General features: G+C 35.2%; 130 protein-coding genes, 4 pseudogenes and 2 riboswitches. Of the genes and pseudogenes, 49 read left to right on the plus strand and 85 right to left on the minus strand.

Annotation, left to right across the window (positions count from 1 at the left end; all coding sequences use genetic code 11):
* Positions 1-62: 62 nt before the first annotated feature.
* On the minus strand, positions 63-311 hold the full coding sequence (locus MKX57_RS12945) for a helix-turn-helix domain-containing protein (protein WP_258954752.1): 249 nt from the start codon (positions 309-311) through the stop codon (positions 63-65).
* Between the two features lie 709 nt (positions 312-1020).
* On the opposite strand from MKX57_RS12945, the gene MKX57_RS12950 reads away from it, so the two are divergent.
* From MKX57_RS12950 to MKX57_RS12960, 3 genes are all read left to right on the plus strand, one after another.
* Positions 1021-1665 carry an SHOCT domain-containing protein gene (locus tag MKX57_RS12950; protein WP_089987011.1) on the plus strand — a complete coding sequence of 215 codons (645 nt, stop codon included), beginning with the start codon at positions 1021-1023 and terminating at the stop codon, positions 1663-1665.
* A gap of 192 nt (positions 1666-1857) precedes the next feature.
* Positions 1858-3075: a type I restriction endonuclease gene (locus tag MKX57_RS12955; RefSeq protein WP_090002753.1), complete on the plus strand. Its 1218-nt coding sequence runs from the start codon at positions 1858-1860 to the stop codon at positions 3073-3075.
* 919 nt (positions 3076-3994) lie between these two features.
* Entirely contained in the window at positions 3995-4996 is a 1002-nt protein-coding gene (locus MKX57_RS12960) for an alpha/beta hydrolase (RefSeq protein WP_043990514.1), read from the plus strand.
* A 232-nt stretch (positions 4997-5228) separates the two neighbouring features.
* On the opposite strand, the gene MKX57_RS12965 is transcribed toward MKX57_RS12960, so the two are convergent.
* Entirely contained in the window at positions 5229-5459 is a 231-nt protein-coding gene (locus MKX57_RS12965) for a LuxR C-terminal-related transcriptional regulator (RefSeq protein ID WP_258954751.1), read from the minus strand.
* A 1070-nt stretch (positions 5460-6529) separates the two neighbouring features.
* Here MKX57_RS12965 and MKX57_RS12970 point away from each other — a divergent pair.
* Positions 6530-6919: a spore coat protein gene (locus MKX57_RS12970; protein WP_089987010.1), complete on the plus strand. Its 390-nt coding sequence runs from the start codon at positions 6530-6532 to the stop codon at positions 6917-6919.
* A 253-nt stretch (positions 6920-7172) separates the two neighbouring features.
* Here MKX57_RS12970 and MKX57_RS12975 read toward each other — a convergent pair whose 3' ends face one another.
* Both MKX57_RS12975 and MKX57_RS12980 read right to left on the minus strand, forming a co-directional pair.
* Complete coding sequence (locus MKX57_RS12975) at positions 7173-7859, minus strand: DUF421 domain-containing protein (RefSeq protein ID WP_342529483.1); 687 nt, start codon at positions 7857-7859, stop codon at positions 7173-7175.
* Positions 7860-8082: 223 nt separating this feature from the next.
* Positions 8083-8631, minus strand: coding sequence for a hypothetical protein (locus tag MKX57_RS12980; protein WP_008178625.1), 549 nt, complete (start codon positions 8629-8631; stop codon positions 8083-8085).
* 311 nt (positions 8632-8942) lie between these two features.
* On the opposite strand from MKX57_RS12980, the pseudogene MKX57_RS12985 reads away from it, so the two are divergent.
* Together MKX57_RS12985 and MKX57_RS12990 are read left to right on the plus strand one after the other, a co-directional pair.
* Positions 8943-9331 (plus strand): annotated as a pseudogene (locus MKX57_RS12985) (spore coat protein).
* Positions 9332-9577: 246 nt separating this feature from the next.
* Positions 9578-9757: a hypothetical protein gene (locus MKX57_RS12990; protein ID WP_139207557.1), complete on the plus strand. Its 180-nt coding sequence runs from the start codon at positions 9578-9580 to the stop codon at positions 9755-9757.
* Between the two features lie 188 nt (positions 9758-9945).
* Here the strand turns inward: MKX57_RS12990 and MKX57_RS12995 are convergent, their stop codons facing one another.
* From MKX57_RS12995 to MKX57_RS13005, 3 genes are all read right to left on the minus strand, one after another.
* Positions 9946-10605: a hypothetical protein gene (locus MKX57_RS12995; RefSeq protein WP_089987007.1), complete on the minus strand. Its 660-nt coding sequence runs from the start codon at positions 10603-10605 to the stop codon at positions 9946-9948.
* Positions 10606-10651: 46 nt separating this feature from the next.
* The gene (locus MKX57_RS13000) at positions 10652-11125 is read right to left on the minus strand and encodes a GNAT family N-acetyltransferase (RefSeq protein WP_089987006.1); all 474 of its coding nucleotides are present in this window, start codon (positions 11123-11125) and stop codon (positions 10652-10654) included.
* A 188-nt stretch (positions 11126-11313) separates the two neighbouring features.
* The gene (locus tag MKX57_RS13005) at positions 11314-12789 is read right to left on the minus strand and encodes a methyl-accepting chemotaxis protein (RefSeq protein ID WP_089987005.1); all 1476 of its coding nucleotides are present in this window, start codon (positions 12787-12789) and stop codon (positions 11314-11316) included.
* Between the two features lie 136 nt (positions 12790-12925).
* Here MKX57_RS13005 and MKX57_RS13010 point away from each other — a divergent pair, with 136 nt between their 5' ends.
* Positions 12926-13888 (plus strand): MBL fold metallo-hydrolase, encoded by a 963-nt coding sequence (locus MKX57_RS13010; RefSeq protein WP_342550341.1) that lies wholly within the window; start codon positions 12926-12928, stop codon positions 13886-13888.
* A gap of 69 nt (positions 13889-13957) precedes the next feature.
* On the opposite strand, the gene MKX57_RS13015 is transcribed toward MKX57_RS13010, so the two are convergent.
* Positions 13958-15775 carry a DNA ligase D gene (locus MKX57_RS13015; RefSeq protein WP_089987003.1) on the minus strand — a complete coding sequence of 606 codons (1818 nt, stop codon included), beginning with the start codon at positions 15773-15775 and terminating at the stop codon, positions 13958-13960.
* Positions 15776-15883: 108 nt separating this feature from the next.
* Between MKX57_RS13015 and MKX57_RS13020 the strand changes: the two genes are divergently transcribed.
* Positions 15884-16705 (plus strand): Ku protein, encoded by an 822-nt coding sequence (locus MKX57_RS13020; protein ID WP_089987002.1) that lies wholly within the window; start codon positions 15884-15886, stop codon positions 16703-16705.
* A gap of 17 nt (positions 16706-16722) precedes the next feature.
* Here the strand turns inward: MKX57_RS13020 and MKX57_RS13025 are convergent, their stop codons facing one another.
* A complete protein-coding gene (locus tag MKX57_RS13025) occupies positions 16723-17268 on the minus strand; it encodes an AAA family ATPase (protein WP_089987001.1) in 546 nt (181 codons plus the stop codon).
* 83 nt (positions 17269-17351) lie between these two features.
* Between MKX57_RS13025 and MKX57_RS13030 the strand changes: the two genes are divergently transcribed.
* Both MKX57_RS13030 and MKX57_RS13035 read left to right on the plus strand, forming a co-directional pair.
* Entirely contained in the window at positions 17352-18104 is a 753-nt protein-coding gene (locus MKX57_RS13030; protein WP_342550342.1) for a class I SAM-dependent methyltransferase, read from the plus strand.
* 60 nt (positions 18105-18164) lie between these two features.
* Entirely contained in the window at positions 18165-19187 is a 1023-nt protein-coding gene (locus MKX57_RS13035; protein WP_170844178.1) for a serine hydrolase domain-containing protein, read from the plus strand.
* A gap of 105 nt (positions 19188-19292) precedes the next feature.
* Here MKX57_RS13035 and MKX57_RS13040 read toward each other — a convergent pair whose 3' ends face one another.
* A complete protein-coding gene (locus tag MKX57_RS13040; protein WP_008177464.1) occupies positions 19293-19823 on the minus strand; it encodes a dihydrofolate reductase family protein in 531 nt (176 codons plus the stop codon).
* Positions 19824-19924: 101 nt separating this feature from the next.
* On the opposite strand from MKX57_RS13040, the gene MKX57_RS13045 reads away from it, so the two are divergent.
* From MKX57_RS13045 to MKX57_RS13060, 4 genes are all read left to right on the plus strand, one after another.
* Positions 19925-20869 (plus strand): YafY family protein, encoded by a 945-nt coding sequence (locus tag MKX57_RS13045; protein ID WP_342550343.1) that lies wholly within the window; start codon positions 19925-19927, stop codon positions 20867-20869.
* A 94-nt stretch (positions 20870-20963) separates the two neighbouring features.
* Positions 20964-22001 carry a DUF418 domain-containing protein gene (locus MKX57_RS13050; protein ID WP_089986998.1) on the plus strand — a complete coding sequence of 346 codons (1038 nt, stop codon included), beginning with the start codon at positions 20964-20966 and terminating at the stop codon, positions 21999-22001.
* 232 nt (positions 22002-22233) lie between these two features.
* Positions 22234-22479 (plus strand): hypothetical protein, encoded by a 246-nt coding sequence (locus tag MKX57_RS13055; RefSeq protein ID WP_089986997.1) that lies wholly within the window; start codon positions 22234-22236, stop codon positions 22477-22479.
* 8 nt (positions 22480-22487) lie between these two features.
* A complete protein-coding gene (locus tag MKX57_RS13060) occupies positions 22488-22640 on the plus strand; it encodes a hypothetical protein (protein ID WP_170844177.1) in 153 nt (50 codons plus the stop codon).
* A 30-nt stretch (positions 22641-22670) separates the two neighbouring features.
* On the opposite strand, the gene MKX57_RS13065 is transcribed toward MKX57_RS13060, so the two are convergent.
* The 7 genes from MKX57_RS13065 to queF all read right to left on the minus strand — a co-directional run bounded on the left by MKX57_RS13065 (position 22671) and on the right by queF (position 27273).
* Entirely contained in the window at positions 22671-23063 is a 393-nt protein-coding gene (locus MKX57_RS13065) for a RidA family protein (protein WP_342550344.1), read from the minus strand.
* 818 nt (positions 23064-23881) lie between these two features.
* Positions 23882-24052, minus strand: coding sequence for a hypothetical protein (locus MKX57_RS13070; RefSeq protein WP_164908718.1), 171 nt, complete (start codon positions 24050-24052; stop codon positions 23882-23884).
* Positions 24053-24211: 159 nt separating this feature from the next.
* Complete coding sequence (locus MKX57_RS13075; RefSeq protein WP_342550345.1) at positions 24212-24751, minus strand: VUT family protein; 540 nt, start codon at positions 24749-24751, stop codon at positions 24212-24214.
* A gap of 45 nt (positions 24752-24796) precedes the next feature.
* On the minus strand, positions 24797-25525 hold the full coding sequence (queE, locus tag MKX57_RS13080; protein ID WP_342550346.1) for a 7-carboxy-7-deazaguanine synthase QueE: 729 nt from the start codon (positions 25523-25525) through the stop codon (positions 24797-24799).
* Entirely contained in the window at positions 25518-25991 is a 474-nt protein-coding gene (gene queD / locus MKX57_RS13085; protein ID WP_089986994.1) for a 6-carboxytetrahydropterin synthase QueD, read from the minus strand. The genes queE and queD overlap by 8 nt, the downstream gene beginning before the upstream one ends.
* Positions 25992-25993: 2 nt before the next feature.
* Positions 25994-26653: a 7-cyano-7-deazaguanine synthase QueC gene (queC, locus tag MKX57_RS13090; protein ID WP_107922640.1), complete on the minus strand. Its 660-nt coding sequence runs from the start codon at positions 26651-26653 to the stop codon at positions 25994-25996.
* Between the two features lie 119 nt (positions 26654-26772).
* Positions 26773-27273: a preQ(1) synthase gene (gene queF / locus MKX57_RS13095; protein ID WP_008177444.1), complete on the minus strand. Its 501-nt coding sequence runs from the start codon at positions 27271-27273 to the stop codon at positions 26773-26775.
* 123 nt (positions 27274-27396) lie between these two features.
* Positions 27397-27443, minus strand: a riboswitch (PreQ1 riboswitch).
* Between the two features lie 372 nt (positions 27444-27815).
* On the opposite strand from queF, the gene MKX57_RS13100 reads away from it, so the two are divergent.
* Both MKX57_RS13100 and MKX57_RS13105 read left to right on the plus strand, forming a co-directional pair.
* Entirely contained in the window at positions 27816-30170 is a 2355-nt protein-coding gene (locus MKX57_RS13100) for a M13-type metalloendopeptidase (protein WP_342550347.1), read from the plus strand.
* 324 nt (positions 30171-30494) lie between these two features.
* Positions 30495-30644, plus strand: a complete 150-nt coding sequence (locus MKX57_RS13105) for a hypothetical protein (RefSeq protein WP_342550348.1) — start codon at positions 30495-30497, stop codon at positions 30642-30644.
* 110 nt (positions 30645-30754) lie between these two features.
* Here the strand turns inward: MKX57_RS13105 and MKX57_RS13110 are convergent, their stop codons facing one another.
* From MKX57_RS13110 to MKX57_RS13120, 3 genes are all read right to left on the minus strand, one after another.
* Positions 30755-31510 carry a class I SAM-dependent methyltransferase gene (locus MKX57_RS13110; protein ID WP_008177433.1) on the minus strand — a complete coding sequence of 252 codons (756 nt, stop codon included), beginning with the start codon at positions 31508-31510 and terminating at the stop codon, positions 30755-30757.
* 72 nt (positions 31511-31582) lie between these two features.
* Positions 31583-31984, minus strand: a complete 402-nt coding sequence (locus MKX57_RS13115; protein ID WP_342550349.1) for a VOC family protein — start codon at positions 31982-31984, stop codon at positions 31583-31585.
* 179 nt (positions 31985-32163) lie between these two features.
* Positions 32164-32925: a glycosyltransferase gene (locus MKX57_RS13120; protein WP_090002736.1), complete on the minus strand. Its 762-nt coding sequence runs from the start codon at positions 32923-32925 to the stop codon at positions 32164-32166.
* A 659-nt stretch (positions 32926-33584) separates the two neighbouring features.
* Here MKX57_RS13120 and MKX57_RS13125 point away from each other — a divergent pair.
* The 3 genes from MKX57_RS13125 to MKX57_RS13135 all read left to right on the plus strand — a co-directional run bounded on the left by MKX57_RS13125 (position 33585) and on the right by MKX57_RS13135 (position 35258).
* On the plus strand, positions 33585-33863 hold the full coding sequence (locus MKX57_RS13125; RefSeq protein WP_089986989.1) for a hypothetical protein: 279 nt from the start codon (positions 33585-33587) through the stop codon (positions 33861-33863).
* 478 nt (positions 33864-34341) lie between these two features.
* Positions 34342-34662 (plus strand): DUF4183 domain-containing protein, encoded by a 321-nt coding sequence (locus MKX57_RS13130; RefSeq protein WP_043990304.1) that lies wholly within the window; start codon positions 34342-34344, stop codon positions 34660-34662.
* Positions 34663-34859: 197 nt separating this feature from the next.
* Entirely contained in the window at positions 34860-35258 is a 399-nt protein-coding gene (locus MKX57_RS13135; protein ID WP_043990302.1) for a hypothetical protein, read from the plus strand.
* Between the two features lie 84 nt (positions 35259-35342).
* On the opposite strand, the gene MKX57_RS13140 is transcribed toward MKX57_RS13135, so the two are convergent.
* A complete protein-coding gene (locus tag MKX57_RS13140) occupies positions 35343-35561 on the minus strand; it encodes a hypothetical protein (RefSeq protein WP_008177421.1) in 219 nt (72 codons plus the stop codon).
* Positions 35562-36121: 560 nt separating this feature from the next.
* Positions 36122-36592: a hypothetical protein gene (locus MKX57_RS13145; RefSeq protein ID WP_342550350.1), complete on the minus strand. Its 471-nt coding sequence runs from the start codon at positions 36590-36592 to the stop codon at positions 36122-36124.
* A 144-nt stretch (positions 36593-36736) separates the two neighbouring features.
* Here MKX57_RS13145 and MKX57_RS13150 point away from each other — a divergent pair, with 144 nt between their 5' ends.
* From MKX57_RS13150 to MKX57_RS13160, 3 genes are all read left to right on the plus strand, one after another.
* Positions 36737-37369 (plus strand): hypothetical protein, encoded by a 633-nt coding sequence (locus tag MKX57_RS13150; protein WP_008177415.1) that lies wholly within the window; start codon positions 36737-36739, stop codon positions 37367-37369.
* An 803-nt stretch (positions 37370-38172) separates the two neighbouring features.
* The gene (locus tag MKX57_RS13155; RefSeq protein WP_008177407.1) at positions 38173-38409 is read left to right on the plus strand and encodes a hypothetical protein; all 237 of its coding nucleotides are present in this window, start codon (positions 38173-38175) and stop codon (positions 38407-38409) included.
* Between the two features lie 701 nt (positions 38410-39110).
* Positions 39111-39428 (plus strand): tyrosine-type recombinase/integrase, encoded by a 318-nt coding sequence (locus MKX57_RS13160; protein ID WP_239354728.1) that lies wholly within the window; start codon positions 39111-39113, stop codon positions 39426-39428.
* An 88-nt stretch (positions 39429-39516) separates the two neighbouring features.
* Here MKX57_RS13160 and MKX57_RS13165 read toward each other — a convergent pair whose 3' ends face one another.
* The 8 genes from MKX57_RS13165 to MKX57_RS13200 form a co-directional block, all read right to left on the minus strand.
* Positions 39517-40722, minus strand: coding sequence for an EAL-associated domain-containing protein (locus tag MKX57_RS13165; protein WP_043990300.1), 1206 nt, complete (start codon positions 40720-40722; stop codon positions 39517-39519).
* Positions 40723-41179: 457 nt separating this feature from the next.
* Positions 41180-42283, minus strand: coding sequence for a hypothetical protein (locus MKX57_RS13170; RefSeq protein WP_171365001.1), 1104 nt, complete (start codon positions 42281-42283; stop codon positions 41180-41182).
* Positions 42284-42297: 14 nt separating this feature from the next.
* Positions 42298-43629 carry an SPFH domain-containing protein gene (locus MKX57_RS13175; RefSeq protein ID WP_089986986.1) on the minus strand — a complete coding sequence of 444 codons (1332 nt, stop codon included), beginning with the start codon at positions 43627-43629 and terminating at the stop codon, positions 42298-42300.
* 146 nt (positions 43630-43775) lie between these two features.
* On the minus strand, positions 43776-44150 hold the full coding sequence (locus MKX57_RS13180) for a DUF423 domain-containing protein (protein WP_008177401.1): 375 nt from the start codon (positions 44148-44150) through the stop codon (positions 43776-43778).
* An 11-nt stretch (positions 44151-44161) separates the two neighbouring features.
* Positions 44162-44587 carry a thioesterase family protein gene (locus MKX57_RS13185; RefSeq protein WP_036126381.1) on the minus strand — a complete coding sequence of 142 codons (426 nt, stop codon included), beginning with the start codon at positions 44585-44587 and terminating at the stop codon, positions 44162-44164.
* 537 nt (positions 44588-45124) lie between these two features.
* On the minus strand, positions 45125-45757 hold the full coding sequence (locus tag MKX57_RS13190; RefSeq protein WP_008177398.1) for a DsbA family protein: 633 nt from the start codon (positions 45755-45757) through the stop codon (positions 45125-45127).
* Positions 45758-45796: 39 nt separating this feature from the next.
* Positions 45797-46435, minus strand: coding sequence for an NAD(P)-dependent oxidoreductase (locus MKX57_RS13195; protein WP_089986984.1), 639 nt, complete (start codon positions 46433-46435; stop codon positions 45797-45799).
* Positions 46436-46474: 39 nt separating this feature from the next.
* Positions 46475-47113, minus strand: coding sequence for an FMN-dependent NADH-azoreductase (locus MKX57_RS13200; protein ID WP_089986983.1), 639 nt, complete (start codon positions 47111-47113; stop codon positions 46475-46477).
* Between the two features lie 228 nt (positions 47114-47341).
* On the opposite strand from MKX57_RS13200, the gene MKX57_RS13205 reads away from it, so the two are divergent.
* Entirely contained in the window at positions 47342-47746 is a 405-nt protein-coding gene (locus tag MKX57_RS13205; RefSeq protein WP_089986982.1) for an Rrf2 family transcriptional regulator, read from the plus strand.
* 1676 nt (positions 47747-49422) lie between these two features.
* The gene (locus MKX57_RS13210) at positions 49423-49683 is read left to right on the plus strand and encodes a hypothetical protein (protein WP_008177390.1); all 261 of its coding nucleotides are present in this window, start codon (positions 49423-49425) and stop codon (positions 49681-49683) included.
* Positions 49684-49850: 167 nt separating this feature from the next.
* On the opposite strand, the gene MKX57_RS13215 is transcribed toward MKX57_RS13210, so the two are convergent.
* From MKX57_RS13215 to MKX57_RS13230, 4 genes are all read right to left on the minus strand, one after another.
* The gene (locus MKX57_RS13215) at positions 49851-50234 is read right to left on the minus strand and encodes a VOC family protein (RefSeq protein ID WP_237068886.1); all 384 of its coding nucleotides are present in this window, start codon (positions 50232-50234) and stop codon (positions 49851-49853) included.
* A 698-nt stretch (positions 50235-50932) separates the two neighbouring features.
* A complete protein-coding gene (locus MKX57_RS13220) occupies positions 50933-51343 on the minus strand; it encodes a hypothetical protein (protein ID WP_239354729.1) in 411 nt (136 codons plus the stop codon).
* A 172-nt stretch (positions 51344-51515) separates the two neighbouring features.
* Complete coding sequence (locus MKX57_RS13225; RefSeq protein WP_107922692.1) at positions 51516-51950, minus strand: hypothetical protein; 435 nt, start codon at positions 51948-51950, stop codon at positions 51516-51518.
* 585 nt (positions 51951-52535) lie between these two features.
* Positions 52536-52982: a recombinase RecT gene (locus MKX57_RS13230; protein WP_342529545.1), complete on the minus strand. Its 447-nt coding sequence runs from the start codon at positions 52980-52982 to the stop codon at positions 52536-52538.
* Between the two features lie 176 nt (positions 52983-53158).
* On the opposite strand from MKX57_RS13230, the gene MKX57_RS13235 reads away from it, so the two are divergent.
* Together MKX57_RS13235 and MKX57_RS13240 are read left to right on the plus strand one after the other, a co-directional pair.
* Complete coding sequence (locus tag MKX57_RS13235) at positions 53159-53794, plus strand: site-specific integrase (protein ID WP_342550351.1); 636 nt, start codon at positions 53159-53161, stop codon at positions 53792-53794.
* Between the two features lie 43 nt (positions 53795-53837).
* A complete protein-coding gene (locus MKX57_RS13240) occupies positions 53838-54083 on the plus strand; it encodes a tyrosine-type recombinase/integrase (protein WP_338138369.1) in 246 nt (81 codons plus the stop codon).
* 599 nt (positions 54084-54682) lie between these two features.
* Here the strand turns inward: MKX57_RS13240 and lpdA are convergent.
* The 10 genes and pseudogenes from lpdA to MKX57_RS13290 form a co-directional block, all read right to left on the minus strand.
* Positions 54683-56077 (minus strand): dihydrolipoyl dehydrogenase, encoded by a 1395-nt coding sequence (gene lpdA, locus MKX57_RS13245; protein ID WP_089987259.1) that lies wholly within the window; start codon positions 56075-56077, stop codon positions 54683-54685.
* Positions 56064-56936, minus strand: coding sequence for an alpha/beta fold hydrolase (locus tag MKX57_RS13250; protein WP_043990298.1), 873 nt, complete (start codon positions 56934-56936; stop codon positions 56064-56066). The genes lpdA and MKX57_RS13250 overlap by 14 nt, the downstream gene beginning before the upstream one ends.
* Before the next feature lie 67 nt (positions 56937-57003).
* Complete coding sequence (locus tag MKX57_RS13255) at positions 57004-57597, minus strand: TetR/AcrR family transcriptional regulator (RefSeq protein WP_008177378.1); 594 nt, start codon at positions 57595-57597, stop codon at positions 57004-57006.
* A gap of 71 nt (positions 57598-57668) precedes the next feature.
* Positions 57669-57830, minus strand: coding sequence for a hypothetical protein (locus tag MKX57_RS13260; RefSeq protein WP_237068888.1), 162 nt, complete (start codon positions 57828-57830; stop codon positions 57669-57671).
* Between the two features lie 209 nt (positions 57831-58039).
* On the minus strand, positions 58040-58327 hold the full coding sequence (locus MKX57_RS13265; RefSeq protein WP_342550352.1) for a hypothetical protein: 288 nt from the start codon (positions 58325-58327) through the stop codon (positions 58040-58042).
* Between the two features lie 259 nt (positions 58328-58586).
* A pseudogene (locus MKX57_RS13270) lies at positions 58587-58793 on the minus strand (phage terminase large subunit); the annotation flags it as partial.
* Positions 58790-59401 (minus strand): annotated as a pseudogene (gene terS, locus MKX57_RS13275) (phage terminase small subunit); the annotation flags it as partial. The pseudogenes terS and MKX57_RS13270, both read right to left, overlap by 4 nt.
* A gap of 12 nt (positions 59402-59413) precedes the next feature.
* Positions 59414-59548 carry a phage terminase small subunit-related protein gene (locus tag MKX57_RS13280; RefSeq protein ID WP_107922697.1) on the minus strand — a complete coding sequence of 45 codons (135 nt, stop codon included), beginning with the start codon at positions 59546-59548 and terminating at the stop codon, positions 59414-59416.
* 172 nt (positions 59549-59720) lie between these two features.
* Positions 59721-60593 carry a GNAT family N-acetyltransferase gene (locus MKX57_RS13285; protein WP_342550353.1) on the minus strand — a complete coding sequence of 291 codons (873 nt, stop codon included), beginning with the start codon at positions 60591-60593 and terminating at the stop codon, positions 59721-59723.
* A 125-nt stretch (positions 60594-60718) separates the two neighbouring features.
* Positions 60719-61039, minus strand: coding sequence for a hypothetical protein (locus MKX57_RS13290; protein WP_342550354.1), 321 nt, complete (start codon positions 61037-61039; stop codon positions 60719-60721).
* 225 nt (positions 61040-61264) lie between these two features.
* Between MKX57_RS13290 and MKX57_RS13295 the strand changes: the two genes are divergently transcribed.
* A complete protein-coding gene (locus MKX57_RS13295; protein WP_090002741.1) occupies positions 61265-61804 on the plus strand; it encodes a hypothetical protein in 540 nt (179 codons plus the stop codon).
* Positions 61805-61984: 180 nt separating this feature from the next.
* On the opposite strand, the gene MKX57_RS13300 is transcribed toward MKX57_RS13295, so the two are convergent.
* Entirely contained in the window at positions 61985-62704 is a 720-nt protein-coding gene (locus tag MKX57_RS13300) for a hypothetical protein (protein WP_089987255.1), read from the minus strand.
* 1366 nt (positions 62705-64070) lie between these two features.
* Here MKX57_RS13300 and MKX57_RS13305 point away from each other — a divergent pair.
* A complete protein-coding gene (locus MKX57_RS13305; RefSeq protein WP_342551128.1) occupies positions 64071-65426 on the plus strand; it encodes a lytic polysaccharide monooxygenase in 1356 nt (451 codons plus the stop codon).
* A 240-nt stretch (positions 65427-65666) separates the two neighbouring features.
* Here MKX57_RS13305 and MKX57_RS13310 read toward each other — a convergent pair whose 3' ends face one another.
* The 3 genes from MKX57_RS13310 to MKX57_RS13320 form a co-directional block, all read right to left on the minus strand.
* A complete protein-coding gene (locus tag MKX57_RS13310; protein WP_090002742.1) occupies positions 65667-65972 on the minus strand; it encodes a hypothetical protein in 306 nt (101 codons plus the stop codon).
* 446 nt (positions 65973-66418) lie between these two features.
* On the minus strand, positions 66419-66625 hold the full coding sequence (locus tag MKX57_RS13315) for a hypothetical protein (RefSeq protein WP_089987253.1): 207 nt from the start codon (positions 66623-66625) through the stop codon (positions 66419-66421).
* A gap of 328 nt (positions 66626-66953) precedes the next feature.
* Entirely contained in the window at positions 66954-67115 is a 162-nt protein-coding gene (locus tag MKX57_RS13320; RefSeq protein ID WP_155269804.1) for a hypothetical protein, read from the minus strand.
* Between the two features lie 320 nt (positions 67116-67435).
* Here MKX57_RS13320 and MKX57_RS13325 point away from each other — a divergent pair, with 320 nt between their 5' ends.
* Entirely contained in the window at positions 67436-67999 is a 564-nt protein-coding gene (locus MKX57_RS13325; protein WP_089987252.1) for a hypothetical protein, read from the plus strand.
* A gap of 248 nt (positions 68000-68247) precedes the next feature.
* Here MKX57_RS13325 and MKX57_RS13330 read toward each other — a convergent pair whose 3' ends face one another.
* Positions 68248-68880, minus strand: coding sequence for a DUF998 domain-containing protein (locus MKX57_RS13330; RefSeq protein WP_174804754.1), 633 nt, complete (start codon positions 68878-68880; stop codon positions 68248-68250).
* A 183-nt stretch (positions 68881-69063) separates the two neighbouring features.
* Positions 69064-69978 carry a DMT family transporter gene (locus tag MKX57_RS13335; protein WP_342550355.1) on the minus strand — a complete coding sequence of 305 codons (915 nt, stop codon included), beginning with the start codon at positions 69976-69978 and terminating at the stop codon, positions 69064-69066.
* A 449-nt stretch (positions 69979-70427) separates the two neighbouring features.
* Between MKX57_RS13335 and MKX57_RS13340 the strand changes: the two genes are divergently transcribed.
* Positions 70428-71363, plus strand: coding sequence for a DMT family transporter (locus MKX57_RS13340; protein WP_008177346.1), 936 nt, complete (start codon positions 70428-70430; stop codon positions 71361-71363).
* Positions 71364-71448: 85 nt separating this feature from the next.
* On the opposite strand, the gene MKX57_RS13345 is transcribed toward MKX57_RS13340, so the two are convergent.
* Entirely contained in the window at positions 71449-71823 is a 375-nt protein-coding gene (locus tag MKX57_RS13345) for a hypothetical protein (RefSeq protein ID WP_043990291.1), read from the minus strand.
* Between the two features lie 176 nt (positions 71824-71999).
* On the opposite strand from MKX57_RS13345, the gene MKX57_RS13350 reads away from it, so the two are divergent.
* Complete coding sequence (locus tag MKX57_RS13350) at positions 72000-72407, plus strand: DUF3888 domain-containing protein (RefSeq protein WP_090002744.1); 408 nt, start codon at positions 72000-72002, stop codon at positions 72405-72407.
* Positions 72408-72478: 71 nt separating this feature from the next.
* Here MKX57_RS13350 and MKX57_RS13355 read toward each other — a convergent pair whose 3' ends face one another.
* The 6 genes from MKX57_RS13355 to MKX57_RS13380 all read right to left on the minus strand — a co-directional run bounded on the left by MKX57_RS13355 (position 72479) and on the right by MKX57_RS13380 (position 75868).
* Positions 72479-73063: a GNAT family protein gene (locus MKX57_RS13355; RefSeq protein WP_089987249.1), complete on the minus strand. Its 585-nt coding sequence runs from the start codon at positions 73061-73063 to the stop codon at positions 72479-72481.
* 164 nt (positions 73064-73227) lie between these two features.
* Entirely contained in the window at positions 73228-73509 is a 282-nt protein-coding gene (locus MKX57_RS13360) for a hypothetical protein (protein WP_089987248.1), read from the minus strand.
* Between the two features lie 132 nt (positions 73510-73641).
* Entirely contained in the window at positions 73642-74358 is a 717-nt protein-coding gene (locus MKX57_RS13365; RefSeq protein ID WP_089987247.1) for a UDP-N-acetylmuramyl pentapeptide phosphotransferase, read from the minus strand.
* 57 nt (positions 74359-74415) lie between these two features.
* Complete coding sequence (locus tag MKX57_RS13370) at positions 74416-74835, minus strand: DUF6157 family protein (RefSeq protein ID WP_089987246.1); 420 nt, start codon at positions 74833-74835, stop codon at positions 74416-74418.
* A gap of 67 nt (positions 74836-74902) precedes the next feature.
* Positions 74903-75211 (minus strand): hypothetical protein, encoded by a 309-nt coding sequence (locus tag MKX57_RS13375; protein ID WP_237068889.1) that lies wholly within the window; start codon positions 75209-75211, stop codon positions 74903-74905.
* 177 nt (positions 75212-75388) lie between these two features.
* The gene (locus MKX57_RS13380) at positions 75389-75868 is read right to left on the minus strand and encodes a GNAT family N-acetyltransferase (protein ID WP_089987245.1); all 480 of its coding nucleotides are present in this window, start codon (positions 75866-75868) and stop codon (positions 75389-75391) included.
* Positions 75869-76301: 433 nt separating this feature from the next.
* Here MKX57_RS13380 and MKX57_RS13385 point away from each other — a divergent pair, with 433 nt between their 5' ends.
* A complete protein-coding gene (locus MKX57_RS13385) occupies positions 76302-76946 on the plus strand; it encodes a pentapeptide repeat-containing protein (RefSeq protein WP_089987244.1) in 645 nt (214 codons plus the stop codon).
* Between the two features lie 170 nt (positions 76947-77116).
* Positions 77117-77287 (plus strand): hypothetical protein, encoded by a 171-nt coding sequence (locus tag MKX57_RS13390; protein WP_164908721.1) that lies wholly within the window; start codon positions 77117-77119, stop codon positions 77285-77287.
* Positions 77288-77372: 85 nt separating this feature from the next.
* Here the strand turns inward: MKX57_RS13390 and MKX57_RS13395 are convergent, their stop codons facing one another.
* Together MKX57_RS13395 and MKX57_RS13400 are read right to left on the minus strand one after the other, a co-directional pair.
* Positions 77373-78197 carry a DNA alkylation repair protein gene (locus tag MKX57_RS13395; protein ID WP_089987243.1) on the minus strand — a complete coding sequence of 275 codons (825 nt, stop codon included), beginning with the start codon at positions 78195-78197 and terminating at the stop codon, positions 77373-77375.
* Positions 78198-78381: 184 nt separating this feature from the next.
* A complete protein-coding gene (locus tag MKX57_RS13400) occupies positions 78382-79263 on the minus strand; it encodes a cation diffusion facilitator family transporter (RefSeq protein ID WP_043990286.1) in 882 nt (293 codons plus the stop codon).
* A gap of 281 nt (positions 79264-79544) precedes the next feature.
* Between MKX57_RS13400 and MKX57_RS13405 the strand changes: the two genes are divergently transcribed.
* Positions 79545-79748 carry a hypothetical protein gene (locus MKX57_RS13405; RefSeq protein ID WP_008177326.1) on the plus strand — a complete coding sequence of 68 codons (204 nt, stop codon included), beginning with the start codon at positions 79545-79547 and terminating at the stop codon, positions 79746-79748.
* 578 nt (positions 79749-80326) lie between these two features.
* Entirely contained in the window at positions 80327-80434 is a 108-nt protein-coding gene (locus tag MKX57_RS13410; protein ID WP_080695207.1) for a YjcZ family sporulation protein, read from the plus strand.
* Between the two features lie 404 nt (positions 80435-80838).
* On the opposite strand, the gene MKX57_RS13415 is transcribed toward MKX57_RS13410, so the two are convergent.
* The 5 genes from MKX57_RS13415 to MKX57_RS13435 form a co-directional block, all read right to left on the minus strand.
* Entirely contained in the window at positions 80839-81561 is a 723-nt protein-coding gene (locus MKX57_RS13415; RefSeq protein ID WP_043990285.1) for an SDR family oxidoreductase, read from the minus strand.
* Positions 81562-81800: 239 nt separating this feature from the next.
* Positions 81801-81959 carry a hypothetical protein gene (locus MKX57_RS13420; protein ID WP_008177317.1) on the minus strand — a complete coding sequence of 53 codons (159 nt, stop codon included), beginning with the start codon at positions 81957-81959 and terminating at the stop codon, positions 81801-81803.
* Between the two features lie 205 nt (positions 81960-82164).
* A complete protein-coding gene (locus tag MKX57_RS13425) occupies positions 82165-82452 on the minus strand; it encodes a hypothetical protein (RefSeq protein WP_089987242.1) in 288 nt (95 codons plus the stop codon).
* A complete protein-coding gene (locus tag MKX57_RS13430; RefSeq protein ID WP_089987241.1) occupies positions 82434-83414 on the minus strand; it encodes an anti-sigma factor in 981 nt (326 codons plus the stop codon). The genes MKX57_RS13425 and MKX57_RS13430 overlap by 19 nt, the downstream gene beginning before the upstream one ends.
* Positions 83415-83416: 2 nt before the next feature.
* Positions 83417-83893, minus strand: a complete 477-nt coding sequence (locus MKX57_RS13435) for a sigma-70 family RNA polymerase sigma factor (protein ID WP_008177314.1) — start codon at positions 83891-83893, stop codon at positions 83417-83419.
* Positions 83894-84856: 963 nt separating this feature from the next.
* Between MKX57_RS13435 and MKX57_RS13440 the strand changes: the two genes are divergently transcribed.
* Positions 84857-85198, plus strand: coding sequence for a hypothetical protein (locus MKX57_RS13440; RefSeq protein ID WP_036148714.1), 342 nt, complete (start codon positions 84857-84859; stop codon positions 85196-85198).
* 84 nt (positions 85199-85282) lie between these two features.
* Here MKX57_RS13440 and MKX57_RS13445 read toward each other — a convergent pair whose 3' ends face one another.
* Positions 85283-85651 carry a DUF6713 family protein gene (locus MKX57_RS13445; RefSeq protein ID WP_089987239.1) on the minus strand — a complete coding sequence of 123 codons (369 nt, stop codon included), beginning with the start codon at positions 85649-85651 and terminating at the stop codon, positions 85283-85285.
* Positions 85652-85830: 179 nt separating this feature from the next.
* Here MKX57_RS13445 and MKX57_RS13450 point away from each other — a divergent pair, with 179 nt between their 5' ends.
* Complete coding sequence (locus tag MKX57_RS13450; RefSeq protein ID WP_008177300.1) at positions 85831-86031, plus strand: hypothetical protein; 201 nt, start codon at positions 85831-85833, stop codon at positions 86029-86031.
* A gap of 113 nt (positions 86032-86144) precedes the next feature.
* On the opposite strand, the gene MKX57_RS13455 is transcribed toward MKX57_RS13450, so the two are convergent.
* The gene (locus tag MKX57_RS13455) at positions 86145-87227 is read right to left on the minus strand and encodes a DNA alkylation repair protein (protein ID WP_090002746.1); all 1083 of its coding nucleotides are present in this window, start codon (positions 87225-87227) and stop codon (positions 86145-86147) included.
* Positions 87228-87430: 203 nt separating this feature from the next.
* Between MKX57_RS13455 and MKX57_RS13460 the strand changes: the two genes are divergently transcribed.
* Positions 87431-88378, plus strand: a complete 948-nt coding sequence (locus MKX57_RS13460) for a YafY family protein (protein WP_342529592.1) — start codon at positions 87431-87433, stop codon at positions 88376-88378.
* A 50-nt stretch (positions 88379-88428) separates the two neighbouring features.
* On the opposite strand, the gene MKX57_RS13465 is transcribed toward MKX57_RS13460, so the two are convergent.
* The 7 genes from MKX57_RS13465 to MKX57_RS13495 form a co-directional block, all read right to left on the minus strand.
* Positions 88429-88731 (minus strand): GNAT family N-acetyltransferase, encoded by a 303-nt coding sequence (locus MKX57_RS13465; protein WP_338138371.1) that lies wholly within the window; start codon positions 88729-88731, stop codon positions 88429-88431.
* On the minus strand, positions 88704-88901 hold the full coding sequence (locus MKX57_RS13470; protein WP_239354757.1) for a hypothetical protein: 198 nt from the start codon (positions 88899-88901) through the stop codon (positions 88704-88706). The genes MKX57_RS13465 and MKX57_RS13470 overlap by 28 nt, the downstream gene beginning before the upstream one ends.
* 62 nt (positions 88902-88963) lie before the next feature.
* Entirely contained in the window at positions 88964-89305 is a 342-nt protein-coding gene (locus tag MKX57_RS13475) for a hypothetical protein (protein WP_008177296.1), read from the minus strand.
* Positions 89298-89636 carry a YolD-like family protein gene (locus MKX57_RS13480; RefSeq protein ID WP_171365026.1) on the minus strand — a complete coding sequence of 113 codons (339 nt, stop codon included), beginning with the start codon at positions 89634-89636 and terminating at the stop codon, positions 89298-89300. Before MKX57_RS13480 ends, MKX57_RS13475 begins: the two co-directional genes overlap by 8 nt.
* A gap of 10 nt (positions 89637-89646) precedes the next feature.
* Entirely contained in the window at positions 89647-90906 is a 1260-nt protein-coding gene (locus MKX57_RS13485; RefSeq protein WP_008177293.1) for a UV-damage repair protein uvrX, read from the minus strand.
* Positions 90903-91124, minus strand: a complete 222-nt coding sequence (locus MKX57_RS13490) for a transcriptional regulator (protein WP_025117591.1) — start codon at positions 91122-91124, stop codon at positions 90903-90905. Before MKX57_RS13490 ends, MKX57_RS13485 begins: the two co-directional genes overlap by 4 nt.
* Before the next feature lie 504 nt (positions 91125-91628).
* The gene (locus tag MKX57_RS13495) at positions 91629-92066 is read right to left on the minus strand and encodes a carboxymuconolactone decarboxylase family protein (RefSeq protein ID WP_342550356.1); all 438 of its coding nucleotides are present in this window, start codon (positions 92064-92066) and stop codon (positions 91629-91631) included.
* 320 nt (positions 92067-92386) lie between these two features.
* Here MKX57_RS13495 and MKX57_RS13500 point away from each other — a divergent pair, with 320 nt between their 5' ends.
* Positions 92387-92887 (plus strand): Rrf2 family transcriptional regulator, encoded by a 501-nt coding sequence (locus MKX57_RS13500; RefSeq protein ID WP_008177282.1) that lies wholly within the window; start codon positions 92387-92389, stop codon positions 92885-92887.
* A 100-nt stretch (positions 92888-92987) separates the two neighbouring features.
* Here MKX57_RS13500 and MKX57_RS13505 read toward each other — a convergent pair whose 3' ends face one another.
* Positions 92988-93614, minus strand: coding sequence for a nitroreductase family protein (locus tag MKX57_RS13505; protein ID WP_008177281.1), 627 nt, complete (start codon positions 93612-93614; stop codon positions 92988-92990).
* Between the two features lie 25 nt (positions 93615-93639).
* Positions 93640-94044 (minus strand): Ohr family peroxiredoxin, encoded by a 405-nt coding sequence (locus MKX57_RS13510; protein WP_043990281.1) that lies wholly within the window; start codon positions 94042-94044, stop codon positions 93640-93642.
* Positions 94045-94161: 117 nt separating this feature from the next.
* Between MKX57_RS13510 and MKX57_RS13515 the strand changes: the two genes are divergently transcribed.
* From MKX57_RS13515 to MKX57_RS13525, 3 genes are all read left to right on the plus strand, one after another.
* Positions 94162-94632, plus strand: coding sequence for a MarR family transcriptional regulator (locus MKX57_RS13515; protein WP_008177278.1), 471 nt, complete (start codon positions 94162-94164; stop codon positions 94630-94632).
* 308 nt (positions 94633-94940) lie between these two features.
* Complete coding sequence (locus tag MKX57_RS13520) at positions 94941-95759, plus strand: MerR family transcriptional regulator (RefSeq protein ID WP_089987236.1); 819 nt, start codon at positions 94941-94943, stop codon at positions 95757-95759.
* Between the two features lie 62 nt (positions 95760-95821).
* A complete protein-coding gene (locus tag MKX57_RS13525; protein WP_008177274.1) occupies positions 95822-96493 on the plus strand; it encodes a DUF554 domain-containing protein in 672 nt (223 codons plus the stop codon).
* Positions 96494-97170: 677 nt separating this feature from the next.
* Here MKX57_RS13525 and MKX57_RS13530 read toward each other — a convergent pair.
* The 5 genes from MKX57_RS13530 to MKX57_RS13550 form a co-directional block, all read right to left on the minus strand.
* On the minus strand, positions 97171-97728 hold the full coding sequence (locus MKX57_RS13530) for a YdeI/OmpD-associated family protein (protein WP_090002755.1): 558 nt from the start codon (positions 97726-97728) through the stop codon (positions 97171-97173).
* Positions 97725-98657: an alpha/beta hydrolase gene (locus MKX57_RS13535; protein ID WP_089987235.1), complete on the minus strand. Its 933-nt coding sequence runs from the start codon at positions 98655-98657 to the stop codon at positions 97725-97727. Before MKX57_RS13535 ends, MKX57_RS13530 begins: the two co-directional genes overlap by 4 nt.
* Before the next feature lie 91 nt (positions 98658-98748).
* Entirely contained in the window at positions 98749-99678 is a 930-nt protein-coding gene (locus tag MKX57_RS13540) for a YafY family protein (RefSeq protein WP_010861406.1), read from the minus strand.
* Between the two features lie 617 nt (positions 99679-100295).
* Positions 100296-101204, minus strand: coding sequence for a hypothetical protein (locus MKX57_RS13545; RefSeq protein WP_216604827.1), 909 nt, complete (start codon positions 101202-101204; stop codon positions 100296-100298).
* A 379-nt stretch (positions 101205-101583) separates the two neighbouring features.
* Positions 101584-102030 carry a DUF4362 domain-containing protein gene (locus MKX57_RS13550; protein WP_237068894.1) on the minus strand — a complete coding sequence of 149 codons (447 nt, stop codon included), beginning with the start codon at positions 102028-102030 and terminating at the stop codon, positions 101584-101586.
* A gap of 514 nt (positions 102031-102544) precedes the next feature.
* Between MKX57_RS13550 and MKX57_RS13555 the strand changes: the two genes are divergently transcribed.
* On the plus strand, positions 102545-103945 hold the full coding sequence (locus tag MKX57_RS13555) for a VanZ family protein (RefSeq protein ID WP_253734821.1): 1401 nt from the start codon (positions 102545-102547) through the stop codon (positions 103943-103945).
* A 475-nt stretch (positions 103946-104420) separates the two neighbouring features.
* On the opposite strand, the gene MKX57_RS13560 is transcribed toward MKX57_RS13555, so the two are convergent.
* Positions 104421-105701 carry a Na+/H+ antiporter NhaC family protein gene (locus MKX57_RS13560; protein ID WP_089986977.1) on the minus strand — a complete coding sequence of 427 codons (1281 nt, stop codon included), beginning with the start codon at positions 105699-105701 and terminating at the stop codon, positions 104421-104423.
* Positions 105702-105805: 104 nt separating this feature from the next.
* Positions 105806-105909: riboswitch (SAM riboswitch) on the minus strand.
* 119 nt (positions 105910-106028) lie between these two features.
* Positions 106029-106262: a DUF3953 domain-containing protein gene (locus tag MKX57_RS13565; RefSeq protein ID WP_089986976.1), complete on the minus strand. Its 234-nt coding sequence runs from the start codon at positions 106260-106262 to the stop codon at positions 106029-106031.
* Positions 106263-107076: 814 nt separating this feature from the next.
* Here MKX57_RS13565 and MKX57_RS13570 point away from each other — a divergent pair.
* Positions 107077-107811 (plus strand): class I SAM-dependent methyltransferase, encoded by a 735-nt coding sequence (locus tag MKX57_RS13570; protein ID WP_342550357.1) that lies wholly within the window; start codon positions 107077-107079, stop codon positions 107809-107811.
* Between the two features lie 688 nt (positions 107812-108499).
* Here MKX57_RS13570 and MKX57_RS13575 read toward each other — a convergent pair.
* Positions 108500-108991: a hypothetical protein gene (locus tag MKX57_RS13575; RefSeq protein WP_342529630.1), complete on the minus strand. Its 492-nt coding sequence runs from the start codon at positions 108989-108991 to the stop codon at positions 108500-108502.
* A gap of 200 nt (positions 108992-109191) precedes the next feature.
* On the opposite strand from MKX57_RS13575, the gene MKX57_RS13580 reads away from it, so the two are divergent.
* The gene (locus MKX57_RS13580) at positions 109192-110106 is read left to right on the plus strand and encodes a class I SAM-dependent methyltransferase (protein WP_008177234.1); all 915 of its coding nucleotides are present in this window, start codon (positions 109192-109194) and stop codon (positions 110104-110106) included.
* 163 nt (positions 110107-110269) lie between these two features.
* On the opposite strand, the pseudogene MKX57_RS13585 reads toward MKX57_RS13580, so the two are convergent.
* Positions 110270-110646, minus strand: a pseudogene (locus tag MKX57_RS13585) (VOC family protein).
* A gap of 161 nt (positions 110647-110807) precedes the next feature.
* Here MKX57_RS13585 and MKX57_RS13590 point away from each other — a divergent pair.
* Positions 110808-112001 (plus strand): Ger(x)C family spore germination protein, encoded by a 1194-nt coding sequence (locus MKX57_RS13590; RefSeq protein WP_342550358.1) that lies wholly within the window; start codon positions 110808-110810, stop codon positions 111999-112001.
* 48 nt (positions 112002-112049) lie between these two features.
* Here MKX57_RS13590 and MKX57_RS13595 read toward each other — a convergent pair whose 3' ends face one another.
* Entirely contained in the window at positions 112050-112805 is a 756-nt protein-coding gene (locus tag MKX57_RS13595) for a class I SAM-dependent methyltransferase (protein WP_089986972.1), read from the minus strand.
* Between the two features lie 263 nt (positions 112806-113068).
* On the opposite strand from MKX57_RS13595, the gene MKX57_RS13600 reads away from it, so the two are divergent.
* From MKX57_RS13600 to MKX57_RS13610, 3 genes are all read left to right on the plus strand, one after another.
* On the plus strand, positions 113069-113935 hold the full coding sequence (locus tag MKX57_RS13600; RefSeq protein WP_239355505.1) for an effector binding domain-containing protein: 867 nt from the start codon (positions 113069-113071) through the stop codon (positions 113933-113935).
* A gap of 16 nt (positions 113936-113951) precedes the next feature.
* Positions 113952-114533: a GNAT family protein gene (locus MKX57_RS13605; protein WP_089986971.1), complete on the plus strand. Its 582-nt coding sequence runs from the start codon at positions 113952-113954 to the stop codon at positions 114531-114533.
* A gap of 142 nt (positions 114534-114675) precedes the next feature.
* Entirely contained in the window at positions 114676-115113 is a 438-nt protein-coding gene (locus tag MKX57_RS13610) for a hypothetical protein (protein WP_043990272.1), read from the plus strand.
* Positions 115114-115343: the final 230 nt, after the last annotated feature.

Raw genomic sequence — 115343 nt, forward strand, 5'->3', positions numbered from 1 at the left:
CACCTGTATAGATGACTTCTTTTTACGGCACTCTCCTCATATTGTTTGTGGATTTTGAATTGTTAGAAGGTAATTTTAAATAACGCCCCAACGTAAACCATGCATAACAAAATCACCAACAAAAAAATATCTTTTGCAACCTTATTTAAAGTTTGAGCAATCTGTAAAGCTAATTTAATACCAGGTTTTTGTCCATGAAGTTCACTATTTGTAATCGTTTGACGTGTTGTACCAGATCTTCGAGCCAGTTCTGAAACTGACATCCCTGTTTTCATCCTTATATCCCTTAGTTTGTTAACCAAGAATAACACCTACTGTGCACTTGGTGTAATACAAGGTTTACTTAATTGTCAACAATGATTAACATTTATTTTAGTTAAATTAAATACATAAATTATTTAAAGTATTGTAAAGTATGTATTACAGGTGGTGATTACATGAAAACACACTAGGTGAATTACTGAATGAATTAAGAGGTAGTGAGTCTTTACGAAACGCCAGTAAACGTATTGGTATTAGTCATACATACTTAGACACTATCGAAAAAGGATTTAATAGACGTTCAGGAAAACATGTAAACCCTACCCCTGAAACACTGAAACTTTTATCAAAAGCATACAATTAGGACTATAAAGAGTTAATAGTTAAGGCTGGTTACCTAGAACCAAATTCTACAGACGAAACCCAAACCGAAAATGACGAAGCAGAGTTCCAGGCTTTCGCAAACAATCCTACTCTTGAAAAATGGTACAAGGAGCTACCGAAATCAAAGAAGAGGACTTAGAAAAACTACGTAAGCTGTGGGAATTTTGAAGGATAAAGGGGAATTGTAATCGTTATTTGGAGAGAAACAAATAATCGATTTTTAATTAAAACTAAAAGTAACATAATAATAACTATGAAAAGGACATGTTATAAACATGTCTTTTAATAGCACCACTATTGGGAAATTTACTTATTTATGTTTATATACTATTCTTTTACCTAATCATTTCAGGAAAATAAATACGAGGTGACAAAATGAGCTTTTTCAAAAAAATAATGGGGACATTTGAAAATACTCCAGAAAGACAAGCTGTTATAGATGCAAAAGAACGTACAAAACAAGAGGATATCCAACAGCGAGAGAAATATGTGGGGACTAGTTTATATAGAGGGATGAAGTACACCTTTTATAAGCCAGCAATCGATTATTTCGAAAACACTGTGCAATTGGCCAATGAAATTGTACTCTCCTCTTTACCAGCTGAATACGATTTTGGAAATTTAGAAAAAAAAGGTCTTTTGATAGCAACAAATATGCGAGTGGTTTTTGTTACAAAAATTGGTAATCTCCAATTATATACACCATTTAACTATAAATATATGGAAGGAGTTTTACTTGCCTCTGATGGTATTGCTCAAAAAGAATTGACAATCCTCACTCCTGCTTTACGTGCAACATTTGATGATATTTTAAATGATGATCGTTTAAACAAGTTTATAGATGTTGTGCAAAAACAAATGCAAGATAGCAAAGATAACCCTCGTATGACTAATGATAAAAAGAAATTATCAACCTCAGCAGATCCATATAGTGACTTAGAAAAAATTGCGAATTTACGAGATAAAGGGATTTTAACTGAAGAAGAATTTTTAGAAGAAAAGAAAAAAATTTTAGGCTAATTCAATATGGCATGTGGAAGATAATAATCAATACTCCATTTCATTTACAAATATTTAGTAAAATTATTAAAAATATTTGAGAGCTAGGTATTATTGACTACTGATATAAAAAATGGATTTAATCCAATGAGAAATTTTTATTCCGAAGTTTGCGACTTGTATTATTTCAACACAAAGGGAGAGAGTGTTCAAATGAATCTAAAAGAAACTATAGAATTATTAAACAACGTGATATCAGAAAATAGTGAACTAATTAAAAACGAAGAATCTACAAAACAATTTCTTGTTTTACCATTGCTTAAAGGGTTAGGTTACGATACCTATAGCCCCCAAGAAGTCACTCCAGAATTCACAGCTGATTTTCATAAAAAAAATGAAAAAGTGGACTATGCTATTTCAATCAATGGGCAACCTCGAATTTTTATTGAGGCAAAATCGATCAATATGAAAATTAATAAAAGCGCCCCACAATTAAGTAGATATTTCAGCACATTCCCTAGTGTGAAATTAGGTATCCTAACAAATGGAATTGAGTATCACTTTTTTACTGATTTAAATAACTCAAATATAATGGATTCTAAGCCCTTTTTTATCTTCAATATTATAAATCATAATGAAGAAGATTTTGAAAATCTGATTAAGTTTTCTAAAAATTTATATGATGAAGAAACAGTAAAAATCCTCGCTGAATCGTTAATATATTTTCAATCATTTAAATCTGTAATAAAAGAAATTTTTGAATCCCCAAATGATGATTTTATCAAATTTGTTATTAAAGAACGGTTTAAATTTAAGGTAACTCAACAGTTTATTAACACCTCTCGCCCTTTAATAGTGAAGAGTATTCAAGAGGCAATATCTGAAGTAATTAGTGAAAAATTTAATATAGATACATCACGATCTTCTCAAGAGATTGCTGTTACTAGCATAGAAGATGTTACAAAAGAAGAGAAAAAAGTTTACTTCACTCAGGATGAAATTGACTCACTAGGGAAATTTGAAGAATTTGAGGGAGTCACGATTGTATTACCCAATCCAGACTCTTACATAAAATTACTAAAGTTAACATCTGAAGAATACTCAGTTGAAAAAGGTAATCCATTAAGTGATTTCTTTATTTCTTCGGTTGTAACACAGGGTTCTACAATTGTGGGGTATTTAGTTGGTCAGTATGTTAATCAAAAGGAAGATATAAAACTATATACAGTTAAATCAAACGAAATAGCAAAATTTTTGGATGAAAACCCTATTCTTAAAGAGACTGGTTTCATTAACGCCCGATTAGGTTCCCGATTTAATAAAAATAATAATGAGACTACGTACTTCTTAAAAAGTTGTCTAAATAATCTTTCATTTAGAGATATACCTAACCTTATTTCTAAAATTGAAGACACAGAGAAGTTTTTTTAGAAACATCAAGTAGTCGAATTCCTATATGACAACCTGAAAAAAAGTCGATGCTGAGTTCAAGGCTTTCGCCAACAACCAAGAGACTTTAATTGCAACAATTGCCAAATACCATTTATTCAATCATTAATCTCCAAGTAACCCCACTTCCCAAAAGTGGGGTTTTATTGTACTCTCAAACAAAACTTACGTTCTTAATTTCTTATTAGAGGTTGATTCACTTCCACTATACTCACCTTGAAGATTATGTCCAACAGTTTTACACTCGTTTGGACATTATGGACCCTGTCCTACTGAATTTTGAAGAAATAGCCTTTAGAATGGGCTTGAAATTTTTTATTGGTCAGATAAGAGTCAAGCCTTATTTATTGATGGTCGATATTATATTTTCCTTAATAAAAACCAATCGCCACAGCAACAATGGCAAAATTTTTGACATGAGCTTTCACATGCCCTATTTCATTCAGGCGATCAATTTCATATGTATCCCCTATTTCGTGAGTACTAGGAATTCAAGGCAAATAATTTTATGTACTACCTATCTAACTAAGTGTAATTAATTGGGACACTTTTTGATGTACATGTAGATTTTTCTAAAAAAAGTGCCCCAGTTTTGGACAGCTACCATTTTATATAGAAGGAAAAATTAATATTTTTTTATGTCACCTTCTGTGCTTTTATTCATTCCCTTTTTCACGACTTACAATAATTTCTATTTAGATAAAATTAAATCTTCCTCACCGTTTTGATTTCGGTAACTTTTACCAAAAAAGTTACTACACAATATCTTTCACTTGTTCATACTCAGTTCATTTTGTCGTCACTGTGAGTTCATCTTCGTCGGTTAGGCTTTCCTTAGGGCACTTAAAGGTAGCCCAAAACGATAGGAGACGAAATGCGTGAAAATACGAGAGGTGAAAAAATGGAATTGGACACAACAACAGAAAAAAAACCAGCTAATAAGATGAAAAAATTACTTATCATTTTACTTAAAATTTTAGCAGCAATAGTTATAATAATTGTCGTTTTTATAGCCATTGTTTTTGTGATTGATAAGATCAGTAGCAAATTAGAAGCAGCAAAAATAAAACCTTATGGTCAGTCTGTAACAGTAGATGGGAAAAATATGAATGTTTTGATTGAAGGACAAGGCGCAGAAACAGTCGTGCTACTGCCAGGTTTGGGAACAGGAACACCAGCACTTGATTTTAAGCCGCTAGTAGAAGAGTTATCGCCATTTTACAAAGTTGTAGTGATTGAGCCTTTCGGTTATGGATTAAGTGATATAACCGAAAAAGAACGGAGCACAGAAAATATTGTAAGTGAAATCCACGAAGCCTTACAGATTCTTAAAATTGACCGCTATATTCTAATGGGTCACTCCATTTCGGGCATTTACGCACTAGATTATGTGAATAAATATGAAAACGAAGTGAGTGCATTTGCCGGGATCGATAGCAGTGTTCCAAGGCAATATGGTGATAAGGTTGTTGAATCTCCGATACCTAATTCTGTAATTACACTACTCAAAGAATCAGGTCTAGGCAGATTGATAATGAAACTAAGTGCTGACCCATATGCTGCACTACCAGTTGATGATGAAACAAAAGAACAAATGAGAATTCTTTCTTACAAAAACTTTAGAAATCCAACTATTGTGAATGAAATAGAAAATAGATCTCCTAATTTTAAAGCAGCTGAAAATTTAACATTCCCAAAAAACCTGCCTGTTATTTTCTTTTTACAACCGAATAGTGCAGCGATTGAAGGATGGTCAACACTACATGAAGAGCAAGTAAAAGATTCTATACATGGAAAAGTGATGACATTTGAAGGAACACATTATTTACACCATACTCAATCAAAAGAAATCGCTGAAAACCTCAGGGTATTTATTGAAGAAGTAAAGCAAGACAGTAGATAATTTTTCCATGCTACGGCACCATGTACAAGCTTTCTTGCATGTGTGCTGTAGCATTTCTTTCATATATGCCTATTTATTATTCACACACTCTTAATTGGATTATTTTTCCTCCAATAATTATATTAATGACAATTTCATTTGCTTAGTAGTTCATCGTAAATGACCAAGTTTCAATGGTTTCCGTTACTTCACCCGCCTGTACAAAATCTTTCATGGAGCACATGGCCCCAAATCAAGCAATCATCTGTTTTACAATGTTATCCTTAATTCGTTTAATACTCGTTGCTGATAAAGCCATATGTTGGCCTATCCAACGTTGCGAATCGCCGTCTAACATCCAATTCAGTACTTGAACCTCTCTGTCGCCAGTAACTCGTTCAATAAGCATTTGTACCTCTAATAGCTTCTTCTCATACTCTGCAACATGCTTTATATTTTTCGAACGTCTAATAGCCTCTTGCATAATCGGATCGCCTACGCCACCTGCTGCCTTTGGTAGTGTAGCCTCAATACCATACTATGCCGTTTTTGCCCCTATAACCATTTCTGATCACATTTCTTTGATGGCGTTAACCATGTATTCTGTAATCATTGAATCTAATGCATCTGGTGTAATCGTTATTGTTCTTTTTTTAACATAGGTTTGCCCTCCTAAGTTGTGTTATAATGCTAATGACTAAGCCATTATTCAAAGGGCATATACCAATTCGAGCTGTAGCGTATGCAAACGCTGCGGCTTTTTCATGTTATAATTTACACGAAATACATAATAAGGTAAATAAATGGACATGTTTACAGGATTATCACTTGGTAGATATCTGCTATATTTCATTCCACCGATGTTATTGCTACCTGTTGTAATGATAGGATGTGCAGTAATTTATAAAATTCTATTGGGAAATATTTTGCCTAAGAAGTTTTATAATTTTTTACTTGGTCCAATTGCCCTGCTAGGATTCTTTATTTAGGCTATCCCAATCAATATGGGATTTTATGAGTTTTTTAGAGGTATATTTTAACCGCTCTTTTTCTATTCCAAAGGCAATTAACTATAAAACCCATATTATTTAAGCATATAAATAGTAGTGTTAAGCTAAACAAGTTTAACAAGAACCTCCTGAATTGTTACTTAGGGTCACTCACACTCAGTGACCCTTTTTTAGTTTCTTTACTCATATTGTTCATTAGTTTACTGTAGCGTGTGATGCTACAGCTTTTTTTATTTTTAAATTTATTTCACGGCAATTCACTATAAATATACAGCTATCTTGACATATTAATAGTAATGTGAAGCTAATTTAGCCTTACACATCCGAATCTTTTTACTAATGGTCACTTATATCCCAAGTGACCTTTTTTAGTTTCTTTACTCAAAAGTGCCCTATAGAATTGACTTCGGTCCAGATACAACATGGCTAATTATAAGTATTGAAGTAATAATTTTTACTATATCTTCACTCCACCTTACTAATTGTCCAATCATCTGTATTCGATATGAATAAAATATTAATTAGAAAAGGAGGTGAATATAAAATGGCATCATTTGAAATTGGAGCGAGAAGTCTTTTCAACTTTAGAAATGAACGCTTTTTCCTATTAGTTGAAGATGAAATTACAATTCCAGATCAAGGTGTGGAGATTGATCCAGTTAATATCTATGAGATTGACCAACAAACTTTCAATTTTATCAGAGATGAAGGCGATACACCTGTAGTTGTACCACGTTTTAATCTTCCTCCTGTACCACCTGGATTTACATTAGAACGAAAATGTATTTTTACAGTCGATAATTCTTATTTTGTCATCTATGATTTAGAAAATGGTACTGATAACAATGTTATTTTAAGAATCAGCGCAGCTTTATTTAACTCATTAAGAAATTCGGGCGTTCGTGAATGTGTTCCACAAGACTTCATTAATTAATAAAAAATCCAACATTCAGTAACATTTTTCTTTGATTTTGCTCACTCAAAAAAACCTTAAGCCATCTCTTCTTTTTAGAGATGGCTCAATACTTTAAATCTATACATGCTCTATGACTAGAACCATCACGTGTAATGCATACTAAAATCCTCTTTATATCCTCAGGCGAACACACCTCAAACGATCATTTTCAATGTTAGGATATGACTTTTAACTGTTGGTATAGAGTGAATACATACAGTGATACAGAATGTTAAGGAATTGATTGATTATTTTTTTCTTTAAGACTGATATATAATGATCCATTTGTTTGAACTTGTGCAAAATACACATCTTTTATGTTCTGGACATTTTGCTTTTTCAACTTCCTATTAAGCCAGTCTTCTGTTAATTCAAGTTCCACCAAATTTTCGACAATAAGTTGACCATCTGAGATGACCTCTGTTGGCAAATATATTGGAGGTGTAACGTCTGCTTTAACATCTTGCTTTGTAGCTGATTGAACTGGTGTTTTGTGTAAAACACTAAGCTTGCCATCTGTTTCAAGTATTGCAAATTGTATGTCTTGTACAGAAAAAACAGCTTGCTCCCTTAACATCATTGTTAGTTCGTCCATATGCAAACGGTTTTTCTTTAAAGCAGATTCTAAAATTAGACCATTTTGAATGACAATAGTCGGTTTATCATCAAAGAGTACACGTGCTTTTTTAGATTTTAATGTAATGATGGTTATTATAAATGTTAAAAAACACCACCATATTAACGATATTAGTCCATCTAAAAAGGGTGTTTCGGCGACTGCAGCGATTTGAGATGCAATAGAACCAATGGAAATCCCTGTTATATAATGAAAAAAAGTGAGTTGACCAAGTTGTTTCTTCCCAAGGATTCTGGCCAATATCAGTAGTGCTAAAAAGGATAATATGGTTCTAAGTGTCATTTCCCAAAAATTTAATAAAAAAAATGGTCCATACTTTATTCAACTCCTTAAATCTCTGTTGACTATTAGAATGGACATGAAACATCTTCTTATGCTAAATTTTTGAGAATTTGCATTTTGTACGACGATCAAATAAATTTTAAATGACAAAAGCCATCGAGAATGAACTTCTCAACGGCTTTCGTCAACAATATGAAAGAACATTTATGCAGGTGTACTTTCATTATTTCTTCTCGTTTAAAACATCTGGATAAACCATGGTATTAATCACTTCTCCACTTGATTCGTCATTAAAAATTACTGTCACTTTGTAATTCTCCACGTCTGCACCATTAAATAATTGATAGTACATACCCGTTAAAGCAAGCCCGACTGATGCCATTGTATCAAGACTACTTTCAAACTCTTTTTTGTTTACAGATACAGTGAATTCTGAAAAGGATTTGTTATATGTAATATCTTTGACAGATTTGAAATCATCACTAGCTTTAATCTCGTCTACATTTGCTAAAATACCTTCTTTTAAGCCTTTCATCATTTCTTCGTGCTCTGGTTTAGCCATTTTATAAGTTAAAGAACCATCATCATTTTTAATGATTTCTTTAATCCCACTATTTTTTGCCTTAGAAATAACAGAATCAATGTCCTGTCCTTCGAAAAATAAAGCGGGAATGGTTACTTCCACGTCCCCAGCTTTTTTTTGATCCTCACTACATGCAGCCATTAAAGCACCTAGTAATAAAAGTAATGGTAACATCCATTTTCTAGCCATTAAATCTCCTCCTCATACACAAATATACAGAATATGAAGGGATTTCACTATAACTATTACAAAAAAACATTTATTAATATAGAAAACACTTTTCATCGATCACTAGTATCTGTGTACAAATCAGTTAGATTCCTTCGACCTTTCATTCAAGATGACCATTCGTTAATAAATAGTAAAATCATATATTCAACGTATCTTTCTTTAGTAGTCATACTGAAACCGACTCTTAAGAATATTTCTATTAATCATTTTTCACTAGTCTAGCGATCATATTCCATATGAATACCTTATTTATAGGAATGGAGGTGAAAATGGCATCATTTGAAATTGGAGCAAGAGGTCTTTTCAATTTTCGAAACGAGTGCTTTTTCCTATTAGTTGAAGATGAAATTACAGTTCCAAATAAAGGTGTGGAGATTGATCCAGTTAATATATATGAGATTGACCAACAAACTTTCAATTTTATTAGATAAGAAGGAGATACACCTGTGGTTGTACCAGTTTTAAACTTCCACCTGTACCACCAGGATTTGAATTAGAACGAGAATGTATTTTTACAGTCGATAATTCATACTTTGTCATCTATGAATTAGAAAATGGTACTGATAACTTTGTTATTTTAAGAATCAGTGCAGCTTTATTTAACTCATTGAGAAATTCTGGTGTTCGTGAATGTATTCCTCAGAATTTCATTAATTAAGAATGCTATAAAAAACAAGTAATCAATGAAGAATTTTATTTAAAAATCTGGCTTTATGACCCTAATTTTATCAATTCACAGATAGTCGTTGCATATAGAGATTGTTTTGATTGCTATAATAAAGCCTTCAAAATAAGGGAAGAAAACAAGGAATTCCCTTTCAATAAATTTCATTCCTTGAGGGATAAGTTAGAAGAATTCCAATGGGATTTGCACATTGAGACTGATTATTACGATGAAAACGAATTGAATGAATGGTTAGAAGAAGGAGGTTTAACTGAAAAAGAAATGTCAAAAATTAAGGGAAAAGCCTATGAAACCATAAAATTTGAAAATGAATTTGGGGGTTTCCTGCAATATAGTCTCGACAAAGGAGATATTTGGATAGGGACATTAAAGAAGAAAGATAATACAGTAATTGTTTAACGAACAGGTGCTTTACTTTAACATGCAAAAGACAAATCACCGACTTGATTTCAACAATCGGGCGCAATTATTTAATAAAAAGATATTTACTCATTCTTTTTCCCTTTTCTTTCTACAAAAAAAGAGCAAAACCATAATGGTCTGCTCAGCATTTAAAAATGAGCGCTCGAAATCTGGCATTTCTTTATTCATTTATCGTACGCAAACATTTTATTTTGTATTTCTATATGGAATTGCTGTACATCAAGCTGATGAAGCTTGATGATATCTTCGGCTACTTGTCGAGCTTTCTTTTGTATCACATCATCTTTCTCTTCTGTTAAATTGATGATGATGTGGACAATTTCTGATGAAATCGTGTAATCGATGCTAAAGGAACCAACTTGTTGTGCAGTCATCGCTTCAAATAAATGAGCCATAACATCATTATAGCTAAGTCTGGTCGAGTTCATGGTCACAGGATCATAAAGATTTTTAATTGTCATTTGAAACGATATTGGATTTAAATCATTTTTTTGAATACATTCAAGCATCATTTCCTCTATTTTTTGTTTGGACAACTGATCTATCTTTTCAGGTGTTGACACAAGGAGCTCTATTTTTCTATTCGGCAGTACACCATAATCTACATAAAAGATATAAGATTCTTTTTGCAGGGCCATAGCAATATCACTCATTAGAAATTGGTAGTGCTGCATATAATCTATTAGTTCATCGTTAGTAGGTTGCGATAGAGAAACATTTGATTTCTCCGCATATTGAATAGGTATATTTGCAAAAAAGAAAAAGCCACCACAAACGATGATGGCAAGAAGAAACCATAAGGTAAATAGTTTTTTGATAAACATTTATAGCCCCCTTATTCGGGACTATATGCAAGTTCAGTACCGTAAATTACTGTAGAATTTTATAAAATAACACACGGTCTTGATTTTCGCCGCCATAACCACTATGGATTGACATATTTTCCATCACCTTGTCACCTTTCTCCATTCTGAACCCCATATTTGTGTGAAAGGCAATGGACACTTCGTTTATAGGTGATGTCACACACTTAACGATATTACGATGATACTGTTTCACCACATGGAAAAATACATCATACAACCTTTTTGCAATATTCTGTTTTCTGTAATCAGGGTGAACCCCTACAAAATGAATGAACGCTTCATTTGTGTTGGATTGCGATAAAAAGCCGACAAGAAAACCAATAATCTCGCCATCCTTTTCCATAATGAGGCTTGTGTTCGTAAAGTGATCGAAAAATAATTTAGGCAGTTTATCTGACATATTCCTTCCGCCCCACCACTCATTAATCACTGGCGATAACGTATAATAATCTGCACTCTGTAAACTACGAATATTCATGGTATCCTTCCTCCCTTTCAACTTCACCTTTAAATTGGTCAGCATTATAGAGAACACGCTACCAATGCATATGAGTTTAATTTGTCATTCGGATATCTCAGATGAATAACAACACTATACCCTCGATCTAAGATGTTTAATCATACTGTTATTTTACCCTACCAATTATTTCAATTTCAATATTTGCCTCAAATCTTTGCCATAACCAATGATTTTAATGTATGACTTAAAGTCTGTATGCGATTTGTCGTATCCGACATCTTCACTAAGAGGTGATTTTCGTCCTCCACAGAAAGCAATATATCACCTGTTGATGTGGCATTTTGCTCTGTCATTTTATTCAGCCTTTCAATTTGCATTTGAATTGCCTCAAACTGTGAGATGGCACTGCTTAATTCGTGCATGCCTCTCGTCAAATCTGTATTCGTTTGCGTAAATGAATCCTTTAAAATATTAAAGAAATGACTGACATCCTGTAAAAGCTGTTCCCCGTGCTGCAATGCTTTTTCACCATCATCAGAACGTTGATGAGCCTCCGTCGATTTCTCAAATAAGGTTTTCGTCACATTCGTAATACTGACTGTAATGGCTGCACTTTCCTCTGCTAGCTTTCGCACTTCTTCCGCTACAATAGCAAACCCCTTCCCATGCTCCCCAGCCCTAGCTGCTTCAATGGCTGCATTTAGTGCCAATAAATTTGTCTGCTGTGCAATATGTGTGATACCCTGCAACAAGCTATCCACTGTTTGTAAACTATTTTGAAGCTCGTTGACAGTTTCTGCGGTTGAACTCATCGCATGACTCATCACGCCCATTTGAGCCATTGCGTCTTGCATTTTAGCCCATCCTGCTAAAACCTCTTGTTGAAGTTCAGTAGATTTCACCACTGTGTCCTTTGAAATCGTCAAAGTTTCATTTACAAAATGAACAGAATCACTCATAGTGCCATGAATCATATGCAAGCTAGAAGCCTCTTGCTGAATACTTGCAGAAATATCCTCAGTCGCTACCAATATTTGTTTACTAGAGCTTGAAATACTTTGCATTGTTTGTTGGAATTGTGTCACATGCTCGTCCAATGCCTGGCTACTTTTCTCTATTTCCCGAAATGTATTTTGTAATTGATTGAAGGAAGCTTGGACTTCATTTTGCTGAATTTCTGCATGTTTAATTAGTTCATTGCCCCATTTAGCTAATAAATAAAAAGCAATAATGACGCCGTTCATAATCGCTAGAAGTGTGACGAAAACAATGATGTCGTCAAACGGACCTAACAAAGATGACGAGTTGACCAAATATAAAATGATAAAACTAATATTAGTCAGTATTCCAAAAAACACGATTAATTCCTTCTTAAAATAAAGGGCAATAATAGCAATTGTGCACAGCAAAATATAATGTTTATTCAATGAAAAACTATCTAGTAAAAATAATGTAAACACTACGCTTGATGGAATAAGACCAAAGATAAATCCCTTCACATAAGTTTTAATCGGCAAGAAATAATTACACACCGCTAAAGCGATGACAGCTAGTCCGACAAATAAAAATAGTATTCCTTTTGATAGGATCATAGGTCCACAAATTAGAATGGCTAAAATCGATATTATTGCCAAATTAACTCGGTGCACCTTCCTTGTATCATAACGAATTTTGTTCTTCATAACGCTCCCCCTAAAAATGAATGGACATTCAGTTTAATTTTCTATTATTATATAGTATAACTACTACTTTTTGTAGCTAAAATTTGACTTTTAGAGCATATGTTTCACATTTTCGAAATTAAAGGGGGAAATTCATTTGAGTAGAGTCCAACAAATCGCCGCAAATTTTTATTGTATTGATACACATGATTTAAATAGGGAACAGCGAACAAGCTCCTATCTATTAATTGATGAAAAAATAACCTTAATCGAAACGTCTGCTAGTCCATCCGTTCCATACATTATGGAAGGATTGAAGGAATTAAATATTGCTTTAGAGGATATTCATTATGTCATTGTGACACATATTCATTTGGACCATGCTGGTGGTGCAGGATTATTTTTACAAAACTGTCCTCATGCAAAATTAGTCGTTCACCCAAGAGGATCGGCACATATGATTGATCCGAGCAGGCTTATTTCCAGCGCGAAAGGCGTTTATGGGACCGAATTTGACCGTCTTTTTGATCCGATTGTGCCCATTGATGCAGCACGAATTATTGAAGTAAGCCATGAACAACAACTCCGTTTAGGACAACATCATTTAACGTTTTATCATACAGAAGGTCATGCCAAGCATCATGTTTCTATGCTTTATTCCGCTACTAACGGCCTTTTTGTGGGGGATACAACGGGTGTACGTTACCCAGAAATGGACGGTGAAGCAATAGATTTAATCATACCTTCCACTTCCCCAAACCAGTACAATCCTGAAACGATGGAGAACTCCATTCAATTGTACGAAAAGCTACAGGCGAGTGAATTATATTTTGGTCATTATGGGGCTTATAAAAATCCACCAGAGGCATACCGTCAAGTACGCTATTGGACACCTCTTTTCTTAGAAGAAGGCCGAAAAGCACAAGCAGCATCCAGCCAGTTCCAGGAACAAGTTCACTATTTGGATGCTCGCTTAAAAGAGCTTTTATTTAGCTATTTACAAGCAAATGATATACCGCCAAATCACCCTGTCTATCAAACCATCCCTTTCGATACCATTGTGTCATCGATCGGAATATTGGATTATTTAGAAAAAGTGAAAGCACAGGTACCACTTTAATCGTAAAAGGAGATGTCTCAGGCATCTCCTTTTTTATATGGATGAAAAGTCGCTTTCAATATAGAGAATTTATTCTTTTAAACGCTCTAAAACCACTTGAAAATCCTGTTGTTCTCCTACTTCTCGAAAGTATTTAAAGGGATTACTGATTTGCTTCATCCGCTCCATAACAGCAGGAATCGAAAAGTAATAAGGTTTTAAGTCGTCATTAACCTCTTCCCAATGGAGTGGCGTTGCGACTAAGCCTAATTCATTTCCACGAGTGGAGTATGGGGCAATAATTGTCTTGCCTTCAGCATGCTGCACATAGTCTAAATATAATTTATTATGACGATTCTTTTTCAAGCGCTCAATCGTATATAGATGTGGCTTTTGCTGGCATAAAAAACGACAAACAAATTCAGTAAAGACACGAACTTCCTCATAGGTAAATTTGTTTGCAGGTAACGGGATATAGAGCTGTAAGCCTTTCCCGCCCGAAGTTTTGACAAATGATTGTAGCTGAAAGTAATCAATAATTTCTTTTAAATCTAGAGCACCTGCAATCGCCAAAGAAAAATGGTCCGTTGAAGGGGGATCTAAATCAAAGACAATCTCTGTCGGATACATGGTTTGTCGCGTTTGAAATGGAATGTGCAATTCTAATGCCAATTGATTGCCCAGCCATAACAATGTTTCAAGATTATTACAGACAATATAATCAATCTCATCCATCATCGCAGTGGCAACAAAGTTAGGTAGTTTATCTGGTCTACTCTTTTGATAAAAGCTTTCCCCTGGCACACCATGTGGATAGCGTATTACTGTTAATGGTCGATCTTGAAGAAATGGCAACAAGTATGGCGAAACACTTTGTAGATACGATAAATAATGATCCTTTGTCACACCTATTTCTGGCCATACAGGTTTGTCGGGATGTGTAATGGGAACTGTTTCAGGAATAGGAAACAGTTGACGCTGCATATGCTGCCATTGACAACTATATGGTGATAATTCCAATCGAAAGGCATGAAATTTTGGCTCGCGGAGCTTACTACCATCAAAATCTATGCAGGCAATATCCACACAAATAGAGGGCGCTAGCGTCCATAATTCTTTCTTACGTTGCCCTTGAGCCTGGAAAAAAGCAACGAGTGTTTGATGCTCTTCCTCCTTCATGCCATGTTTAAATGTAACGACCTCTCGTAAATGTCCTTCATCATAAATCGAGCCTTGAAAATAACCATTACTATGATCATATTGCGTCACAATGACCGACACATAACGCCAGTTTTTAATTTTCAACCAATGGCTTGAACGTGTGTTATCTAGCCATTTACTTGTTCTCTTCTTTGCAACCATTCCTTCCCCATTGTAGACCTTGATCGCCTGCCATAAAATCTTACTTTCCTCACTAGCCTGCACAATTTGTATGGCACTTCTGTCTTCATAATCTACATTTGGAAGCTTTACCTTTGCCGCTAGCCTCGCCAATTGCTCTTTACGAGTTTTTAAATAACGATTGCTGAATGATTCCCCTTTCAATGTTAACACATCAAACACTAGAAGCCGCATCGGAAAAGCTTGTGCATGTTTGGCAATGACATCTTGATTTTGCATTCTCCCTCTTTGTTGAACAACTAAAAATTCACTTTTATATGAATTGTTTAAATACACTAGCTCCCCATCAAAGGTGAGTGGTAAAAATGCTTTTACAGAGGTATATATTTGGTGACAATACTCTATAATTTCAGGAAAAGAATGATTTAAATTGCGTCCATTTCTACTAATAAGCATCGGTTGTTCATCCCATAGTAAGAGGCATCGAAAGCCATCATATTTCGTTTCATAAAGCCACTCATCCCCTAATGGAATGTCATTTGTTTCTGTTAAAAGCATTGGTTTCATGACACAATACCTACCTTGCTTTTTATCTACAGTGTTTGACGATTTCGATTTACGATACATAAAAAACTGCAAAATATATCATAGTAAGAAAAACGAGGTGACAATTATATGCATACAGTATGGAAAGGAAGCATTTCCTTTGGACTTGTCAATATCCCAGTAAAGCTTCATGCCGCTACGGAAAACAAAGATATTAAACTGCGACAGCTCCATAAGGAATGCCATACACCAATTAGCTATAAAAAGGTTTGCGAAGGCTGCAATCAAGAAGTAAAAGATGAGGATATTGTAAAAGCATATGAATATACAAAAAATAAATTTGTCGTACTGGATCAAGATGATTTAGAGAACCTACGAAAAGAAAATGAAGAGAAAGCCGTAGAAATTATCGATTTTGTACAATTAACGGAAATCGATCCGATATATTTTGAACGCACCTATTTCCTATCCCCTGATTCTACTGGTGCTAAAGCCTATTCGTTATTGCGCAAAACGTTAGAGCAATCAGGTAAAATTGGCATTGCTAAAATCATTATTCGTTCAAAAGAACAGCTTGCGGTCGTGCGAGTGTATCAAAATGCCCTCGTGATGGAGACCATTCATTATCCTGATGAAGTAAGAAGTGTTGGTGATGTCCCGAATATTCCAAGCGAGCAAGACGTTGTACCAAAGGAATTAGAGACAGCTCTAATGCTTGTCGACCAATTAACAACCACATTTAACCCAGAGAAATATACTGATGACTACCGGAATGCATTGCTGGAATTAATCGAAGAGAAGAGAGCAACCAATATGGTAGCCACGAGCGATCAGCAACGACCAGTTCCTGACAATGTCACAGATTTAATGACAGCGCTACAGGCATCCTTAGATAAAACGAAAAAGCCTACGACAAGAAAGCGTACAACACGCACAAAGAAAAATGCCTAAACAAGAAGCGTATCCATTCAGCGGGATACGCTTTTTATTGGTTGGAACTGACGAAAATAATTTTCTACATCCTTTTTATGCCGAACGAATACTAGTTTACCTACTATGTCTTCCTGATTGCTAAAAAATTTAGGCTTCCCCACCTTCTCAAAACGTTTATTCCATCGAAACATTTTAAAAAAAATCGAAAAGGTTGGCTCATAATGAGCTTTTTCAATCCCTATTTTTTGTTTAAAAAATCTCTTAATAATTCGAGCAGTACGAATTTTATAAGGCGTATCCAAAAAGATGATACAATCCGCTTGCTGGAAGCTTTGTGTCACCCATTCCTCTTGATGAATTCCTTCAATAATCCACCCATCCGTTTGGATAATACTTTGTAGATATTCCTGCCTTTCTTGCTCCGTCCTTCTCATATCCCCCGATGGTTTGCGAATCCAAACGACATTGTCTAATTCATGAAAAGGAAGCTGAAGAGTTTTGGATAATGATCGTGCTAATGTTGTTTTCCCACTACCAACAGAGCCAATAATATGTATTTTTTGCGGAAATTCCATTGCCATTGTAGCATCACCTCTCGTGTATCTTTGTAGAAATTTTACCTTTATTATACAATGATTTAAATAATAGAAAATAGGAGGACAAGATGAAGCCACACAATTTGGAAAATAATTTACAGACTTATAATAATCCATCCGATTATGACGCTCTCTATGCCAACTATCAAGACGACCATCACTATATTCAACGCTATCTTGGTACGAAAAAAGACCCCATTATTGAATTAGCCTGTGGCACTGGCCGGATTGCTATTCCATTAGCTACTCATGGAATTCCTGTCTTTGGGATTGACCTTCATGAAGGAATGATTCAGCATGCTATCGAAAAAGCACAAAAACAAAATGTAGAAGTACAATTTATCGTACAAGATTGTACACAGCTACAACTGCCTATCACCACAAAATTTATGTATATGACAGGCAATTCATTTCAACATTTTTTAACGAATGACAGTCAAAACGCCTTATTGCAATCTGTTAAAAAGCATTTACAGCCAGGTGGCGAGTTTCTCTTCGATACAAGAAATGCTATTTTAAATGAGCTTTCAGTCATTGATGAATATGAGGAACAAACGGTCACTAGCAATGGTAAACAACGAATCACCTTCCATCGTGAGGAATATAACCCTGTCACGCAAATTTTAACGTGCCATGCCGTCCATCAACAAGGTGGAAAAACCTACGAGGATTCCATTTTACTGCGCTATACATACCCACTGGAAATGATGAGACTATTACAGCAAAATGGCTTTGAATTGATACACCTATATGGTACATGGCAGAAACATGAATATCATGCACAAAGTCCCTCTATGATTGTTCATGTACGTTCACTATAGATAAGAACATACATTCCTTCCTCATGTTATCATACAAGAAAAACTAGGAGTCTATATTATATGCTGACAATTTATGACCGTATGGTGCAGAAACAAATTACAGGGCTTAGTCTTGCTTTTATTAAACATGGAGAGATTCAAAGAACTGAGTGCCTTGGAGTGTTAGAAATTGGGTCAATGGATTATGTAAATGAGGAAACCATTTTTAATGCCTGTTCGATTAGTAAATTATTGACAAGCATTTTAGTGCTAAAGCTAGCAGAGCAAGGAAAAATCGACTTAGATGAGGATATTAATCGTAATCTTCTCTCTTGGAAGTTGCCAGAGAGTGAGTATACGCGGGCAAAAAAAGTGACAGTACGAAGCTTATTAAGTCATCAATCTGGTATTGTTGATCCAGCAGATAGCTTTTCTCCCCTACATTCTTTGGCTCAATGGCCATCAATGAAGGATTTATTACAAGGTGCAACGCCTTATTGTCAGAGTCCAATCGTAAGCACACTTGAACCCAATCAAAAATTTCATTATTCTGATGCAGGCTATTGCATCATTCAATTGCTAATTGAGGAAGTCACAAACACGCCCTTTTCTTCTCTCATGGACGACCTAATTTTTCAACCATTAGCTATGCATCACAGCTTTTTTTCATCTTCACTCCCAATAGCTCATACAGCAAGTGGGCATCATAAGGATGGTACTAGAACGATACCAAGCCACCCGTTGTATCCTTATGATGCAGCATGTGGCATTTGGACGACACCCTCGGATTTGGCTAAGTTGTTAATCGATATGATGCAAACATTTAAAGGAAAAGGAAAACTAGGTCTGACAGCTCCTACCATGCATGAACTCATGCATGCACAAGGTTGTAATGAATCTGTAGGGCTTGGCGTATTTCTTGATGGCCAAGGTGAACAAGTTGAAATTTCCACTTTAGGCTGGGGTGTTGGCTATCAGTGCATGCTAGTTGCTTACCCCTATTTAGAAAAAGGCTTTGTTGTAATGTCTAACACGGATTCAGGTGTCCATCAAATGCAAGGAATTATGGGTGATATTTACCGCTCCTTTGTCTTGTCGGTTTAACGAAAGGTGAATGACTATATAAGATGTCTTACATTTATATAAATGATCCCATGAAAAAAAGGATAGATTTTCATCATCTATCCTTTCCTTTTAATCCATAGTATCTTACGCTTCTTTCTTCACCTTGTAATGCATTTGAACCATTTGACCGTATCGCTTTATCTCAAGCAGTTTTAAATCTTCAAAAGGTCGGGGCTGTTTAAATAATGGAATACCTGCCCCTAATAAATGTGGGGTAATGGTGATGATCCATTCATCAACCAACTGCTCCTGTAAAAAAGCATCCAATATATCAGCACCACCGACCATCCAAATTTTTGTGCCTGGTTGTTGTTTTAAATTCTTAGTAAATGCCACCAAATCCCCTTGAACAAACTCCACATGCTCAACTTTTCCCGTTTGAGATTTGCTGAACACATAACATTTCTTATCAGGGTATGGGAATGTATCATTATGTTCCATGATATAATCATATGTTCGTTTTCCCATTATAACGGTATCAATTGTTTGATACATATCCGTATAGCCATTATCCCCTTCTCCCTCTGTTTCTTCCAGCCACTGTAAGTCATCATTTTCTTTCGCTATAAACCCATCTAAACTTATTCCGATAAATACCACTATTTCTCGTGACATTATGTCAGCTCCTCTTCTTTTGAAAATCTTTTGTACAACGTCTATACTAAACATAAAACATGACAACTATTGACATGTTTAATTAAAAAAGGTGAAAAAATATGTCCAAGGCTAAACGATTAATTGATATTTTGTTATTTGTCAGCGCTAAAAAGCAATTTACAGCCCAGGAAATTGCCGATGCCTTCAACATTTCGGTACGAACTGTACATCGCTATCTGTTAGATTTAAGTGATATGGGGCTACCAATTTATGCGGAGCAAGGAAGAAATGGTGGATATACAGTGCTTTCAAGTACAATCCTTCCCCCTATTTTATTTACAGAGGAAGAAGCGGTCGCTATTTTCTTTGCGTTCCAATCGTTGCACTATTATCGTGATTTACCTTTTAATACGGAAATGAAGTCCGTGTCACAAAAACTATACGAATCCTTGCAGAAGGAGGCTCAAAAAAAGGTAGGTAGTTTGCAATCCTATATAGCCTTTTGGAACCCTAAACGCTCTATATCTACACCACTATTATCAGATGTATTAGAAGCGATTATTAACCATTCACAATTAGACATTCAATATGAATCAAAATCAGGCATCACAACTAAGCATGTCCATCCCATTGGGGTGTATGCGCATGACGGCTTATGGTATATGCCTGCCATTCATTTACAAACAGAAAAAACCCTTCTATTTCGAGTCGATCGCATTCATTCAATGCATGTAAGCGATAAAGGCTATGAGACAACTGTTCATTTACAACAATGGCTAGAGAGTCCCCATGAACCTCAGCAGCCTATACGCTTACATGTTGAATTAACTAGAGAAGGTGTAAGACAGTGCAGAAGTGAGCCAAACTTTGAGAAGGTATTGGTTACTAATAGCAATGGAACTGGCTATATCGATATGATGATTGATCAAGGAGAGATTCACTTTATTAGCTCCTTTTTTTATCGCCTAGGTCCGGATGCGATTGTCCAAGAGCCGCCTGAATTAATTCAGCTTTTGCGGAAACATGCGCAAACCATATTAGCGACATACCCTCTGGACAGCTAATTCCTATATGACGATTTTGTAAGATTCACGTAACCTTCATCGTTACTAATTTTTAGGAAATGTCTTTATACTTGGTTGTAAGGAGGAGATAACGTTGCAACCAACCGACAACAACAAACGTATTGATACATTAGATTACTTAAGAGGATTTGCCTTACTTGGTATTATTTTAGTAAATATCCCTGCATTGATGTGGATTGCACCACCCCAATTAGCTAGTGATATTGCCTATAGTCAATTTCTTACACTTTTTATAGAAGGTAAATTTTTCATTATATTTTCATTTTTATTCGGGATCGGATTTTATCTTTTTCTTTCCCGTGCAATGGCTAGAAACGATAGAGCCTATGTTTTATTTAGTCGCAGACTTCTGATCTTATTACTAATGGGTATTATTCATTTCTTTTTTCAACCAGGAGAAGCTCTAACTGTCTATGCCATCTTTGGCTTTTTAGCTTTACCTTTTTATAAAGTGCGGAAAGAAATTAATTTGTTAATTGGGCTCATCCTATTAGCCCTTACAGCTTATTTTGGAATGAAAATCGTCATGCCCTTCCCACTAATTTTACTAGGTTTAGCTGCTGGCCAATATCGCCTATTTGAAAATATCCCACTACATCGAAAGAAAATTCTGCTAGCGACAATTGTCATGTTCCTTGTTAGCATAGGTAGCTGGTTGTATCAATGGCAGTATGTCCCTACAGCCAATGTGAATATCGATCAATTATCCAAAATTCAGCTAGAAGAGCATATTACGAATATGGAGCAATTTGCGTTAATTGGATTACAGTTTAGTCCGTTTGTTTCAGCGTTTTACATGGGAGCCATTATCCTATGTCTACAAAGTGCACTATTCCAACAACTATTATCACCATTAAAGGCTTATGGACGCATGGCTTTAACGAATTATTTAGGGCAGACAGCACTCATTTTAATCATTGGTCATACATTCCAACTAATCGGGCAACTTCGATTCATCGAGTCACTATGGATTTGTCTAGGTATTTATGTTTTCCAATTGATTTGTAGTAAGCTCTGGCTACACTATTTCCGCTTCGGACCAATGGAGTGGCTGTGGCGAATGGGGACCTATTGGACAGTCCCTCCCCTAAGAAAAAGAAAAGATTCTTAGCCAAGGATATATACCTATCAACCTAAAGTGAAACGTCATATATTGGTAATGTACCCTACTCGCTTTCCATCTTTGCTCATATCTTCAGCAAGATACACATCCCCATTTTATTTGGTCACTTATTTTTCAATAAGTGACCTTTTTTGGCTGCTATTCACCTTTGTTGCTCTGCACCTGTCTCTTACAGCATGCATACTATGTAAGTAATACCCTTTTTTGCAGGGAGGATTTTATGAAAACTAACAAAGGCTATCGGAGTAGTGAAGGAACTGAATCAGTGAGTCAAGCAGCTAAGCTGGCTGTTATTGCGGGAGCCATCACAACACTAGGTGATGCACTAGCGACCATTGCAGCAGGTCTTGCTTTGGAAGATGAGTTAAAGGAAAACGAAAGTAAAAATAATGATATTGATAAACTGCAAAAACAAATTGACGATTTAAATTATGAAATGAAGCAATTAAAAAAAATGTTCCGATAGTGGTGGCAATGGACGAAAAAAGACGACAATATTCAACTGATATTGTCGTCTTTAAATTGTACAATGATAAAGTTAAGCAAGTGAATGTCACTACTGGTGGACACTTTCCGCATACGGGACCGCCCTTCGTTCCAATCATCCTCGTAAAAATAAACGTTTAAGGTGATCAACGATATTAACGAAGCATCAAATTATTTAGCCGCCCAAATTTCAAGCTCTATTTTAATTTCTGGTAAACCTAGTGCCGATACGTAGGCTATGGTCATGGATGGATAGGATTCTCCAAACATACATTCCCATTGCTCGTAGAAATGATCCCAATCTATTTCCTCCGTAGCCCAAATATTGACCTTTACAATGTGAGTGGCATCCATTCCCTCTGAAGCTAAAATTGTTTCAATATGTTGAAAGGTATTTATAATTTGTTCCCATAATGTCTGTGGTAATTGATCATCTTGGCCCAAACCAATTTGACCTGAAAAAGCATACATTGTCGCATCTTTTGGAATAATTGTGACATGACTATATTTCCCGACAGGTTTAGGTGCGTGCATTGGATTTTTACGCACTAGTTTTGATTTCATGTTGAATCTCCTTTAGGTTTTTTGTTTTTTTCTAAAAAAGGACAGACTTATCCCTTAATCAACTATTCTAGAAAAAAACAGCTGTGGAGAATCCAATGCCCATGCTTAAAAAACGTATAGATCTTTTTTTCATAAGCCTTCTCCCCCTCTACCTAAAGTTATTTCCATGTTACCATTTCTATCCGTATATTTTCAATTTATAACTGAAACTATTCAGGAGTTTCTTTTTATGATCTTTCAGGCAATTAACTATTTAACGATAGCGAACCTAACATATAATTAATAGTGTAAAGCTAAATTAGCCTTACACCTCCGAATTGTTACTAGGGTTACTCCATCCCAAGTGACCCTTCCTTTTTTCATAATTAAAACTAGGTGCTCTCTTTTTGGAGTACCTAGTTTTTTGTTAATATGCGTGTTCATCCATAGAATATCATGTCAACCTCTACAATTTTTCAACAAACTACCTTTAAGTGCGGTATGCATAGTTACCATGTTAGTACTAAATAAAAACGGAGAGCGATTCTCTATGTACAGCCATAATAATCTTTTCTCTTTTTACAGTTACATGGTATATAATTTACAAAATAAGTAAATGATGTGTTTTGTAAGGGGGAAATCGCTATGAACACTAATGTGACTAAACCCTTTATTCCATCCCCTAGTTCATAGCGATTACCATTCTTAAAAAATACAGGTCTCCTTAGAGTACCTGTTTTTTGTTATAGTTTTTAGGACAATACCCTTTACTACATGTTGACAAGCATAACTAAAGGACTTGCAGTGATTTCGACTTCAAGTCCCTTGATAGTATCTTGTTATTTTTTTATACTTTCTTTAATTTCTTCTAATAATTTTGTTTGTCTTTTAAGTTGCTTAGTCGTACTAATAGCAAACCAAATGATAAAAACAATCGGAATTATGTAAAACAACAGTCCTAAAATTGAAAATAAACTAAAAATAATATCTCCACTATTATATTTATTCAAAACCAAAAATCCCCCTATCTTTTCTATCTATAAAGAAAAGCTTAGCATACTCGAGCTGGATTTGGCATAAAAATGGAAAAATCAATGTCATATAACTATTACTCAATACAGGCTACTCACTTTTCCCATAAGAAGCGAGTAGCCCTCTACTACAAAGAATTAGCCTGAAATAAGACGTTTTTCTTTTATTGCTCCCACTTGACCGAGAATTAAGGCACCGAACATTTGTATAATCGTCTTCACAATAATTTGTCCTAAAATAGCGGCTGGTACTGCTTCCCAAGGTAATATATTGGCTCCAAGTGGACTCAAACCAATGACAACGAAAATTGCGGAATCTAGAAACCCTCCAACGATTCCACTGTATAACACTCGCCAAGCCATTGGTAATTTCAGTCGAGTATAGATTTCAGTATCAGCTGTTTCAGCGACAACAAATGAGACAGCCGATGCTACCACAATTAAAAGTGTATCCCCCAGTAAGAATGACACGACTGCTGATAAAATTAAAGCTGCTATAATAAATATATACGTCTTTGCTCGTCCATATTTATTTTGCACAAGGTCGCGAAAAATAAAGGTCGCCCCAATTAAAAGCGTCCCCATGGGAACAATAAACATCCCAAACTGCAATGGCGCAAATGCCGCCGTTACTACATTAGCGATGACAATCGATAATAAGTAAAATAAAATTCTCAACCTACTACTCCTCCAATAAATGTATAGACATTTTGTAATGGCACACTATACACCTCTTTTATTTCCCCATACAAGGGCATGTAGCTGTGGCAATACTTTGACATCTTTTAATTCATCATCTTTCATCACTCTACCAATCAATGCATGATATTTTTCTAATAAATCGTTTATTAATCGTGAATTGTCAATCGTTGTGAGATCATCATTTCCAACTTGCAGATAAAAAGGAATCCTTGGAAATCGATGATGAATTTGTTTGGCAAAATCATAATCCTCTTGATTAAAAACGACTATTTTGAGTGAAATATTGTGATTCCTATTTCCCCTTTTAAGTTTGTCTAAAATATCAGCGAGCACCGAATGGTCAATGGTCATTCCTGAACTAGGTGGCTTTGGTGAAATTGTCAATTCATCAATGTCATACATCCAGTTTTGCCACCTACTGCCCTGTGTTTCCACTCCGATCTTTATGTCGTTTTCTTTTAAAATGGCAATAAGCGCTTCTAAATTGGGATAAAGGGCTGGATTGCCACCTGAAATCGTAACAAATGAAAAGCCATGACCTCCAAGGCGCTTCAACTCAGACCAAATCTCTCCGGCTGTCATTTGAACGATAAGATGTTTTCCGCTTCCGTCCCAAGTAAATGCAGAATCACACCAAGAACAGGAATAATCACAGCCCGCCGTTCTTACAAACATGGTCTTTTGGCCAACTACCATTCCCTCACCTTGAATTGTAGGTCCAAAAATCTCGATAACAGGTACCTTACTCAACCTCCATCCACTCCCGTCTTGCTTCTGCATAACTTGTCGGAGTTTCATAAAGCCTGATAAACTCTACGCACGCACCGTTTTCTCTTTGTTCTTCATGCAAGGCCTCTACCAATTTTTCGTATATCCAAACAACGATATTTTCTGCTGTCGTATTCATAGGTGGAAGCGTTTCGTTTAAATAACGATGATCCAAATGAATGTCGATTTTTTGTTTCCATATTTTTTTGATATCGCCAAAATCAATCATCAAGCCACGTTCATCTGTATATCCGCTCAGTCCCAATACGACACGATACGTATGACCGTGTAAATTTTTACATTTCCCCTCATATTGATGTAAATGATGAGCAGCATCGAAGGTAAATTCTTTACTTACAAGCACACGCTTAGCATGATAGTTCAATTGATTGCTTTGAATATCTTCACCCATTTTTTGGAGCTTATCGACAATTTTAAAATCTAACATGCCTAAAACTCCTTCCTATTGCTTAAATAATCATCAAGCCCTTTTTTTCGCAGTTTACAGGCTGGGCATTCCCCACAACCATCTGCTATTACACCGTTATAGCAAGTCAATGTTCTCTCCCGAACAAATTCAAGTGCCCCAAACTGATCAGCAAGCTCCCATGTCTGTGCCTTATCTAGCCACATCAGCGGCGTATCAATCACAAAGGAATCATCCATCGATAAATTTAACGTTACATTCAAAGACTTAATAAAAACGTCTCGGCAATCCGGATATCCGCTAAAATCTGTTTCGCATACACCAGTTATGATATGCTTAGCTCCTACCTGACTCGCTAAAACGCCCGCGAATGAAAGAAAAAGAAGATTCCGTCCAGGTACAAACGTCGATGGAAGCTCCCCATTTTTACCGTCTTCCACCTTAATGTCTTGCCGTGTTAATGCATTCGGAGCGAGCTGATTTAGGAGAGACATATCAAGAATGTGGTGCTTGATACCGAGCTCCTCTGCTATCAGCTTCGCACAATCAATTTCTAGACGATGCCTTTGACCATAATCAAAAGTGACTGCCTCAATCTCTGCAAAACGTTCTTTTGCCCAGAACAAACAAGTTGTACTGTCTTGACCTCCACTAAATACAACAATTGCTTTTTCCTGCTTCATCCATAAAAACTCCCTTTGATTGAAAAAACAGCACTCTAAGAAAAAGTGCTGCCTTCCCCTTAGTTTTTTTAAGAGGGTAGCTAAAAACCTCTTTTTAATTGAACTTACCAATTCCTCATTTATCGATTATCAATTTTTTCCGGATTAAGATCGTGGTTCATTAAACGATAACTTGCGATTTCCTCGTATTTAGTTCCTGGCATCCCATAGTTACACCACGGATCAATTGAAATCCCCCCACGTGGAGTAAATTTCCCCCAAACCTCGATATATCGTGGGTCTAGTAATGCAATTAAGTCATTCATAATGATATTAACGCAATCCTCATGGAAATCACCGTGATTTCTAAAGCTGAATAAGTACAACTTTAGTGATTTACTTTCAACAATTTTTTTGTCCGGAATGTACGAAATGTACATCGTTGCAAAATCAGGCTGATTGGTAAGCGGGCATAAACTAGTGAACTCAGGACAATTAAACTTGACGAAATAATCCCGATTGGAATGAAGATTATCCACTGCCTCCAATACCTCAGGGGCATACTCAAATGAATATTTCGTCCCTTGATTACCTAATAATGTTAAATCCTGCAGTCCTTCTTCATGGCTTCGACCAGACATAAAAAAACCTCCTTGTTAAATGTTTCCCAACACTTTTCAAGAGAGGCTTCACCCATTCGTCTATTCAAACATACGTCTAAACATAAAAAAGCCACGTCCAATATGGACATGGCATAGTGTCATGTTTCCATAGTTTTTTATAGAGGGTATCAGCTATGAACCTCTCCCGTTTAAGTCCGGGCATTCTTTTCCTCCATATAATACGAAAAATAGTACGAAACGTCAAATGGTTTTTTTCAAGCAAATTTCTCCGTCATACTTCTTTGGTAAAACAAACACAGTTATACTATCCTATCATTTAGCAGTACATGAAACCTTCAACTGAGCATAGATTTATTACTATTCGTATAAAATAAAACCTTAACAATTTATTTCTCCGCTCTATTTGCGCAAAATTAGCTAGATAATGCTCTCTTGAAGCGAAATAGCTCCTAACATATTTTCAAACTAAAAAAAATCAACTACAATGTAAAAATGGTAGAAATTCTAAAATCTACCCAATTACCTTTATTTATACAAATTCACTATGAAGGAGCACGAAGATGAAAAAGAAGTTTTTATCCTTACTCATGGCCATTATAATGGTCCTATCAGTAAGTGTAGCGGTGTATGCCGATGAAAAGTCCCCACCAGCGACAAGAGGAGAGATTGTTAAAACCTTGTTGGTAGCAGCAGATGCATATCAATCAGGACTAAATAAAGAGGCGATTATACAAGGCTCAAAAAACAAGGATTTACGAGAAAATGAGCCAGCCAAGAAAGTTGAAGCCTTAGTTATGTTGAGCAGAGCGTTCGGCGAATTGCCAGAGCCTGTTGGCAATGATCTTCGCAGTGGCACATTTGGAGTTAAGTACACTGATGTACCTACTTGGGCTAAAAAAGATATCGATAATCTGACAAAAGCAGGCGTACTGACGGGCAACCCTGACGGCAAGTTAGGCGCAAATGACCCTATTACAATTGATGAGTTCCAAAATCTGATCGCCAGAATATGGACACTTAAAGGCTCCCACTTACATGACGATTTTTATGAAGCAATCAATAAAAAATGGTTAAATAGATCGACAATTCCAGTAGGAGAAATCATGGGCGGTGGTTTTCCTGAGCTTCAAAAACAGAATACAGATAAAATAGAAAAAATAATTACTGAGCTTTCTGGCAAACAATTTGCAGAAGGAACGAAAGAACAGAAAATTGCCGACTTCTATTCGACGGCATTGGATACAAGCAATAGAAATAAGCAAGGGATTGAGCCTATTCAAAAATATGTAAAGGCAATTGATGATGCTAAAACCCTTGATGATCTTGTGCAAGCAGATCTTACCCTAGAGAAAGAATTGGGTCTAAGCTCACTATTTAGCTTTGCCATCATGAACGATGCGAAGAACAGCAGTAAAAATGCTCTGTATTTCACTGGATTAGCTACTGGTTTAGATAAGAACAGTTTTGTAAGTGAAGACGCTAATGCGAAAATGGCCTATATTCAATATATGACTAAGCTTTTAGTCGTGTCAGGTGAGAAAGAGTCTGCTGCAATAGCATTCGCCGAGAAAATTTACGAAATGGAAAAAGCCTTAGCTTCCGTATCGCTTGATCCTCATGAACAAGGCGACGTTACTAAATACTATAATCCATATTCAATCGAACAATTCGATAACATGTTCAAAACCGTAGATATGAAACAAGTTTTGAAGTCGATGAAAGTTGACAGTGCAGATAAAGTAATCGTATTTGATGTGAAGCTGGCACAAAAAGGCGCAGAGCTCTTAACTGACACTAATCTTAATGTGCTTAAAGCCTACTCTAAAGTACAACTTCTTATGGCAACTGGCGGTCTGTTGTCAGATGAATTCGGAGATGCTGCTAATGAGTTTGCCGCAACATTATACGGAGTTACAGGGGAAAAAACAGATCAAGAAATCGCAGTAGCTAAGACAACTAGTACAATGAGCGGCTATTTGGAGCAAATGTATGCCGAACAACATTTTTCTCCAAAAGCTAAAAAAGATGTTGAACAAATGGTAGATCAGTTAATTGCTACGTATGAGGAAAGAATCAAATCTCTTGATTGGATGTCAGAAACAACAAAAGCTAAAGCCATTAAAAAACTGGATACGATGATTGTTAAAATTGGTTATCCAGACAAATGGGATACGACATTAGACAAAGTAGCGATCAAAACATATGACGAAGGTGGTTCGCTATTCTCTAATACCTTCACAGTAACGAAAGCTTATATTGATAACACGAAAGCCAAGCTAGATAAACCGGTAGATAGAACGCAATGGGTAACGAGCGTATATACGGTAAATGCTTTTTACAACGCTCTTAATAATGAAATTACGTTCCCTGCTGGTATTCTTCAAGCGCCTTTCTATGATATAAATGCTAAACCTGAAGAAAATTATGGTGCCATTGGCATGATTATTGGCCATGAAATCAGCCATGCATTTGATAACAACGGATCTGCATACGACGAAAATGGCAATGCAAATAACTGGTGGACAGAAGAGGACTTTAAAAAGTTCGAAGAGAAAAACCAGAAACTGATTGAGTTTTATAATGCTATAGAGATTATCCCTGGTGTTTTCAATGATGGTCAGCTTACATTGAGCGAGAATGGCGCTGATTTAGGTGGAATGGCAGCTTCACTGCAAGTTGTATCCCAAATGAGTAATCCAGACTATAAAGCATATTTCGAAAGTAATGCAGAAATGTGGAAATCCACTACTACAAAAGAATTTGCGGCAATGCTGAGCAAAAACGATGTACATTCAGCCAATAAAGTTCGAGTAAACCGCACGATTGTAAATTTCCAGGAATTCTATGATACCTATGGAATTAAACCTGGAGATGGCATGTATATAGCTCCAGAGGATCGAGTTTCTATCTGGTAAAACGCACAGTAGAACTACTCTTACATCCGTGTAAAAAAGTTCAATGACTGTCTGGAGAAGCTCTTTTTAGAGTAATACTGCTTTCTCTAAGATTGTTGTCATTAAAACAAATAGGCAGATTTAATCTACAGAGCTTGTGGATTAAACTCTGTCTTTTTGTTTTAAATTTATGTTGCTTCAATTCAATATACCATGGCTACTTTTTTCATTTTTGACAATCGAGTGGATGTTACTCAATCCATACCTTATGAAGCATCACAATTTGTACTTTATGCGGATAAAAAAACATCTTTCACCCACACTAATGGTGGAGGTGAGAAGATCATGGGTAATAATAAACATAAGAATAATAAAACACAAGACAACAAAAAACAACAGAATCAAAATCAAAATGCTAACAGAGAGCGTGAAAACCGAGAAGAGTTCGCTGAGGAAGTAGATTTCAGTCATATTCAAAATGAAAAAAATAAGTAATTCATGTGGAATTACCCCCAATATTCACTTTATAAAGTTGAATATTGGGGTTTTTATGACTATCAAAAAAATGAAAATCATTTCTGGTTAGGTTGATTTTAGCAACTCTTTTAGACATTACCTAAATAGCTTCGCGTTATATTTTGGAGAACCATTTTTCCATTGTTACTGTATTTTTCGAATAACTCCGACAGTAAGTAAACGAATTCTTTATATTTTTCGTCATGTTTTTTGGGAGCATACGATGCTGATAAATTCCTTCCCAAGAAACCTTTATAATCAAATACTAAATCATTTTGATACTTTTTAAACTCATACTTTCCATCCTTAAAAAAGCTATTAAAAACGTCTTGGGTTTCTTCCATTCCACCGCTAAATCCTTTGAAATTTGAACATGTCCTTTGGCAAATTTCTGCATTCTCTTGAATAATCGGACTAGTTAAATCTCTGCTATTCCACACAAGAGCAACATTAGCCTTTTGCCTTACTATTCGTTGGCATTCAATTTTAAATGCTTTTTTATCAAACCAATGAAATGCCTGTGCAACTGTTACTAAATCAACGCTATTACCTTTTAAAGTAGTGTTTTCGGCAGTTCCTTTTATTGATTTAAAACGAGAATGTATGCTTAATGACTCCTCAGCCATCTTTCTCATGTCGTCATTTGGCTCTACTCCTATAACATTCATACCTTTTTCCAGCAGCTGACGGCTCAATATCCCCGTACCCGAACCAATATCGGCCACTATCTGTTCTCCTTTAAGTTGGTTAGCTGAAAGCAAGTAATCAATATATTCATTAGGGTAACTAGGACGATATTGCGCATATATTTCAGCCTTATCTGTAAAATTTTCAGTTGTTTTCATAGTACTACCTTCCTCCCTTTACTATTCAGTACGATTGGTTTTATCCAGAAAAATAGCTGCCTATATAAAGTGCTAAGTGTTTTTACAAATCATTAATACATTCCCATCTAGATCTTTGAACACAAAATAAAAATCATCCTGTATTTCTGTCACAAGTTCAACATGATGCTCCTTCATAAATTGATAAGAAGCTTGGAGATCATCCGTTACAAGCTGAATGGATGGGACTTGATAGGTGGCAATATCACCATCCTCTTTTCTCCACTTTGGCATAGCATCTAAAATTAATCCTTCCGTTCCTTCCATAGGTGCCACGAATAAATGTCCAAAATGCTCTTCTCCCCCTTCCAAACCCACTATTTTTCTGTACCATTCTATTGCCTTCTCTAAGTTACGAACTGGGATAAACACAGCACCGATTCTGTTTTTAATGGGCGTATTATTAGGTGTAGTCAACTTACATTCTCCTTTCATAAAGCTTTACATTTACTGTTGAATTCTACATCCCCTCATTTTTTCCCTCTATTAGTGAAGGTATATCACTATCGATCAATACAAACGAAAAAAAAAAGCGTTAATCGAATGAGGATTAACGGCACAATGGTTTCTTTATTCTTATCTCTCATACTTGAAATCTAGCTTAAGACCATTCTTTATCTATCTTGATTTTCATAATAGGCTTCATCCGCATATTTTCGGTCAGTTCCTTTCAGATAGGCTAGGATGATTGATGGACGTTTAAGTAATATCCAATCTCCATTTTTATCAAATTTCCTACTTGAAGTGATCATTCCATTTTGAATGGTCCCAAATTTTTTCCCACTCTTTTTGCCCAACACTTTTAATCGTTTAGCGAAATCTGCATCTTCTGCCATAAGCATTTCTTCATTAAAACCATTAATCAATTTAAAGTCCTCTTTATAACACCAAAAGATCCCCACAGAAATAGCTCCATATTTAAAGAATAATGGGCCAATTAGTAACAAAGCTGAAACAAAAATTCCTAAGGACATTCTTTCAAACTTTCCTGTAACTCCGCCGCCAATATACTTTCCTGAGCTTAAATACTCCTCTGCCTTTGACAACACATGATCATTCATCAGTGTATCTGCATCAATCGTAACGATGATTTCACCTCTCGCTATTTCAACACCAGTGTTCCTTATCTTAGAAAGGTTCTTGTCGTCATTCTTTAATACGATACAATTATACGATCTTGCAATTTCCTCCGTTTTATCCGTACATCGATTTAATATAACAATGATTTCAACTTGATTTTCAAATGGTTTAGAAGCTTTTAAGATGGATTCTATGCATTTCCCAATGTACTGTTCTTCATTATGCGCGGGTATTACAATTGAAAATTTTATAGCCTCCTTATTTTTTTCTTCTAAAGAGTTCTCTTTTTCGCCCATACATTATCTCCCCTTTAAATGAAACCATTTTTATTTCTGTAACAGTGACTTGACACAAGAGTGAATGTTGTGAAAATGAAATCGAAGTGACACTATCTATTCATTCCCACTGCCAAACACCACCCTTATAAGGAATATTATCTCATTAAATATCGACCTGAACGAATCAAAATTTGAAATTTTTTCTAATTATTATGTATTGCAGTTTCAAGACACTTAGAAGTCTTTATCCGCAGCAAATTAGGAAATATTTTATACATTTATTGAGCTCTTAAAAAATGTAAAATAACGGCAATTAATCTTTCCGCTTTGGGAGCCATATCCTCTCATTTTAACTCTTCAAAATCACCATGGTTATTGTAATTCACTTTCTGGTCTCGCGACTAAGATTGTCTTATATTCTTCATCTGGAAAAGAAAATACTCTTTTATAACCAAAAATGGTACATTAATAAGGACTGAAAGTACGTTGTGTTGAATGAGCTCCACCATAAACTATTTTGAGAAGTAACGTGCGATGATGCTGCGGCTTTTCGTAAAAAGGACTGATAAGATGAAAAGATTTATGTGGACTATCAGCGACATACCAAGCTTGTAAGGAGTGCCGATACATCCCTTGACCTCTCTGCAAGCTTGGGTTTCTCAAGGGAGCTGATATGAATGAAAAATCGATCAAGGGCCTATATTCGCCATCAAAGAGAGCGAATGATTCAAAAGAAATGGGCTATTTTACAGAATATTATGTTACGGGAAAATGAATACATGCCTGTACGGGGTACATTGAGCAAAGGTAAAGTGCATTGCTCTTGTAGAATGTGCCGCTATGAGCAGTATCATTCGATTCCAAAAACCAAACATAAAGCAAGGTTAAAAGCTATGGAACAGGAAATAGACGAATATGTCTATTTCCTTTTAGCATGCTGTTCTTTCTTTACATGATCTTGCCCTTACAAAAAGCATATCGCTTGGAAATAAAAAATAATTTCCCGGGTAAGCGCAAGAAATGACAAGTTTAGTCTTCGCTAGCAACACTAAGCGACTGATTTCATCATTATCCATGACTTGCTTAAGTGATAAAGCAAGCATTTTCCCTCATACTATTCCATTTCATAATTAATTTCCACATGAATTGTATTTATTTCCTTACTAAGAATGTCTTGCCATCAATACGTTAATGTAGTGTTGTTCGAGCATCTGCCACTCTCCCTTCATCCTATATCAAATTTTCTTTAATAGACATATTGCCAAACCATCCTCCATATTCAATTCATATAATATTAGAGGAAATAAAGGAAGTTGCATTTTCTTGAAAACTTTCATTTTCTAGTGTGATAACAATCTACTTTTGGACTTGTATAACAACTTCGTAAATCTGATTTTCTCACTAAAGATTATTTTTTTGAAGGGAGGTGAAAAAATGGCACTTTCAATTATAAATATCCATGTAAATGTTACAGGAACTTCCACTAAATTCTTTAATATTTTAGCAGCAAATTTAGCTGTCACAGATGGCACGACTATTGCTGCAACTGCCTTTTTAAATGATAGTGGAAATGCCGCTACTGCTTTCCCAGTAGTCAATAATGGCTACTATAATTTCTATATTAATGGGGTATTACAGGAAGGTGGCTCCTATACAGTTTCTGCAACAGAGTTAACCTTTAACGACGTTACGGGTACACTCACTGCCGGTACGCCTTTAGTAATAGAAGCGGTAGAATTAGTTACACAAACGTAATAACTTAGTAATTCCCATTATTTTATGTTCGAGGGTCACTACATCCCCAAGTGACCCTTAAATTTCTTAAAGGAGAAATCACATTAATTTTTCTTATACTTAATAAAGTAATAAACAAATAAAAAGTTCATAGAATAACATTGCATCATTCATTTGATTACGATGGATACTAAAATATTGAACGAAGGAGAATGACGATGAGCATTGAAATTATTAAACTCGCACCAACATTATTACATGTGTTTAAAGCTGGTGAGTTGATTCCAAAAAAAGAAAAGCGCATTATTTATGGACAAGCTACATCAGACGCAAATGGTATCGCTACCTTGTATGTTACAGACAATGCATTAGCGAATGGCAATCCTTTGTTATCAACTATTGATTTCGCAGTATCAAGCGTTTACTCTACAAATGCTTCGATTAATTTAAGACCTAGAGTACAAATGAGAGAGAAAAATATTGCTGCAAAATATGTCTCTGCTAATGTGACAAATATTAGTGGTGTGACGGTATTAGGCATTAGTGTATTGGGGTCTGAAAATCCAGTAAGCGGCGTTATTGTCGACTTTATGGTTCTAGGCAGCTTTGATCATTAATAGAAAGTATGGAGGTTTTTCATTGATGATGAAATAATGAAAAAAGGATGCCCAAAAAGAAGAGCCTTTTTGAACATCTTTACTTTATTGCAAAGGAATATTCAATTCAATATTTTTCCCAATAGGATTGACATAATAGTTTAAATATATTTTTGCCTTTCCATTATAATCTTCAAATTGTGTCGTTTCCACTACGTATTGCTCATCTCGTGAAATCGGAATACCTTTGAACTCTAACAGCGTGCCATCTTCTTTTATTGCATCAGAGAACATTAAAAATTCACCTTGATTATCCTTATTCATCTTTACTGATACACTTTGCTCCGCCGCGGAAATATCACCATTAAAATAGCATCACGTCCATAGCATCTTGCTCATTTTTAATATATGTAAAAAATATCCTCACCCATTTCAATAAGGGAAAGTATCACTTCATGATCCCCCCGTATAGCAGGCTGCTCTAATTCAAATTCCATCCTTTTCGCCTCCTTCCTCCATTAGACGGAGTGATTCTTCTTTTCGTTCAAAATCTGTAAAATTTTCTTTTAAATTGGAAGTGACAAGGTTCTTATCATAAGTATTTTTCACAAATAGAATAAAACCAGTAAAACACATCTTTCTGTGCCTTACTGGTTTTATAGAAGCCTACATTTTATGAGTGAGAGAATTCCAAGCTCGATGTTTCAGTGTTCCCCTCTTTGTCATTCTCAGCTACTAAAGCGCAAAATGATGCATTTTTCTTTCTCTCGTACCCCCATGGTCATCGGTTATCCTGCTACCATTTGTAGAATCGTCGACCTTTTTTTTGAAGAACGGCCGCCCCTATGATTCGACCACCACGTAAAACATTTATAAATTATTGTTTATCGTGTATAAACACCTATGAAACCATCCTCATTCCCATTATTAAGAAGTTTGATTTCCTCATAGGGATTCTTCTTGTTACTTTCTAAAAGAAATAGCTTTTTGTTATTTGTGCTACTTCCTTCTGTAGTTGTATAGGTAAAAGTTAAAATTTTCTTTTCCTTATTATATTTAAAAGAGTAATCAGAGTAATTCTTTGTAGTTGAATTTATTAAAATATATGTTTTATGTTCATTTTCATCGTAAGCATAAATTCCATCCTTTAACTCTTCTCCAAATATGTTAAGAACCTTCTTACCTTCTTCATGATTAGCATCCAGTTCTAGTACTCTTAAATTTTCTAAATTTGTATTTTCTGAAACAACAATTTCGGGATTGTTCTCTTCATAGTTTACATCCACTTTATAGCTGCAAGCCGTTTGCATTAACAATAATCCAAGTAAAGCACAAAATGTTAACCTCTTTTTCACGACTCTTTTTCCACCTTTTTATAAAATTTAATAATCTTGGTCAATACTTACATATTATACAATAACCTAAACTAGTATATACAAACATTGCCACTTAGTATATAATGGAAATTGAATTACAAATACAGGGGAGGTTGTTAAAAGATGACAGCAATTACTGGAAATAAGTTACTTAGTTCGTTGTTCTTTAGCTTTGTGTTATTTTTAGTTTTTAGTTGCAGTAGCCTTTTAGTCCATGCAGCCGAGAGTGATTCAGAATTACTACCCTTTGAAGATTTAGAATTTGTGACAGATGCTAGGTATAGCGTACCAACAGAAGACGGTGGCATGATTTTGTTTGAATCAGAAGAAGATTACCAATCTTATCTGAATAACAGCATACAACCTTTATGTGCTACATGTAATCAAACAACTCAGACAACACTTGAAAAATACACTGTTTCACGTGCATTTATTGGTTATCACCCCGCTACACCAGGTTGGGATAAAGTGAAAAGTGTATCCATCGCTGGTGGAATCACTTGGAGTATAAACGGCTCCTTTGCACAAGGTTCATCAACGTTCGGTATTTCATTTTCACATAGTTTTACGTCTACAAGGACTTATGAATCGCAGTACCCTACTAAATATATCCGTGTTGGTGTTAGAAAAGATGTTATTTACCACAAAGTAAAAAATGTAGTAAGAAATCCTATTGGTACAATTATCAACACGTATATTACTGAAACTGCAACCCCATATGGTGATACGTATACCGAGTTAATGTATAGAAATTAAGTAGCTATTAAACTGTTGTACAAGTATAAATATCATGTTACGAAAACCCAACTACAAACTTTTTTGTAGTTGGGTTTTTAAATTAACGAATGTATTGAAAGCAACTCAAGCACACTCTTTATTAATTAAAATAGAATAAATCCTTACGTCAATTGTGGGGTACAATCATACGTATCCCCCACATTCCTTGCTAGTTAAGCATTTCTAGACTTACCTAAAAATATTGTGTTCATAAACGTCAGGTTTTTAATTAAGCTTCTTTAATTTTGAAGAATGGTGTAGTTAAAGTAATTCTAATAATTATTTTTAAATCAATGTTTGTAATAAGGGGTTATTAAAGTAATTCAAGTGGGGTACAACAGCATTGGGATAGGACTTATGATCCTTTATTTTATAATTGATACTATATCTAAACTTTAAATAGACAACCCTACTATATAGATCATATTTTTCATTATTTTATAATCATCTCCTTTAGTATTAACTCCTTGTTATGTGTAACAATAATAAGTTGGCCAAGTTGTTTTTTTCCAAGGATTCGTGCCAAAATAAGTAGTGTAAAAAAAGAAAATAATGTTCTAAGAGTCATTTCCCAAAAATTAAGTGTAAAAAAGTGATCCATTCAATACTTAGCTCCTTAAACCGTTGTTGAATAATAGCATATACAAGAAACTCCTTCTAAAGCTAAATTTTTGAGAATTTGTTCAAAGATCATAAACCAGCCAATTCGAGCTGTAGCGTGTGCGAACGCTGCGGCTTTTTCTATGTTATAATTTACATAAAATACATAACGAGGTAATTTAATGGACATATTTACAGATATATCAATTGTGGGAAGTCTGTGGTTTTTTATACCACCACTGATCTTACTGCCAGTTGTAATGATAGGATGTGCAATGATTTATAAAATCCTATTGGGCAGCATTTTGCCAAAGAAGGTTTACAACTTTTTGCTTGGTCCTATTGCCCTGTTGGGTTTCATTATTTGGGCAATCCCAATGAACATGGGATTTTATGAGTTTTTTAGAGCTATATTATAGTCGCTCTTTTTCTATTCCAAAGGCAATAAACTATAGAACCTAAGTTAACTAAGCATATAAATAGTAGTGTTAAGCTAAACTAGTTTAACTTGAAACCTCTCGAATTGTTACTTAGGGTCACTACTATCCCGAGTGACCCTTTATTTTTTTTGAAAGCTGTAGCGTATGATGAAGCTGCGGCTTTTTTTCTATTCACTTTTGTCGTATTAACAAGACCATTAACATTCGTCAGTATTTACCTGACCTAAATTGACATATAATAACGTCGGGGAAATAAGTTTCTTATTTTTATCGCTGACGGATCGCCGTGTGCGATGAAAGTCGCCTGCACGGTGAAGGCTCGTTATAAAACCTTGATATAGACAAGGTATAAAACGAGAATAGCTTAACACCACCAGCACCAAGCATCACCTCTGATTTTACGTCAACGTCAATTACTATATACTTGGAACCAAATGCAAATTTTAAAGTGTATCAAGTTATCAACGGAAATATTGTATTTTCTTATTATTTTCCTTTCCCAAATAACGATGGAATAATAACCCATCAAAATCCTCAATTTGTTTCTGGTTCATCTTGGTGCGTAACACAAGTTGTAAATGGAGTAGAGAGCCCTTATTCAAATACAATAACGTTTCCGTAAAATTTTTTTATGACCTCACCATTCGGTGGGGTTCTCTTGTAAAATATGGTGTATTGAAATGAAAAAAATTTACAACGTTGAATTAAAAGAAGATGATTATTTATTTATTACTGCTAACCTAGAACCAATTAGCAGTAATTATATATCTAAAATGTTTAATGCTTTAAAGAAGAAACATGATTTTGAACGTTTCTCAGCACATATTCTTCGCCATACATTTGTAAGTATTCTTATTGCAGAGGGAACCGCTGTAACTACAGTTGCAAAAATCATTGGGGATACTCCTGAAATGGTGATGAGGGTATATACACATTCCCTCGCGGATGAGGAATTAAAGGCAACACAAATTCTTTCTTCTTTAATTAAAATTGAATAAATCATGATAAACATCAAATTTGGGGTACAAAGTGGGGTACATTCATAAGTTATACCCCACAACCCTTGTTATATCAGCATTTCAAAGCCTATCTAAAAATATTGTGTTCGTAAAGATAGTCATAGGAAAGGTCAACAAACAAGTATTCATGTTCGTTGATAGCAATTGAAAAGGTTCTTGTAATTTCGCCTGTTTCAATATCACGATAAAGCTCAGAGATTTCGCCACTTTGATCGTTTCGCATTTTAATAATCGTTTGTAAGAAGTATGGGCGCCAGCTCCAATTTTTGTTGATGGCACGTGGCTGCAACTCCCAATTTCCCTCTATTCTCATGACGTTCGGCGTTAATTGGAAGCCATCCTCATTACAAATATATAGTCTGAAAGAATAGTTATCCAGTAATTCAGCTAAATGCTCTAATTGTGAGGTATTATCACTCGTTGGTTTCACACGGTGTACAATCGCCTCTAATTCTTCTCTTAATTTCTTTAGCTGCAAAAATTGTGCCTCTAGCATTTTCTTTTCAGACGTAATAAATTGCTGACATTCTTTTTTAAAGCGTTCCTTTAATACCTCTTTATCGACAAGATTCATTGCAGGATTGGCTAAATAAGGACCTTGATAATAGCGTCCTCCGTTTTTCCAAGCAAATTGTAGCTGATAAACCGTTTCAATATCTTCGAATAATAGATTCGCACCTATTTTATAGGCAAGACTGCCAATAGCAGAAATCATATCGGATTGAGCAGACCAAGAATCATAATTTAAATCACGTGTATTCACTTTTAAAATATGGGGCGCCAATAACGCAATATGCTCTAAATGACTTTCAGCTCCTACTTCCTGAACAGCGATTTTTACCCCAAATGTCGTAAAATACCTCAGTGCATGGTGCAGTTTATTAATATCTCCTAAAAATCGATGCTCAGATACGACAAATACAATGCGGTTTAAATCTTCTTCTCCAATATATTGTTGGATGATATTAAAATGACTTTCACCAAAATCTTGCATCAATAAATTGGGGTTACTAGGAATGTATATATCAATATCTGATGCAATTTCCCCAATTTGGGCTAGTGCTGCATGCAAAATTTTATGTTCCATATCTATTCGATATTCTTCTGGAATATCTTCATTATTAACGAAATCCTCTAAATTAATTTGCTGACCTTCAATTTGTAGATGTCCGGAAATTTCGTAGGCTATCACCGTATGCGCGTCTGCGCTAAATATCGGCTGATAATACCCATGTATTTGATCTAAATTCGTTAACACTTCAATTGCGTCCATCTTCGAAACCTCCATTATGAATAACCTTTTATTTGTTATTCAAAAATAACATTTCATAGTCTTTTAATAGCTAAAAAAATGCTCTCTGACTGTATAATAAGTTTTTTATTGTAAAATCGCAACTTCACTTATTAACATTTCTGGCGTATCTGTCTGAAATTTTCTCATCATCTTCGTTGTCAACCTTATAATTTCCCATCATTTCTAATGGGATAGGTTACTTTTTTACGCCATCTTGTCATTGTATGCTTTCGTTCTACCTAACATGTTATTTATTCAAGGCTGTTCGCTCTTTTTACTATTCATTATAATTTATGCTATGAGCTTCCCTAGCGGCTGGGATAAAGGATGATAATGATTCATAAAGTAGTCAATTACCTAGCATTAATGGACAATTTTATGAAAAAAGCAGTATTCCAAATGGTCAACTAAGCCCCTGATGGAATACTGCTCATCGTTATTCAGACATGAAGAAATACCAAATGACAGCTATCACTAGTAATGATAAGATAACAGCTATCGTTACACGTAGTGGTGATATTGGAGCATCCCCACCTACTCGACCCGTTTGCCCATTGACCATAAAGCGATAAATTTTCTCTTTATAACGGAAGGACGACAACCAAATCGGTAACATTAAATATTTGTATGTAATATCATCATGATTGGTCGAAAAACGTAAATTCGATACGACATCCGCGCTATTTTCCCAACGAATTTTTGAAGTGATCTGCGCTTGAAGATGATCATGGATATCCCTCTTGGCATGATTCCAGCCATCCTGTAAGCCAATGCTATATCGTTCAGACAAAAAGCCCGATACATACTCTGGTTTATAGGCCTTATTGTTTAAAAGATTAAAAGGCTCGATTTTTCGCATCATATTCTGATCATAGCGAGTAGTTGCACTTATTAAATGATCGTCGATAAATTCCTGATAAAAGCCACTTGTTGAATACCAATCTGTTTCTGTATGTGTTTTACCATCTTTATCTGTAACGGTGCGATGTCGTCCATATCTGGCAGAATATCTGGAGCTTGTTTTCGTATCAAATGTCCAGTATGGAAGATAGACCCCTTTAAAGGCATCCGGCCGAGCACTAATTTTGGCAGCTTTCGGTGTAAACAATCTACCTTTTATCCACTTTTGAAAATGTTCCCCAGCTTGCTTATCTGTTACTTCAAAAGCGCATACACCATTTGGGGCTAGTGTGTTTTCAGCACTTGCTTCCATGACTTGATGGGAACCACAGTAAGGACAACTGTCAGCCACCTGTAGTGCATCGTATATCGTTTCCGCCGCACAGGCTTCACAGATCACTGTTTTTTTCTCCACACCCCAATTGAAATTGCCTCGTTCCTCCGCTGTGAAAAAATCCATTTCTTGAGCAGCTTTTTCTTCTTCTTGCTCTGGGGTAGCTATTTCTGACTCAAAGCCACAATAAGGGCAAGAAAGCTTACCTGTCGCAGGATTAAATTCAATTGATGCACTACATGAAGGACATTCCGCATCAAAATCAAGCTTTACTTGTTTGACATTCTCAACTTCTTGCGTTGACATGAATCATCCTCTCCTTACTTCACGTCGTTTTCATCAAACACATCGCCACATTCAGGGCAGAATTTTGGCGGATTAGTAGGGTCTTCTGGCGCCCATCCGCATTTATCACATGCATATACTAACGCTCCTGTAGGTTTTTTTGCCCCACATTCACTACAGAATTTTCCTTTATTTACCGCTCCACATGCACATGACCAACCTTCTTCAACTGGTTTTGATGTCCCACAATTTGAACAGAATTTCCCAGTATTTTCATGACCACATGTACATGTCCACGCATTTGCTTCATTTGCTGTTTGATTTTGCATAGCCGCTTGGGCCATTTGAGCTTGCTTATTTTGTTCATTCAATTGATAAAGCTGACTAGCATTAACGCCACCAGCTTGTGCAGCCATGTTCATGCCCATAAATCCTGACATTGCACCCGCATCATTGTTGGCAGCCGCAATCATCGCATCTGCCTGTGCCCCCGTTAAATGAGCCGCAGCCATCCCAGGATCACGCATCACAGCATTGCGTTGTAATTGTTTAATCATTGCCTCATCTTCTTCAGACGCTTTTAGTGTACTAATGCCAAATGACACAACCGCTAATCCTCGTGTCGCAAGCCATTTCTCTGATAATACTTTGTTAAGAGCATCTGCTAATGCAACTGTATGGGCAGGTATTTCACTATAACGAACGCCGCTTGCTGAAATTTGTGCAAACGCCGGTTGTAGCGCTGTCATTAATTCTGATTTTAACTGGCTATCAATCGAGCCCCGAGTGTATTCACGCTCTACATTGCCACAAACATTTGTATAGAATAATAGGGGGTCTATAATTTTATAAGAATATTCCCCGTGACAACGAATGGCAATATCAATATCTAAGCCAATATTGCGATCAATTACACGGAAAGGGACAGGTGCAGGCGTTCCATATTTATTACCTACAATTTCTTTCTTATTAAAATAATACACTCGCTGATCTTTTGCAGGCTCTCCACCAAATGTAAAACGTTTGCCAATTTGCTTGAAAGTCTCCATAATCCCCTGAGACAGGTCTGAGCCATACATAATGGAAGGTTCAGTTGACGTATCATAAACATACTCGCCTGATTCTGAAGAAAACTCTACGACCTTCCCCTGCTCAACAATCATCATACATTGCCCTTCATTTATCGCAATAATAGAACCATTACTAATAATATTGTCATTCCCTTTATTTGACCCACGTTTGGACGTGCGCTTCACACCTTTAGTCACCAGCACATCGGCCGATAATGACTCACAATAGAAATATTCACGCCATTGATCCTCTAAAACGCCAGATAATGCGCCAATTCCCGCTTTTAATAAACCCATTTAATTTCCCACCTTCACATTGATGTTTAGCTTATTTTATCATCTATAAACAATATGTAATACGCATAATCAGACAAATTGTTTCACTTTTCTTTATTCACGCATAAAAAAACGAGCAGCTCCTATGAGAACTGTCTCGTTTACTTTTATGAGAATGCCGCAATCGCTACAAGTACCCAAGCGACAATAAATAGCATTCCGCCTATGGGTGTAATCGCCCCAAGTTTTTTCACACCTGTCACTGCAAGGACATACAGGCTACCAGAGAAGAAAACAATCCCTGTAAACATTAAATATCCTGCCCATGAAAGCAGGCTAGAACTTCCTAAAAGCGCCTCATTCGAAAGAATACCCAACCCGATAATCGCTAATGCATGGTACATCTGATATTGCACAGCTGTTTCCCAAATGGCTGCATAATGAGGCGATGCAAATTTATCCTTTAGAGCATGCGCCCCAAAAGCACCTAAAATAACACCAATACAGGCCAAAACCGCGCCTAACGCTAAAAACATTTCCATTTATGGCTCTCCTATTTTGCCACAACGGCAATTTCTTTATATTTTGCATCCCAAGCAGGATCCACTTTACTTAACGATACCGGACGCAATGTATCCTTATGAGCTAAAATATGTACAGACTGTGCAGTGGCCGCCACCGTACCATCCTCATGTAAAATTTCATAGCCATAAGTTGTTCGTAACCGGTCATGCTTTTCTACCCAAGTGCGAACCGTTGCCACCTGCCCATAATGCATCGCAGCCTTATAGGAAATCGATAAATCCATAACCGGCGACACATAACCATCTTCTTCTAATGCCGCATACTTAAAGCCCGCATCACTTACAAGCTGCGTACGTCCAATTTCCATCCAAATGATGTAGTTTGCATGATAGACAACGCCCATTTGGTCTGTCTCCGCATATCGAATCTCAATCTGTTTTTCACTCACAAACATTTTCTTCACCTCGTCCTACATTATAGCGTAAAAATGTTGATTTGGTGGGGTTTTTGCTCTACGGAAATAAGAGAGTTGAAAAATAAATGGAAGTTATTCTTGAATAACTAAAATAAATTTGGATTTTTCTAAAATGAAATACATTTCATATAAACTCATATAAACACTTTTAAGTGGGGTACTTTCTGGTGTACCATCATTTTAGTATCAAAGTAATGAGCAGGTGCAATGTTAAATATTTTTATGTATTTCTATAGAAAACAAATTATTTCTTCCACAAATCATTGAAAATTTTCTGTACCTTTGAAATCTTTATCCCATCAGCTATCCATACATCCTCATCTTCACTAGACATTATACATTTATTTTAAATGGCGTTTATGCAACAATCGGGACAGGTTGTTGAGGAAAGTACATGGGAGACATATAAAGAACCCATTAATAATACTAAATAAAACATCCTCTATCTTGTATATTACATAGAGGATGTTTTTATTGAATATCAATTAAATTCTTGAATAAACCGAAACCTTATTTTTATTTTTCTAAAATTTCTTTCAATTGAGTTTCAAGCTTTTCAGCAGTCATAGCACCCCCGCCTAAGCTGATGTATTCATCACCTTTTTTCAATAAAAGTGTAGGATAACTATTAACGTTAAGTTGATGAACCTTTGTAAAGTCAGCATAAGCATCGCTTATAGTATCTTTTTCCTTCATCCGTTCAATAACTAAATCAGGATTAAGATTATGAGCAATAGCTATCTCCCTATAAGTTTCTTCAGCACTAAGGCTTTTTCCCTCGTAATAAAAAGCGTGTTGCATGGATGAAGCAAAATACACTGCACGTTCAAGTGCAATAGATCTTAATGCAGAAAACCCAATGGCTGCAACCTCAGAGTCCATAACAAAAGTTCCGTTTGCTAGAAGTTCTTGGTAAGCTTCACCATACACTACATCAGTAAGCTGACTTATGCGCTTATTTGCTTCAGGAATGTGAGGGTATTCATTTATAGGAAGACTTCTATCTCCTACAAATAAACCACCGGAAATAATTGTTAATGGTAATTCTGGGTACTTTTCGTGCAAAGTACGAATACTTTTCGAAAAGCCATAACACCAACCACAATAAGCATCCCATACATATACAAGAGAAATTTCTTTATCACTCATACTAAAAGCTCCTTTCAAAAGAATAATATTTTTTTGTACTTAGCGTTCTCCCACTACAGCGAAACGCTCATTTTTATGTTGTTGATTTTCTATTTCATCAAGTATTGCAAGAGCATAGTCTGCATAGCTAATGTAGCTTTCACCTGTTGAGTTTAAGATAATTTGATCTTTTCCTTTTTGGTAAGAACCTTTTCTCTCACCTTCTGGGTCAAAAACACCACCTGGGCTAATATAAGTCCAATGAACACTACTAGTATTTCGAAGGTCCTCTAGGTTTTCGCCCATATATTTTGCAGTTGGGTAATAGGCTTCTGGAAAACCTGGTGATTCAAATTTTTTCATTGTTTGAGATTCATCTACATACAAACTTCCTGCACCGCCTACTACAATTAATCTAGTTTCAGGAGCATCTTGTAATGCATTAATTAAAACTCTACCAGCTTCCACATGTTGTTGTTCTTGTCCATTGGGAGCCTTAAAGGCATTTACCACTACATCAAATTGATTAAGGTCTTCCTTTTTTAAATCAAATACATTTTTCTCTAATATTGCCACTTGTTCATGAGATACTTTAGCAGCATTACGAACAATAGCTGTTACTTCATGTCCACGACTAAAGGCTTCTTTAAGAATAAAACTTCCTGCTTTACCATTTGCTCCAATAATACCGATTTTCATGTTAATCCCCCTAATTTAAATAGTTATTCCCTGATAATTTTAGAAAGTTTTAGCTAAATCTTTTGCACGAGCAATAGCATCTTCTTTAATTTCTAGTGCTCTTTCAGGCACTTTATTATGTCCCTCAACGAAGAGTCCTTCTAAAGAAGGAACACCAAAGAAATTCATCATTACTTGGAGATGACGATGACCCATTTCAAGTTCTGCAGCTGGACCTTCAGAGTAAAAACCACCTCGTGCCTGTATGTGCAATGCTTTTTTGTCTGTTAGCAACCCTACTGGCTGTCCGTTGTCTGTATATCTAAAAGATTTACCTGCTACAGAAACTGCATCCAAGTAAGCTTTCATAACGGGAGGATATGAAAAGTTCCAGAATGGCGTAACAAAGACAAACTTGTCAGCCGTAATAAACTGTTCGTTTATTTCACCAAGGCGAGTTACTTTTAATTTCTCTTGCTCTGATAGATCCTCGAAGCTTGACCCTGATCTAAGCTTTCCCCACCCACTAAAAACATCTGCATCAATTTGAGGGATATTTTCTTTATATAGATCAATGTGAACTACTTGATCGTTAGGATTAACTTCTTTATACGTATCAATAAACGCTTTTCCTGTCGCCATACTGTAAGATTTTGATTCATCATGTGGATGTGCTGTGATATATAATACTGTTGTCATTTTGTAATACTCCCTTTCTTCCAAAGCATAGTAATAGTTTTATTAAATACAAAGGGTTATTGAGTTGTAACAATAATTGTTACACCCTTCTGTAACGATTATAGTTACACCTTATACGAATGTCAATAATCTTTTTTCAGTAATAATCTTTTTAAATAATTATTTGGATATTATCTAATTGACAAATAAATATATGTAACTAATATTATTACATGAGGGGTGATTTGCATGATAAATATACGTCTTTCTGTAGCGATCCATGTATTATCGTTAATTTCTACAGACTCAACATTATCATCTGAAAAGATTGCCAGCAGTGTAAATACAAACCCTGTTGTCATAAGACGAATTAGTAGTGACTTAAAAAAAGCTGGAATTCTGACTTCTAAAGTTGGCGTACCAGGTTCTTCCTTAACTCGAGACCCTAGTGACATCACTTTATTTGATATTTATAAAGCCGTTCATCTAGAAAAAGAGTTGTTTCCTATACACAATAACCCTAATCCTGATTGCCATGTAGGTAAAAAAATTCAACATACACTGAATGTAACCTTTGAAAGTGTACAAACCGCAATGGAAAACGAGTTAAAGAATAAAACTCTCGAAAGTATTATGAATCATCTCAATGAATAGAGATGATTTTTTTTATTAATTAATATTTAGATTTGATTTGGAGGATAATAGCTTCTTATATTAGGGGTGTTCCTATACGAAAGAAGGCGAAAAAGGGATAAGTTTGAATAAATGTACTTAAAGTAACAGGTGCAAGAGTTCAATAAGTGAGTTATTTAAAATGAGTAATGAATAAACATTATTATTCAATAACGGAGGCTTTAGTTCAAAAAGGAATTGGAAGTTAGATTTTATAATTTTTAATGTAAAGAAGAACCTATTTCAAAAATAATATTTTAACCCCGCCCTTGCTTAGAACAGGGTTATGCTTGATTGAAAATTAATTAGTCTTTGTACTGAACTATTGTTTAATCTCCTTTAAGTAGTTAAAAATTAAATTTTCAACTTGTGTTTTTAGCGCTTGTTTTGCGTACCGTAGTACTACATCTTCTCCAGGATTCTTCACCACAACGTCGCTAAAATATTGATCTATATGATCCACCTAACTATTTCGATTCTTTGTTTAGTCAACATGCGCTTTTTATTGTAGTAATCAGGCCTTATAACTTTTAAAAGGACATCAACTATTTCGATATAGACCTTGGACATCTTAAGATTCCCTAGTTTATCGTAGTCATTTTGTAAAGACTTTACTGCCAGCTCCAAAAGGATAAATTGATGTACATCTCTCCGTTCTTCAGGCTTAATCATCGTCTACGAATGATGCTTTTTTTTGAATTAGATCATATGTAATTCGTTTTATCGATAAATCTGTATCTAATAATAACTCTTTTTTGTACGTATCAATGCCAGTTACCAGCCCTACATGGTCATGTAGTTTATAGTGGTCCTACAGCGTTAATTTACCTAATTTCTGCAATTTAAACGCTCGCTGTACAGTTTGCTCTATCTCCTCTAATTCCCACGATCATGTAACATACAAATCACTCTCCATTCTTAATCGATATCTAAAATTTTTAGGATATCTAAGAAATGCACTTTGTGAATATTCATGTACTTATCTTTAATATGGATTAATTTAGTGTTTGCATCCATTTTTGTGACTGTACCTGTTAGTGGATCTTCCTGCTTATAAATGGTGAATACCTTTGTCTGATTACCCTGCATAGCTTCAGTTAGGGAGTTTGCGATTTCCTCTAAATCAAATTCATCTCGCTCAGGATGTTTTGACTCTTTTTTTTGTAGGTGTTTTTGTTTTAGCTGCCATTTTAACCTCTCGCTTAACAGAGCATTCGTTTGTATATATATTAGAACATATATTCGCTTTCCAGCAAGATAAAATGGCTGGAAATAAAAAAGGCTATCGTATTTGATAACCTTTAAAATCTTTCTTTGAAATTGACAGCTATAATATTCTCATCTCTGTGGACCATTCTAATTACGTTGTAACCCTGTTCCTTTAAAAGGTTTAGAGCCACATCATCTTTTAGTGCTTCATGTACTTCGTGTGTTAGATGTAGCTTGATAAACCTATAATTGGTACATGGTCAGGTTCACGTTTAATAAAAATTTTACTGGTACTATTATATCGTAATTTTTAACCACACCCCTTTTCAAATAGTTCTACAGAGACAGTTAAAACCCTTCCAGTTAATTGATAATCGATTTATATATACAAAACATATCAAATTCCCTAAAATGGTAAATAGTAGATAGATAAATTGAGGTGGAAATTGATGAATAAATGCCCTAATTGTTTAGCCAGTAACCCTTTTAAGAAAGTATATAGAGATGGTTTAGTATTTGTAAAATGTGAATATTGTAATACAATCTTTGAAGATACTTCAACGAGAAAAACGAGAGAAGTATCAGAGAGAGTACGAAACGAAGTCCAAAATGATGTGCAAAAAGAAAAATCTTCAGGTAAGGCTCTAGCAATTGGGATAGGACTTATGATCCTTTATTTTATTATTGATACTATATCTAAACTTTATTAAATTATAAAATAAAAGTTTGTTATATGAACAAGGGTATTTATGCTATCTCGGTCTTTCTGTTAAAAGAATGAAAAAAGCCCCCGTAAAAGTTAGATTGATGTCTAACTTTTACGGGGCAGTTCAAGTCGTTATTAAAAAGAATAATTTATTTTAAACAAACTTCCTTATCATTCAACCAATGTGCAAATTTCAATAAAATGTCCATCTGGATCTGCTACATATGCAACTGTTTGTCCCCATGGTTTTGTAGCTGGTTCCTTTATGATTGGTACACCCTGTTCACGGAGTTTCTCGATTGTTGCAGACACATCTTCAACAACAAATGCGATTTCAAAAGTTTGAGTTGACGAAGTTAATTCAGGTACATCTAAACCTATTTCTTCTTTGACAGATTTACGCGTATTAATCGATAGAGTTGTTACACCAGTGTCGAATTCAACATATGTATCTTGTTGCATTTTGATTTGCAAACCTAGAATGTCTTTGTAAAAACTCATCGTTTTTTCAAAATCATTTACGTAAAGAATGATATATTTCATAGTTAGTTTCACTTGCTTCTCTCCCACTTTTGGTTTAAATACCAGATTATAGTTTATTAACCATATAATTAAAGTATTGCTTGGACAAGTATAACATTCGATATTTATTTCTTTCAACTTGCAGGCATTTTTAGCCTTTTATATTAATTAAGATACCTAATCTCTTAAAAAATATGGGCTGGCCATGTCTGTCATGCTCCGAACAAGTTTGTTCAGCGCAGGTCGGTCGTCGGTCGGTCTTTCTCTAATATTTTGGTTTTTATAAATACCAATATAGGAAAGCCTTACCGGGCCGACCTACTTCCTAGCTTACATCATATTTTTTCTTTCACAAAACATGATACATGTTTTCATTTGTTCCTTTTGTTACATCTGTTCCTTTTGTTACTCAATCGCGCCCGATTGTTGAAGATCGTTTCACCTAAACCACCAGCAATTGTAATATAGGATTGAGAAGAATACAGATTTAGAAAGTCTCCATATACAGGTTTTTATTCATATAACATCCCTACAATGTTTTCTGCAAAATTTTGAAAAGTCTTATTGTAAACTCTCTTTATATACCTTTGTATAAAAAATGTATAAACAATATCCAATGAAAAAGCCAAGTAACGTTTGTTTTACAGCGTTTCTTGGCTTTTGTGTCTACCCAAACTTTTATTTGGGAACGTTATTTCGTTATTGGATGTACAGATATACAGCTCAACTTCTTAACATTCATCTTGATAAATTTGAACTGTTTTAGGTTTTAAATTAACTATATTTTTAAATACTTTAAGATTTTCTATATGTCTAAAAAATTCATCTAAGCTTTCAAAATCCATTGACCATTCTGTAACTTGTAATTTTTTAAATTCATCAATAGGAGTAAATAATAGTTTGCAATGAAGCTGGCTCATTCCTAAATATTCATCATCTTCGTATTCAGTAAACTGGCGTACAAACGAAAAATGAAACATTTCTTTACGGTAAGTACCACATTCGAATAAAATTTCCTTTTCATCTTCTCCTATAATATCTTCCTCACAAAATTCTTTAAATGTTGTCCAAATTGACGATACTGAATCTGTATCAACATTTATTTTTCCTTTCAAATAACCTTCTACTTCTTGAATCCTCACTATTTATCGCCCCTCTTGTTACTTGTTCAACCTTTATTAAGAATAAAGAGCCAAGTCTAATTAAGCAAATAAAGTTACCAAAGCGTCGTTTGGTAATATATCTTTAAAAATTGTTATTCAATAATATGGCCCGATTGTTGAATAAATGTTTTAAAAAGAAGCAGCCTTTCGGCTACTTCATCATCTGACTCAAAATATTATTTCTTACTCTAAAAATTGTCGTGCTAGATAACCCCATATGCTTGCCAATTGCACGTATGCTATCCCCATCTAGCAATCTATGAAGGACTTCAACCTCTCTATCGCCTTCTACAAATGGAATGTGTTTCTGCACTTCTGCTATCTTTTGCTCATATTGCTTAATTCGAAAATTCAGCGAATATACACGACGTTGTACTTCTGTAAACACTGGATCACTAGTTCCACCACTTGCCTTTGGTAATGTTGCTTCAAGGCCATACATAGCTGTTTTAGCTCCAATGTAGCTATTGTTATTCATCTTCGCTACCGGCTGCTTTGCTTCCTCAATTGTTTCAACCATCCAACGATAATTCTCAATCCACTGAAGTAAATCCTCTTTCGTAACTTTAATTTGCCCTGTTAACATAGGTTTGCCCTCCTACGGTCAATATTTGAAATTTTTAAATTTTTAATCTTAAATTACTAGCCTAAAATTGACCTCCAATATTCAATTACTCGTGGTACAATAATCCAGCAAGGAGGTTTTTATACAGTTATGGAAATATTATTTGGAATTATACCTATTTTCTTTTTATTAGTTTTCTATCTTGTACCAATAGTATTTATAGTCTGGTTCGTGCTTAAAATCATTAATATCCAAAAAGAACAAACTGAAATTCTATTAAGAATTGCTGAAAAGTTAGAAAAGTAATGTAGTATGGAGAGCTTCTATAAAAAGCTCTCTAACTTCTCACAAACCGCAAAACTACCACTAACTTTGATAACTCTATAGTTTGGATACCTAGTCATGTATTCCAGTACCAAGCGTCTGATTTCATCGTTATCCTTCGCCTGTTGAAATATCCAAGCAGGCAGAAGGACTTTGTGGGGTACGTTACTGTTCAATGATCAATTCCTCTTGAGTTAGTTCATCTTCAATAACTGAGTAATCCGTAACATCGATAACATCGCTCATATCCTCGGAAACCTCTGTTTTAATCGTTTCATCAACCTAGATTGACTTAGGAGCATATTTCAATACTTCTTTCAGTACAGTTTTCTTAGCCATCGCGTCATAATTGGTTTTCCAAGGGCTTGTCCAACCTTTCTGAACTGCTTGTGAGAACTTGTGAGCATGCTTTTCAACACGTTCTCTTGTCCAGTAAACAAAGTCGTATCCACCATTTTTCAAGTGGTATACAGCGTAGTAACCGATTGGTTCACCCTGTGGGTTTTGAGACGGAACATGAACAAGATCTTTGTGTAATCCGTTTGAGTAAGAAAATTCATCTTCTTGGAAAACTTCATATGCATAAATTGCCTTGTATTGCCCACTACGTACTGCTAAATCGATTAAGCCTTTATAACCTAATAGGAACTGAACTTGTTTGCCGTATGGGATTAGATAGGCTTGTCCTAGCCCTGTGTTTGGCTCCACTCCTAATTGAGCAGATTGCATAAGTGCAGCTAGAAGACTGAATTGGTCGCAGTCTAGTAATTTAGGAGTTATGTTCGAACTGCTGTTAAAGCGATTCGAGCAATGCGATCAGCATCCATGTGTTTTGGTAAAGCATGTTGGATTTCAGGTCCCATTTTTTAACAAAGCATTTCAGGATGTTTCAGGAGAAGCTTGCTTTGATACTTGATTTTGTGACTTTGCTTGATATGAAGAAAAGTGTATGGCGTCCTGGTACGTATATACATTATCAAGAGTCATATAACAATCATATAAAACCACCTATCGGCAATCACAAGTTACAAAAACCCACAAAAATGACTCTTCAAAGGGAATTAATTGATAAATTGGTTTCTTATAAGTTAAAACGTGCAACCATACAGGAGATATTTAGAGTTTTTAAGTCAGCTGTTTCATATGCTGTCGAGGAAGAAATCCAGCCGAAAGATTGTTTTACGAAGATGGATTTTAGCGCCGCACCTACTGGGGATAAAACAAATTTTTATACTGAGGAAGAATTAAAAACTTTTCTATCATGCGTGAAAGATAACGATCCTACTACTAGATATACTGCTATTCTTACTTTAGCAATGACAGGAATGCGGAAAGGCGAAATGATGGGAATAACATGGAATGACCTTGATTTTAAAGCAAAATCTATTACGATAAACAAAGCTAGAACAAGAACAGGTCTTGGTCCGCCAAAAAGCGATAACGGTTATCGAAAAGTAAGTATGAATAATGAATTATATTCGCAGTTAAAAATTTATAAAGCCTGGTGTATAAAGAAGAAATGGGAAAACAGCATGCCATAAAGACGAGGATTTTGTTTTCATTTCACGACAAGGTTGTAATCCAATAGGATTAACTTATGTTGAAGATGCATTAGACATGATTTGTACTAAATATAACTTAAGAAGAATTTCTCCACATGGATTAAGACATACAGTTGCTTCCATTTTACTGGCACGTGGGGAAACACTTGTTACAGTGGCAAAAATACTTGGAGATAACCCAAATACTATATTAAAAGTATATGTACATTCATTTGAAAAAGACGAAATTAAATCTATCGATCTAATGAACCAGTTTGCAAATGGATAAAATAAAAGTTAATAGCGATTTCTCATCAAATTGGGGTACTTTTTGTGGTTCGCTTTTACTGTGACCCCTCCCCTCCCTTATATATCAACGTTTTATTCTTTTTTCCATCCAAATGATGTAGTTCGCATGGTAGATAACGCCCATTTGGTCTGTCTCTGCATATCGAATCTCAATCTGTTTTTCACTCACAAACATTTTCTTCACCTCGTCCTACATTATAGCGTAAAAATGTTGATTTGCTGTGGTTTTTGCTCTATTGATTAGAAGAAGTTAAAATATGTATTTCTACGAAGATTTAAAATTAGATCAAAAAAATATTTTTAAAAAATGTTGGTTTCCTTTTTTACCAGTTGTTCACTGCTTAATTGGGGTACACTCGGGAACAAACATTAAAAAATCAAAGATGCTGGGCAGGTGCTAAAAATATAAAAATCACTTCTCTTAATGAGAGTGATTTTTATATTCTTTTTATTATAATGACAACATCTACCAGTGTTGATACAATTCATTCTCAAAGGATAAACTTTTACTAACTTTTTCTTTTTGTTCATTTAGCAGGAAGATTAGTATCTTTGATCAAACTTTCTATTAAAGCAAAATTATGCTTTCATAATATGAGTTGGCCTCCCTATAATTACCTCAGCAGCTTCCCTTGTAATCTCACCTAAAGTTGGGTGAGCGTGAAGTGTTAAAGATATATCTTTAGCAGTCATGCCCGTTTCGATTGCAAGACCCATCTCAGCAATCATATCAGATGCACCATCACCTACGATTTGAGCACCGATTAATACCTCATCTTTTTTGCGTACAACAAGCTTCACAAAACCTTCTGCTGTGTTTAAAGTTAATGTGCGGCCGTTTGCAGCAAATGGGAATTTTGCTACTTTCACCTCGATACCTTCTGCTTTTGCTTGCTTTTCATTGTAGCCAACAGTTGCAAGTTCTGGATCCGTAAAGCAGACAGCCGGGATTGCTAAGTAATCTACGATTGACTTTTCGCCAGCAATTGCTTCTGCAGCTACTTTACCTTCATAAGAAGCTTTATGCGCAAGTTGTGGGCCAGATATGATATCGCCAATTGCATAAATATTGGGTACTGAAGTACGGCATTGTTTGTCAACTTTTAATAAACCTCGTTCTGCGAATTTGATGCCTACTGCTTCAAGACCCATTTCATCTGTATTTGGACGACGGCCTACAGTGACTAATACATAGTTCGCTTCAACTGTTTTTTCTTCTCCACCAGCTTCATACGTTACAACTACGCCGTTTTCATTTTCTTCCACGCCTTTAGCTGATGCGCCAACAATAACTTCCACGCCTTTTTTCTTTAAGCCTTTTTTCACAACTTGTGTCATTTGCTTTTCAAAACCAGCTAAGATGTCTTTGCCACCTTCAATGATTGTTACTTGAGAACCTAAGTTAGCGTAAGCAGATCCTAGCTCAGTACCGATATAACCACCACCAATAACAACTAATTTTTGTGGTACTTCTAGTAAAGAAAGTGCACCAGTTGAGTTGATTACGCGTTCAGTGAATTTGAATGTTGGAATTTCAACTGGTCGAGAACCTGTCGCAAGGACTGCATTTTTGAATGTGTAAGTTTGTGAGTTGTCGCCGTCGATGACACGTACAGTGTTTGCATCTATGAAGGATGCTTCACCTTTCACGATATCAATTTTGTTGCCTTTTAATAGACTTTCAACACCACCTACTAATTTAGAAACTACGCCTTTTTTGAATTCTTGCACTTTTGTCCAGTCAAGTTTTATTCCTTGTGCAACAACACCCATATCATCTGAATGCTTTGCTTGCTCAAAACGGTGACCTACTGAAATCAGTACTTTTGATGGGATACAGCCGACATTTGAGCAAACTCCTCCTAAATACTCTCGCTCTACAATTGTTACGTTTTGCTTCATTTGAGAAGCACGTATAGCCGCCACGTATCCTCCTGGGCCTGCACCAATCACAAGTGTATCAATATACTTCATCTATTATTTCCCCCTCATTACTTGTTATAAAATGAAAAACATTATCCCAAAAAAATTCATCTTTCACACAATTATGGTGACCTTTTGTTACAACTTTAATTACTTGTTTAAAATTACTATCTTTTATTAGGACATCCACATTTGAAATAGGCACTTTTTTGTCCTTAATTGAGTGTATGGCTAGAGCTGGGGACTGTTGTGTTTTTAATATATTTTCTAAACACCATTCTCTTCTTGCTTTTAAAAAAACACCTCCCCGTAATAAAAACCAACTGACAAATAGCCAGCCAAAAGGAATATACGGTATTTTTACTTTCTCTGCCATTGATTTGCTAATACTTTTTAATGATGTAGGCATTGAATCGGTAATAAGTGCTTGTAACCTAAAATCTGTAGAATTCACAATACTTGCAGCAATCCCCCCCATTGAATGTCCTAAAACGTAGATCGCATTACTATTAATATCTGGTCTCGTCCATACATAATCTATCGTTGATGTTATACTTTGAACAAACGATGCAATACTTACTTGTTTTTGTTTTGACTCACTTTCCCCATGACCAATAACATCCACAATTATTACGTCATAACCGTTAGCTAATAAGGGATCGACATACCGCAACATGTCTGATTTATTAGAGCTCCACCCGTGAATCAGTAGAAAACAACCTCTTGCCTGCTCACTTTTAATAAGCCATCCTCGAACTGTCCCAATGCCGAGTTCTATTTCAATGTTTTCATAAGTCGAATTCGGGTATTTTTTACACTCTTTCATTTTCGGTGTAAAAATATGAAGAATGATATATCTCCTTAGAGAGAAAATAATTGTTATGAAAGCAACGAATAAGAAATATTTCATAAAAACACCTCCACACAAGATACCGAACGGTCTCTTTTTGATTATAAAAAAGACGGCTTTAATGCCGCTAGTTAGCAATCATTGCGATATATTGCCTCAAATTATTTATTATGATCTCTGTTAATTGTCCATCATTCTTTAATCTATCTAAGACGAGCCCGCCTTCAAGTGTTGACACAATATAAATCGCAGTGTCGTACGGCTGCACTGACTGCTTCAACTCCTGATGCTTAATTCCATCCTCTATAATATTCATTATCCACATTATCAACATATCCATAGCTTCTTTGATCGATGGCAGTAATGTACTCCCTTCTAAATCATCCATTTCTATAGCTGCGTTAAAAATAGGACATCCACCTACTATGGGTTTTCCTGAACTTAATTGTAGAAAAGCCTCCACAAATGCGATTAATTTATCTGTTGCATGTTCGTGTATTGAAACACTCATCTTTAAATGCTCCTGCATGATTTCAGTTGAAAAATGAAAAGACTCAACCATCAACTGCTCTTTATCCTTAAAGTGTCGATATATCCCCCCTTTTTGAATATTTGTTTCCTGAATAATGTCACTCATCGTTGTTGTCATGTAACCTTTTTTGTTAAAAATCGCAGAAGATTTTCGAATAATATTGCGCCTAGTTAATTCACCTTTTTTCATTTAAACCTCCAAAAAGATACCCTTTAGTCTCTTTTAATATATAAGAACTTGAATATAATTTCAACAACTATTTAACATGCAAGATGTGATTTATCAATCAGCTTTTTGTACACTGCTTGTTTGAGATAGTCACGAACTGCAGCTTTAAGTGTTTTGTTAGTAAATTTCATAGTATCATCATCCTTTTCAATTAAATCATTTTTCTCATTCATAGCATTTTCAATTCGTTTCAAGAAACTATCCCACCGTTCTTCACTTAATATTCGATGTGAACAATATTCCCTGACCAATCCTGGTACTTCTTCACTCGCTCAATACCCAGCCATACTGTTTCAATAATTTTGAAATGCCTGAACTGCATTTTCTTCTGCAACTCCATTACGAACACCACCACTTTTGCTGTAGCAAATTTCTACCTCAATAGAAATACGATTACCTTTCTTTAAAGTGTTAGGATCATTACTGCCACCGCCGTCTCCGCAATGCCAAGCGTTACGATTGAAAGGAATTGCTTAAATAACCTCTTTATCATCAACTGAAACATAGAGAGACTTTGAACTTGCTTGTTTACTACGTATGAAATTGGATTACCGAACATGTGGCCAACCTTTGTATCTATTATTTCAGCATCTAAAGGATTATTAAGAGTATTGTTCACCTTGTCGTCAACACTAACTACATGGTCATTACCTTGCGCATAATCGGTTGGTTTACGTGTTAAAATTGGCACTGCTAATAGTTCAGCTTTATACCAATTGTAGTAGAGTAATCATTTGTTACGTTCTGCTTTTGTTTCTGAAATTAGCTTATCGAGTAAAAGAGGTGTAACGCCTTTCTCATCGATATAAGCAATGTATTCGTTCACTGTACCACTTCCTTATTTTGAATTGACCCCTTTCACACTGGCAACATCATAATCATCCAGCCCATACCACACTTATTCTCATGATCTACAACCATGCGTAATAAAGCATGTAGCCAGATAACCCTAAGTCTTCTATGATCTCTGTAAACAAAGAAAACATACTTTCTCTATGCGTATCGTAAACTTCACGGACGACAAGAGCTGTACGTTTTTCTTCTAACAACCTTAAAAGTATTTTGAGTGCCACACGATATGATTTAGAAGAACCATACCCACCGACTAAAAGTTGAGTTTTGCAACTCCAGTCGAATAGGAAATCATCCCTTCTCACTTTCTCTTGATGACAATTTCCATAGGTCCTTCACCTTTTTCATCAAGCTTTTCCATTTCAGCTTTAGTCTTATCAATGTTCAACTGCATCTGCTCAAGTTTAATCCTGAGCTCGTCATCCTGATCTGCCCTCTCAACAAACTGACGAATAGAAGAACGCAACTCCCCAACTGCTCTCGATTGAGCAGTGAGTAGTTGCGCCTGTCGTTCCCCTGCGAATTGCAAGTTGTATTCTTCTTCGATTGTAGCTTGCTCCACACCACCACCTTCTTCCTTAGAACGTGGATAGTATTCGTACTTTGCCTTTTTGAGCTCCTTAATCATTTCACCTTTATCTGTAACATGCATGATTCGTTGTGCCCTTATGATTGCAGCATACTGAATCTGTATTTGATCCCAGATTAAATCAGCTGGAGAACGTTCGTTCATGGCTTCCATGATTTCAAGTGTTACTTCGGGCAGGAACTTTTGAAAGAAACCGTGTGTAACAGCATTCTTATTTTGCTTAGGTGCACCATAACCCTTTGCATTGTTGTTGCCTACAGGAGCACCCCTACTACGTTTAGTAACGTTACCATTGGATTTGGTAACGTTACCTTTCAATTGATCATCCCATTTATCTTAGTTTTTCCACTTTCGAATTTGCGAATCGGATAATTCTAACTGCTCTGCAATATCCTTCAGGAGCATTTGCCCTTTGCTTTCAAGCCACATTTGAAATGCTTCATCACGTTTCGGATTTCTTGGTCTAGCCATATCTCATACATCCCCACCTCGCGCCGACCTCCCTCCGAGTTTACATCATATTTTTCCTATCACAAAACATGCTACATGTTTTACATTTGTTCCTTTTGTTATATTTGTTCCAAACGTTACATTAACAACTTTATTAAAAGCTTCTGTTAGTTGAATACGGATGTTGGTATCCCTAACCAAAAATTTGTGCAGCAATAGCAAACAACTCTTTATTCCTATATGGCATTTTAATAGAGTTCTTTATCATTATTGGAGGATTACTAACTTTAATAAATCCACTTTTCTCCAAGAAGAACATTAACTCGTCATTACTGGATGACACATCAATCCTTATCTTTCCTTGATGATTAATAACTAACCCATCTATTATTAAAGCAGCTGTTTGTGAATTTGGTGCTACAATAGGTCCTATTAATAGATTTTCTGGACCTAATATAGATATTCCAAATCCAATAATCTTCCCCTTTAGATTTCTAACAACTAAACATTGTTTGGATTGATTTATCCTGTTAAGAAGCAAATTCCCCCTCTTATCTCCAAATGCAGCTGAATCTAATTCAATAATTTCATTAATGTCTTTCTCTTGGTAGCTCTCTAGAGTAATTTCTTGAAGATTATTAAACAATCTAGTTGGAATATAATTATCGCTTAAATACTTATGTACAGAATCGACAGTAATAAAACCCAAATTTTCATATAAAGGTTTTCCATTATCTGTTGAAATTAACATTATAGAGGTATTTTGAGAAACACTGTCTATACACTTCTGAGTAGCATTCTTCCCTAAGCCTAAACCTCTATATTCTTCATTAACAATAACCATACCTATTGAAGCTAAATCAGTATCATAAGGTATTATTGCAGCACTCGAAACAATTTTCCCCACAGCATTTTTATGTCCGTATATTTTACCAGATGACAAAATAGTTCTAATTTCCCATTCATCATAATCCCAGCCAACTGATGTAGAAAGTTCTACTAAGCCTAAGACATCATTTTTATCAAATTCCACTAATTTCAAAACTTTTTTATTGTCTGTATACATTAGAAATCCCCCTACTTTATTTCTATTCTTATCATAATTTACCATCTACCCTTGTTCAACTAAATTGCTCCTTCAGTTGAAGAAACAATACTTTTAAAAATAACAAAAAAGAAGTAACCTTTCGGCTACTTCATCATCTGACTCAAAATATACTTCCTTACTCTAAAAATTGTCATACTAGATAATCTCATTTGCTTTCCAATTGAACGCATGCTATTCCCATCTAGTAATCTATGGAGGACTTCAACCTCTCTATCCCCTTCTACAAATGGAATGCGGTTATGCACCTCCGCAATCTTTTGCTCATATTCCTTAATACGATAATTTAGCGAATATACACGATGTTGTACTTCTGTATACACTTGATCACTTGTACCTCCACTAGCCTTCGGTAATGTCACTGGATCCTCATCAACTATGGCAACAACGAGATCAAAAATATTCATCAGTTTTCTCCCACCTTACTAGTCTAATTTTTTATTCTCAATTTACAACTATACAATTCATGCTGAGTTTCCTAAAATAGTAATTAGAAGAAGAGATTGAGAGGTTAAAAACTAGTATATTTAGAAGGCAAAATTAGTGAATACCTATACTTTTTCGTTATGTACGCACATAATAAGATTGCTTAAAATGGTAAATGGCTCATCAAAAGTTAAGGAGAGGGATTTATGAAAAATTGCCCTAACTGTTTAGCTGCAAATTCATATAAAAAATTCTACAAAGAAAACATAGATATATACGTATGTGAATATTGTGGTGCAGTTTCAGAAGATTATACAATAATAGAAAAAGAAACTCATTTAAAATATAATCATTCAGAAACAGTCAGAGAGTCAGAAAACAAAACCTATTATTATAGAGAGGTAGCTCCATCAAAATGGCCTAAAAAAATCGCCTTAATTTTGATTAGTATAATAGGGTTATTGATAATCGGACAATCGATAGAAATGATCTTTTCAGAAGAGGTAAAACCGACAAAACAAGTTTCAACCATTACGCCCGAAATGTTTCAAAAGCTCAAAATTGGTATGAGTGAAGATACCGTAAAAGAAATCGTAGGATATGGTGCATTGCACAAAGATGAAAATAAACTTAATTATAGAGGAAAAAACGGTGTAGAAGAAAATTCTATGGTAAGTTTAGAATTTAATAATGGCAAGCTAGAAGCTATTTATGAATTTGGATTGATTACAAAAAGGAAATATTAATATGGATATCTATAAATCATTTCTTACAATACATATAGAAGAAATTTTTTATAATTAAGACCACGACGGCATATCATTTAGCTGTCTTGGTCTTTGTTGATCTGTAGCCGCATTTACAATTCTTTTCTATACTATTCAAAGCTAATTTCCAATACAAAAAAGAGCACCAATTTTGGCACTCTAAAGACTCGTAAATCTTCTTTCGTTATTGGAGAGATTGTAATAATTTGAATTAAATAAGTTTGCATTAGGTTCATTAGTAACTTCCAAAGATATATATTTTTGTCCATCATTCTTTTCATAAGCAAAAATTAAATACTTTTCTATGACAGTGCTCGTTTTTTCTTTTGCTCGTCCACCAATTATAGCACCTAACGAACCAAAAACATTATCCCCCGCTATAGCTCCTCCAGCACTACTTACCCAACTTTTTTGAATCTCAACATCTGTTTTTATTAGAATATCGGTAACTTTATTTATATCTAACTCGATTGTGTCTTGACCCCTTTCAAAAATGACTTTATCTGTGCATCTGTACACAAAGATTTCAGCACCTTCAGCAATTGGTAAACCAGCTGTATGTTTTACTTTAATACATAAATCTGCATTGAAAAGTTGTTGTCGAGCTCTTGAACCAAGTACTTTACTCTCTGCATCAAATTGTTCTCTCTTTCTATTAGCTTCTCTTTGTTTGCGTGCTTTTATAGCTTCAGCACTATAGGTTCTTCCATAAAGTAGAATTAAAAATCCCCCAAATAGAGCAACAAGTACCAATACAATAGCTGAAATTATAATGTCCGCACCATTATATCCTTTAGTGTTTAAAAATGTGCTAGATAAACCATACAAGAAATATATTCCAACTAATGAAATGATTATTAGGTGAAGAATTCTTTTCATCTAATCCCTCCTTATACACAAATATACATAATTCGGGGAGAATTCACCAGAGCTGTAATGATAGTTACAATAGCTAAATTTATTTCTTTGATATATCAGCCGATGGAAATTGGACAATGACATTATAATAAGTAGATAAATTGTAGTTATCTTCTAAAATGATAGCGTTAACATATGTTCATTAAAAAATGCCCTGGCTCAAAATTAATTGATTGCTGGGCATTTTTTAACACTGTAGTTGGGAATTTTTCAGATGTTAATAAAAATCATTACGCTTATGAAACGATTAAGTGGGATAGTTTTCAAACCTTCAAAATCACTATTTTCATTGTTTCATTATTGAATGTCTCCAACATAAATACAGCCGAACTCACAGATTTTTTGCAATTGCACTTGTGATTTTCATTTTATATGTCTATATGGGGCATTGTTATTCTGACAGCTAATTCTACAACGGGCTTTGAAAAACATTTTGAATAATCCGATTTTTCTAATCTCCATAGTCGTTTGCAAGTACAAAGGATGCCTCTCCTATTCGAATCCAATCTAATTCATCAGTACCCTGTAAAGCACTGATAAAATGATAATCCGTACTATATGTATCAAAGCCGTCTTTATTAGGAAATTCTCTCCAGACTTCTGCTTCTTTTGTAGGGTCAAACCTAAATATTTTAAAATCCCTTGACTTGCATGTTGAATTTGCTTAACAAAAAGTTGATAATCCTCAACAACCTTGATAATTGATTAGGGTATATCATTTGAAAAGACTTAGGCATTCGAATTAAATATTTTCCCTTGGGGAGCCCAAACATTGGGTTACTTCCGTCACCCAGCTATCAACACTATCTTCATCATAAATATACGCTGCGTATCCATGCAATAAGCCATCTAAAGTTAATGACCACCCAAGTTAATATCCCCTATTCAACTTATTGCTTCTACCCTGTAACCTCATAAATGGGTTTTCTTTATAGTCCAAATACAACTTTTTGCGGTGATTGCGCCACTTCTTCCACTTCTTGGGATGCTATTGGTTTGTTACTACGGGGCGAAACTTAGTCTGTCCTTTATTGACATGTCTAATGAGCTTTCCAAGCCCAATCGGCTGTATAGTTCGGAATAATATCAATTAGTACGAAAATAGACAAATTTAAATATTTTATTAGAATTTATAGCTTTTTTTAATAGAAATTAGCTTATTAAAATAACATTTTCAGCTAAACAAGCACTTTATACCTACATTATTACAAAAATGTTTTTTTGTAAAATAAAACTATTGTATTATTTATCCGTAGTTTGAATAATTATTAATCTATTGCTATCATACTAGTCGCAATACAATTTCAAAATAAGGAGACGATGGATGATGAACACTAAATTTACAAAATTAAGCAAAAAAGGTCTGAGTGCTGCCCTATTAGCAGCCGGAATCATAGGGATTTCGACAGCTCCAAATGCATATGCACATGGATTTGTTGAAAAACCAGCTAGCCGTGCAGCCTTATGTACTCAAAATTATGGGGCACTTAACTTAATGTGTGGAAGCATAATGTATGAACCACAGAGCCTAGAGGCGCCTAAAGGATTTCCGCAAAGTGGACCGATGGATGGAAAAATTGCATCTGCAGGAGGTCTTTTTGGTGGTATCCTTGATCAACAAACGACAGATCGCTGGTTTAAGAATACAATTACGGGAGGTCCCAATACGTTTACATGGAAGTATACTGCACCACATTTAACAAGCAAATGGCACTATTATATTACTAAACATGATTGGAATCCTAATAAACCATTAACCCGCGCTGATCTTGAGCCAATTGGAACTGTAGCACATAATGGTTCTGCTGCATCGACTAATTTAACTCATACTATTAATGTGCCAACAGATCGTAGTGGCTATCACGTGATCCTAGCCGTTTGGGATGTCGCTGACACTTCAAATGCGTTCTATAATGTGATTGATGTAAATTTGGTGAATAATGGTGGCAATGTAGATACGGAAGCCCCAACTCAGCCAAATGGATTACATACAACAAAAGTTACTTCTACTAGTGCCGAGCTAAAATGGAACCCTTCTACAGATAATGTAGGTGTGAAAGAATATCAAGTATTACGTGATAGCAAAGTAGTTGCAACTGTTCCAGGAACGACATTCACAGATAAAAATTTGAATTCCAATACAAAATATACTTACTCAGTAAAGGCAGTAGATGCAGCTGGGAATGTTTCTACAGTAAGTGAATCTCTAGTTGTAGAAACATTGCATGCTGCTCCAGATACAGAATCGCCTACTCAACCAACTTCACTACATACAATGGGAATCACTTCTTCAAGTGTCGACTTAATGTGGGGTGCTTCAGAGGATAATGTAGGCGTTGACCATTATGTTATATATAGAGGGACAACAAAAGAACAAATGACTGCTGTTGGGACTTCAACAATCACATCATTTATGGATATGAATCTTCAATCAAATACTTCCTATATATATGCAGTAACTGCTGTAGATGTAGCTGGGAATGAATCTATTAAAAGTTCCATTTTAACTGTAACAACTAAAGAGCAAAGTACTTCTTATGAGCAATGGAGTCCATTCAAGGCATACAAAAAAGGTGATAAGGTAGAGTATCAAGGTAAGAATTATGAAGCGGTTCAAAGCTATCAAGGCTATGGAGATCCAAATTGGATAAACGCTTTGTCTTTATGGAAAGAAATTAAATAAAAATTAGTTTTCTAGTAAGAGAATTCAGTATCGTTTTGTTCCAATAGAAATTATTGAAGTAAAAGCAGCTTGCATGCAAGCTGCTTTTTACACGCTAATAATCCAAGGAGATTACACAACAAGTTCGCTACATATAATTTCAATGAAGAAACCGTTTGATGATTGAAAAGAGTTTTCACCGCAACGTTTAGACTATTGCTGTAAGAAATAACCCCATCAGCTGAGGTTCATCTAAATTAATTATGGAGCTGTAATTTCTACCAAACTCCATGTTTCAGAAACTTCATTGTAAATTGCTTTATATATGCTTATTGTACTATTTACTTGTTGAACACCAAATAGGAGGCTAATTTCACCAGTAGTTGAATGGATGTCCACTTTAAAATCAAAGTTATTGTATGGAACTGTCTCATCAGGACGAAATTCTTCTTGTACCATTAAGCCAGACCATCCTGCCAATTGCATATGGACTGTTTCTGAAAATAATACAGAAAAGCCATCTTTATTATTTGTTGTTCCCAAAGTAACTAAAGGTGCACCTGGCACGCTATTCTCGTCTTATACATTTAGATGCTTTATAACGAGCCTTCACCGTACAGGCGACTTTCATCGCATACGGCGATCCGTCAACTATACTTCTATACTTATTTCCCCGTAAACATAGTAGTTTTATTTCTAAATATATTCAATAGAATTTCAACAAGGTAAAGAACTCTTTACCTTTAAAATCGTACTCAACCTTCTTAATACCATAAACAACATAACTAAGGTTGCCTAACTGAGGTAAAATAAAGCCCACCTAATTATTATAGGTGAGGCCACATTAAAAAAACTTATTTAACTTGGATCAAAAGTAGTTGTATAGGATTTTCAGAAGGTAAAGAATTTTTAACCTTTACCAAAATTGAATTTTTATCATCAACCTCACCTTTTCTGTACGACATTTAAATTTTATGAAAGAAAAACCCCACCTAATAAGGTGAGGTCCATTCTTATTCCCAATTAACTCCGTTGAATGTTGCAATAATGTCTCTTGTCATTTTATTACCAGATAAATTTTGTTTATTGCCCTTTGTAAATGTAATTTTTTGACCAATGCTTGCATTGTTGTCCAGTAAAACTACGATAGATTTATCGGTGTCATTCCATATTGCAGAAGTAATGAGATCTTGAGAGTCGTCATCAAAATGGCTAATCATATTAGATCCATCGATAACTTTAATTAGACTATGAGAAAGATAAATGTCTTCTCCTACTTCAAATGTAACTGAATTAGCACTAGTTCCACTTACAGAAGTTTTATCTAGCCCTACTAAAATGCTATTCTCGTCTTATACATTCAGATGCTTTATAACGAGCCTTCACCGTACAGGCGACTTTCATCGCATACGGCGATCCGTCAACAATATTTCTATACTTATTTCCCCGTAAAACATAGTAGTTTTATTTCTAGTTGAAATCAATAGAATCACCACAAGGTAAAAAATTTTTAACCTTCATTGGCGAATTCTCGATGCTGAAGGTGTATTACGGTCTCTTTTCAACAAATAACAAAATTAGTGTGGCGATTGGACCTAATATAAGAGAAAGTAAGAACCAATTTAACCCTCTTCTATTCTTCCCTTGCGCCAATCCAGCATTGATTAATGCTAATGTACCCCAACCTACGAAATATTGATTATCCATCATCTGTCCCCCTAATTCATTTAACATACTGACCGTTCGTAAACATTTTTCACAAATTTGATCATAACATATCCAAATGCTTCATATTGTGATTATGAACGTTTCGTTTTCAAAAGAATGTGATGGAAGAACAACTGACGAATGCGATGCTGGCTACCCCTTCATTTGAATGATTTTTTACGTTTTCCCTCCATTGCCTTTTCCCTATATCCCCCGCTAAATAATCAGAAAAAAATACCATTTTTGAGATAATTAAGGTAAATACAATAATGAACTGTTATACTATAATATCTTCTCCCCATTTTATGAAAGGTGGTACATTTATGAGTAAAACTCTTGTAAATTTACAAAATGAGCTTATAGCTGAAACGAAAAAAGGATTCCCCATTCTACTATCTGGCGTCCTAGTCTTTTTAATTTTCACCCTCATGTATTTTGTTCTTCCAATAGAGGCTGTCCGTTTAATTTGGATATTTGGTTTGGGCGCTATTTTCCCTATTGGCATGTTCATTGGTAAAATTCTCGGCGTCAGTTTAAATTCTACAGACAATCCTCTAGGAGTTTTAGGAGGAATAGTGGCAGCTCCTCAAGCTTTTTATATACCTGTATTTATCATCGTGTATATGAAAATACCTGAATACCTTCCCTTCACAATTGGTTTACTTGCAGGCTCTCATTTTCTTCCATACATATGGATTTATAAAAGTAAAGCCTATTTATTCGTTACTTTAGGAACCTGTTTTTCGGCCCTTATCTTAGGTGGTTTCTTTGTTGATTATGCTTTCACACTTGTACCTTTAGCTATTTCGATTGTGTATGGGATTGGCGTTGCTTTAATTCAAGGAGAACTTAAAGCCAAATCAGTATCGTCATCTGTTATAAGGTGATTTTTAAAGAAGAAACTATATAAGTAAATTCCGAAAGAGTTATTTGCTTTATCATTGTGCTTGATGCTATATTTTCCGATGATTTGTTGACTTTTTCCTTTTTATGTTTTATATTTACAATATCCATGTGCTGTTTAATCTCTAGTCAGATTAAGCAGCTTTTATTATTGCTATACTATGTATCGTTCTTGCATTCTCTTCACAATAGTCTCTTGTTACCTTTATATAAAAAAATTACCAGGCTCAAGTCATTGAGTACCTGGTTTTATTTCTGATGAGCGTAATAAAATTGTTAGTCCCATCCCCCACACGAAAATTACACCATAATAAAGTCTTTGTAATAAACCTGCTGGCAAAGGAAGGAAAAATAAAAGACCGATAAGGATAAGTAAAGCTATAAGTACTATTAAGTTTGAATAAGTCCACTTTTTACCTTTAACCAATGATTTTGCATAGATCCCCATTCCAATTAAAACAGTCATCATGCCTATTTGAGCTAAAATCGAATGCCAAAATAAATGAACATCTGCTGGTATAACACCAGAAACACTATTTCCTAGTGCAAAAATAAGAATACATACTGTTGCTAATTTATTGATTAAATTCTTTTCTAAGTATTGGGATAGATATAATATGCCAACTGAAAATGATAAACCATTTATAATAAACAATACATTCATCCAAAAATGATACGGCGAACAAATTTCATTTGGCGCAATTGCGTAAGTATATTTCCCACATGTAGTCACTCCTAAATCACTCATAGCTTGTTGCATCATATTATAAGGTACAAGTGAAGTCATAATAAAAATCGGCTCTATCACAAAATATAAAATGGTAACAATCCAACTCACTATTCCTATTTTTTTAGATACATATATAACATTCATCCCCCTTTTTATAATTATATAGTTATTTCTATCATTAATTACCAATAAATAGCCATTGCAACAATACGCTCTTCCTTCTTACCATATAAAAAAGGCCTTCATCCAAAGATGAAAGCTTCTATTTAGGCAAACTACGTTTTATATTTAGATTGATCAAGCCACTTAGATTGCATTCTAAAATTCCGTGGTTTCATTACCAAAACGGGCTATTTTCCTCTCTTTTCGTACATTTAACATTTGAGGTATGAAAATTCCCAATAAAATACATACAATTCCTAGCCATTGCAGAGGAGACACGACCTCATGTACAAGCGTAATTGAAGCGATAACGGCTGTTGGAAGCTCGACAGCTCCTAAAATTGTTCCTAAACCCGTCCCTACTTTTGGAATACCAATAGAAAAACAAATAACTGGTATAACGACACCAAAGAAACCTAGGATTAGCGCATATTTCCATAAACCAGCCTGCAATGTACCATCCATCAAGTATGTTGGGGGGAACATTATGCAAACAAAAAGTGTTGCACTCGTTGTCATAAGAAAGCTTTTTGAATAAATCGGAACTTCGGTAGAAACACGTCCACTTGCAAATATATATAAAGAAAAAGTTATAGCTGCTAGTAGTCCAAAGAGTATTCCTTTCATAGATAATTGTTGTCCTAACCCTTCAAAAATACCCCCAGCGAACATCGTTCCTACAAATAAGATAATGATCGACAAAACCTTTTCGCGACTTGGGAAAGTTTTATTAGCAATCGCTTCAATGAGAACACCCATCCATGTGAATTGAAATAACAGCACAATCGCAATAGATGCTGGCAGTTCTTTTACAGAAAAACCGTAAAAAATACTCGTTAAACTCATCGTTGTCCCAACCGCTAACAGTGATACTATATTTTTTAAGGATACTTTATGACGAGAAAAAGTAAGAACGAGTAATAATAGTCCAAACCAACCGAAAACATATTGTCCCCCTAAAAGTTCAGGAAAAGTATAGCCATTTGAAAATCCAACTTTCAGAATGGAAGATAGGATCCCATAGCTACAGGCACCTAATAAAACCACTAAAGAAAACTTCAACTTGTTCAAAAAATCCCTCCAAAAAATAAAAAATCTCGTCGTCTATAAATAGACGACGAGCGAATGAAACAGAGTGAAAACTCTACAAAATTCCGCCACTCACGAACTTGTGAGCGTTTGCTTATAAAATTAGGACAATTGTATAAAAAAAGCTTCGAAGTGTCAATACTATTCATTTTCTCTTGCTAGCAAATCCGATACTCCCCTTTGAAAATTATTTTAGTTACTATGATAAGCCAAAGCCTTGATACATATGGTTTTGGCCATTTTACTATTTCTAAAAATCTCCTTTCCTCCACTGAAAAATTCTTTTTCATCAGCCATGATTATCGAAAAAAAAGATTGTAAAATAGCAATCTGTGATTTATATTGGAGATTATGATTTTTTTTCTAAATCTCAAAATCATAACCAAATTCAATTTATATAAACGTTTTAGGAGGGAAGTGGATAAATGAAGATGTATCTTTATCCCCTACTAGTCATTATCGCAGCTAGTAGTTTTGGTATCGTTTCAACTATTATAAAACTGGCCATGCGTAGTGGGTTTTCTGTCTCTGAGGCCGTGACAAGTCAGTTTTTTATAGGCTTTTGTATAGCGGTATGTATCTTCTTAGTTACAAACAGATCCAAATTGAGCTTTAAAGGTGTTAAAATCCTTATATTCGCAGGTATTTTAACTGGATTAACAAACATTTTATATGGTCATTCTTTAAACTTCTTGCCCGCTTCGTTGGCAGTTGTACTACTGTTTCAGTTTACATGGATTGGTATGTTGATTTCTTGTATTACAAAACGACAATTTCCAAGTAGAATTGAATTAATCTCTTTAATCATATTGGTAGCTGGTACTATTCCGGCTGCTGGCATCATTGATGTTGATTTATCCCAAATCCCTATGCAGGGATGGTTATGGGGGCTAGCAGCTGCCCTTTGCTATTCCTTATTTTTATATGTGAATGGAAAAGCTACTGCCAGTATGTCCACATCTAACCGTTTAGTATTTGTTTCGTTCTTTGCCTTTATGATTACGGCGGTTTTTCAATCTCCAGAAATTATTTGGAATGGGACTTTGTTTAACGAAGGACTTTGGGTTTACGGATTGGCATTAGGATTATTTGGTATGATTATACCTGTGTTCTTATTCACTATTGCCGTTCCTAAAGTTGGATTAGGGATGTCATCCATTTTAAGTGCTGTTGAATTACCAATCGCAGTGATGGTATCCATTATCTTATTAAGCGAAACGGTTACAACTTTGCAAATAGCAGGTATCGTAACAATTATTATTGGTATTTGCTTGCCAACCATATTAGATAAAGATAGCTTGTTAAGAAACAACCAAACAACATACAAAAAATCAAGCAAAGAAATAGCAAAAGAATCTTCAATTTGAAGATCCTGACAGGCTTTAGGCAAACTCAACGCATTTTGAGTTTGCCTACAGTCTTTTTTCTTTTACCGTTGATTTCCACCACGCATTAGTCCTGGTTGAAATGTAGCAATTGCTTTAAGGGAATTTTTTCAAAAATATCATCATTTATCTTCCCCATATAAAACGTAAGATGGATATCACAATGAGCTAATGCAACATGATCCGTTAATTGTTTAGCAAACTGATCGATTAACTCTATATGTTCTTTTTTTACTTGTTTTTCGGAGTATACCTTCACCGTGATTAGATTCTCTCTTACATCCTCTTCAAATACCCTTGCATGAGGAGGCAAGTTCAGATCCTTTATTTCAGAAGCTCGGTTTTCATCTACTATAAACATTCTATAAATATCTTTCCCCAATCGAATATCCCATATTTCCATATCTTTAAATCTTAATTTCCGTTCAAAATAATCAATCATTTTAACCTCCACATTAAAATTTTACTATTTATATCCAACAGTTCATTTACATACATAATATCTTCTTCAACTACCCCGATTCGCAAGTACAAGTTAAATAATTTGTATACATATCCCATTTAGGAATGGTAACAATACAAATAGATAAAATCGTAAAGAGGTGTCTTGACAACAATATGAGAAAGGTATTAATTGTTTTTATACTATCCCTTGTTCTTACTCCTTCATTTCAACATTCTTCCGCTAAATCAACCGAGGACTCTGAAGAACTAAGGTTACAGGATATGCTTATGAATATGCTTGCTCCTTATATTGAAAAAGATTTGACTAATTTTTATTATCCAAAGATATCTAAGGAGTTTTCACCTCATGTCACCCCATGGAAAATTGACGTGATTGAAACAAGAAGAGTAAATGGTTTTCGTGGTTTTATATTGGAAATCACATTTGAAATTGAACCTACCGACGGCGGACATAATATCCCCATAGGAAAAGACCGTATGACCTATGAAATTTCTTACGGACCTGAAATTAAATTGATTCATCACACACACCTAAAAACATATACATTACCACCTGAATAAAAAAAATCTAACTTCAGCATTTAGAAAAAATCTTCTAAGAAATTTTATTAATTATTAAAAGCCACTGCTCATTACAAGCGTGACTCCTCATTTAGCGCGATATATTCACTTTTCAACATTGAAAAGAGGACCAGATCAACATATTTCCCTTTTTCAAATTCATGTTGTCTTAAAACACCCTCTTGGCAAAAATTTAATTTTTCTAGCAATCTGATGGATGCTTTATTTTCAGGTTCAACTTTCGCTTCTATTTTATTTATTGCCATCGATCTAAAGGCAAAATGAATAATCTTGCCTAAAGTCTCTTGCATGATACCCTGCCGCCAATAAGCAGGGTTCAAATCATAACCAATTTCTATACGGTTATGTTCTTTTTCATAATTCAAATAGCCACATGTTCCAATCACTTTTTTCGATTTGGCTTCTTCGATTACCCATCTTAAACCGATTTGTTCCTTAAAAATTTTTTCATACCAATTGATTTCAACCATTGCGTCTTCAACTGATTTAAATAAATTTAATGGAAGATACTTAACCACATTTTCATTAGCATAAAGCTCAAAAAGATCATTACGATCATCCACTGTGCCTTTTCTTAAAATGAAACGTTCTGTTTCTAATTTAGGGAAATCTTTAAATTCGAACCCACTTTTCATAATAACTCTCCTTTTCACCATAAAATAGCATAATTGAATAGGTACATATTCGATTTAGATAATTTATAAAATGATTGATGAACCTTACACTCTCTTTTAAATTTTAAATTCTTACATATTAAAAAGCCACATCTATTGTTGGATGTGACTTGGTAATTAATTATTTATAATAAACTTCGTGACTTAACATTGTTACCAGATACTATAAACTTTTCACTTTCTTCGTCAAAAAATAGATTGAATCTAAATTCGTTCATTATGCTTCCTGTATAATCACTAAGTCTTAATGTAGGACTGACCCAAAACACAACTTCATTTTCATCCATTTTCCAACCTTTTTCAAAGCCTTTGTGCTTTTCTTCAAGTCGTTCTTCAATAGATTGTCCGTTATTACTCATCGTATTTTTTACTAAATCAATAAAATTAGTTTGTGCCTTCCTATTCATTTACCTCACCCCCACTCACACTAATAATAGCGCTTATGGTATTATATGGTTACAAATGCAAAATTAAAACATTTAAGAACCTATATTCTGTAAAAAAAGCATCCATACCCATATTAGTGAAGTCGAACGATATTACCAAATGATACGAAATTTACGTGAAGATTGCATGATGACCAAAATAATTGTTATCCCGACAACGGGATACCATAATAGATGAGTAGGGACGATGAATATGAATACACCAAATAGTACAGCTGTTAAAGTGCTAATTGTAATGGCTTGGACATTCGTAAATTTATTTTGAATAAAATAATATAAAGTGAATGGTAGTGCTAACGTAAATATCGGAATATACATGAATACAATAAAATGTTTAATGAGCGATATTGAAAGTACCGCTATGATAAAACCTATTGATGTAGTAAGCGTGTGTCCTATAAATAGGTTACCTGTGAAATAGCTATATAGCAGAATAAGCATAATCGCTAAACAAGTAGAAATCCCAATAATTAAAACAAATGAATGGCCCATAAAGAAGGCTGCCATGGAGAAGCAAACTAAAGAGACCAATGGCAATAGTAATAGTAAAGGATTTTGTCCGCGTTCTATATTCATAACATTTGTAAAGCCTACAAGAAATAATAAAGTAAAAGGAATCGCCAAATACCCTAATTCGATATGGCTACTAAGATTAATATAATTCACCTCAAGACTACCAAACATTATGATGACAAGTGCAGCAAAAATTTGACTAATTAATCCCCAAATGCTTGATAATTTAAAAGCTGGAGTAAGCTTATCGGCTATTATAATAACTACGATGCCAATTAATAGAGCTATATATAACAATTTTTTCCCCTCCTAAAATACATTTAAAAATTCGTATCTAGTTCTTCTTGAGTAACTTTATTCATGAGTGTTATTTTCCCTTCGTTTAGAACGCATACCATTTATTAAAGTGATTTGGCCCGAATGGAGAAATTGCTCATACTCTTCACTATTAACATCATATAGTGCAAGTTTCCCTTCATCGTCATAGTGAATTCCCCATCCGTATTTCTTTACTAAAGGTGAGGCTCTAAAACACACTTTAGACTTTTGGAAAAAATTTTTTCTGATTTCATCTAATGAATCTGAGTCAATTTGATTTTTAATCAAATACGTTTGGAATTGCACGTCTTCCTCAGTGTATTTGTATGGGTTATGTCTAATTAAATCAAATTCAATTGAAGCTATAGTAGGCTTATTGTTTCTTGGGACAGGGGTAACAGCCGAAGTAACTTCCGAATCCTCTGAAATTTTAATAAAGGTATTTTTATAACTCATCGAATAAACCCCCTTTATATTACCATAATTGTAAATAGTATAAAATTAGAATTTCATCTCTAATAATTTAATAAAGCTTTGAAACACTCTTACAGTATTCTTCTAACTCTCTCCGTGTATATAATGATGTAATAGGGTATTCGCTTGAAGTTTCTATCGAATAGGTTAAATGAACGACTGCGTATTTATTCATCTTTTCAATCCAAAAAATCACATCATCATTATCTTCTCTTCTAGCCACCGCAATTGCCTCTTTCCCATAAAGAATATGTTGTGGTGAAAGTTCTTTCTTTAACTCTTCATTTAATGATTCTGACATACTTTTTGAAATCAGCCACCACGGATCATTCATAAAATGATTGACACTTTCTCGCATCTTAGATCATCACCTCCGCTTATTAAATTTCATCTAGCCATAATTAAAAAGAAGCAGCTACTTGGCTACTTCATCATTGGTTTTCAATTTACTGTTTCTGCTACTGAACATCGTCGTACAGCCGTACATGGCCGTCCCCATACATAAAAGTAGGTCGTTATGTACTTGTGTCGCGAATTATTTTATTAATTGGCTCATAATAATTTCTTCGCCAATTCGACCTATTAATCGCTTATTCGTATCTTCAAATCCTACCTTTAAATATAACTTTTGCGCTGGTATATTATCTTTATCTACAACTAAGACAAGCTCATCACAATGAGGGAATTCTGATTGAACAAACTCAGCTAGTAATGTCATTCCCTGTTTGGCGTAACCTTTTCCTTGTTCAGCATGATTAATGGATAGTGCCGATATTAACAAAGCGTTCGAATTAGTAGAGTATTTCTTTACTCTTTCATTTGAATTCAATAGAAAAAAACCAACAGGTGTATGATCACTTAAAATGACAATACGATACTGTCCTTCATTGATTTCCTCAAAATTGCTTGGAAGCGCAGAGAATTGTTTTTGTTCCTCTGTAAGGACAAAAGAGTTTAACTCTTCCTTATATTCACTTGTGAAATGCTGTAGTTCAACCCTGTTCAATTTTTCCATATGACAATTCCCCCAATCACTTTTTCTATACTTTACCATTTTATGTGGTTTTGGTCATTCATTTATTTGAAATTTCTAAATAAATGATACCGATACCCTCCATTCATGAACTGTTGGGAACCTACTCATTGACTTTCAGTACGACTGAAACACGTATGCTTACTCAGTGGAACATCAAATAGGTATTTGTCATATGCTATAGAATGTTCTTCTACTGAAGACAATGATTCCGCAACAAATGTTTTTTGTATGGTGGCCATTGCTAAGCCTAAGCCTCTTTCCCTACTTCACAATATCATTGGAATGAACACCTCAATCCAGTAATGGGATAGAAATTTAGATTTGCACACACTTTCCCTTAATATGAAAGACTTTTTATTTTATTTCTTTTTCTATAAGATAGGTGCTAACTACTTTCGAAGGGTGTGCTTATATGTCACATAATTTCCAACTTACATCGCCAAAAATACCTACTGATTTAGAAAAAGCCAATTTTCAAGATATTTTTTACGAGGAAGAACCTTTTTTATCAAATTGCATGATCGCAGATACAGTCATTGATAAGGAGGCTGTTGAGAGATTAATCGTATCTAAAGTTATTTTTAAAAATGTCACATTCATCAATTCTTCCTTTAAAAAAATGGATGTAACGGATGTCATTTTCGAAAATTGCGATTTATCTAATTTAAACTTAAAGGAAAGCCTTATACATAGAGTGGTTTTTAAAAACTGTAAATTATTAGGTGTGAATTTTTCCGAGGCTAATCTTGGAAACGTTTTTTTTGAAAATTGTATGGCAACCTTAAGCAATTTTCCTGAGGCTCGTTTAAAACAAGTAGTATTCGATAACACCAACCTACAAGGAGCGAATTATTTTGATTGCTTACTCAATAAAGTGGCATTCCATGAATGTGATATTAATGAGGTAGATTTTACTGAAACCTCTTTAAAGGGGATAGATATTAGTACGTGTACCTTTAAAAGACTTCAAGTATCTCTCGAAAGTTTGAATGGGTGTGAAGTATCTTCTGAACAAGCTATCGGTTTTGCTTCACTACTCGGGTTAACGGTTAAATGATATGACCAAGCAATGATTGAAAACTACTCAAAACAGCCTAGCATTTAAAAATATTCATTTTACGTTACAAGTAGCCATTGAAATTTATTTCCTTTTGGCTACTTTTTGTTTTATGAAAAAAGCATTTCGCCTTTTATTATAAGGTAATCCGACTATTAGGAGGTATCATAATGACCCTAAAGATTATTAAAACACTTTTATCTATTATTATGGTGTTCATGTATTATTTGGGCTTTTGGACAGAAACCTTCACAATAAAAATAGTTATTTTCTTTCTTATGCTCATCTTTATTTTTGAGGCAGGAATGGAATCGGGGAAGAAACAAAATAACAGCATGTAATCAGAAAGTTTAAGGTACTTTCCTTCCCCTACCCACCTATTCAACAAGTTCACATCAAGAAAAGAACCTGTTGCTTTTGTATGAGCTATATTTTCATTATTGTTCTTTTAGCTTTCTTTATAATTTTTGATGTTTCTTTTGTATCAGATTCTTTACTCCATTTTTCACAAAGCATCATGACGAAATCAGGTTGAGTTTTACTGGCATCATTTAACCAATTCCCTACAGAATCCTGTACATACTTTGATGGATCTGATTTCAGTTGATTTAAAATAGGAAGGGCTTTACTAGGGTTCTGTTTTAAATCTTCGATATGCTTGGCCCAAACACCACGAGGACGAATAACTTCCATGGAAAATCTCCGTATTTTTTCATCCTCTTCTTTTGCCCATTCGGTTAGCAACTCAATACTTTCATCAAGGTGTTGCGCTATATCCTCTCTAATAGACATCCAGGAAATTTCTCGAACTCCAAAATGATGATCGCCAGCAAATGGATAAATATAAGCTAATTTTTCTTTCAAAGAGGTGCTTCCATTTTTATTCATAAACGCTGCCCAACAGCGAACACTATCTGAAGGATGCGTCGCAAATTTTTTAATAATTTCTTCTTTCATTTGGTCATTTTCTTCCTCTATAGCTGTATTCAATAGTTCGCCAGTTAAACGAATAGCTTTCATTCCCGATTCAGCATTCTGTTTTAACATTTCTTCTACTATATTTTCTAATTGATGAGATAACCCTACTTTAGGTAAAACATGTTTTACTAACGTAATATGATTGATCCCCAACCATTCAGTTAAATTAACACTCTCTATTTCTCCTTCATTCAATAACGTTAGCACCTCCTCAGGGATTTCACTAACCTTTCTAGCCCCTTTTCTGTTTCCTATGTCTATATGAATTGGCATGAAGACATCCTCCCACTATAATCAATTTTCCAAAGTAAGTTTATTATACTAATAATTTCTAATAAATTTAAACAAATTCATTCATTCCCTCGAAAGAAATGACTTACATATGGACAAATAGAGAAAAGCTTTTGACAAAGTAAAAAAAGATTAGGACTCAAATTCATTGAGTTCCTAATCTTTTTTATAGTTTTTCCTCATTGGGCTCCACATGAACATGAACTTCATATACGCCCTGCTCATGAATCATTTTATCTTCAACATGACAAGCTACATCATGAGCCTCTGTAATATCTAAATTTGCATTGACTAGAATGACAACATCGATCACTTCGTTATTGCCATAATTTCTGCCTCTAATTTCTTTAATCCCAATAACACCGTCTAACTTTAAAATAATATTTTTATAGTTTTGAAGGATTTCTTCATCAAATCCGTCAGATAGTTCATGAGAAGCTTCTTTGAAAATATCCCAAGCGGTTTTACAAATTAAAAAACCTACAATAATAGCTGTTACTGTGTCTAACCATGGCATATGTAATTGTGATCCAAATATCCCTACTGCTGTTCCAATACTTACCCAGGCATCTGATAAGTTGTCTTTGGCAGCGGCCATAACGGCTTTACTATTTATCTTTTCAGCCAATTTTTTATTATAACGATATACAAAATACATGACCAATGCTGATCCAAGGCCTACATACGCTGCGAAAATGTCAGGTGATTCTTTTCCACCTTGAAAAATGGAAGTACATGCACCAAATAATACTTGAATACCTACTGCCATCATAATAAACGAAGCTACCATAGAGGCAATGGTTTCACTTTTCCAATGACCATATCGATGATCATGATCGGCAGGTTTTTGTGAAAGCTTAAGGCCTATAAGTACAGCAATCGAGGCAATAATATCAGTCGTATTATTTAGCCCATCCGCCTTTAAAGCTTCTGAGTTACTCATGTAGCCAATTCCAACTTTTATTACGGACAAAATTATATAAGCAATAATACTTATAATGGCACCACGTTCACCTAATTTAAGATTATTGTATTTTTCTTCTTCCAATTCATTACCTCCCACTTACGTACTTTTTTATAATAACAGCCCTACCCCGAGTAGGTCTACAGCAACCTTTTTGCCTAAGCCTACATAAGTGGAAGGGATATAAAAGAGTTGTTTGCAGGAAAAAATCATTTCCTAAAGAAGCAGTCTTCGGTCACTCCAACATTTATTTCAATATATTATTTTTACCCTTAACTTTCTTCGTATGGATCTCCTCTTATAACTAAAGGTTGTTGTAGTTTTTTATGCTACAATTTACATATACTGCATCGAGAGGTGATTAGATGGATAACAGAAAATTAGTCTGCAAGGCTTGCGGGAAAGATTCTTTTGCAACCGGTCAACTTGGTCATGGGAAATTATCCACTGATAGTAATGTCAGACCTATAGGCTCTTTTATGGCTTCGGGCTCCCCACTTATTTTGTCATTTTGTAAAAATTGTGGTGAAGTGGCATCATTCAAGGTAGCCAAGCCTGAAAAGTTTTGATTTGAGGAGCTTGTGTTGTGTGATAAATGAATGGATTTGGGGGTATCACTCAATTCTTTGACCATACACTACTAAAATGTTAACGATTTTGTTTATCAATCCAATTTAGGCGTTCACAAAGTAAAGAGGGAGCAAAACTGATAAAAGCCATCGAGAATTGCTTCTTCTCGATAGCTTTTGTTTCAGGAGACAGAGTTGTCTGTCCTTCTTTATGTCGTATTCTTCTATTAAAGGCAAGACGGGGCATTTTACATAAACTTTCAAGTAGCCACTAAGATGAATTTCTTTTTGGTTACTTTTTTCATTAAAAGGCTAAATCAATCCTTTTCTATTGATTTTTTTCTTTCAACTATCGCTTACCCCATCTAGCAAATGATTCAACTGCTCAAGCTCTTTCCCTATGCTCCGCTACTCCAGATGTAATCAATATCTTTCAATCAATTTTCCATACCCAATCAATTTGTCTCAGTTTGTCACAATAAAATTTCTTTTTTATAGCTCTATAGGTCTGGATAAATACCTTTAAACTTCCTATAACGATACATACTATACATATAGAGAGAAAGGAGGGATACTTTATGAGTTATTACGGAGGCAATAACGGCGGCGGTTACGGTTCAACATTCGTTCTAGTTGTTGTTCTATTTATTCTATTAATTATTGTCGGCGCTTCAGTTTTATACTAATCTCCCATTACTCATTTGTCCTATATAGGAACAAATCATAATGATAGATAGCCCTATTAGAGCCATTTATCCATCCCAAATCATCTGACTAAACATCTATTCCCCCTTCCCCCAACCATAACAATATTTTCACATTTTCATATGACCCTCTATTCATGAACAATTAGAGATTGGGCGAAGGGGATTAGGGTAATGGTTATGGTTATGGCTCTAAATCAGCATTCAGTTTAATTATTATCGATGCAAGCTTATGTTCAAATAGTAAAACCATCCAACACTTCTCTGATGATATTGTTCGCCTCTAATGTTCATAACTACTAATACCATTCATTGTGTAAAGGGTCACATTCCTCTTTGTGGCCCTTTTTAATTCAAACCTTAACAGTTCATTAGCTCTAGGAATATCAAGCATTTACATCCGTTATGGCAGGGACATTAATTTCCTTGACACATGAAGCGGGTGATAAATTAACCACACATTGCACAATAGCTACAATATCTTGGACAGGGATACGTGTACCTTCATATAATTGGATGGCCTTTTCGGCTCCTTCCTCATAAGGGACTTCTGCTGCTAGCTCCCCAGGATTAATGCAAGTGACAGAAATTCTGTCTTCTCTTAAATGTTCACGTAAAGCATTTGTAATGCCTCGTAAACCGAATTTAGATGTGACAAATGAAACCTGTGCATTGTTTGTATGGTCTAACCCTGCCGTTGAACCAATTAAAATAACCTTTCCATTTTTCGCTTGTCTTAAATTCGGTAAAAGTGCCTGAATATATGTAATAGTGGACGTTAGATTGATATTGATTAAATTTGAAATATCCTCGACTTCATCTCTATCAAATGAATAATCATCCTCGAAGCCACGCTTTTCCCAAACCCCAACATTATAAATTAATACATCTATAGCGATATCTTTTAATTGTTCTTTTAATGACGGTATTTGTTGTTGGCTAGACAAATCAATAGAAAGCCATTGACGATTTACGCCATCATTGATTTCTAAGCTTTTAGGTTGTGTACGTGAAACTACCCATACAGTATCCCCCTTGGCAGGTAAGCCTTTTACAAAAGCGTCGCCTAACCCCTGACTTGCTCCAAATACAATAATATTTTTACTCATTTTTACCATCCTTTCCATATCAGCATTAATTAGTAGATTATAGTAACTTTTACATTAAGTCCATTATGAGCTAGACCTAGGTCATCATCATTAAAAACAATATGTATGAAATATGAACAAGCACATAGTCTAGGAGCCGCTATTTATAATGGCTTGGCAAATAAAGCTTAAAAATGTAAAAAACCAGGTACTCCGCAGAGCGCCTGGCTTCCTTGTATTAGATTGAGATTTAAACATAGTTATTGGGGTAATTCAGAGGATTTTTCAAACTCAAGTATATACCCATCTATTTTTGCTTTTTCTAATACTTCTATATATTCTTCTTTTCTTTCATCTAGTCTAGAATCTTGTGTGTTTTGATAACCCGGATATAGATTGTAATCTACTGGTTTACCCATAAGTCCACCTCTTATTCTCTATTTTTTTACTCATTATAGAATATATTGATATTTTCTGACAATTACTTTTGCTATTTTTGATTACAAAGACTGACATGACATCCCAACTGTCGCCTTATAGAAAACTCATATCTATACTTTATTACCTATACAAATTATATTTCAAAAGACTTACAACGCATAGGTTATGCCATGCTTGCTTGTCTTAAGGAAATGGGGTAATAGTCCAACCAACAAAAAATAGAACCGTCATAAACAAAATAAGATAGCCACCAATAAAGATTCCCCACTTGCCTAGAGAACGACTGGGTCTCGAAAGGATCGCAATGAATCCAAAAATGATTGTCAAGGTAATGAAATTCTTACTAGTAAATGGAGCACCATAGCCAATGATAATCCAACTATTAACCATGATAAGTGTCCAGAGGCCAATGCTAACACTAGCCCAGCCAAAAACATTGAAAATGGTTTGCTTTAACGTACCCAATTCCATAATTTAACCTCCCCTAGTTTCATATGCTTCATCATTGTTAAACTTTGTAGCTGTTCAACCTCAGCTTTAGGTCCTGTAACGACAACCCCATATGTTTTCATATCATGCTGTTTTAAATAATGGATTCTCTCTTTTAGGTCCAGATTTTTATGAGCGGAAACAGCAGTAGCCGTTTCCTCATAATCAACTAGAAAATTTAAGATGGATAAAAACGTTTGTTCATGAGAAGTAGCACCTTTAAATGGGGACCAATTTGTTTGATCTGGTTGTACAGGATAGCCAATAGGCGATACAACATTCCCATTTGCACTTAGCATGGTGTCTTCTACTCCTGTATAAATGGCTGCCCATGTGACATCTACATTTGGCATTTGCTGAATAACTTGATCTACTGTATATAAATCATTGAAAGAAAGATATGCTTCTACAACGGTTTCATTGGGTAATCCTTTTAATTTCCTTTGCTCCTCAATTGTATTAAATTCTCCTCGATTATTAGGATGTACTAGCCATTGATTCGTTTCTGTTGGATATTTTGGATACGATTTTTCCAGTTTTGAAGTAATCTTCTTTCCCACTAAATTATTTAACATAAAGCGTGTATCATAATGCTTCACTGGATAGACCTCGTCACCGATCTGCTTGTATTGCTCAAATGATAATCCCATTGAAAAGAGCGAGAATTCCATATCAAATTCAAGTTCCTCCAATGTCGTATTCGGTTCCGTTACATAAAGAGTCTGACTTGTCACATCCATTAAGGTTGTAGACTTTGTGCCAAAGGCATAGTACAAAAAAGTTAGCATATAACAAGTGGGGACAATTAAAAGGGCAATCGTCAGCGTTGTTACAATCAGCTTCCACTTGGATGATGCAATGGCTTTTTTTATAACATTTGTTGAAGGTGCATCCCCTTTTTCACTTTTCTTTGCTTGCTGTAATAATTGTTGATAAGAATCCACCTTTATTCCTCCCTTGTTATTAGTGTGCGCATTTTTTTGCGACCTCGCGCTAAATGACTTTTCACCGTATTCACGTTTAATTGCAAGATGTTTGCAGCTTGCTCATTTGTACAATCATGTACATCACATAACAAAATAATTTGCTTTTCGATTGGTTTAATTTGTTCAAGTAGGTTGATTAATTTCAAAAAAGCATCTTGTTCAACGATGATTTGCTCTGGTGTATTGGAATGCATTTGATCAATATTGTCGGAAGTTACATACCGCTTCTCTTTTCGTGTACTGTCGATATATGTATAGTAAGCTACTTTAAAAAGCCAAGGTTTGATGTCTTGAATTTCTTGACCAAGAAGGGTAATATGCGCTTTTGTAAATGTGTCCTGAAGCAAATCCTCCGCTGCACTATGATTTTTCGTAAGTGAATATAAATAGCGATATATATCATTCATATAGGTGATATATATTGTTTCAAGTTCCATCTCTTCCCACCTTTCAACCTACCCTCGTATATAGGTCACAAAAGGTTGCAAATAATTTAAATTTATTTTAAATGGTTACTTCAAAAAAGTGGTAACACATTAAAAAACGGCAAAAATCCATACATAATAAATGGATTTTGCCGTTTTATCTAACAAATGGTCTTTTATATAAATTTTACGTATAATTTGACAATAAACAGCCAATATAAAATGGCGTAGTGTCTCACTACTTAAAGAGCTACAGTGATTTCGATCGCTGTGGCTTCTTTTCTTTAAATGCTGGATCACTATTTAATTGAATGGTTACAAATATAAAGAGCTCCTAGTACTAGGCTTGTTCGATGAACGCCTATCTCAATAACTTCATGTATAAGTATTTATAAATGACACACACTATGTTGGAGTGTATCGCACGCACTATTTAAGGCTGTGGCGCTAGTTGACCGTCGCAGCCTCCTTAGAGTGATGAGTAGTACACCATTATAACTTACATAAGAGGTGTTTCGGTTGACCACATTAGCAAAATTATTGTATTTCGCTTTCCTTGTAACATTATTTTTAATCACTATGATTTGGGACTATTTCATAAATGATAATTGGGCTTTGCTCGAAAATTTATTCTTTTCCTTTTGGGTAGCGAGTTTTATATTTATAGCATTGCTACTTAGAAGTAAAAAAGTTGACACGGAAAAAAGCTAAAAATAGAAGCTGATTAGAGTAATTGAACTGCCCCGTGAAGGTTAGACATCTATCTAACCTTTACAGGGCAGTTTATAATATCTGATCAGCTTTTTTCTATCTCTATTCCCTCTTCATTAGTCGATAAATCTTCTACTAATCTACCCATCTATTTTTTAATCAAAGGTAGATGATGAATACAACTAGAGAGTGTAACAAGGAGCTACATATTATATCAAGGTAATCTGCAGATTATATATTTTTTAGTTGCAAGGAGGTGAATACATGCCTTTAACTACTGGTCCTATTGAAAACACAGGAAATCAACCAGCTAATGCAAGTAGTGTTCGTGTCAAAGTTCTTAATCTCACTGGAGGTTTACTAACTGGGGTAGTAAGAGTTTTTAGACTAAACGGTTCAAGACAATTATTGTCCACTACTCCTTTTGCGGCAGTTGCCAATGGTTCTACTTTTGTAACGCCAGGTGTTGGAAGCTCGCCTCAGTATGAAGTTGAAATCGTTCCCAATCAAAATGGTGGAATATATAGCGTTTATGGACGCACAGCTTCTGGTACTATCATTGCTGCCCAACGGTTTGTAAATTCGGAATTAACACAGACTTTCTAGATTTTAGTTCATGCCGAAAAGCCTTATACATTCGTATAGTATAGGGCTTTTCATTTTTCCTTTGTACCAAAGAATCGTCTTATTTTAAACATTTATTAAAAAGAATAAGTGGATGGCTGCAAGAATTCCCATCGGATAAATGATAGCTCTTGAAAACGAGTTTTTAAATCCATTTCGAGGATGTCTTTCAAATAATAAGTGTAGGATTGTATGTGTGATAAAGAATATATCGAGAACCCAAAACGTTATGGTTTGATAGGTGCTGAATAGTAAGGAAAGTATAATGACATAAAGAAAAAGATGAATCCCTGTGAATACTTGATAAGCCTTTGAATCTTCCATATCCTTTAATACGATAAATAATCGCCACTCCGAGCGCCTTATTGCATCCATTTCATGTAAAAGAAATATAGATAGGTTTAATAAAAAAAGGATTAGCAATAAATTAGGCATATAAAACCTCCTCCACCTTTATACACCCTATGTTACTATAAAACCATTTTTCAAATTTCAAGTAAATCCTCTAAAATATGTCGATATAAAGTCGACGAATCATGTTGAAATAGGAGTTTGAATGTCACATTCTCCTTTTTATGATACAATTTACATATATTACATAACGAGGTGATGGCGTGGAAGATAAAAAGTTAGTTTGCAAGTCCTGTGGTAGTGATTCTTTTACGATTGGACAAGTTGGTGGCGATTTTAATCAAGGTAATGTTAGGCCTATTGATTCTGTCTTTTCAGTTGGCTCCCCGTTTATTTTTAACTTTTGTAAAGACTGCGGAGAAGTAGCCTCCATTAAGGTGGAAAAACCGCAATATTTTAAATAATCCCTAGTGAAATGGGGTCACTCCCATCTCAGTGACCCTTTAGTGGTTTATTAGCCCCTATATTTCTCTCCAGTACTTTCATTAAAATCGCTCATCCAATCTGTATGCTTACTTTAGCGTTCAACGCAAAACTCTGTTGTAGCTAGCTCTTTTCCATTTATTATTACCGCTAGCTTATGTTGACCTGGATAATGCTTTCGGGTTGTTAAATCTTTAAAATGGTGATTTCGTGTGTATCGGTGACTCTCTTTTTCGAAGGTGCGTTCCGTAATTTTGAATAGCTTTCTTGAAGTTGCTCCATTTGCTTTAACAAAATCTATCGCATATTCGATTCGAAGCTTCTGTGGTGCTGTAGAATTAGTTTGAACCGTAAATGCAAAATCAAGGGTTTGTCCAATCGCCAACCTAACTTTTCCTAGCGCTAACTCATGGATTGTTACATCTGGAGAGATGTCAAAGCCGAACAAGAAAAGCACCTCAGCATCTCCTTTTCGCAATAAACCTCGACATCCATGCTTAATAATCCAATCTGTGATTGAGCTCTCTCCGTGCCATTCATGAGCAAGTCGTTTCACTAGTTCGGGATGATCCTTGGCAATATCATTTAAATTATTGGCGACACTTTTCTGTACATAGACAGATGGATCCTGTTTGAGCAGGTTCAATATCGGTAAGATTGGTGACGGGTCCAATTTGTATATTTCCAATGCCGATGCCCAAGGTAACCTAGGGCGACACCCCTCACTAGCTAATCGTCTAATATGAGGATTAGCATGGCTCGCCCACTCTAACATTTGAGCCATCATCTTCTGAGGATCTTTTAAAATAAAAGGCCGAACAGCGAACTCTGCGCTGGAGAATTCCGTAAACACCTCTAATCCATGAATGGAAGCCTGCCAATCATCTAGTCCATATACTTCTACAAAATCAGGCAAAAATAAATACTCCACTCCCTTACATGTAGGTGCAATTTTTATCAATATTGATAATGCCTCACAGTAGGATGTCGGCAAGGTTGCCCGTAATGAAGTACTGATATGCCTAATACGCTGTTTGAATTTTTTCATTTCCCAATCGTCATCATGGATTAAATTCATGAACTTATGTGAATCAAAGGCAGAGTATTCAGCCTGTACGATATTGATAAATTGATGGAAGAAATCTGTTGTATATTTACCCTCAAATGTGTCAGCCATGACCCATCCCCCTTTTCGCTAACATAACTTCCACTTCAAAGTTGTGTTTGTCTTGTGCCATTTTTTTCTCCTTTTATGCTCTTTATGACGTGGTCAATGTACTTTTTATTAAAAATTCATAAACATTGACTTCAAGTTTTACTATACGGGATAATGGTGACAACTACTGTCACTATTAATTTTGTTTTTAAGGAGGAGCTTTGATGCACAAGGCGCAAAGACTTATTCAGCTCATGATGAAGGTCAACGAACGTAAAAAGTTTACCATTCAGGAGATGGCTGATGAATGTGGTGTTTCACGCCGAACAATGATTCGTGATTTAATGGAACTGAGCGAACTAGGTGTACCGCTTTATTCCGAAGTTGGGCCTAATGGTGGTTATCGTGTTTTGCGTGAAAAAGTGCTACCACCTATTAGCTTTACCGAGCATGAGGCAATTGCATTGTTCTTTGCTTGCCAATCATTACATAATTACAAAGCTCTCCCCTTCAAAAATGAAGTAAATACTGCATTGGATAAATTTTTCTACTATTTATCAGGTGAGCTCAAGCAAAAGATTGAAAGTATGCAGCAACGTCTTTTATTTTGGGTGCCTCCTCATGAATTAGAAGTGCCCTTTTTAAAGGGATTACTGGAGGCTGCACTTGAACAGCAGGTTGTCACCATCTTGTATGAAGCGGCCACTACTAAAAATAGAACGATTCAGCCTCTTGGAATCTATACGATGAACGGGCTATGGTACTGCCAGGCTTATTGCTTCCTAGCTGAGGATTATCGAGTTTTTCGCATAGATCGAGTGAAAGATTTTTCTTTAGCTGAAGATCAAAGCCTGAAATTGGACATGACAAATGAGCACATTAAGTCATGGATCGTGCCAGCGGATGAAGTACATATGTTAGATCTTGAGGTAGAGTTAACACCAGAAGGAGTAAGACGTTGTCAATCAGAACTATGGTTATCTCAGTGGATGGAGCTTCGTGAAAATGGATACGGGTCGATACTCGCAAAAGTGAACTCTTCCTTTACACCATGGTTAGTCCATTTTTTTCTAGGCTTAGGTATGGAGGCCAATGTCAAACATCCCCCAATAGTACGGGAACAAATTAAAAGTAAGCTACAGGAACTGATGAAGCAATACAATGAAGAATAAAAACCAGGTTCTCAGTTGAGCACCTGGTTTTATCTTTTTTTGCCGTAGCTTCAAATATTCATGCTCATTTTTCTACTTATCCCCTTCATTCCTAGATGCTCATAAAATGCAATGGCATTGGCATTAAACTCCCAAACATTTAATTCTATAGATGTAGCTCCCCCTGCTTTTGCCCATTCCTTACAACCTGTAAATAATAATCCTCCAACACCTTGCTTTTGTAGAGCCTTTCTCACACCAAAATCATGAATATAGCCATATTTACGTCGTACTAAAGATTGAAATGAAGGCGAATGTTCAATGCTAATTATTGCAAATTCTACGACTAATTCATCGTTCTTGGCGATAAAAATAGGACTGTTTGATCTTCAAGCAAGTCTTTAAAATAAGATTCAGGCATAACCGATTCAACGCTTTTAAAAATGGCTGGTTCTTCCCTAACATGCTCTTCATGCCCTTCTCTCACAAGGCTATTCACGGCATAATAATCATTGCTAGTAGCTGTACAAATAGAAATGCTCACAGTTATCCTCCTCCAAAATATCCCTTTTAGTATATTGTAACTTATGACTCATTTTGAACCAATCATTTATCGAGATAACGGATGACGAGCTTTTCCACCTGTGTTTTCAATGCCTGGTTAGCATAGCGGAGGACTACATCATTACCTGCCGTTGCAATTTGGACATCGCTAAAATATTCGTCCACACGATGCCAACCTACCACTCGTATATGTTGCTGGTTAAGCTGCCTTTTGAGATCAAAATATTCTTGGCGTAAATCTTTTAATAATGCATCCATTAAAGGTACAAACGCGATTTTCATTTTAAATTGTTCAGCAAATCGGTAATCATGCTGTACTGATTTTACAGCTAATTCCAACAATAAATACTTGTGTAATAGCTGGCGTTGTTCAGCTTTAATCATAATAATCAGCTTCTAGTTGAGCTGATTGAATATGATGGATTGGAACACGTCTCGTTGTCAGTAGTGTTTCAAGTAACAGTTCGTTTGTAGATAGGTTAATGGCATGGATGATTCCCGTCCAATGCATGATTTTTCCATCGTTCCAAACATTTAATTGAAGATCTTGCTGCTGATGATAGGCTATATCGATTGTTTGCTGTAACTCTTCCAGTTCCCATTCTGTCAGCTCTCTTGGTTGCGTTGTATAGACTTCTTTGCATTCCCTTAGCAGGTCCAAATGCTCCGGCATCATCATAGATGCCCATTTTATATTACCTCTGTCTTTTATCATCCAATCACTCCTATGCCAAATGACCACCAACTAAGCGATCACGCTTGATGGCTGTCCCTGCCCCAGTAAACGAAACCGCTCGTAACAAGGCTGTTGCTCCAAACCTGTTGCGTATGGCATCCATCGTAGGTCCGATGAGCTGCCGTTGTGGTTTTCTTTCATCAAATAAATCCAATTGGATACTATGCTCTCTCTCAAGATTAGATATCCTTACCGATAACTGCCTTGCCGGCTCTCCCGCAAAGTGTTCATCCAGCAATTCTATGCACGTTTTATACATGACAAGTGTTTCATTTGTTGGTGTATCAATCGTTCTAGATCGATGAAACCCTTTGGTCATCGCATTCCGACTATATGAAAGACCCAAGCTAATTGTACGACCAACAAAACCAGCATCTCTCGCTCGCTTCATGACATCCTCACACATTTCTAAAAGCACTACCGATAAATCTTTTCGTGTATGATAATCTCTCATTAACATTTGACCCTTTCCAAAACTTAATGCTCCATTAGTAATTAACGGTTCCCCTAGCTTTGATAGATCGATTCCCCATGCATGATGATATAGCTGATTGCCCATAACACCAAATTGCTCTTCTAAATCATTCAAATCTGCATTGGCTAACCCACCAACTGTTTGAATCCCCATCTTATTTAGGTTGGCTTCCATCTGTTTGCCGATTCCCCACATTTCGGACAAGGGTCTGACTGGCCAAAGCTTTTTCGGTATATCACCGTACGTCCATTGAGCAAAACCCGTTTTCTTTGCTTCAAGGTCCAATGCCAATTTAGCCATTAGCATATTGGGACCTAAGCCAACAGCACTTGGTACATTATATTGATCCAAAATAGCGGCCTGTATTTCTCGAGCCGCTTGTTCAGGCGATCCCCAAAGCTTTTCAGTACCTGTTAAATCGACAAAGCTTTCATCTACACTGTAAACATGTATGGCGTCTACAGGAACATAATTAGCGATGAGCTTAGTAATCGTCATGGACATCTGTATAAAAAAGGACATTTTAGGTTCAAATAATTGGATATCGGGATGTTTAGGAATTTCGAAACGACGACTACCGGTCTTGATTTTATATTTTTCCTTCATCAATGGTGAGGCAGCAAGGACTACACTGCCTGGTTGATCGAAATTGGCTACTACAGCGACAGGTGTTTCTAAAATATCGATTCCATGTAGCATGGCGATACAGCTGGCATAAAAGCACTTCATATCTATACACATAATAGGTCTATTCGGCATTTCCTCATAGTTCATACAACCTCACGCTCTTTTCGGAAAACAGGAGTAACCGCGAGAACATTTCTGATGATAAAGGAACGCTTTGCTTGCCTCGTAAAACAAAATGCTTGAAATGAATCGCCAACAATTTTAATGACTCTTACACGTCTTTTTGTTACGGAACCATTTTTGGCTATATACATAATGTCCACTAATTGATTGCGTTGCATAGCTTTAATCAGTTGCTCTCTCATCGTAGTTTCCTCCACTATCTCTCAAAATTTGATTTGATGTACCTTTCATTTCCATTCCTACAACTGTGCCTTTTAGTAACAGCTTCAGGCAACCTGAATTTATCCAAATTTACGAATAGATTTCCCTTCACTTATCATATGTAAGAACACTTGTTTGTATACATATTAGAACAAACGTTTGCTTTTTAGCAAGATTAAATTTTTGGAAACAAAAAAATGGAAAAATAAAATTTTAACATTCATTTTAATTTGTAAGATGATACAGGGATTAAAGGTGAAATTACAGAAAAATATGGAATAAAAGAAGCGAAAGTAACGTTGGAGATGAAACGGCTTTGGAGTTCACCATTTGCTCAACGCAAACATGTGACGTGGAAAAAGAATGGATCATCCATTCATTAGATCATATCGTGAAGGCTGATTTTCAATTAAATAAAAAAGTAGAAATGCTGGTTTATCAACATTTCTACCTACTATTGATTCATTTTGAGCAAATCCTTTATATTATTCTGCGAAGTTGCCCATAGCAATCGAGATTCTATTCCAGCTGTTGATTTGGTTAATTAGAATTACTAAATCTACATATTCTTTCTCTGTATAATAATTACGAACTCGTTTATATAAATCATCAGGTACACGCATTTCAGACACTAAAGTAATGTGTTCGGTTAACTCTAAAGCGACCTTTTCTTCTTCTGAATAGAATGTACATTCTCTCCAAGCACATAGACAAAATAGACGCTGTTCAGTCTCCCCCATTTTTTTGGCATCAGCGGTATGCATGTTCAGACAGAAGGCACATCCATTTATTTGTGAAGCACGGATTTTAATGAGCTCACGAAGCTTTCTATCGATACCATTCTTTTTCGTGTATTTCTCCATTTCCATCATTATCTGCATAGCATCAGGTGCAATATTATAATAATCTATACGTTGTTCCACGTTACATTCCTCCGATTCAATTAAATTCCTTGATGATAGTTTAGTAAAATTCATTCTTATTCCATCATGCTATTCCTTGGGCATGAAGAAATGGAAAACCATTTGTTCCGATTAAATTTACTGATTATACTGACTCCCCCATACAAAATTAAAGACAAATATAATCGTCGATTAATTTAATCGTTGATTATATTTGTCTTTAATATATGCCTGTTTTTAATTTTTGTCAAATTGATTTAATTTAGATGAAGTATTTTTGAGGTATGATAATATACAAGATACATGTAAGTTTTCTAAAGGGATTAGAAGTAGGTGAATAAATGAAATATAGTGTCATGGTAGAGTACGCATTACACAGCCTTGTCTATTTAATAGATGTACCACCAGAGGAAAGTATTGGAATAAAGGATTTATCAGAATTTCAAGGGCTATCAGAAACCTATTTATCAAAAGTATTAGGTAAGCTATCTAAAGCCGGGATTGTCAGTTCAGTATCTGGTGTTAAAGGAGGATATAAGCTTAGTAAAAAGCCTGAAGATATTTCTTTTTGGGACGTTGTAAAAGCTGTAGAGGGTGAAAGTCCCATATTTCACTGTAAGAACATCAAAGCAAATTTTGCCAACCAAACTGAAAATTGTGATTCCTGTGCATCAGGTACATCCAATTGCACCATTAATATAGTGATGTTAGAAGCTGAAGAGCAAATGCGGAACTATTTACGAGGTAAAACAATTGCATGGTTAGAGGAAGAGCTTAATCGTACCTTGCCAAGTGAACGTATAGCAATGGCAAAGGAATTCTTCCACAAGAAAAATAATTAAATCAAAAAAGCACCAATACCAAAACAAAGCACAGCCTCCTAGCGACTGTGCTTTGTTTTTGCTTAATTATTTATCCCGCAATGAGCGAACTGCCTAAAAATTATTGATTAAACCTTACAAGGCGATCAATTGGAAGACGTGAAGAACCGTAAGCAGGTGCCGCCGCTTCACCAATTGCTAATAATAAAATAGGTATTTCATTTGCAGGTAATTCCATGTACTCCGCAAACTTAGCTTTATCAAACCCACCCATCGGAACTGTATCATAACCCATTTCTTTCGCTAATAACATAATTTGCATCGTTACTAGGCCAGCATCAAAGTGGACGATGTTCTCTAATGTTTTTGTCGAAGCTGACCCATACATTGTTAATGCGTCCTGTGCCAGTTTTTTCGCAATTTCTTCTGGCATATAGCCTAACTCCACATTTTTTGCATAGATTTCCTCAGCGTTTACATACATCTCCATATCTCCAATGACAGCAATAATAGCAGAGGCTGTTTCGATCTGCTCTTGATTAAATGAAAAGAAATTAATATTCTTTTGGATTTCCTTATCATCAATGACGATAAATCGCCATGGCTGCATATTGCTCGAAGAAGGCGCTGAAATAGCGTCTTGTAGTAGCTGCATAATGGTTTCACGAGATATTTTAGTATTCGCATTATATTTACGAACAGATTTACGCTCCTGCATAATTTGTTTTAATGTTGAAGTTGATAACATATGATTTCCCTCTTTTTCAAAAAATTTAAACTGCTTTAATTGTTACATCAATATTTCCCATTGTCGCTTTTGAATAAGGACATACCGTATGTGTTAGCTCTAATAATTGCTGTGCCTCTTCCAGCGTTACTCCTTCAATATGTCCTTCGATATTTACAGCAAGTACATAGTCAAAAGTAGCTTGCTCCATTAACTTAACGGTAACTTGAATAGTTGATGCATGTTTAAGCTTTTTTTGGCGTTTAATCAAATCTAATGCACTATTAAAGCAGGCACTATACCCCGCAGCAAATAATTGCTCTGGATTTGTCACATGGTCTAATTTTGAGCCTGGTGGTGCAATTTTTAAAGATAGGGATTGATCCTCTGCATAGGATGTGCCACTACGGCCACCCTCATTAATCATAGTCGTTGAGTATAATTCTTTCAAATCGAAAACTCCTTTTCTATATCCTTTATTTTAAATTGTGCACAATTTAATTTTTACAAATTGAATTGTACACAATTTAATTGCGTTTGACAAGTAGGAACTTTATTTTTAATATAAATGTTAATAGAAGAACATAAAGAGGGGATTTTTATGCCTAATCATTTAGATAATCAACTATGCTTTCTTTTGTATGCCACATCCAAGGAAATCATTAAACACTATACATCATTATTGAAGCCATATGATTTAACTTATACAGGCTATATCACCATTTTAGCGTTGGAGGAAAACGAACAAATAACGGTGAAAGAATTAGGACAACGTTTATTTTTGGATTCAGGTACCTTAACACCATTGCTGAAAAAATTAGAGGCAAAGGGTTATATTTGTCGTGAGCGTTCCAAAGATGATGAACGACAAATGCAAATCTATTTAACAGAGGTAGGCAATGATGTTCGTCGCAAGCTACCTGAGGTATCGCGTCAAGTCATGCAACAATCGAATATTTCAGAGCAGCAATTTATACAACTAAAAAATGTTCTTCAAGACATCATACACAATGATTGGACCATGAAAGATAAAAATTAAGCAATGAATAGTATCACCTAAAACTTTTGATTCATGCTAGTGACAATCATTTTATACCATTAACAGATAGAACCGTAATTGGACACTGCATCTCATCCAACTACGGTTCTTTTAAACATCTGGGCAATTTGTAAAATACATTCACGTATGTCCCCTCTCTTAATTCGGCGATTCATACCCTAGCCGAAATAATGGCTTCTTTTTTGTCAGCATATCGATGCTCTCGTAAAATATCTAATTATTATTGGGCTCATGGACAAAATCAAGTACTATAATGATAATAGGACGTTTTTTAAAGGAAGATATACATGAAGAATAGATTTTCAATTGGAGAAATGGCTAAGCTCCATAAAACAACTATAAAAACCCTTCGATATTATGATGAAATTGATTTATTAAAGCCTATGCACACAGATAAAAACAACGGCTATAGATACTATTCAACAGAACAATTTGAGCAATTAAATACTATAAATTATTTGAAGGAATTAGGTTTTTCATTAAAGGAAATTAAAGGACACTTAGATCACAGGGATATCGACGACTTTTTGCATCTCTTAGAGGAACAGAAACGATTAACCGAAGAAAAGATTCAAGAACTGGAACGAATTAATCGCAGGTTCCAAGATCGAATTAAGGATATTAAAGTGGCACGAGAGATAAAGGCATTGGGAGTCCCATTCATAATGGAAAAACAAGAGCGAAGAATCGTGCGATTAATGGAAAAAATCAGTTCCGAGCCTCAACTGGAAGTTTCTCTGCGACAATTAGAAAATTTGTCGAATATGAATTCTTCTATATTTATTGGAGGCGTTGGCCTAACCGTAAGTATTCACCATCTATTAAATAACCAGTTTCATGAATACAATTCGATATTTATTTTAGTCGAGGAAGAGGATAGGCAAAGTCCTTTATTGGCCACGCTTCCTGAAGGAAAATATGCCTGTATTTATTTTAACGGCAATCATAATCATTCTCCCGCACATTATAAATCCTTACTGAATTTTATTAAAGATCAAGGTTTCCAAGTGATTGGAGATTCCATTGAAAGAACCATAATTGACCATTACATTTCAGGAAGTAAAGAAGATTATTTGACAGAAATACAAATACCAATAGAGTATTGACCCTCCCCTTACCGGAGGGTTTATTTTTTTACGTAAGGACAATTTTTTAAGGAGAATGAATTATGCTAGGAACGATATTTAATACAATGATGATTATAGTCGGAAGCATCATTGGAAGTATTTTTAAAAATGGGATAAAAGATGAATACCATCAAATCCTCATGCAGGCCATGGGATTAGCAGCGATGGGATTAGGAATAAATGCTCTAGTTCAACATTTACCCTCCAGTAAATATCCGGTACTTTTTATTGTCAGTCTAGCTATAGGCGGATTATTAGGTCAAAAACTTAATTTAGAATCAAAATTTAATGCTTTAGTGAATAAATACTCTAAGGGGAATTTAGCTGAAGGATTATCGACTGCAATTTTATTATTTTGTATTGGGTCATTATCTATACTAGGTCCTATAGAGGCTGCATTAAAGCAAGATTATACATATCTGCTCACGAACGGCATATTGGATGGAATTACTTCGATTGTTTTAGCCACTACATTTGGTATTGGGATAGCTGTTGCAGGTATTGTATTATTTCTATGGCAAGGTTCCATTTATTTAATAGCTAGTTTAATGGAGAATTCCATCAATAATGATCTTCTAAATGAATTGACGATTATAGGAGGTATATTGATATTAGCATCCGGTTTAAGTATTTTAGGCATAAAAAAATGCAATACCTTAAATCTTCTGCCCTCATTAATAATCCCTATTATTGTATTTTTATTTATACATTAAAAAGTGATCTAAATGTTGCTTTGAAATAAAGTTTGAGCAAAAATGCCTCGCGAATCCCTTATTTTACGTTAAATAAGAAGAATCCCTTTTGAAAAAAGATTGATCAAAAGGGATTCTTTTTTAGCAGTTTTAAGTTAGGTTTTATAAAAAAGTTTGATTATTTTCTACCTGTGTTGCTCCACAATCGCGCCCGATTGGTGAGTAACAATGAATCATTAATTAAACAATGACTTTTTCTTATATTTCGAGGCAAAAGGTAATCCAGTGTCTTTTTTGACTGGTAGTGCATCAATGTCCGTTCTTGACCCAATTATTGGATGGTCTTTATTGTCTTATAACATTGCGATTAATCCAGTTCCAAGGTACTGGTGAAAATGATGTCTTAATCCGATCGTATAATCTTTGTTTTCATTAGTTAGGTTCTTTACATTCATCTGTTATTCTTCTTTGTTTGTTTTATTCAATTGAATTGTCAAATTAAGTACAATACAGATATGCCTCAAAGGAAACTAAAAGACATGTTTTCTGTTAGACTTTAGGGTTCATGCCTTTTAAGGATTTTATTCAGTGTCTATTCTAACGGGCTTGACATTTAACGGCGTTTCTTTTTTTGATTGATTAGCGAAATGCATAACCCCTTACATACTCTCTTTGCGACAATGAAGCAAAATGAAAATCTAGGGTCTTAATATTTCTCCCTTGTCCCATGAAACAATTAATCGATTCAATCTTCTTAGCCGAGTTTCTTCTTTTTTAGCACTCATTACCCACCAAATAGAATCTCTTCTGTACGAAGGTGGAAGCTGATTAAAAAATTTCCAAGAACTTGGATGTTTTCTAATTTCATCCTCATATTCTTTCGTTAAAGTAACGTTCCTATGAACGGAAGAATAACCTGTTTGATCATTTCTTTGATTGAAAACAGTCAATCCCTCAGGCCTCATTTGATTGTGTTCTATCAGTTTATGCACCTTTTGCACATTAACTTTACTCCAGAGGCTATTAGGCTTACGTGGAGTAAAGCGAATTTTATAGCAATCTTCATCAACTGTTTTTCGTATCCCATCAATCCAACCAAATGACAGTGCACAATCTACTGATTCGGACCAAGTGAGACTTGCTTTATTGGTCTTTTTCTTAACAAAAACTACCCAAATTTCACTAGCTGTTTGGTGATGAATATCCAACCAATCAATAAATTCTGTTTGATTACTAAAAAATAGCACTTCACTCATTTTTCCAGCCATTCTAAAATCATTTGATTAAGCTCTTCAGGTCTTTCTTCTTGAATCCAATGACCAGTGTTTAAACTCTTAATGTCTATATTAGGTACAAAATCTTTTATATTTGGAAGCGGCGGAATAATATCTTTCTCACCATAAATCATCAATGTTGGCTGATGAAGAATAGGAGATACGTCACCCAATAAATCCCAATTACGATTTAAATTTCTGTACCAATTGATGCTTGGAGTGAAACCTGTCTTATTGAAGGCTGTGATATAAACAGAAAGATCATCATCGCTCATAACAGGTTCACCTAACGGCTGGGTTGCTTTAGCTAGATTAATCATTTCCATTCCTTCAACAGAGCCTTGTGATGGAACATTCTTTCGATATAAGTTACGAAGAAATTGGGCTGCATTTTCGTCTAATACAGCATCTGCAACACCTGGTTGTTTGTTAAAGTGAACAAAATAGTAATCATCGCCAAAAGCTTCTTCCATAAAATCAATCCAAGGTCTCTCTCCTCGAACTTGGTAGGGCAAGCATAAGTTAATCATTTTATTAACACGTTCTGGATGCAGCAAAGCCATACTCCAAACAACACTTGCGCCCCAATCATGGCCCATAAAAATGGCATCTTTGTATTGGTAGTGATCCAAAAGAGCAACAAGATCACCCGTTAAATGTTCAATATCATATTTTGTGACTTCTTTTGGACAAGAAGACTTTCCATACCCTCGTTGATTAGGAATAATAACGTGATAACCTGCTTCTACAAGAGGAGTCACTTGATGTCTCCAAGAAAAGGCATGCTCTGGCCATCCGTGGCAGAGAACGATAGGTTGCCCCCCATTTTTTTGTCCAGCTTCAAAAACCTCTAGCTCCACACCGTTACCCGAGATAAGTGTTGGTGTTGGAAATTCATAATTGTTTGTCATTTAACATCCTCCTAATTAAAATAAAAGTATCTTACAATGAAAATATTATCATGGACGTTTGACAACGGTCTGTCAGCTTTGAGAAACTCACTTAATGATATTTGTCAGCCATCAATCTGAGTTTGGAAGCAATTTTTTTGCGCATTTCTTTTGGAGCTAAGACCTCTATATGCTCTCCAAAACTAAATATGAGAGAGAACAACCATTCTTTTTCGGGGAATGTAGCTGTAACAAGAAGTTCACCTGTTTCTAACACCGCAATATCTTCTTTATTAAAAACATCCTTCACACGAGACTTCATTTGAGGGGAAACTTTTAAGACAATTGTTGTCATTGTTGTTTGTTCATTTAATAATGCCATAATCTCGTGATAGGATTTTTCTCGACGTTCAAATGAGTGATTTTCAATGTGAAAATCACTTATACGGGAAACTCTAAATATTCTGAAGTCTTCTTTTAAAAGACAATAAGCAAATAAATACCAAGTATAATTTTTAAATATGAGCGACATAGGCTCAACTTGTCTTTTGCTGACGATATTATCATAATTTCTGTAGTCAATAGTCAGTAAATTAGTCTGTGTGATAGCTTTCCTTAGCGTCTTAACTAATGCTTTTTGATTTGGAGAGTCTCCATAAGGATGTAAATCAATGATGATTTGTTCCATATGCAGCTTTAGATAATCTACCTTGTTTTCAGGAATGATATTTTGTAGTTTTTCTATGGATGATTCTAACTCAATGTCGTCAACTGTGAAATTAATATCCTTGAGAACAGAAAGAAGGGAGGACAGGTTATTAAGAGTTAGTACTTGATGATTTAATTTATAACTCTCATAAATGCTGAATCCACCATTGTTTCCGGAATGGGAAATGATGGGAATACCAGCTAGATTGATTGTTTCAATATCTCGGTAAATAGTCCGGACCGACACTTCAAATTTCTCAGCCAATTCATTTGCTGTTACACGATTTCTATTAAGTAACATCACAATAATGGTTAACATACGTTCTATTTTCATCTTGTTCTCCTTAAAAATATAATTTTATATTATGTAGTAGAATCAATTTCATAATACGCACTTTTAAAAAATCATAAAGAAACAGAATTTCGATGATTTCTTAAAAAAACGTATAAATAGCTAATTATGCTACAGAAAGTTGTAGTTGGGAAAGCCGATCAACCGACCTTTTCATCACAACATCTAGGATTGGATGAATGTCAATACCGGATAAAACCGAATTAAAACGTTGAGTAGGTTCCAAATCGATAAAACTTGCATGTCAAACAGGCTTTCTTGTCGTATAATGGACATAGGGGATATCTCTCCAGTCTGTTAATGTGTGTGTCGTAACTCTCATTATACAGGATTTGGGGAGGTACCCTATTTTTTTGTCGTTTTAAACTTAGAGCCCAAAGGGCTCAGAGATATGAAATTGATTCATCTACATTTAAATTTTAAACTAACCTGCTTCGTTAGTTTAAGTACATTAATTCACAATATAACCTAAATCTTAACATAATTCCCCTGAATTTCCTTGACGATGTTATTCAACAAACGGGCCCTTAAATGAAGAAAGACGCATTCCTCCTTACTAAAGAAATGCGCCCGATTGTGGAATAACATTGACTTATACTTTATTTACTATACTTTCCGAAAAATTTCTCTAAACGTTCTTCATCAATTGCATACTCTCCACGCCATGCAGCTAGTGGAAGAATAATATCGGAACGTGGGGAGCCTTTTGCCTTCTCATAAAGTTTCATTTTTTCAACGGTATCTACGAATCTATCAACCATTGGCGGATACAAATCATTTGGCATTATTCCAAATTCCGCCAAGGATAATAGCTGCCCACGAACACTATATTTACTGAACTTAGGAAATACTTTTTCCGATTTAATTCGTTGTTCTAACTTTCCTGGCGTTTCTCCTTGCGGGGCATTTCTGATTATATCTATTAACTTTCTAAATATTGCTATATCTTCTTCTGTTGGGGTTGGAACCTCTAGCTGTGAAAACTCTCTTAATTCTATCAGCATCAATTCAATACCTTCATTCCAAGAACCACCATAATAATGACTGAATAACCCTTCTCCCACATTTAAGTATTTTTCTTTTTTAACACTGCATTTTTGGCAGTACTCTGTATCGCTTAGGTAGGAATGATTTTTACACTGATTGGCATAAAGATAGCTTAATATTGGTTGTCTTCCCCTTGGAAAACTTTTCATACCTGCTACATAAGCTTGAAGTGCTTTATCCATCGTTACATTGAAATTTTTGGTTAATATCTTAAATTCATCGATCACTTTATCGTGAGTAAAATGTTCAATCTCATTTAATGGATAAAAACTTTCTTCCAAATATGTCTTTTCCTCATCTTTTAAATTATTTGTTGAAAAAATATAAACAGCTCTTTCATTATCCCAGACATCTCCATTATCAATTTCACGATAATAACCTTTTTCGTCTTTTTCATATCTCTTTTTGTTATAAACTTTTTTTAAGATTTTTAATAGTTTATCATTCACTTGATAGTTCATAGATTATTTCCTCCACTATTTTTATTTGAGTATAATCCTACATTTTGTGGTACGTTTTCGTTGGGATTGATATAGTAGGTTCCGAAAGGTTCATTATAGATACTTTTATAATAACATTTCACAATGGATTTCTAAGATTTACTGGATATTTTGGATAAAAAAAGAACATCAACAATCCTGCTCTTTAGTAAATTATTCAACAAAAAAAGCGTAAATCCTTGTTGGATAAACTCCCTCCGTTAGTTGAATAAAAAACGGACCCAAAGCGTCCTCCATCAACAAAAAACAGCGACAAACACCGATTTAACAGTGTTTGTCGCTGTTTGAAATGTTACCAAGCTTGCATTTGGGAACGTTATGTAGGTTTGTTTTGTATACTTTATTCAATAGTTAAAATTATGTTGTCTCCTATTGATGGAGTACAACCATCAAGTTCATAGCTTGTTTTTTCTTTATCTTCATTCACTATAATTGAAGTACAAGTTTTATGAATTATTTTACCTTGACCATATCCATCTCTTCTTGTATCAATTGTTACGTTTATAACTTCATTTTCAAATTCATAACCATAAATTATTGGGTCACCCTCTGTTGTATATTTAACCACTCTGATACTATCGTCTCTCTCTTGTTGTACACTGTTGAAAAATTCATCAAATCGCTCTTTATTTTCTAACTTACCATTTGTATCTATTATATCGTCTAATGTTTTAATATAAGGTGGAGGGTTATCGTCTGTATACATATAGATATCTTGTGATGTTTGTCCACTATTACAACCAGAAACTAAAAGTATAAAGAATAAAATAAAAAATCCAGCTTTCATTCTCAAGGTAAATATCTCCTTTGAAATTATTTGGACGTTCTATTCTAATTTTTCGATATAAATCTGCATTTCCCTTTTCTCGCCAGAAACTACTACTTTCTTCAAACCCAAAAAATCTTCCCAAAGCGTCGTTTGGAACCTTTTTTGTTAAAGAATGTTATTCAACAATCTGGCCCGTTTGTTGAACAAAAACATCCTGCATATCAACACAGGATGTTTAATCAAACTTTAATATAAATTATCGAACTTTGTTTTAAATGATCAAACTTTTTTATAAAACTATACTAAATCCTTATGAACAATCCAATTTATTATCTAATTATACGAACAAGCTAACTGCCCAAGCACAAAATAATTGCGTGCTTGGGCTTTCCCTTTTCTTAAGAAATCTTCATAAATATTCTCTCTAATTATTAATAATTTCCATTTACAATAATGAAGGTCGACATTACGTATAGCATTTGAAAATCATCATCAGAAAAAGGAGCATCACACCTTGGGAATTACTGAAATCATGAGCAACATCAAAATTTTGATGCTGCCCGTCATCATAATTATTGGCCTTGAATTTTTACTAATTGGACTTTATTTCTTTTATTATCAAAGACGACGATCCGATCACCAAAAACAAATTCCTGTAAAGAAGCTTCTGCTTGGCGCAATTTTTATCGGATATATTGTCTTTGTTTTGGAGCTGACAGTAATTGGTCGTGGCACTTCACATTTCATGCAGTTGAACCTTCAGCCATTCAGTGGTTATATAGACGCGTGGAAAAAATACTCTTTACGTGATCTTCAAAATTGTCTTTTTAATATATTGATGTTTGTGCCATTAGGAATGTTTTTACCTTTACTTATGGCTAAATGTAAAGAGTTTAAGTGGCTTCTCCTAGTAGTTGTAGGTGCAACAGCCTCCATCGAAACGTATCAGGCACTTTCAGGAGCAGGGATTTTTGAGCTTGATGATTTAATCAATAACTCACTTGGCGGTATTATTGGCTACCAATTATACAAACTTATCGCTTCTATGGCCCATAACAAAAAGGTAAAGGTAAAAAGTCTGATTGGAAACCTTGCCATACCTCTATTGATGGGCTTAATCTTTATCGTTATGAACATTGTCTACGCCCAGCAGGAGTTTGGTCACCTAGCAATTAACGCTTATACAAAATCAAAAATGTCAGATGTTCATGTATCCACATCATTGGAATTAAGCGCAGCACCAATCGTTGCTCCTGTCTATAAGAAAATCATTCAAGAGGATGACGTAAAAGACCTATTACAACAGAAACTAGGATTATCAGAGATGAATGTATCTGATGTCAAGGACAATGACGAAACGCTAGTGGAAGATAAAAATGGGGTCGCGTATACATTGGTTACAAATAATTCAGAGGGACAATGGTGGTTAACCGAGAATAATTATACACCGGAGCAAATTTCAGCTGTAGAGCAAGAAGAAAAGGCGAAGTCATTGATGGATGAACTTTCTATACTACCTCAAGATGCAGAATTTACTGTACAGGAGAATGGTGAATTTGAATGGACCTTACCAGACCGTCCTGATGTAACTAAAGATTACTGGACTGGAGATGTCAGTCTTGGCCTGAAACCGGACGGTCACATTTATTCATTAACCTACAGTCTTCATGAAAATCAATTTATACGAGAGGTAAACATACAGTCTCCTACAGAAATATATGAACGAATAAAGGAAGGCGATTTTCCTCAAATAAAGTATAACGCACTCGTACAGGAGGAAGACCTAATTATAAAAAAAGGAGACCAAATTGAAATTGAATCGATTGAGCTTTCCTATATGTATGATACAAAAGGCTTCTATCAGCCCATATACAATGTTTCTGGCAAGTTCAACGACAACGATTGGTTTACTTTAATTCAGGCAAGAAAGTAACACCTCGTTCCAAATACTTAAGCAAAGCCCAGGCTCCAATTAATAGAGCAACTGGGCTCTTTTATTTTCGACTGTAAGGGGCAATGAACTATCCCCCTATCTCCTAAAAGTAGACTACTCCCCTATTTTTCTACTATTATTTTTTTACCTAATACCATTAGTGTTTATTGTCTGATTCTTATTGAAATTTATTAACTTTAAAATAAAGTAAAGCCGTTGATTGATTTCCAGCTTTCCATGGGCGGGGTCGAACTGCACCCTCGCCCTTCGTTCCAATCTGGAGTGGATATTAACTTCACCACAAAAAAATGCTCCCTTTAGATAAACAGATTTTATTTTTTAATCTGTCTACCTAATAGGGAGCATATCAAACTACTCGATGGCTTTTGTCTACAGTCTGAAATAACCAGCTTGCTGATCTTTATTTAGATTGAGCTACTTTCGTCGTTCATGTTTAATTTTCAGTAGTAAAAGTTTAGGCTTTCTTTTTTTTCGGGTACCCAATGAATATCGCTATCATACCACAAATACCAATAAGAATTGGGTAGAAAGAGTACGGCAAGATACTCACTGGCGAAATTTTGGCTACGCTTGCGGCTACAAGAAATTGGGCTCCGTATGGGAGAAGACCTTGGACTGTACAAGAGAAAATATCTAAAATACTTGCAGACTTTCTCGGCTCAATCTCATACTGGTCAGCAATATTTTTGGCAAGTGGCCCGGCAATTAGAATAGCAATTGTATTATTGGCCGTAGATAAATTAGTTAGACCCACAAGACCAGCTATACCAAATTCAGCACCCTTCTGCGATTTAATCCTGCGCGTTACAAGACGGAGTAAAAAGTCAATTCCCCCATTAAATTTAATAACTTCCACCATTCCAGCTATTAATATAGCCAGAAAGGCGATTTCATACATCCCTTCCATTCCTTCACCAATCTTTTGTATAAGGCTCATTATGTGATAGCTGCCATCTGCTAAGCCAACAGCACCGGCGAGAACAATCCCTAATGCAAGAACGAGGAAAACATTCATTCCAGATAACGCTAAAATAATAACTAAAACATAGGGAATAATTTTTATCCAATTATAGCTTAGATGCTCTACTTGGGCTGTCCCCCCGGATGTCATAAACCCTAAAATAATACTTGTGATAATAGCTGCCGGCAATACAATCCAAAAATTGACCTTAAATTTGTCCTTCATTTGTGCGCCTTGTGAACGAACTGCAGTAATAGTAGTATCTGAAATAAAAGATAAATTATCACCAAACATCGAACCGCCTACAACCGCTGCCATCACTAAAGCAATAGGTAGCTCCGTAAGATCGCTTATTCCAACTCCAATTGGCGCCAGCGCAACAATCGTCCCCACTGATGTGCCCATGGATAGAGAGATGAAACAGGCAATGATGAATAAGCCTACGACAACCAGGTTTTGCGGTATAACCGATAAAGCAAAGTTAACAGTGGAATCTACAGCCCCCATTCCCTTCGCTACCTCTGAAAATGCCCCTGCTAATAGAAAAATAATAACCATCAGCATGACATTTAAATTTCCGGCACCTTGGCAAAAAATATCAACCTTTCGGGAAAACGATTCTTTTCGATTCATCGCTAGAGCTACAGCACCCGAAATGCTGATGGCTACAATGACAGGAAAGGCATAAAAATCACCCATTATAATCCCTGAACCAATAAATAAAATCATAAAAATAACAAATGGGATTAGCGCCCATGGATTCTCTTTCTTCATTGTCTACCTCCAAAAATTAAAAATCAGCCCTATTTTTTATTTTTTCACCATAAAAAAGGCCTCATCTTGAAATAACAAGAAGAGCCCTTATAGTTAAAACGCTCCTCTTATCTATCAAGAACATTGCTTGCTGGATTTGGCACAGTAACTTAATAGTTCCGCTGCCGAGATTTCATCGGGCCAGTCCCTCCATCTCTCTTGATAAGAAGAAAAAATATTATATTTTTTACACAATATTAAAATACTAAAATAAAACATCCATAATTGCAACATGTTTTTAATTGTAAAAAAATCCCACGACTATTATCAAGTGCGAAATTCAACTTTTTATACGAATACGAAGCTTTGAATGGACACATAGATCGAAAATATAAATACCCCGACTAAAAACCAACCATATAATTTTCTCTCTCTCCGAAATTCATTAATTCCTAATGTTAACATAAATAAACCTAGAAAAAGGATCATTAAAAAGTTTAGCCGATAATCATGTGTCATAAATCCGTAAATGGAAAGCGTGATGCCTATTATTGATAAAATAATTTGTACTGTTTTTAACAAAACGATTCCCCCTATTTGCTTGAACGAATACTAACAGTTATCTAACCTTTTTTGAATAAAAAAATTCTATGATGGGTGAGATGACAAATGAAAGCCCAACAACTTTTTATTTTTGTTTTTTTAATTGGCTTTTGAACTAGAAACAGGAAATTTAAGTTTAATTCGAACAGGGCTGACAAAAGGCTTTTACCCTGCATTTATCTTTTCTTTAGGTTGTGCTGTTGGTGACATGGTGTACGCTGTACTATAGGTTTTGGGAATAGCCTTTCTAGTACAATCTAGTACAATATTCCAATTCATTTTATGGATTGGCGGTACTATCATGCTTGGCCCTTTAACCTTCCAAGCTTTCCGAGATACGTTTGCATGCAAAAAATTAGAGTCATGGAGCAGCGATTGAAAAGAAATCATTATGGGCTTATTTTTTACTGGTGTTTGGCTAGTAGTTTCAGCAACGACTGCAATCGTTGATTCCCAACGGTTGGTGGAAGTATAGTAGGTGGTACAACTATTGGACATTCAGCAACTAAAAGCTTACCTCCCTTCTTCTTCGGATTTATCACCGTTTCAATCCTTTGGGGGCTAATCCTTTCATATTTAAGTAGCATCGGTGGTAAAATAATGGGAAAAGGCTTATGCAAATAGTTTCGTTTATTTCAGGATTACTCTTTTTGTACTTTACTTTTTATGTATTCTTGAATGGTTTTGAAAAGCTATTATAGGGGTGAAAACCATGGTTAGAAGAAGATAGCTAGCCTCCTAGATCACCAAGGATATGTAGGAGGCTAGCTTAATTATAGGAGATGTTTAAACGATGAAGCAAAATAAATATGATGATATGCAATTCTTTTCTGCTTACGAAAAAATGCCACGTTCTGTTCAAGGGCTGGACGCCGCAGGAGAGTGGCATGTATTAAAAACACTTTTACCTGATTTGAAAAATAAACATGTGCTTGATTTAGGATGTGGTTTCGGGTGGCATTGTCGATATGCGCGCGCACAACAGGCAAAATCAGTGATTGGTGTGGATATATCTGAAAAAATGCTGGAAAAAGCTCAGGAAAAAACGGATGATCCTTTTATTTCCTATTTGCAAATACCGATTGAGGACATTCAATTTTCCGCTTCTCAATTTGATGTTGTATTAAGTTCCTTAGCTATTCACTATTTACAAAACTTTGAAGCACTATGCAAAAAGGTTTATACCTATTTAAAACCTGGCGGATCGTTCGTATTTTCAGTGGAGCACCCTATTTTCACATCCCGCCATGAACAGGATTGGTACAATGATGAACAAGGAAACCGACTGCATTGGCCAGTGGACCATTATCAAACAGAAGGCATGCGCGAAACAACCTTCCTTACCGAAAATGTCATTAAATATCACCGTACATTATCCACTTATATGAATGATCTAATACAGGTGGGATTTACAATACGTGCTGTGAAGGAACCTATGCCATCTGAGGAAATGATACAAACTATTCCAGATATGCAAGATGAACTACGAAGACCTATGTTTTTAATGATAGTGGCAGAGAAAAAATAAGCGTTTATACGTGTGATTATATCTATTACATTAGCACATTTCGTTGCTTCATATTTAATGGGGCAGCATCGCTACAGCTGCATGATGCCTGCCAAATACTGAGTAGTGGTAATAGAGGGCTAGATTGTCCCATAAATTAATTCTCTGAAAATCTCAGATAAAACAAAAAACCAGATGCTCCTCATAGAAGAGCGCCTGGTTTTATTGTGAAAGTGAATCTTACTAATTTACTTAGTTTTGATTCGTATTAATACTACGCTAAGTTGAGGCGTGGAACAAGTTAAAATATTTTCCATTCAATTTTTGGTAGGAATTTATGTTTTTTCGAGCATAGGAGTTACTCATGTCCTATTTATTTTGCAAGTAGGAAACTAACAAAAAAAACTAGATACCTACATAAATTATGTAAGTTCTAGCCTTTTAAGTGAAAGTGAATCTTACTAATTAATATTGCTTAGCTTTAGATTCATTTATGAATACGAATAAACAGCTAAAAGGTTTCATTATTTGGCCTATTTTTTCGTAAAAAATAGGATTACCCGCACAAAAAGACCAGGAAGTCACGAAATAAGTGAATCCTGGTCTTTTTGTGAAAAGTGAATGTTACTAGCTTGCTTTAGTTTTTTGTATTCTACTAATGAGGTAGACGGTTGATGTTGCAATAAGTTACATAAAATTTAAAAATATTTTAATCGATTACTTGAATGGCAAAATCAAATACACCCTCTGCCCCATCAACTGTAATGATGGAAATGCTATACACCCCTTCTGACATTGTATAGCTACCCTTTTCTAGTATCGTTGAATATTTTGCTCCTGCATTTACGGTTTTTTGAGCCCATAGTTTGGCATCTGCATTATAAATTTTTAAGCTAAATGGTTGTGTCCCCTTATTCTTTATATCATAGTGAATATCAAATTCTTGTGGAGAATGATTGCTGTAAAAAGATTTATGAAATTCACCATTTGCAGTTGTAGCATTTAGATAATTCAGTGGAAGTCTATGAAGCATGTCCATTTCCTGAGTGCTTGTCCTTGCCAATACTCTTTCCTGTAGCTGGGAATCTTTTCGTTTACTTGAATCAAATTCATCCGATGACTTTGTAGAGATATTGTCGCTACCAATTAGGGCAAATTCAAACATCAGTACAAGTAAAATGAGTAATTTCCATATTTTCACAGCGCCCACCTCCACTTACAAGTAATACCTAATTAGATATTATTCTACCATTTAAAAAATCACCATTCAAATTGCTAACTATAGATAAAAACTTGACAAAAAAAGTTATTTATGCTATAATTTACAATTAAAATATTTTCTTATATAATAGGATTCTCCTGGCCAGGGGAATCCTATTTTTTATTGTAAGGAGTGTTCGGATGAAGAAGCAGGAATCTAGTATAACTTCATTAATAGCCGCCTTTAGCAGAGCCCACCATAGTCAATTTGATGCGCCGAAAATATTTGATGATTATCTAGCACAGGAATTAATCTCTAAGGATGAATTTCAGAGCATTGAAGACAATATGGTGCAAGGTATTGAATTTTTCAATAAGGAAATTGCCGAAAAATATAAAGGCAATTCGAGAAAATTATTAAAATGGATTACGCAAGTTCAACTAGCGCCGACTCCCTTGGCACGTGCCGCATACTGTGAAAGAGTCTTACAAAACGAAATACAGCTCGGCGTTGAGCAATATGTTATTTTGGGTGCTGGTTTGGATACATTCGCTTATCGACACCCCCATTTAGAACGTGTATTAGAAATATTTGAGGTTGATTTCCCAACCACACAAGCATTCAAAAAACAAAAATTACAAGAAGCGTCACTCAGCCGCATCAATAATTTACATTTTGTAGCGATGGATTTTACGAAGCAATTTCATAGTCAACCTCTTTTGGATCAAGGCTTTCAGTATAAGAAAACATTTTTTAGTCTCTTAGGTGTCTCCTATTATTTAACGAAAGAAGAACTGGCTAGCTTATTAGACCATCTGTTTGCGCTAGTTCCAGCAGGTAGTTCCCTTGTCTTGGACTATGCTGATGAATCGTTATTTAGTGAAAAGGGCATCTCTAACAGAGTAGATCATATGGTGAATATGGCGGCCGCTGGTGGTGAACCCATGAAATCGTGCTATCGTTATGAAGAAATGGAGAAGATGTTAGCTCAATCAGATCTACTTATTTATGAACATCTATCTCCATCTACAATTCAACAGCTTTATTTCCAGCATCGAACAGATTATCTATCAGCTTTTGAAACGATCCATTATATGCACATGGTTAAAAAATAAGATATAATCCATTCCTTTTAAAACAATTCTTAATTTTCTATCTATTTCCCAGGCAATTAACTATTTCAATATAAGAATTATGTATATAATAGTAGTGTAAAGCTAATTAGCCTTACACCTCCTAGATTTGTTACTAGGGTCACTGTTTATAACAGTGACCCACTTATGATTGGCAAACCCCTAAAGGATTTCCATCTAGATCATAAAAGGTGAAAAATCTTGTTTGCCCTTCCCCTCCCATAGGATTTACGTTCACTTGCTGCTCTACTAGTGATTGGTAGGTCTCTTCAATTGATGAAGAAAGAAAATTGTAGTATTTCCCTACCCAAAATGATTATCTGGAAAATACAATGGTTGATGATTTTCCGTTTTTACTAAGCATACAACCGTAGCCGAACGTTCCGCTATTTTCATGACCGCTGCGTCTTCTTCTATATATAAAAGCTTAAATCCAAGCTTTTCCTCATACCATTTGGCTGATAATTGAGGGTCTTTTATTGGGATAAAAATGGCCTCTACTCCATGTAATAATGATTGCATCTCTTTTTCCTCCTTTTTAAAATGATTGCTATACTTTTTCTATATATGAACTTGAATGTCCTCTAAAAAATTTCACCCTTGCATCTCTTCTTGTTTAGTTTCCCTATTATTTGCTTATCCTAATTAGTATCGGAAATGTCTTTGCCCTTTTCCTAGAGGAGGTGCCAATCATTAAACACGCGGTGTCATTTTTTCTCCTACTTTTAGTCGTTTTGTTGTTAACTGGGTGTTGGAATAAGCGGGAGTTAAATGAATTAGCCATTGTCACAGCTGTTGGAGTCGATAAAACGGACGAATTCATAGAAATTTCTGTTCAAATTGTTAACCCGAGTCAAATTGCGCCGAAAAATTCAACAAGCTTTCAAGTCCCTGTTTTTACCTATCACGCAAAAGGGAGAACCTTATTTGAAGCTATCCGAAAATTAACAACACTGACGCCAAGGAAACCTTATTATGCACATGCTCAAGTTATTATTATTGGTGAAGAGATGGCTGAATATGGTATGAATAGTATATTAGATTTATTTCAAAGAGATCCTGAGGGAAGAAGCGATTTTAATATTATTGTTGCTCATGAATCAACAGCGCAAGATATTTTAAGTATTTTAACACCATTAGAAGATATTCCTGCCAGTAAAATGTTAAAATCCTTAAAGGACTCTGAGGATGTATTGGGAACAACTGAATCAGTGATTTTAGACGATTTAATCGTGTCTTTAGGGAGTATTGATCATAGTGCTGTTCTGCCCTCCATTCAAATACTTGGAGATGCAGATGCCGGGAAAAATAGCTCCAATATAGAAAAAATGGATAGCCCCGCCAATTTAAAATACAGTGGACTTGCTGTTTTTAAAAACTATAAGCTTATAGGCTTCTTAACAGAGGAAGAAAGCAAATACTACAATTTCTTACACAACCATATAAAAGGGACCGTTCAAAAAGTGCCTTGTTCGGAAAAGGGGAAAATATCAGCAGAAGTTTTAAATTCCTCTACAAAAGTTACTGGCAGCATAAAAAATGACAAACCCTCCATCCATATTCAGGTTGATCTTGAACAAAATATAGCGGAAATAAGTTGTCCAGTGGATATAACAAAGCCAGAAACGATTGATATTATTAATAAAGAAACAAGTAAATTAGTTCAAGAAAATTTAGAACAAACACTGCACACGATTCAAAAAACCTATCAAGCTGATATTTTAAAGTTTAGTGAGGTACTTCATCGTGAAGACCACCAAGCATGGAAACGTATCAAAAAAGATTGGGCCACGCTTTACCCTAATCTACCGGTGCAAATTGAGGTGAATGTGAAAACAAAAGGTATTGGTACAGCTAGAAAATTAAAAGTAGATTAAACAATCAAAAATGACCAGACACTCCTTGAGTGTGCTGGTCATTGCTAATTAACGTGAAGCTTCGAATGTAATAAATGATGAATCTTCATCAGGCTGTTGCTGAAATGTGTAATTAGCAGAGCATGTGATATCCGAAAAGCCTATACTTTGTAAAAGCAGTTTAAATTCCTCTAGACCGTACCAGCGTAATAAAAATCTTTGTAGCTCTGTATCCATCAATGTACCACGCTGCCATTTTTCATATTTTAAAACCGATAAAGTATACTGCTCCATCCAGTTGATCGCAATCGATTTCCTCTCAATCGAGATTCCTTCATCTTCGGAGGTTGCATGATAACTTGTAGTAATTTCACCAGTTTTCCAGTCTGTCGGTATGATTAAATCTAATAGAATGCGTCCGCCTGGAGCAAGGTGATGATACATATTTGTTAAAGTTGACACGGCATCTTGATAATTTTCTATTAAACAGAAAGATCCCGCCGGCATGATGATAGCGTCATATTGTTGATCTACTGTAAAATGACAAACATCGCCTTCATAAAGAACTGGTGTAAGTCCTCTATCGTGACATCGTTTACGACAAGACGCCAGCATTTCTGAAGAATTGTCAATCCCTTCTACATCAAAACCACTCTCCATGAAAGGAATATAGAAACGCCCTGAGCCGACACCCGCCTCAAGCACCTTACCTGTAAGTCCCTGTAAACGTTCCTTATAATATTCAATATCCCCACCAATAGAATATCCTACTGGTTTTGTTAAATCATAAAGTTCCGTACATAACGGTCCATAATTACTATACATATTGTCTCCTCCGATTATTTGCGGAAGAAAAATCCCTTTTAATTCTTCCACACCTTCATATTATTTAATGGAAAATTAGAGCTGACTATCATAATGGATCACTCGCTTTCTTGTAAATTTAAATAAATTATACCTATATTTGTCATTCATTTCAATATTTCTATTGATTTCGTTTTCAGTCCACTATAATGTACAAATTAGCATAAATTATCAAAAAATATTTCCATGTAAACGGTACGATGAGAATAAGAAAGGATGATCGTATGAATTATTTTGAAAGAATACAAAACGCTATAGAATATATAGAGGATAACTTACAAGAAAAAATGTCGATCACAGATATTTCTTCGCAATCTTACTGTTCAGCCTTCCATTTTCAGCGACTGTTTCAGGCGATAACTGGATTTTCCGTACAGCAGTATATTCGTAATAGAAGGCTTTCTGAAGCGGCCGTTCTATTAATAACAACCTCTCAAGCTATACTTGAAGTGGCGATTAACTTTCAATACGGTTCTCAAGAAGCTTTTACAAGGGCATTTGTTCAATACTTTGGGCTATCACCGGCTAAGTACCGAAAGAGTGCAAATTCTATACCATTACAAAACAAAATAAACTTTTTGGATTATAAAATGAATGGTGAACTCCCTATGCCAAAGCCAACAATCGTACATGTAGGAAAAAAGTTAATCACCGGCTATCCCTATCAAACATCATTACAAGATGAGAGGTATTATGCTGAAATTTCAGGCTTTTATCATGATTTTGGTCGCGAGCACTATTATGAACGTATTACACAAAAAGTAGCACCTAATATGGCCTATGGAATCTCTACAAACTTTCAGGAGGATGGTGAGTTTTCTTTTGTTGTGGGAGAGGAAGTCCAAGTATTTGAGGAGCGTGTTGAGCAAGGGTTTATCCATGTAGAATTACCTGCTGGTCAATATGCTGAATTTATCTTGAATAGTAGTGCAGAAGGTATACAGAATACAAGACGTTACATTTACGGGGTATGGTTGCCTAACTCTAATTACGAAAGAGATAGGGGTCCTGATTTTGAAATAACAGATGTTATGCAATCTATCTATCCACATAATATGAAAATGAAAATTTACGTTCCCATTAAAGGTTAAGAAAGGAAGCCAAAAAATGATGATTGAAAAGGTTTTTACTCAATTTCCTCTGCTACATACGACTAGTCTACTATTAAGGAAAATAGAAGTATCTCATGTAGAAGAGTTGTTTGCCATTTATGATAATACAAAGGTTTTCGAGTTTTGTGGTATTATCCCAAAACACAACTATCAAACCGTACAAAAAATGATTGAGCATTTTGAAAGAGACTTTAAGAAGAAAAGTAGAATAAAATGGGGTATTTTTGAAGCGTCCCAAAGCGAGAAATTAGTGGGTATTATTGAGGCTATGGACTTTAATCAAAAAGTAAATATGGTGACAATTGGATATTACTTAGCGGAAGATTTTTGGGGAAAGGGCATTGCTACGAAGGCCGTTGAAATGGTCGTGAACTATTTATTAGAGGAGGTTCAGGTGAATCGAATTCAAGCTGAAGTCATGCCATTAAATGAGCCCTCGAAAAAAGTACTACTAAAGAATGGCTTTATAAAAGAAGGTTTATTACGACAAGCAACATCATGGTCCGGCAAAGGCGTTGTTGATTTAGAAATATATGGATTACTGAAAGAAGATTATGTAACTCATTCAAAAGACTAGACTCTATTTAGGAGTCTAGCTTTTTCTTTTATATGACAAGTAGATGGACAGAATACCAACTCAAGAAAGCTCCTTTACATAGATTAGAAATAGAAGACTAGCGCTAAAATTAACATTCAAACCATAAAGGAGCGTTTCAAAAATGGATGAAAATCGATATTTAACACGATTGGATAGAAATTTAAATAATTATCATAAATTTTCTAAATGCTATTGTGACTCGAAGAACTATTGCACAGGTTACTATTATGGCACGGATGATATGGCAGAAGAAGATTCATATCGCATCAAGTATTATAATAGTTCTCAGGATGGGAATAAACAGTCTGAGAGCCACGTAAGAAATAAAGATAAAAAACAATGTGAAGGCTGTATTTGTAGTCAGTTAGAATGTTTTGACCCAGGGACATTAGTAGATGTCTATCTTTCTGATGGCCATTGTTTTTGCGGTATTTACTTTATCTATCTCGATCCACATAGCTGCTGTGCCTATTTCCTTCAAATCGATGACATGGCTAGACCCGTTATTATTGACTGCCAGCAAGTGAATGCTATAAGCAAAACTAATACGGCAAGCTAGTGCATGGGCTCTTCTCTTTTGAAAGTAGCCTGTTGTAGGTGTTTAATAATGATCTTCCACCTACTTAGATTTCTGGTGATCAGCATGTGTACAACGAATGATCGGACTCCCCTATCTAACCATAGGGCGAAAGTTTTTCACCGTTAACGGCTACCCCCTTCCTATTTCTTTATGAAAAAAAGAGCAGTATGATAACATATACATGTTACCAACTACTGCTCTAATTTTTA

The sequence above is a fragment of the Lysinibacillus sp. FSL M8-0216 genome, assembly GCF_038595555.1.
GTDB classification, from domain to species: Bacteria; Bacillota; Bacilli; order Bacillales_A; family Planococcaceae; genus Lysinibacillus; species Lysinibacillus fusiformis.

Excerpts from the sequence above, each read along its gene's own strand:
- MKX57_RS13060 (WP_170844177.1), top strand. The coding sequence starts at position 22,488 with ATGGACGAAAAAAGACGACAATATTCAACTGATATTGTCGTCTTTAAA.
- MKX57_RS13225 (WP_107922692.1), bottom strand. The coding sequence starts at position 51,950 with ATGTTAACAGGGCAAATTAAAGTTACGAAAGAGGATTTACTTCAGTGG.
- MKX57_RS13255 (WP_008177378.1), bottom strand. The coding sequence starts at position 57,597 with ATGAAAAAAGGTGAATTAACTAGGCGCAATATTATTCGAAAATCTTCT.
- MKX57_RS13540 (WP_010861406.1), bottom strand. The coding sequence starts at position 99,678 with ATGAAAATAGAACGTATGTTAACCATTATTGTGATGTTACTTAATAGA.
- MKX57_RS13500 (WP_008177282.1), top strand. The coding sequence starts at position 92,387 with ATGAAATATAGTGTCATGGTAGAGTACGCATTACACAGCCTTGTCTAT.
- MKX57_RS13610 (WP_043990272.1), top strand. The coding sequence starts at position 114,676 with ATGGATGAAAATCGATATTTAACACGATTGGATAGAAATTTAAATAAT.
- MKX57_RS12950 (WP_089987011.1), top strand. The coding sequence starts at position 1,021 with ATGAGCTTTTTCAAAAAAATAATGGGGACATTTGAAAATACTCCAGAA.
- MKX57_RS13155 (WP_008177407.1), top strand. The coding sequence starts at position 38,173 with ATGGACATATTTACAGATATATCAATTGTGGGAAGTCTGTGGTTTTTT.
- queF (WP_008177444.1), bottom strand. The coding sequence starts at position 27,273 with ATGTCTGGTCGAAGCCATGAAGAAGGACTGCAGGATTTAACATTATTA.
- MKX57_RS13055 (WP_089986997.1), top strand. The coding sequence starts at position 22,234 with ATGAAAACTAACAAAGGCTATCGGAGTAGTGAAGGAACTGAATCAGTG.
- MKX57_RS13175 (WP_089986986.1), bottom strand. The coding sequence starts at position 43,629 with ATGGGTTTATTAAAAGCGGGAATTGGCGCATTATCTGGCGTTTTAGAG.
- MKX57_RS13280 (WP_107922697.1), bottom strand. The coding sequence starts at position 59,548 with ATGGCTAGACCAAGAAATCCGAAACGTGATGAAGCATTTCAAATGTGG.
- MKX57_RS13040 (WP_008177464.1), bottom strand. The coding sequence starts at position 19,823 with ATGTCACGAGAAATAGTGGTATTTATCGGAATAAGTTTAGATGGGTTT.
- MKX57_RS13305 (WP_342551128.1), top strand. The coding sequence starts at position 64,071 with ATGAACACTAAATTTACAAAATTAAGCAAAAAAGGTCTGAGTGCTGCC.
- MKX57_RS13320 (WP_155269804.1), bottom strand. The coding sequence starts at position 67,115 with ATGATGGATAATCAATATTTCGTAGGTTGGGGTACATTAGCATTAATC.
- MKX57_RS13560 (WP_089986977.1), bottom strand. The coding sequence starts at position 105,701 with ATGAAGAAAGAGAATCCATGGGCGCTAATCCCATTTGTTATTTTTATG.
- MKX57_RS13000 (WP_089987006.1), bottom strand. The coding sequence starts at position 11,125 with ATGAATATTCGTAGTTTACAGAGTGCAGATTATTATACGTTATCGCCA.
- MKX57_RS13025 (WP_089987001.1), bottom strand. The coding sequence starts at position 17,268 with ATGGCAATGGAATTTCCGCAAAAAATACATATTATTGGCTCTGTTGGT.
- MKX57_RS13525 (WP_008177274.1), top strand. The coding sequence starts at position 95,822 with ATGCTAGGAACGATATTTAATACAATGATGATTATAGTCGGAAGCATC.
- MKX57_RS13205 (WP_089986982.1), top strand. The coding sequence starts at position 47,342 with ATGATAAATATACGTCTTTCTGTAGCGATCCATGTATTATCGTTAATT.
- MKX57_RS13410 (WP_080695207.1), top strand. The coding sequence starts at position 80,327 with ATGAGTTATTACGGAGGCAATAACGGCGGCGGTTACGGTTCAACATTC.
- MKX57_RS13370 (WP_089987246.1), bottom strand. The coding sequence starts at position 74,835 with ATGAGTTATAAAAATACCTTTATTAAAATTTCAGAGGATTCGGAAGTT.
- MKX57_RS13355 (WP_089987249.1), bottom strand. The coding sequence starts at position 73,063 with ATGAAAAGTGGGTTCGAATTTAAAGATTTCCCTAAATTAGAAACAGAA.
- MKX57_RS13530 (WP_090002755.1), bottom strand. The coding sequence starts at position 97,728 with ATGAGTGAAGTGCTATTTTTTAGTAATCAAACAGAATTTATTGATTGG.
- MKX57_RS13415 (WP_043990285.1), bottom strand. The coding sequence starts at position 81,561 with ATGAGTAAAAATATTATTGTATTTGGAGCAAGTCAGGGGTTAGGCGAC.
- MKX57_RS13350 (WP_090002744.1), top strand. The coding sequence starts at position 72,000 with ATGAGAAAGGTATTAATTGTTTTTATACTATCCCTTGTTCTTACTCCT.
- MKX57_RS13285 (WP_342550353.1), bottom strand. The coding sequence starts at position 60,593 with ATGTATACAGACAATAAAAAAGTTTTGAAATTAGTGGAATTTGATAAA.
- MKX57_RS13005 (WP_089987005.1), bottom strand. The coding sequence starts at position 12,789 with ATGAAGAACAAAATTCGTTATGATACAAGGAAGGTGCACCGAGTTAAT.
- MKX57_RS13485 (WP_008177293.1), bottom strand. The coding sequence starts at position 90,906 with ATGAACTATGAGGAAATGCCGAATAGACCTATTATGTGTATAGATATG.
- MKX57_RS13045 (WP_342550343.1), top strand. The coding sequence starts at position 19,925 with ATGTCCAAGGCTAAACGATTAATTGATATTTTGTTATTTGTCAGCGCT.
- queC (WP_107922640.1), bottom strand. The coding sequence starts at position 26,653 with ATGAAGCAGGAAAAAGCAATTGTTGTATTTAGTGGAGGTCAAGACAGT.
- MKX57_RS13130 (WP_043990304.1), top strand. The coding sequence starts at position 34,342 with ATGGCACTTTCAATTATAAATATCCATGTAAATGTTACAGGAACTTCC.
- MKX57_RS13440 (WP_036148714.1), top strand. The coding sequence starts at position 84,857 with ATGCCTTTAACTACTGGTCCTATTGAAAACACAGGAAATCAACCAGCT.
- queD (WP_089986994.1), bottom strand. The coding sequence starts at position 25,991 with ATGTTAGATTTTAAAATTGTCGATAAGCTCCAAAAAATGGGTGAAGAT.
- MKX57_RS13180 (WP_008177401.1), bottom strand. The coding sequence starts at position 44,150 with ATGGAAATGTTTTTAGCGTTAGGCGCGGTTTTGGCCTGTATTGGTGTT.
- MKX57_RS13385 (WP_089987244.1), top strand. The coding sequence starts at position 76,302 with ATGTCACATAATTTCCAACTTACATCGCCAAAAATACCTACTGATTTA.
- MKX57_RS13600 (WP_239355505.1), top strand. The coding sequence starts at position 113,069 with ATGAATTATTTTGAAAGAATACAAAACGCTATAGAATATATAGAGGAT.
- MKX57_RS13395 (WP_089987243.1), bottom strand. The coding sequence starts at position 78,197 with ATGCCAATTCATATAGACATAGGAAACAGAAAAGGGGCTAGAAAGGTT.
- MKX57_RS13110 (WP_008177433.1), bottom strand. The coding sequence starts at position 31,510 with ATGAAAACAACTGAAAATTTTACAGATAAGGCTGAAATATATGCGCAA.
- MKX57_RS13195 (WP_089986984.1), bottom strand. The coding sequence starts at position 46,435 with ATGAAAATCGGTATTATTGGAGCAAATGGTAAAGCAGGAAGTTTTATT.
- MKX57_RS13455 (WP_090002746.1), bottom strand. The coding sequence starts at position 87,227 with ATGGCTGACACATTTGAGGGTAAATATACAACAGATTTCTTCCATCAA.
- MKX57_RS13340 (WP_008177346.1), top strand. The coding sequence starts at position 70,428 with ATGTATCTTTATCCCCTACTAGTCATTATCGCAGCTAGTAGTTTTGGT.
- MKX57_RS13605 (WP_089986971.1), top strand. The coding sequence starts at position 113,952 with ATGATGATTGAAAAGGTTTTTACTCAATTTCCTCTGCTACATACGACT.
- MKX57_RS13115 (WP_342550349.1), bottom strand. The coding sequence starts at position 31,984 with ATGAAAGGAGAATGTAAGTTGACTACACCTAATAATACGCCCATTAAA.
- MKX57_RS13460 (WP_342529592.1), top strand. The coding sequence starts at position 87,431 with ATGCACAAGGCGCAAAGACTTATTCAGCTCATGATGAAGGTCAACGAA.
- MKX57_RS12960 (WP_043990514.1), top strand. The coding sequence starts at position 3,995 with ATGGAATTGGACACAACAACAGAAAAAAAACCAGCTAATAAGATGAAA.
- MKX57_RS12975 (WP_342529483.1), bottom strand. The coding sequence starts at position 7,859 with ATGACACTTAGAACCATATTATCCTTTTTAGCACTACTGATATTGGCC.
- MKX57_RS13105 (WP_342550348.1), top strand. The coding sequence starts at position 30,495 with ATGGGTAATAATAAACATAAGAATAATAAAACACAAGACAACAAAAAA.
- MKX57_RS13030 (WP_342550342.1), top strand. The coding sequence starts at position 17,352 with ATGAAGCCACACAATTTGGAAAATAATTTACAGACTTATAATAATCCA.
- MKX57_RS13160 (WP_239354728.1), top strand. The coding sequence starts at position 39,111 with ATGAAAAAAATTTACAACGTTGAATTAAAAGAAGATGATTATTTATTT.
- MKX57_RS13035 (WP_170844178.1), top strand. The coding sequence starts at position 18,165 with ATGCTGACAATTTATGACCGTATGGTGCAGAAACAAATTACAGGGCTT.
- MKX57_RS13295 (WP_090002741.1), top strand. The coding sequence starts at position 61,265 with ATGAAAAATTGCCCTAACTGTTTAGCTGCAAATTCATATAAAAAATTC.
- MKX57_RS13135 (WP_043990302.1), top strand. The coding sequence starts at position 34,860 with ATGAGCATTGAAATTATTAAACTCGCACCAACATTATTACATGTGTTT.
- MKX57_RS12965 (WP_258954751.1), bottom strand. The coding sequence starts at position 5,459 with ATGCAAGAGGCTATTAGACGTTCGAAAAATATAAAGCATGTTGCAGAG.
- MKX57_RS13420 (WP_008177317.1), bottom strand. The coding sequence starts at position 81,959 with ATGGGTAAACCAGTAGATTACAATCTATATCCGGGTTATCAAAACACA.
- MKX57_RS13165 (WP_043990300.1), bottom strand. The coding sequence starts at position 40,722 with ATGGACGCAATTGAAGTGTTAACGAATTTAGATCAAATACATGGGTAT.
- MKX57_RS13520 (WP_089987236.1), top strand. The coding sequence starts at position 94,941 with ATGAAGAATAGATTTTCAATTGGAGAAATGGCTAAGCTCCATAAAACA.
- MKX57_RS13185 (WP_036126381.1), bottom strand. The coding sequence starts at position 44,587 with ATGTTTGTGAGTGAAAAACAGATTGAGATTCGATATGCGGAGACAGAC.
- MKX57_RS13315 (WP_089987253.1), bottom strand. The coding sequence starts at position 66,625 with ATGATTAGCCATTTTGATGACGACTCTCAAGATCTCATTACTTCTGCA.
- lpdA (WP_089987259.1), bottom strand. The coding sequence starts at position 56,077 with ATGAAGTATATTGATACACTTGTGATTGGTGCAGGCCCAGGAGGATAC.
- MKX57_RS13425 (WP_089987242.1), bottom strand. The coding sequence starts at position 82,452 with ATGGAATTGGGTACGTTAAAGCAAACCATTTTCAATGTTTTTGGCTGG.
- MKX57_RS12980 (WP_008178625.1), bottom strand. The coding sequence starts at position 8,631 with ATGGCTAGAAAATGGATGTTACCATTACTTTTATTACTAGGTGCTTTA.
- MKX57_RS13140 (WP_008177421.1), bottom strand. The coding sequence starts at position 35,561 with ATGAATAAGGATAATCAAGGTGAATTTTTAATGTTCTCTGATGCAATA.
- MKX57_RS12970 (WP_089987010.1), top strand. The coding sequence starts at position 6,530 with ATGGCATCATTTGAAATTGGAGCGAGAAGTCTTTTCAACTTTAGAAAT.
- MKX57_RS13380 (WP_089987245.1), bottom strand. The coding sequence starts at position 75,868 with ATGGAAAAATTGAACAGGGTTGAACTACAGCATTTCACAAGTGAATAT.
- MKX57_RS13555 (WP_253734821.1), top strand. The coding sequence starts at position 102,545 with ATGAGCAACATCAAAATTTTGATGCTGCCCGTCATCATAATTATTGGC.
- MKX57_RS13480 (WP_171365026.1), bottom strand. The coding sequence starts at position 89,636 with ATGATAAAAGACAGAGGTAATATAAAATGGGCATCTATGATGATGCCG.
- MKX57_RS13445 (WP_089987239.1), bottom strand. The coding sequence starts at position 85,651 with ATGCCTAATTTATTGCTAATCCTTTTTTTATTAAACCTATCTATATTT.
- MKX57_RS13170 (WP_171365001.1), bottom strand. The coding sequence starts at position 42,283 with ATGTCAACGCAAGAAGTTGAGAATGTCAAACAAGTAAAGCTTGATTTT.
- MKX57_RS13580 (WP_008177234.1), top strand. The coding sequence starts at position 109,192 with ATGAAGAAGCAGGAATCTAGTATAACTTCATTAATAGCCGCCTTTAGC.
- MKX57_RS13405 (WP_008177326.1), top strand. The coding sequence starts at position 79,545 with ATGGATAACAGAAAATTAGTCTGCAAGGCTTGCGGGAAAGATTCTTTT.
- MKX57_RS12955 (WP_090002753.1), top strand. The coding sequence starts at position 1,858 with ATGAATCTAAAAGAAACTATAGAATTATTAAACAACGTGATATCAGAA.
- MKX57_RS13570 (WP_342550357.1), top strand. The coding sequence starts at position 107,077 with ATGAAGCAAAATAAATATGATGATATGCAATTCTTTTCTGCTTACGAA.
- MKX57_RS13345 (WP_043990291.1), bottom strand. The coding sequence starts at position 71,823 with ATGATTGATTATTTTGAACGGAAATTAAGATTTAAAGATATGGAAATA.
- MKX57_RS13360 (WP_089987248.1), bottom strand. The coding sequence starts at position 73,509 with ATGAATAGGAAGGCACAAACTAATTTTATTGATTTAGTAAAAAATACG.
- MKX57_RS12995 (WP_089987007.1), bottom strand. The coding sequence starts at position 10,605 with ATGTTTATCAAAAAACTATTTACCTTATGGTTTCTTCTTGCCATCATC.
- MKX57_RS13490 (WP_025117591.1), bottom strand. The coding sequence starts at position 91,124 with ATGAGAGAGCAACTGATTAAAGCTATGCAACGCAATCAATTAGTGGAC.
- MKX57_RS13230 (WP_342529545.1), bottom strand. The coding sequence starts at position 52,982 with ATGCAATCTGCTCAATTAGGAGTGGAGCCAAACACAGGGCTAGGACAA.
- MKX57_RS13505 (WP_008177281.1), bottom strand. The coding sequence starts at position 93,614 with ATGTTATCAACTTCAACATTAAAACAAATTATGCAGGAGCGTAAATCT.
- MKX57_RS13390 (WP_164908721.1), top strand. The coding sequence starts at position 77,117 with ATGACCCTAAAGATTATTAAAACACTTTTATCTATTATTATGGTGTTC.
- MKX57_RS13515 (WP_008177278.1), top strand. The coding sequence starts at position 94,162 with ATGTTAATAGAAGAACATAAAGAGGGGATTTTTATGCCTAATCATTTA.
- MKX57_RS13250 (WP_043990298.1), bottom strand. The coding sequence starts at position 56,936 with ATGAAATATTTCTTATTCGTTGCTTTCATAACAATTATTTTCTCTCTA.
- MKX57_RS13065 (WP_342550344.1), bottom strand. The coding sequence starts at position 23,063 with ATGAAATCAAAACTAGTGCGTAAAAATCCAATGCACGCACCTAAACCT.
- MKX57_RS13120 (WP_090002736.1), bottom strand. The coding sequence starts at position 32,925 with ATGGGCGAAAAAGAGAACTCTTTAGAAGAAAAAAATAAGGAGGCTATA.
- MKX57_RS13435 (WP_008177314.1), bottom strand. The coding sequence starts at position 83,893 with ATGGAACTTGAAACAATATATATCACCTATATGAATGATATATATCGC.
- MKX57_RS13535 (WP_089987235.1), bottom strand. The coding sequence starts at position 98,657 with ATGACAAACAATTATGAATTTCCAACACCAACACTTATCTCGGGTAAC.
- MKX57_RS13595 (WP_089986972.1), bottom strand. The coding sequence starts at position 112,805 with ATGTATAGTAATTATGGACCGTTATGTACGGAACTTTATGATTTAACA.
- MKX57_RS13190 (WP_008177398.1), bottom strand. The coding sequence starts at position 45,757 with ATGAGTGATAAAGAAATTTCTCTTGTATATGTATGGGATGCTTATTGT.
- MKX57_RS13020 (WP_089987002.1), top strand. The coding sequence starts at position 15,884 with ATGCATACAGTATGGAAAGGAAGCATTTCCTTTGGACTTGTCAATATC.
- MKX57_RS13475 (WP_008177296.1), bottom strand. The coding sequence starts at position 89,305 with ATGATTAAAGCTGAACAACGCCAGCTATTACACAAGTATTTATTGTTG.
- MKX57_RS13375 (WP_237068889.1), bottom strand. The coding sequence starts at position 75,211 with ATGCGAGAAAGTGTCAATCATTTTATGAATGATCCGTGGTGGCTGATT.
- MKX57_RS13150 (WP_008177415.1), top strand. The coding sequence starts at position 36,737 with ATGACAGCAATTACTGGAAATAAGTTACTTAGTTCGTTGTTCTTTAGC.
- MKX57_RS13290 (WP_342550354.1), bottom strand. The coding sequence starts at position 61,039 with ATGAATATTTTTGATCTCGTTGTTGCCATAGTTGATGAGGATCCAGTG.
- MKX57_RS13300 (WP_089987255.1), bottom strand. The coding sequence starts at position 62,704 with ATGAAAAGAATTCTTCACCTAATAATCATTTCATTAGTTGGAATATAT.
- MKX57_RS13015 (WP_089987003.1), bottom strand. The coding sequence starts at position 15,775 with ATGAAACCAATGCTTTTAACAGAAACAAATGACATTCCATTAGGGGAT.
- MKX57_RS13550 (WP_237068894.1), bottom strand. The coding sequence starts at position 102,030 with ATGAAAGCTGGATTTTTTATTTTATTCTTTATACTTTTAGTTTCTGGT.
- MKX57_RS13200 (WP_089986983.1), bottom strand. The coding sequence starts at position 47,113 with ATGACAACAGTATTATATATCACAGCACATCCACATGATGAATCAAAA.
- MKX57_RS13545 (WP_216604827.1), bottom strand. The coding sequence starts at position 101,204 with ATGAACTATCAAGTGAATGATAAACTATTAAAAATCTTAAAAAAAGTT.
- MKX57_RS13100 (WP_342550347.1), top strand. The coding sequence starts at position 27,816 with ATGAAAAAGAAGTTTTTATCCTTACTCATGGCCATTATAATGGTCCTA.
- MKX57_RS13125 (WP_089986989.1), top strand. The coding sequence starts at position 33,585 with ATGAAAAATCGATCAAGGGCCTATATTCGCCATCAAAGAGAGCGAATG.
- MKX57_RS13325 (WP_089987252.1), top strand. The coding sequence starts at position 67,436 with ATGAGTAAAACTCTTGTAAATTTACAAAATGAGCTTATAGCTGAAACG.
- MKX57_RS13210 (WP_008177390.1), top strand. The coding sequence starts at position 49,423 with ATGAATAAATGCCCTAATTGTTTAGCCAGTAACCCTTTTAAGAAAGTA.